Here is a 114,914-nt window from a genome sequence, read left to right as displayed (position 1 = left end):
ATGGCCAGTGCCGCGGCCGACGAGGCGACGTACTGGCAGTGCATGGAGGCCATCGACGCGGCCGACGAGTCCAGGGACAGGGTCCTGGAGATGCTCCGCAAGCTGGCGGCCAGGGAGGAGGTCCGCGACGGTTGAGCGTTCCGCTCGAAGAGCCGGGATGTGCCGTCTGCCGTCTGCCGTCTGTGTCTGCGGCGCCGTCGTGGCTGGTCGCGCGGTTCCTCCCCCAGCCTTCGGCCGGGGGTACCCCCAGCGCCCCTGAAAACACCGGGGTGACCGCCCCTTCAGGGGCGCGGGGCTGTATCAATGTGCGGCTCCGCCGCGTGGGCGCGACCGGCCCCCACCGGCCCGCACCCGACCGACGCACCGGCCCCCGCTCGGCTCGGCCGGCAGCGCTAGGGCCTCGGACGTGCCTCCTGGCCGAGGCCGGCCTCATCCCTCGCGGGCCGCTGCAGGTCCGCGTCCAGTGCGGACAGGTCCGCGTTCAATGCCGCCATGAGTTCCTCCATCTGCTGGAGCAGCCCCTTGGGCTGACCGGAGGAGGGGTCACCCTGTGGTGGAACGGACTCTTCGGACAAGACGGCCTCCTCGGCCCCCCGGCCCGCCGTCTGCTGCGGGCCACGAACGACGCGCGGCGACGGCGACCGTCCGGCGCGGGTGCCGGACGGCCCGGCTCCCCCCACCCAACGATCACCGCACAGCCCGGTCACTGGCCCGCGCAGCCCCGAGACCCCGCCGTTGACGACATTCACCCGGGGGTGGACGCCCGTGACGGGCGGTGCCGATGCGGTTGACGGGGCGGCGGCCGTGCAGGATAGGTGTATGGACCTTCGTATCTTCACCGAGCCCCAGCAGGGCGCGAGCTACGACACCCTCCTCACCGTCGCCAAGGCCACCGAAGACCTCGGATTCGACGCCTTCTTCCGGTCCGACCACTATCTGAAGATGGGCGACGTGGACGGCCTGCCCGGCCCCACCGACGCCTGGGTCACCCTCGCCGGACTCGCCCGCGAGACCAAGCGGATCCGCCTCGGCACCCTGATGACCGCAGGAACCTTCCGGCTGCCCGGCGTGCTCGCCATCCAGGTCGCCCAGGTCGACCAGATGTCCGGCGGCCGGGTCGAACTCGGCCTCGGCGCGGGCTGGTTCGAGGAGGAGCACAAGGCGTACGGCATCCCCTTCCCGAAGGAGAAGTTCGGCCGCCTGGAGGAGCAGCTGGCGATCGTCACCGGGCTCTGGGAGACCAAGCTCGGCGACACCTTCGACTTCCACGGCACCTACTACGACCTCACCGGCTCGCCCGCGCTGCCCAAGCCCGCCCAGGCGCGGATCCCGGTGCTGATCGGCGGCCACGGCGCCAGCCGCACCCCGAAGCTGACCGCGCGGTACGCCGACGAGTTCAACATGCCGTTCGCCTCCGTCGAGGACAGCGAGCAGCAGTTCGGCCGGGTGCGGGCCGCCGTCGAGGCGGCGGGCCGCGGGGCGGACGAGCTGACGTACTCCAACGCCCTCGTGGTCTGCGTCGGCAAGGACGACCAGGAGGTCGCCCGCCGTGCCGCCGCCATCGGCCGCGAGGTCGCCGAACTGAAGGAGAACGGCCTGGCCGGCACCCCCGCCGAGGTCGTCGAGAAGATCGGCCGCTACGCCGAGATCGGCTCCCGCCGCTTCTACCTCCAGATCCTCGACCTCTCCGACCTCGACCACCTGGAGCTGATCTCCACGCAGGTCCAGTCGCAGCTGTCGTAACCGGCCGGGGTCGCGCATCCGGTCGGCTGTGACACGGCTGTGACCGGAGCTGTGGCTTCCGTCACAGTCGTCCGGCGTCCGCCCTGATGGGGTGGCCGGATGCGCAGACCCCGCCCTCGTCTCCTCGCCCCCGCCGCCGTCCTCCTCCTGGCCACGGCCTGTGGCACGGAGCACTCGGCCGCCGGTGGCGGAGCCGGCGCGGCCGTCCCGGCACCCCGCGCCACCGTCACCGACCCCCCGGTGGACGGCGTCCGGATCACCTCGGTCACCATCCCCTCCGCCTCCCCGACCCCGTCCGCCACCCCGGGGTCGGTGCACGCGGACCGGCTGCCCGGCGACTCCGGCATCTCCGCTGCCTACCAGGTCGGCAACGACGGCGACCAGGCCATGACCTACACCGTGCTCTTCGACTTCACGACGGACACCGGCGCGGTCATGGCCAACAAAGAGGTGACCGTGCCCGGGGTCCGGCCGGGCCACAGCGCCGGCGGAACCGTCGAGTTGGGTGTGCTCGTCCCCGGTGCCTCCCCGGTGACGCGGGTGAAGGTGGCCAAGGTCACCAAGGTTCCCGCCGACGAGGCACCGTCCCGGACGGGCGCCTGCCCCGCCTCCGGTGTGCGGCTGTGGGCCGACGACGGCGACGCCGCGATGGGCCTGCGGGTCGTCGGACTCCACCTGGAGAACTGTGGAAAGCGGGACTACACGCTCGACGGCTACCCGGCGCTGAGCCTGCTGGACGACGACCGTAAGCCCGTCGACGGCATCCGCATCCTGCACGGCGGCGCCGCCGTCGCCACCGGAACCGGCTTCGACGAGCCGCCGGGCCCGCTGGTCCTGAAACCGGGTGAGACCGCCCTCTCCGGCCTGGTCTGGCGCAACACGACGCTGGCGGGCACGGCCGTGAACGTGCCCTACGTCCGGGTCCTGGCGAAGCCGGGCGCCGCGCCCGTGACGGTCACCCCGGGCCTCGATCTCGGGACCACGGGCAAGCTCGGCGTCGGCGCGTGGAAGCGGGCCGACGGCTGAGCGTTCCGCTCGAAGAGCCGAGATGCGTCGCGTCGTTGTTCGTCCGCGGCGCCGTCGTGGCTGGTCGCTCAGTTCCTCCCCCAGCCCCGGAGAAATTCCGCGCACCCACTCGCGTCCCTAGGTACGTTGGAACCGCGAACAACCGCGCGACCAGCGCTTTCGCACCCTTTCCTGACCCTTTTCGAGGCGACCCACCGTGTTCCTGACGATCACCACCACCGGCACCCCCGAACGTCCCGCGACCGACCTCGGGTTCCTGCTGCACAAGCACCCCGACAACGCGCAGACCTTCACCACCTCGCACGGCATCGCGCACGTCTTCTACCCCGAGGCGGATGCCGAGCGCTGCACGGCGGCGCTGCTCCTGGAGGTGGACGCGGTGGCGCTGGTCCGGCGCGGCAAGGGCAAGGGCCGCGGCGGCGCACCCGACGCGGCGCTCGCGCAGTACGTCAACGACCGCCCCTACGCGGCCTCCTCGCTGCTCGCCGTGGCGATCGGCAACGTCTTCTCCAGCGCGATGCGCGGCGTCTGCAAGGCCCGCCCCGATGCCCCGGCGCAGCCGCGGCCGTTGCGCGTGGAGATACCCGCGCTGCCCGCCCGCGGCGGCCCCGACCTGGTACGGCACCTCTTCGAGCCGCTCGGCTGGACGGTGACCGCCGAACCGGTCGCCCTGGACGCCCGGTTCCCGGAGTGGGGCGAGTCGCGGTACGTCGGACTGGTCCTGGAGTCCGAGGCGCTGACCCTCTCCGAGGCGCTGCGCCACCTCTACGTCCTGCTCCCCGTCCTCGACGACGCCAAGCACTACTGGGTCTCCTCCGAGGAGGTCGACAAGCTGCTGCGCGCGGGCGAGGGCTGGCTGTCCGGCCACCCCGAGCAGAAGCTCATCACCAGCCGCTACCTCTCCCGCCGCTGGTCGCTGACCCGGCAGGCGATGGAACGGCTGGAGCTGGTACGGCTCGCCGAGACCGACGACAGCGAGGTCGAGGAGATCGACAACGCGGTCGAGGAGGAGACGGAGACCGAGGAGAAGCCGACCCCGCTCGCCGTGCAGCGCCGGGACGCGATCCTCGACGCCCTCAGGCGCTCCGGCGCCGCCCGGGTCCTGGACCTCGGCTGCGGTCAGGGCCAGTTGGTGCAGGCGCTGCTGAAGGACCCGTCCTTCACCGAGATCGTCGGCGTCGACGTGTCGATGCGGGCGCTCACCATCGCCTCCCGGCGGCTCAAGCTGGACCGCATGGGGGAGCGGCAGGCCGCCCGCGTCAACCTCTTCCAGGGCTCGCTCGCCTACACCGACAAGCGGCTGAAGGGGTACGACGCCGCCGTGCTCAGCGAGGTGATCGAACACCTCGACCTGCCACGGCTGCCCGCCCTGGAGTACGCCGTGTTCGGCGCCGCCCGCCCGCGCACGGTCCTCGTCACCACCCCGAACGTCGAGTACAACGTCCGCTGGGAGACCCTCCCCGCCGGCCACACCCGGCACGGCGACCACCGCTTCGAGTGGACCCGCGAGGAGTTCCGCGCCTGGGCCCACCGGGTCGCCGAACTCCACGGCTACGACGTCGAGTTCACCCCCGTGGGCCCGGACGACCCCGAGGTCGGCCCGCCCACCCAGATGGCCGTCTTTGAAATAAGCACGGCCACCGAACGCGCCGCGAAGGAGGCGAAGGCGGCATGACCGGGACACAGCGCACCGGACGGGTCCTCCCCGTCACCGACCTCTCCCTCGTCGTCCTCGTCGGCGCCTCCGGCTCCGGCAAGTCCACCTTCGCCCGGCGCCACTTCAAGCCGACCGAGGTCATCTCCTCCGACTTCTGCCGGGGTCTGGTCTCCGACGACGAGAACGACCAGAGCGCCACGAAGGACGCCTTCGACGTCCTCCACTACATCGCCGGCAAGCGGCTCGCCGCCGGCCGCCGCACGGTCGTCGACGCGACCAGCGTCCAGCAGGAGTCCCGGCGCCAGCTGATCGACCTGGCCAAGCGGTACGACGTGCTGCCCGTCGCCATCGTCCTCGACGTGCCCGAGGAGGTGTGCGCCGAACGCAACAAGGCCCGCACCGACCGGGCCGACATGCCCCGCCGGGTCATCCAGCGCCACATCCGCGAACTCCGCCGCTCCCTGCGCCACCTGGAGCGCGAGGGCTTCCGCAAGGTGCACGTCCTGCGCGGTACCGAGGAGATCGAGTCGGCGACCGTCGTCACCGAGAAGCGGTTCAACGACCTCACCCACCTCACCGGCCCCTTCGACATCGTCGGCGACATCCACGGCTGCGCGAACGAACTGGAGTCCCTGCTCGTCAAGTTGGGCTACCAGGACGGCGTGCACCCCGAGGGCCGTACGGCCGTCTTCGTCGGCGACCTCGTCGACCGCGGCCCCGACAGCCCGGGCGTACTGCGCCGGGTGATGTCGATGGTCGGCTCGGGCAACGCCCTGTGCGTGCCCGGCAACCACGAGAACAAGTACGGCCGTCACCTCAAGGGCCGCAAGGTCCAGCACACCCACGGACTCGCCGAGACCATCGAGCAGATGGCCGGCGAGAGCGAGGAGTTCCGGGCGCAGGTACGGGAGTTCATCGACGGACTGGTCAGCCACTACGTCCTCGACGGCGGGAAGCTGGTCGTCTGCCACGCCGGGCTGCCCGAGAAGTACCACGGCCGCACCTCCGGCCGGGTCCGCTCGCACGCCCTGTACGGCGAGACCACGGGCGAGACCGACGAGTTCGGCCTGCCCGTGCGCTACCCGTGGGCCGAGGACTACCGGGGCCGCGCGGCCGTCGTCTACGGCCACACCCCGGTCCCGGAGGCGACCTGGCTGAACAACACCATCTGCCTGGACACCGGCGCGGTCTTCGGCGGCAAGCTGACCGCGCTGCGCTGGCCGGAGCGGGAGCTGGTCGACGTACCGGCCGAGCGGGTCTGGTACGAACCGGCCCGCCCGCTGCTCACCGAGGCGCCGGGCGGCCAGGACGGACGCCCGCTGGATCTGGCGGACGTCCACGGGCGCCGCGTCGTCGAGACCCGTCACCAGGGCCGGATCGCGGTCCGCGAGGAGAACGCGGCGGCCGCCCTGGAGGTGATGAGCCGCTTCGCGATCGACCCCCGCCTGCTGCCGTACCTGCCGCCGACCATGGCCCCGACGGCCACGAGTCACGTCGACGGCTACCTGGAGCACCCGGCGGAGGCCTTCGCCCAGTACGCCGCGGACGGGGTCGCCCGCGTGGTGTGCGAGGAGAAGCACATGGGCTCGCGAGCGGTGGCGCTGGTGTGCCGGGACGCGGAGGTCGCGCACAAGCGCTTCGGCGTCGCCCCCGGCCCGACCGGCTCCCTGTACACCCGCACCGGGCGTCCGTTCTTCGCCGACGAGTCGGTGACCGAAGAGATCCTCGGCCGCATCCGCGCCTCGGTCGACGCGGCCGGCCTCTGGGACGAACTCGCCACCGACTGGCTGCTGTTGGACGCCGAACTGCTGCCCTGGTCGCTCAAGGCCTCCGGCCTGCTGCGCACCCAGTACGCGGCCGTCGGCGCCGCCTCCGGCGCGGTCTTCCCGGGCGCGCTGGCCGCCCTCGAGCGTGCGGCGGCCCGGAGCGTGGCGGTGACCGACCTGCTGACCCGGCAGCGTGAACGCGCCGCCGACGCGGCCGCGTTCACCGACGCCTACCGCCGCTACTGCTGGACCACCGAGGGCCTGGACGGGGTGCGCCTCGCCCCCTTCCAGATCCTCGCCGTCCAGGGCCGCAGCCTCGCCGCGCTCCCGCACGACGAGCAGCTCGCGCTCCTGGACCGGCTGGTCGAGCACGACCCCACCGGCCTGCTGCAGACCACCCGGCGCCTGCACGTCGACACCGGCGACCCGGAGTCGGTGCAGGCAGGCGTCGACTGGTGGCTGGAGATGACCGGCCGGGGCGGCGAGGGCATGGTCGTCAAACCGGCCGACGCGCTGGTCCGCGACCCGCAGGGCCGGCTGGTCCAGCCCGGCATCAAGTGCCGCGGCCGGGAGTACCTGCGGATCATCTACGGCCCCGAGTACACCCGCCCCGACAACCTCACCCGCCTGCGGGGCCGCTTCCTCAACCACAAGCGGTCCCTGGCGATCCGCGAGTACGCCCTCGGCCTGGAGGCCCTGGACCGCCTCGCGGACGGCGAGCCGCTGTGGCGGGTGCACGAGGCGGTGTTCGGGGTGCTGGCCCTGGAGTCGGAGCCGGTGGACCCGCGGCTGTGAACCGCGGCGGCTCCGGCCGGCCGGTCAGCCGACCAGCCGCAGCCGCCGCGAGCACGCCCCCACCCGTACCGTCTGGCCCCAGGTCAGCTCCAGGGAGTCGGTCTCGATGCCGTCGCCGAAGGCGATCAGGCGGTCCGACTCGACCGTGAGGGTCAGGGCCGCCGAGGCCGTCAGCTCGCCGGCGACCAGGGAGGTCCCGGTCGCCGGCGAGGGCCAGGCCTCGCGGACGAACCAGAGGAGGCGGTCCTCCGTGGGGGCGGGCAGCGGGAGCCGGGCGCCGCGCTCCCGCCACACCGAGCGCAGCCAGCCGGTGGCCCCCGTGCCGGTGCCCACCAGCACTCCGGAAGAGGCCTGGGCCTCGACGACACCCCCGTCGTTCTCGAGGCCCAGGCGGTATCGGGCGGTCTGATGACCGGCGGCACCGAAGTAGATCTCGTTGAGCGCCACGAGCCGCTGGGTGTCGTCGGCGACCGCCTCGACCATCGTCAGCTCGTCGGCGCCCGTGGCCGTGGCCGCGACGGAGGCCAGCAGGACGGGCGCCTGCTCCGGGCGATGCCGTACCAGCACCCCCGGGTTGCGGCCGGGGTCGGTGTCGACGCCGATCACCGGCTGGCCGTCCAGGTACTTGGCCACGTTCGCCACCAGCCCGTCCTGGCCGACCACCACGACCACGTCCTCCGGCGCGAACAGGAAGCGGTCCAGGTCGGCCCGCTCGACCCGGGCCTGGCGCCAGGCCAGCGGCACCGCCGAGGTCACCTCCGCGAGCGCCCGCCGGGTGCGCCGGTGGCGTTCGGCGACCTCGGCCATGTCCCGGCCCCGGGAGGCGAGGAAGAAGGCGGCCTGGCCGTGCGTGCCGTGCCGGGCCACCAGCTCCTCGTACTCCGTGGTCCGGTGGACGAGCACGGCCCGCGGCGCGAGGCTCACTCCCGCTCCCCGCCCAGCCTGGCGAGCAGCCCGGTCAGCACGTCGGGCGACACGGTCACGCTGTCGATGCGCGGCAGGTTCTCGGCGAGCCGGGCGCCGGTGAGGGCGTGCAGCGTGGCCACGTCCGCCTCGCCGTGCACCCGCAGCCAGGCAGCCTGCGCCGCGGCCCGCGCCTCACCGACCTCCCGGGCCGCCGCGGCCTCGGCCCGCGCCAGCGTGACCGCCCGGGCCGCCTCCGCCTCGCCCAGCTTCGCGGAGCGCGACGCCTCCGCCTCCGCCAGCCGTACCGTGCGCGCCGCCTCCGCGTCCGCCAGCTTCACGGACCTGGCGGCCTCCGCCTCCGCCAGCTTCACCGTGCGGGTGGCCTCCGCCTCTGCCCGGACCGCGTCGGCCGCCGCGTGCTCCTCCGCCTCCCGCCGCGTGTTGGTGCCCCGCTGCTCGACCAGCTGTTCCTCGCGGCGGGCCAGTTCGATCTGGCTCGCCAGCTCGTTCTCGGCGATCGCCCGCTCCCGCTCGACGGCCACCGCGCGCCGCTCGTACGTCGCCCGGTCGGCCTCCTGCTGGATCTGCTCGCGGGCCGGGGTGCGCAGCGCCCGCTCCACCTCGGGCTCCGGCCGCAGGGCCATCACGCGGACGGCCACCACCTCGATGCCGGTTGCGGGCAGCCGCGGTTCCGCGGCCAGGCCGGCCGCGATCCGCTCCCGGACCACCGCCACCCCGTCGACCAGCGCCTCCGCGAGCGGGGTGCGGGCCAGCGCGTCCAGCGCGTGCTGCTGGGCCGTCTCCGTCAGCAGGGTGCCGAGCTGTTCGAGGGGGGTGCCGCGCCAGACACCGGTGTCCGGGTCGATGGAGAAGTCGAGACGGGCGGCCGCGACGGCCGGGTCTCCGACGCGGTAGGTGACGGTCGCCTGGACCGCCACGTCCTGGAAGTCGGCCGTACGGGCGTGGAAGGTCATCGCCAGTTCACGGTCGTCGACCGGTATTTCGGAGATCGCCGCGGTGAGCGCGCGGAACCAGAAGCTGAGCCCCGGCCCGTCGTGCAGCAGCTTCTCGCCCCGGTGGTGTCTGACGTGCGCCGTCGGCGCGCCGCGCAGATGGCGCCAGCCCAGGCGCCGGGTGATGTCGGCCATCGGATCCGCCCCCTCGCTTTTAGAGTCAGGATGACCATAATCTTGGACTCTGCTTGTCGTCAAGGGGACGAGAACAAGAAACGGTCGAGCAGGGGGTGAACACGGTCGCCGATGGTCAGGATGGAGGCATGGGATTCCACGTCGACTCCGAGGCCGGGCGGCTGCGCCGCGTCATACTCCACCGGCCGGATCTGGAGCTCAAAAGGCTCACCCCGAGCAACAAGGACGCCCTCCTCTTCGACGACGTCCTCTGGGTGCGCCGGGCCCGGGCCGAGCACGACGGCTTCGCCGACGTGCTGCGCGACCGCGGGGTCGCCGTCCACCTCTTCGGCGACCTGCTCGAAGAGGCGCTGGAGATCCAGGCCGCCCGCACCCTCGTCCTGGACCGGGTCTTCGACGAGAAGGAGTACGGCCCCCTCGCCACCGACCACCTGCGCACCGCCTTCGGGAAACTGCCGGCGGCCGAACTGGCCGAGGCGCTGGTCGGCGGCATGACCAAGCGGGAGTTCCTGGCCGCCCACGAGGAGCCCACCTCGGTCCGCTTCCATGTCATGGACCTCGACGACTTCCTCCTCGAACCGCTCCCCAACCACCTCTTCACCCGCGACACCTCCGCCTGGGTCTACGACGGCGTCTCCATCAACGCCATGCGCTGGCCCGCCCGGCAGCGCGAGACCGTGCACTTCGAGGCGATCTACCGGCACCACCCGCTCTTCCGCGGCGAAACGTTCCACGTGTGGTCGGAGGGGCAGGCCGCCTACCCGTCCACCATCGAGGGCGGCGACGTCCTGGTGATCGGCAACGGCGCGGTCCTGATCGGCATGAGCGAGCGCACCACCCCGCAGGCCGTCGAGATGCTCGCGCACAAGCTGTTCGCGGCCGGCTCGGCGCAGACCATCGTCGCCCTGGACATGCCGAAGCGGCGCGCCTTCATGCACCTCGACACCGTGATGACGATGGTCGACGGCGACACCTTCACCCAGTACGCCGGGCTCGGCATGCTCCGCTCGTACACCATCGAACCGGGCGCCGGCGACAAGGAGCTCAAGGTCACCGACCACCCGCCGGAGCACATGCACCGGGCGATCGCCGCCGCCCTCGGCCTCAGCGAGATCAGGGTCCTGACCGCCACCCAGGACGTGCACGCGGCCGAGCGCGAGCAATGGGACGACGGCTGCAACGTCCTCGCCGTCGAACCCGGGGTCGTGGTCGCCTACGAACGCAACTCCACCACCAACACCCATCTGCGCAAGCAGGGCATCGAGGTGATCGAGATCCCGGGGAGCGAACTGGGGCGGGGGAGGGGCGGGCCGCGGTGCATGAGCTGCCCGGTGGAGCGGGATGCCGTGTGAGGAGCGCCGCATAAGACGCTTTTCCTCGTGGCGGGACCTTGCGGTCCGGGAGGAGGCCGCCGGGCGGGCGGTGCCGTCCCCGCCGGCCGGTCGCATCACGCGGTGCGCGGGCGCGCTGTCGGAGTGGTGGTCTGATCCGGCGGTGGTCCGACGGGCCGCTGACCGGTGGTGCCGACGGTGTCGGCCGAGTCGCGCGGAGGCTTCGGCGCCCTTGCGGGCGGTGCGATGCCGACGGTGCGCGGCGCTCAAAGCCATGTACGGCCGCGCAGGGGGCGCAGTATGAAAACGTGCCGAGCGGGATGACCCGACGGTGCCTGTATAGAAATGTGGAACATCGTATAGACTTCCAACGTCCCCGAAGCCGACCCCAACCGCTGGAGCGCCCCCATGGCGACTGTCCCGACCGCCCTCGCCGGCCGCCACTTCCTCAAGGAGCTGGACTTCACCCAGGAGGAGTTCCGGGGGCTGGTCGAGCTGGCCGCCGAGCTGAAGGCGGCCAAGAAGGCCGGGGCCGAGACCCAGTACCTGCGCGGGAAGAACATCGCGCTGGTCTTCGAGAAGACCTCCACCCGCACCCGCTGCGCCTTCGAGGTCGCCGCCGCCGACCAGGGCGCCGCCACCACCTACCTCGACCCGGCCGGCTCGCAGCTCGGGCACAAGGAGTCGGTGAAGGACACCGCCCGGGTCCTCGGCCGCATGTACGACGCGATCGAGTACCGCGGGCACGGCCAGGGCGTCGTCGAGGAGCTGGCCGCGTTCGCCGGCGTGCCCGTCTACAACGGTCTCACCGACGAGTGGCACCCCACCCAGATGCTCGCCGACGTGCTCACCATGACCGAGCACAGCGACAAGCCGCTCACCGACATCGCCTTCGCCTACCTCGGCGACGCCCGCTACAACATGGGCAACTCCTACCTCGTCACCGGCGCCCTGCTCGGCATGGACGTCCGGATCGTCGCGCCTCGTCTGCTGTGGCCGGACGACACCATCGTCGAGCTGGCCCAGCAGCTGGCCGGCGCGTCCGGCGCCCGGATCACACTCACCGAGAACGTGAAGGACGGGGTGCGTGACACCGACTTCGTCGCCACCGACGTCTGGGTGTCGATGGGCGAGCCCAAGGAGGTCTGGGACGAGCGCATCGCGCTGCTCGGACCGTACGCCGTCACCATGGACGTGCTCCGTGCCACCGGCAACCCCGACGTGAAGTTCCTGCACTGCCTGCCGGCCTTCCACGACCTCGGTACCGTCGTCGGCCGCGAGATCCACGAGCGGCACGGGCTGACCGAACTGGAGGTCACCGACGAGGTGTTCGAGTCCGAGCACTCGGTCGTCTTCGACGAGGCCGAGAACCGGATGCACACCATCAAGGCCGTGCTGGTGGCCACACTCGCCTGACCAGCCCTGTTCATTGCCCCTATGCTGTGCGGCGGCCCGGCACCACCCCTCGCCGAGGCCGCCGCCGCGACCGACCCCGGATCGCACCCGCACCACCAGAAACGAGCACCACCCGCATGCCCCGCATCAAGTCCCCCCACCTCCTGGTGGCCGAATCAGGCGCCGACCGGGAGGGCCACGGCCTCCGCCGCACCATGGGCCTCTTCCAGCTGATCTGCTTCGGCATCGGAGCGATCGTCGGCACCGGCATCTTCGTCGGCCTCTCCGACTCGGTCGCCCAGGCCGGCCCGGCCGTGGTCGTCTCCTTCGTCCTCGCCGCGGTCACCTGCGTCTTCACCGCCCTGTCCTTCGCCGAGCTGGGCGGCGCGATCCCGGTCTCCGGATCGTCGTACTCCTTCGCCTACGCCGGACTCGGCGAGTCCACCGCGTTCCTGGTCGGCTGGTGCCTGCTCCTGGAGTACGGCATCTCGATCTCGGCCGTCGCGGTCGGCTGGAGCCAGTACGTCAACGAGCTGCTGCACAGCCTCACCGGCCTCCAGCTCCCGCACGCCCTGTCCGCGGGCCCCGGCGACGGCGGGATCGTGAACCTCCCCGCCGTGATCGTCATCGCGATGGCCGCCGTCCTGCTGGTGCGCGGGGTCCGGGAGAGCGCCCGGGCCACCGCCGCGATGGCGGCCGTGAAGCTGGTCATCCTGCTCGCGTTCTGCGCGATCGGCTTCAGCGCCTTCAAGGACGGCAACCTCGTCCCGTTCTCCCCGGCGGGCCTCGGCGGCATCGGCGCGGGCACCACGGCCGCGTTCTTCTCCTACATCGGCTTCGACGCGATCACCACGGCCGGCGAGGAGGCGAAGAACCCGCGCCGGGACATCCCGGTCGCCATCCTCGTCTGCATGGGCGTGGTCACCCTGCTGTACTGCGCGGTCGCGCTGGCCGCCATCGGCGCCATCGGCGGCGACCGGGTCGCGGGCCGCCCCGCCGCGCTCTCCTACGTCGTCAACCAGGTCACCGGGTCCACGATCGGCGGCGGTGTGATCGCCTTCGGCGCGGTCGTCGCCATCGCCTCGGTCGTCCTCGCGGTGATGTACGGCCAGACCCGCATCCTCATGTCCATGTCCCGGGACGGCCTGATCCCGCGCGTCTTCGAGAAGGTCTCCCCGAAGACCGCCACGCCCGTCGCGGGCACCCTGATCGTCGCGGCCGTCTTCGCACTGCCGGCGGCCTTCGCCTCGCTGGACGCGGTGATGAACCTGTGCACCATCGGCACCCTCGCGATCATGGCCGTGGTGAACATCGCGGTGATCGCCCTGCGCCGCCGCGAACCGTCCCTCGCCCGCACCTTCCGGGTGCCGCTCTACCCGGTAGCTCCGCTGCTGGGCGTCGGCTTCTGTCTCTACCTGATGTACGAGACCGGGTGGACGACCTGGATCCAGTTCGCCGTCTTCCTGGCCGTGGGCCTGCTGGTCTACGTCGGCTACGGACGCCGGAAGTCCACGCTGGCCGCCGCCGAGCCGGCTACGCCGGCCGCCACTGACGCGGTACTGCAGGAAGCCTGAACCACACGGCCTTGCCGGACTCGGTGGGGCGGTGCCCGCAGGACGAGCTCAGGGCGCGGATCAGCAGCAGGCCGCGCCCGCCCTCCTGCATGGGGTCGGGCTCCTCGATCACCGGACGGGTGAGATGGCCGGGCGGCGCCGGGTCCGGGTCGTGCACCTCGACCTTGCAGGCCCCCGGCACCAGTTCGACGACCAGCTCTATCGGTCCCTTGCCGGCGGTGTGCTCCACGGCGTTGGCGACCAGTTCCGCCGTGAGCAGTTCGGCGGTGTCGGGGTCGGCCGCGTGGTCCGCCTCCTCCATCGCCGAGCGCACCAGGGCACGGGCGACCGGCACGGCCGCGACGGTGTGCGGCAGCGCGATACGCCAGGAGGCGGCGGAAGGTGGTTCGTACACGGTGATTCCGTTCATGGCGCAGGCGATCACTGCTTGTCCTGCTTTCAACTGTAGGAATGGTACGGGTCCCGTCCCGGACGCTGTCGGCGCCCCCCTGACGGGACCTTCGTCCCGGTAACGGGTGGCTTACCCCGCCGATGGGCCCGTCTCCCACGTCCGGCTCCGCTGTTACCGCCTTATTGACGCGCCGTGACCTTGTGACGCGGCACATACGAAAAAGCCCCCGGTTTCCGGGGGCTCTTCCGCAGCAGGAGGGGTCAGCCGAACTCGACCATCCCCGCGGTCAGCGTCGCGCCGTCCGCCGGGTCGATCAGGATGAAGGCGCCGGTACGGCGGGAGACCGCGTAGGGGTCCAGCGGCAGCGGCTCGGCGCTGCGCAGGGTGATCCGGCCCAGGTCGTTGACGGTCAGCTCGGCCGCGCCCCCCAGGTCCCGGACGATCGCCTTGACGGTCCGGGTGGCGTGCTTGAGCAGCACCCGGTCGCCGACCCGGAGCGGCCGGTCGGCCAGATGGCACACGGCCGCCGTCACGTCCTGGGTGAGCACCGGCGCTTCCGGACCCGTGGTGATCATGTCACCGCGCGAGACGTCCCGCTGGTCGGTCAGGCGCACCCCGATGGACTGCGGGGCATGGGCCGCCTCGGCGTCGGCGCCGAGCACGTCGATCGCGGCGATCGTGGAGGTGGCCCCGGACGGGTGCACGGTGACCCGGTCGCCGACCCGCAGCGAGCCCGAGACCAACTGGCCCGCGTAGTGACGGACGTCACCGTGCCTGATGACGTACTGGACCGGGAAACGGGCCGGGGCGTCGGTGGCGTCGGCGGCCACCGGGACGTTCTCCAGGAACTCCAGGAGCGCCGGGCCGTCGTACCAGTCCATGTGCGCGGAACGGTCGACGACGTTGTCACCCGCCAGCGCCGAGACCGGGATCGCGGTGACCTCGGGGAGCCCCAGCTCGGCGGTCTGGGCGGTGAAGTCGGCGACGATCGGCTCGAACTCGGCCCGCTCGTAGCCGACCAGGTCCATCTTGTTGACGGCCAGGACGACGTGCGGGACGCGCAGCAGGGCCGCCACGGCCGCGTGCCGCCGGGTCTGCTCGACGACCCCGTTGCGGGCGTCGACCAGGATGATCGCCAGTTCGGCGGTGGAGGCGCCGGTGACCATGTTGCGGGTGTACTGCACGTGGCCCGGGGTGTCGGCGAGGATGAACCGGCGCTTCGGGGTGGCGAAGTAGCGGTAGGCCACGTCGATGGTGATGCCCTGCTCGCGCTCGGCACGCAGGCCGTCGGTGAGGAGGGCGAGGTCGGGGGTGTCCTGGCCGCGGTTGAGGGAGGCCTGCTCGACGGCCTCCAGCTGGTCGGCGAGGACCGACTTGGAGTCGTGCAGCAGCCGTCCGACGAGGGTGGACTTGCCGTCGTCGACGGAGCCGGCGGTCGCGAACCGCAGGGTGTCGATGGTCGTGCTGGTCATGGCGGTCATGCCTAGAAGTACCCTTCGCGCTTGCGGTCTTCCATCGCGGCCTCGGAGAGCTTGTCGTCGGCACGCGTCGCGCCGCGCTCGGTCAGCCGGGAGGCGGCGATCTCGGCGATCACCTTCTCGATGCTGTCGGCGTCGGAGTCCACCGCGCCCGTGCAGGACATGTCACCGACGGTCCGGTAGCGCACCTGCCGCTTCTCCACGGACTCGTTCTCCCGCGGCCCGCCCCAGTCACCGGCGGTCAGCCACATCCCGCCCCGCATGAAGACCTCGCGGTGGTGGGCGTAGTAGATCTGGGGGAGTTCGATCTCCTCGCGGGCGATGTACTGCCAGACGTCCAGCTCGGTCCAGTTGGAGAGCGGGAAGACGCGGACGTGCTCGCCAGGGGCGTGCCGGCCGTTGTAGAGGTTCCACAGCTCGGGGCGCTGGCGGCGCGGGTCCCACTGGGAGAACTCGTCGCGCAGGGAGAAGACGCGCTCCTTGGCGCGGGCCTTCTCCTCGTCGCGGCGGCCGCCGCCGAAGACGGCGTCGAACTTCTCGCTCTGGATCTTCTCGGTCAGCGGGAGGGTCTGGAGCGGGTTGCGGGTGCCGTCGGGGCGTTCGCGCAGCACACCGCGGTCGATGTAGTCCTGTACGGAGGCCACGTGGAGGCGCAGCCCATGTGCGGCGACCACACGGTCCCGGTATTCGAGGACCTCGGGGAAGTTGTGTCCGGTGTCCACGTGCAGGAGCGAGAAGGGGATCGCGGCCGGGGCGAACGCCTTGAGGGCGAGGTGGAGCATGACGATGGAGTCCTTGCCGCCGGAGAAGAGGATCACCGGCCGTTCGAACTCGCCCGCCACCTCGCGGAAGATGTGGACCGCCTCGGACTCCAGCGCGTCCAGGTGCGACAGCGTGAAGGTGCTCATGCCAGCCCCCGTTCCACCAGCAGCGCGTGCACCGCGTCCGCCGACTCCCGCGGGGTCTGCTCCTGGGTGCGCAGCACCAGCGCCGGATCCGTGGGCGGCTCGTACGGGTCGTCGACGCCGGTCAGCCCGGTCAGCCGGCCCGCGGCCTGCCTGGCGTACAGGCCCTTCACGTCCCGCTCGCTGCACACCTCGACGGGGGTCGCCACATGTACCTCCAGGTACGGCGTCCCGCTCTTCTCGTGCCGGTTGCGGACCGCCTCGCGGCTGTCCGCGTAGGGGGCGATCACCGGGACGACGGAGAGCACGCCGTTGCGTGCGAGCACCTCCGAGACCAGGCCGATGCGCTGCACGTTGGTGTTGCGGTCCGCCCGGGAGAAACCGAGGCCGGCCGAGAGGAAGCGACGGATCTCGTCACCGTCGAGGACCTCCACGCGATGTCCCTCGGCCTTGAGCCGGTCGCCGAGGAGGCGGGCGATCGTCGTCTTGCCCGCGCTCGGCAGCCCCGTCAGCCAGACCGTGGCTCCCTGAGCCCTTGGCGTGGTGGTCATGCGCAACAGACCTCTTCCTTACCTTCTCGGCGAACTCGCGTACGACCCGTCGAAGAGTAGGTAAGAAGTCTGAGAGGAGCGGTTAAGGAACCTGAGGTTTAACTGAGTGACTCCTGGTACGCAAGAGGTCACAGTGCCCTGCAATGAACATTTCACAAAAGGCAGTGTGTTCACGCGGGCGTTCAGGGAGCCGCTTGCAGGCCGGCGAAGGCGCCCCCGGCCTCCCGCAGCCGTTCGTGCAGGGCGCGGAAGACGGCCGCCGCGCGGGTGCCCGGCCAGTCGGCGGGCAGCAGGTTCGTCGGCAGCCCGGGGTCGGTGTACGGCAGGTGGCGCCAGGTGTCGAGGGCGCGGAGGTAGTCGCGGTAGGCGTCCTCGGGCGGGGTGTCGGTGCGGTGCTCCCAGCCGCGCAGCACCGGCTCGTGGGCGTCGAGGAACTGCTCGTGGGCCTTGGCGATGGCGGTCAGGTCCCACCAGCGGGCGACGGCCTCGGTGGTGGGCTGGAAGCCGAGGTGGTCGCCGCGGAAGAAGTCCACGTACGGGTCCAGGCCGAGCCGGCTCAGGGTGTGCCTGGTCTCCTCGAAGAGCCGGGCCGGGGCGATCCACACGCCCGGCGCGGCCGTGCCGAAGCCGAGTCCGGCCAGCCGGGAGCGGAGCACGTGCCGCTTCTGCCGCTCCGACTCGGGCACCGAGAACACCGCGAGCACCCAGCCCTCGTCCTGCCGCGGCGCGGAGGCGTACACCCGGCGGTCGCCGTCGTCGAGCAGTTGCCGTGCCTCCGGGGAGAGCTCGTACCCGGCGGCACCCTGCGCGGTCCGGGCCGGCACCAGCAGCCCGCGCCGTTTCAGCCGGGACACCGACGAACGTACGGAGGGGGCGTCCACGCCCACGGCGGCCAGCAGTCTGATCAGCTCGGCGACGGGCACCGGGCCGGGCAGGAAGCGGCCGTACGCGCCGTAGAGCGTGACGATGAGGGACCTCGGGGCGTGTTGCTCGGGCACGTTGATCATTTTAGGTCCCCGGCATCACTGCTGGTCACCTTCGGTGCACGGCTGAATGAGAGTCAGGATTCCGGGGCCCGTCCCGGATGCCGCGCGCCGGCTGCCGGGGGCCGGGTCAGGCGGCGACGGCGAGGCGCTCGGCCGGGCCGCGGTGCGGCGGGACCACGCTGCCGTCGGCGTGCAGCTCGCCCGTGTCGTCGAAGACGATCGCCCCGTCGCACAGCAGGGTCCAGCCCTGCTCGGGGTGGGCGGCCACGATGTGCGCCAGGCCGCGGTCGGCCGTCGCGCTCGGGGACTGGTGGGAACACATGGCGCACCTCCACGGGTTGCCTTCGGCGCCTTCGCCGGGAGCCATGCCAAGACCATGCTCCCGCCGTGAACGCCGGGGAACCACCTGCCGCGACCTGTGACAACACGCGGACAACTCACGGACGCTTCCACGACGGTCACCGCACGCCCGAGACGGGGAAGGGACCCGGCGGGCCCGGACGGCGGGCCGGGACGCGCCAACGAAGGGGTGACGGTCACGCGATGTGCCCGGGCCGCCCGGTATGCAGGGCTTGCCCCCCCATGTTCCGGGAAGGAAGTCATGCCCGTAGCCATGCCCGTACGCCCCGCCCTCGCCGCGGCCCTCGGTTCCGTCGCGCTGCTGTGCGCGGCCGTCGCCCCCGCGACCGCCGCCCCCGAGCCCGCCGCCGCCACCGAGGCCGTCACCGTCGACCCGACCGGCAGTCTCGCCTCCGACGGCACGGTCACCCTCTCCGGCACCTACACCTGCACCGGTGCCACGGGACCGGTCTTCATCAGCTCCTCGATCAGCCAGCAGTCGCCGAACCTCCACCACGGGATCGGCGGCAGCCGGGCCGTGTGCGACGGCACCAAGCACGACTGGAAGAACACCGGCCAGGTCACCACGGAGAAGCTCAAGCCCGGCGCGGCGCAGGTCGAGGCCACGATCCTGGAACTGCGCCCCGTGGGCGGCCTGCCGCTGCCGTTCATCCACGCCGTCGCGGAGCGGGACATCACCCTCGTCAAGGCCTGACGCGCCCGTGTGAACGGCCGTCGGGTCGGTCGGGCCCCGGTCGCCGGGGCCCGGCCGTTCACCGGGCGAGCGTCTTCCTGATCGCGTCGGTGACCTCGCCCGGCGCCTCCTCCGCCATGAAGTGCCCGCAGGTCACCGTGCGGTGCTCCAGGTCCGGCGCCCAGGCCTGCCACAGGGCACCCGCGTCGTAGCCGAGAGCGGCGCCCCAGTCCTGCTGGAGCACGGTGACCGGCATGCCGAGCACATGTCCGGCGGCCCGGTCGGCCAGGTCGTGCTCGGCGTCGACGCCCGCCGAGGCGCGGTAGTCGGCCACGATCGACGGCACCGCTTCCCGGCAGGCCGCGAGGTAGCCGGCGCGGACGTCTGCGGGGATCGCCGCCGGGGCGCGGGACCACAGGTCGAGGAAGTGACCGAAGAACAGGTCCGGCGCCGCACCGATCAACTGCTCGGGCAGACCCGGCGGTTGGGCCATGAGGTAGAGGTGGAAGGCCACGGCGGCCGAGGCGCCGCGCAGCACCTCCCACATGTCCGCGGTGGGCAGGACGTCCAGCAGCGCCAGGTGTGTGACGGCGCCAGGACGGTCGAGCCCGGCCCGGAAGGCGACCAGGGCGCCCCGGTCGTGCCCGGCCAGCGCGAAGCGTTCGTGGCCGAGGGCCCGGGCGAGCGCCACGACGTCCGCGGCCATGGTCCGCTTCGAGTACGACGACCCGTCCGCGTCGGCCGGTTTGTCACTGGCGCCGTAGCCGCGCAGGTCGGGGCAGATCACGGTGTGGTCGGCCGCGAGCTCGACGGCCACGTGCCGCCACATCAGGTGGGTCTGGGGGAAGCCGTGGAGGAGGACGACGGGGCTGCCGGTGCCGCCCACGGCCGTGTGCAGGGAGACACCGTCCGCGACCGGGATGCGGTGCTGCTGGAAACCGGGGATGTTCATGCGCCGAGGCTCCCGTGCCCTGATCAGCAGCCGATCAGCAGCACGTACGGTGGGCGGGTGAGCAAGGACGAGGTCGGCTTCGGGGTGCTCGGGCCGGTGACGGCGGAGCGCGCCGGTGCCACGCTCGCCCTGAAGGGCCCCAAGCACCGCGCCGTACTGGCCCGGCTGATCGTCGCCCGCAGACGGGTCGTACCCGTCGCCCGGCTGGTCGCCGACCTCTGGGAGGAGCCGCCGCCCGCCGCCGTCGGCGCCGTCCGCACCTTCGTGGGCGATCTGCGGCGCGCCCTCGAACCCGACCGGCCGCCCCGCACCCCGGCCCGGCTGCTGGTCACCGACGGACCCGGCTACGCCCTGCGCGCGGAAGCGGTCGACGCCTGGCGGTTCGAGCAGGCCGTGGAGGCCGCCGCGCAGGAGGAGCCCGCGCGGGCCGCGCACCGGCTGCGGGAGGCGCTGGAGCTGTGGCGCGGGCCCGCCTACGCCGAGTTCGCGGACGAGGAGTGGTGCAGGGGCGAGCGCGGCCGGCTCACCGAGCTGCGGCTGCGGGCCGTGGAGCTGCGGGCCGAGGCGTTGCTGGCGGCGGGCCGGGCGGCCGAGGCGGTACCCGACCTGGACGCCCACCTCACCGGGCACCCGTGGCGGGAGGAGGCCTGGCGGCTGCTGGCGCTCGCCCTCTACCGGACCGGCCGCCAGGGCGACGCCCTCGCGGTGCTGCGCCGGGCCCGCGCGACCCTCGCCGGCCGGCTGGGCCTCGACCCGGGCCGGGCCCTGCAGCGGCTGGAGGCCGACGTGCTCGCCCATGACCCCGGCCTGGACGCGGAACGCGGGGCTACGGCGGCCCGGGTCTGGTCCCGGGCGGCCGAGGCGTACGACCGCAACGTCGCCGCCGGCGCCCGGGCCCGGCTCGAATCGACCGTCGGACTGCTGCGCACCCTCGCGGTGACCGGCTCCGGCGGGCCGGCCGCCGCCCTCGAACACCGGCTAGCGGCGATCACCGCGGCCGAGGAGTCCGGCGACCCGGAACTCACCGCCCGGGTCATCGGCGCCTACGACGTCCCCGCGATCTGGCCCCGGTCCGACGACGAGACGGGCGCCGCCCGCATCGTCCGGGCCGCCGAACAGGCGCTCGTCCGCCTCCCCGCCACTCCCGCCCAGGACGCGGCCCGCTGCCGGCTGCTCGCCACCGTCGCCCTGGAGTCCCGCGGCACCGGATCAGAGCGTGCCGTGGCGGCCGCCGCCGAGGCGGAGCACCTCGCCCGCCGCCTGGACGACCCGGCGCTGCTCGCCTTCGCCCTCAACGGCGTCTTCATGCAGTCCTGCACCGGGACCGGCCTCGCCCCGCGCCGCGACGCCGTCGGCACCGAACTGGTCGCCCTCGCCGCCCGGCACGGCCTGGTCACCTACGAGGTACTCGGCCACCTGATCCGGACGCACGCCCGCGCCGCCCTCTCCGACTTCGCGACGGCCGACGAACACGCCACGGCGGCGGACCGGCTGGCGGCCCGTCATGAACTGCCGCTGGTCCGGGTGTTCACGGAGGGATACCGGGCACTGCGCCTGGCGGCGACGGGCGGGACAGGGCACGACGGGGGCGGAACCGGTGCCGTCGAGGCCGCCTACCGCGAGGTCGGCCGGCTCCTCGACGGGGCCGGTATGCCCGGGGTGCGCGACGGGCTGCTGCCCTTCGCGCTGCTCTGCCTCCGGCTGACGGGGCGGCCGCACGGTATCCGCGACGCCGTGGACCCGGCCGCCGACTGGGGACCGTACCTCCCCTGGGTCCGGCCCGCGCTCGCCCTCGCCGCCGGTGACGAAACGGCGGCCCGCGACGCGCTGCGCGGGCTGCCCGAGCCTCCTGCCGACCTCGTGCAGGAGGCACTGTGGTGTGTCGCCGCGGCCGTAGCCCTGGCACTCGGCGACCGTCCGGCCCTGCGCCGCTGCCTGTCGTCCCTGCGCCCGGCCGCCGGCCAACTCGCGGGGGCGGGCAGCGGGTTCCTGACGGCCGGGCCGGTCGACGTGTGGCTTACGGCGATCGAGGAGGCTCTCGGCTGAGCGGGCCTCGCGAAGTCAGCTGCGGTTGGACAGCGCCCCGTAAGGGGCGCGGGGAACTGCGCGACCAGCCACGACGGCGCCGCGGCCGAACAACGACACACCACGGCACCGCCAGTGCAGCGCCTACGCCGCCAGCTCCTTCCTGATGCGGTCCAGCATGAACGCCGAGGACTCGCGGGCCCGCTCCTCCCAGGCGAAGACGCAGGCGGTGGCGACACCGTCGAAGTCCAGCTCGCGCAGGGTGCCGAAGAACGCGTCCCAGTCGACCTCGCCCTGGCCGATGTCCAGGTGCTGGTGGACGCGGGCCGCGGTGCCGGGCGGGTTGAGGATGTAGCGCAGCCCGCTGGAGCCCTTGTGGTTGAAGGAGTCCGCGATGTGCACGTGCCGGAGCTTGTCGCCCGCGTAGTTCATCATCGCCGCGATGTCGGCCGTGGGGTCGGCGCCGGAGAGGTGGAAGGAGTGCGGGGCGCAGTACAGGTAGTTCACCCACGGCTTGTTGATCGCGCGGACCAGGTCGACCGCGGGGGTGTTCTCCTCGCAGAAGTCGTCCGGATGCGCCTCCAGGTTGAGGGCGATGCCCTCGCGCTCGAAGAGGGGGAGGAGCTCCTCCAGGGAGCGCCAGAAGGCCGCCTCGCTCTCCGACGCCCGCTCCGGACGGCCGTTGAACTCGCTGTTCATCAGGGGGCATTCGAGATCCGCCGTGATCTCGATCATCCGCTTCCAGTAGCGGACGGCCGCCTGCCGCTCCGTCTCGTCCGGGGACGACCACCTGTACAGCGGGAGGACGGAGGAGAGCTGGACGCCGTGCGTGCGCAGGGAGTTCTTCAGTTCGGCGATCCGGTCGTCGTCCGCGCGCGGATGCAGGAAGAACGGCATGAAGTCGTCGCGCGGCGACAACTCGATGTACTCGTAGCCGAGTTCGGCCACCGTGCGCACCATGTCGCCGATCGGCAGGGCGCGGAACATGTACGGGTCGAGTGCGATCTTCATGCGGTACCTCCGTAGAAGGCCGGGCGGGGCTTGAGGTCGGTGGCGACGACGCTGCCCGACTCCAGGGCCTCGACGGTCGCGGCGGTGATGACGGTGGCGGCGTAGCCGTCCCAGGCGGAGGGGCCGGTGGGCGCGGAGCCCGCCGCCAGGTTGGCGATCCACTCGCGGAACTCGGTGTCGAAGGCGTCCCGGAAGCGGCCCACCCAGTCGGTGAGGACCGCCGTGCTGTGCTGTCCGGCGGTACGGACGCCGACCGCGGCCGGGTCGGGCAGCCGTACCAGGCCCTCCTCGCCGACCGCCTCGCACTGGATGTCGTAGCCGTACCGGCAGTTGACGAAGACCTCCAGGTCGATGCGGACGCCCTTGGCGGTCTCGAAGAGCATGATCTGCGGGTCCTTCAGGTGCTCGAACCGCTTGCTCGTGGCGCGCGGGGTGATCACCTGGGTGGAGACGATCTCGTCGTCGAGGAGCCAGCGCAGCACGTCGACCTCGTGCACGGCCGTGTCCAGCGCGGCCATCGCGGAGGTGTAGGACTCCGGGACGGTCGGGTTGCGGTGGGCGCAGTGCACGATCAGCGGCTCGCCGATGCGGCCGGCGTCGATGACCTGCTTGAGCTGCCGGTAGCCGGCGTCGTAGCGGCGCATGAAGCCGACCTGGACCAGGCGGCGGCCGTGTGCCTGTTCGGCCTCGACGATGCGCAGGCAGTCCTCAGCGGTCGTGGCGAGGGGCTTCTCGCAGAAGACCGGTTTCCCGGCGGCGATCGCGTTCAGCACGTGCTCGGCGTGGGTGGGGCCCCAGGAGGTGACGAGTACGGCGTCCACGTCGTCCGCCGCGACCACGGCCGTCCCGTCGGTCAGCACCCGGGCGCCGACCGGCTCCGCGGCCTCGGCGGCACGGGCCGGATCGATGTCGGTGACCGCGGTGACACGGGCTCCGGTGACGGTGTGGGTGAGGCGCCGGATGTGCTCGTTGCCGATCCAGCCGGCGCCGATGACGCCTACGCGTACGGTCATGGTCGTCCCTTCAGGGGTCAGGAGAAGCACGCCCGGAGTTCGGCTTCGAGGGTTTCGAGGGTGCGGCCCCTGGTCTCGGGGACGTAGAGCTTCACGAAGGTGAGCGAGAGGATCCCCGCCACGACGAAGAGGAAGAAGGTGCCGGAGATCCCGACGGCGGAGACCAGCGACGGGAGGACCAGGCCGATCACGAAGTTGGCCGGCCACAGCACCACGGCCGCGACGCCCATCCCCTGATGACGCCGGTGTCGTAGCCGCCTCCTCACCGGTCGCGGGCGGGGCGACGGGTACCCGACAGGCCGTGGCCGTTCAGGTACTCACGCGTGCTGGTGGCGATGGGCAGCGGCACCTCGGGGTCGCACGGGTACAGGTCCTGCTCGACGATCACGAACAGCTCGGCGTCGAGCGCGGCCAGTTCGGCGATCACGTCGGCGGGGTTCGGCACTCCGGCGGGCGGCGAGACGCAGACGCCCCGCTTGACGGCCTCGCCGAAGCCGAGGTCCTCCGCCGCGACCTGGGCGAGGACCGCCGGGTCCATCTGCTTGATGTGGACGTAGCCGACGCGCTCGCCGAAGCGGCGGATCAGGTCGACGTTGTCCCCGCCGCCGTAGGCGACGTGCCCGGTGTCCAGGCACAGGTTCGTGTACCGGCCGTCGGACTCGTTCAGCAGCCGCTCGATCTCCGGCTGGGTCTGGATGTGGCTGTCGGCGTGCGGGTGGACGACGAGGCTTACGTCGTACTCGTCGAGGAGCAGCCGGCCCAGCCGGTCGGCGGCCTTGCCGAAGCCCGCCCACTGCTCGGCGGTCAGTTCGGGCGACTCGGTGAACGCGCCGGTCTTCTCGTCCCGGTACATGGGCGGGATGAGGACCAGGTGGTGGGCGCCCGCGGCCTGGGTCAGCGTGGCCACCCGGCGGACGTGGGCGAGCATCTCGTCCCAGGCCTCGGGGCGGTGCAGCGCGCCGAACGCGGTGCCGCCGGAGACCTTGAGCCCGCGGGCGTCGAGCTCTTCCTTCAGCCGCCGCGGGTCGGTGGGGAGGTAGCCGTAGGGGCCGAGCTCGAACCACTGGTAGCCGGCCTGTTTCAGTTCGTCGAGGAAGCGGGTGTACGGCACCTGGTGCTCGTCCTCGGGGAACCAGATGCCCCAGGAGTCGGGGGCGGAGCCGAGGCACAGGTTGCCGGCGGTGGTGCGGAGGGCGGTTGGCGCCGTTGCCATGGCGTGTCCTTCGGGGGAGGGAGGGGGCCGTGCCGCGTGAGACGGGCCTTTGTCGCGCTCTACTAGTGCGCTCTAGTGCGAGTACGATGACCCCTGTCCGAATGTCATGTCAATACCTTGTTGCGGGAGGATTTCCGGGAGATCCCCGGGGCAGGGCCTAGGGTTGGCTCCGTCGAAGGGTGGGTGTGCAGGTGGATGGAGTGGGCAGGCAGCGGCCGACGATGTCCGACGTCGCCGACCGGGCGGGTGTCTCCCGGGCGCTGGTGTCGATCGTGTTCCGCAACCAGCCGGGCGCGAGCCAGGAGACGCGCGAGCGGGTGCTGCGGGTCGCCGACGAGATCGGTTACCGCCCCGACAGTGCGGCCCGGCTGCTCGCCCGGGGCCGCAGCCGCACCCTCGGCGTGATGTTCACCGTCCACCAGACCTTCCACACCGACCTCATCGAGGGCGTCTACCCGGAGGCCGAACGGCTCGGCTACGACGTGCTGCTCTCCGCCGCCGCCCGGGGCCGCAGCGAGGAGAAGGCGGTCGAGGCGCTGCTCGGCCACCGCTGCGAGGCGCTGATCCTGCTCGGCCCGGACGCGGAACCCGGCTACCTGGACGAACTCGGCCGGCGCGTCGTGACGGTGTCGGTCAGCCGCCGGGTGCCGCGGGCCCGGGTGGACTTCGTGCACAGCGCGGAGAGCAAGGGCGTCCGGCAGGCCATGGACTACCTGGTCGAGCTCGGCCATCGCAGGATCGTCCACATCGACGGCGGCCGGGGCCCCGGATCGGCCGAGCGGCGGCGCTCCTACCGGGCCGCGATGCGCCGGCACGGTCTGGAGCCGGAGATCCGGGTGATACCCGGGGCGCACACCGAGCAGTCCGGCATCGAGACCGGACGGCTGCTGCTCGCCGAACGCGACCGCGGGCTGCCGCTGCCGACGGCGGTGCTGGCGGGCAACGACCGTTGCGCGATGGGCGTGCTGATGGCGATGACCCGAGGCGGTGTCGAGGTGCCGGGGGACCTCTCCGTGGTCGGCTTCGACGACAGCCATCTCTCCCACCTCATGCCGGTCGGCCTCACCACCGTCCGCCAGGACGCGCGGCTGATGGCCGAGTACGCGGTGCGGTTCGCCGTGGAGCGGCTGGAGGAGCCCGAACTGGAGCCGCGGGAAGCGGTGCTGGACCCGAAACTGGTGGTGCGGGGCACGACCGGGCCGCCCCCTTCAGGGGACGGCCCGCTCGACCCGCTGATCGCCGACTGAACGTCAGCGGGTGCCGTTGGCCGCGAACTTGGCGATCGAGTCGGCGTTGTCCTTGGTGACGAACGCGGGGCCGGTCAGGACGGGGGCGGTGCCGCCGCCGCTGTAGTTGCCGTTGTTCTTGTAGAGCCACAGGGAGTCGACGGCGAGGTAGCCCTGGAGGTAGGGCTGCTGGTCGACCGCGAACTCGACGGAGCCGTTCTGGACGGCGGACACCAGGTCCTTGTTGAGGTCGAAGGTGGCGACCTCGGCCTTGCTGCCGGCGTCCTTGACGGACTGGATGGCGGTCAGGGCGATCGGGGCGCCCAGCGTCACGACCTGGTCGATCGAGGAGTCCTGCTGGAGCTTGGCCGTGATGGTGGACTTGACCGAGGGCATGTCGGTGCCGTTGACGTAGATCTTGTCGGTCTTGCCCTTGAAGCCCTTGGCCAGGCCCGCGCAGCGGGCTTCGAGGGCGACCTGGCCCTGGGCCTGCACGACGCACAGGGCGTGCTTGGCGCCCAGCTGGTTGAGGCGCTGCCCGAAGGCCTCACCCGCGATGTTCTCGTCCTGGCCGAAGTACTCCAGCATGCCGAGCTTCTTCCAGGCGTCCAGACCGGAGTTGAAGCCGACGACCGGGATGTCCGCGGCCCTGGCCTTGGTCACCACCGCCTTCAGGGCGTCGGGCGTCGCCGCGGTCAGGGCGATGCCGTCGACCTTCTGGTCGATCGCGTTCTGCACCAGGTTGGCCTGGTTGGCGGCGCTCGGGTCGGCGGAGTAGACCAGCTTGATGTTGTCCTTCGCGGCGGCCGCGGCGGCGCCCTTACGGATCAGGTCCCAGAAGGTGTCGCCGGGCTGGGCGTGGGTGATCATGGCCACCGTCATGCGGGGCGTGGACGCCTTGCCGGCGGACGCGGCGGCGCCGCTGTCCTGGGACTTCTTGCCGCCTGAGCTGCTGGAGCAGCCCGCGGCGAGCAGGACGCCCGCGAGAACGGTGGCGGCCATGGCGGCGGCTCGGTGGTTTCTGTGCATGTCCCTTGCACCTCGCTGTGCGGTCTGGGTCGGCTCTGGAGAGCGGAAGGAGCCGGCGATGAAACGGGGAAGGCGGACGCTCCGGCGCCGGGCTGACGGTCGATGAGTCAGGGATCACCACCGCCGTCGCGACGGCGACAGCGGTGGCCCGCCGGCGGTGGGGGCTCGGCACCGGTGGCCGACCGGATGCCTCGCACAGGCGGGGGTGGAGCTCCGTGCCGACGGCCAGAGGGTGCGGCCGACGGCGGCTGGTTCTGTGCTAGAGCGCTTTATTAGCGCGCTCTAGTGACACGTACTATGGGGCGGCCTCCAGGGGATGTCAATCACTTTGTCATGACGTTCCAACAAATCCCGGAGGCTGTCCGTGCAGCTCGCCGACGGCCCGGAGGCCGGGCGCCGGGAGCGGCGGACGGCGACGTGTCGGCCGGTGTGGCGGAGACCGGTGTGCCCTGCCGCTCCGAGGGGCGGTGCGGCTCCGTAGTGTGGAGCCATGGGCGACGGCACGGTGACGCTGTTCCTGTGCGGGGATGTGATGCTCGGGCGCGGTGTCGACCAGATCCTCGCGCGGCCCGGTGATCCGGCGCTGCGGGAGGACTACGGCGGGGACGCCCGGTCCTACGTTCGCCTGGCGGAGTCGGCGGGCGGCCCGATCCCCGCTCCCGTCGCCCCGTGCTGGCCGTGGGGCGAGGCACTGCGGCTGCTGGAGGAGGCCGCGCCGGACGCGAGAGTGCTGAATCTGGAGACGTCGGTGACGCGCAGCGACGCGTTCGCACCGGGGAAAGCGGTCCACTACCGCATGCACCCGGACAACCTGCCCGCACTCGCCGTCGCCCGGCCCGATGTCTGTGTCCTGGCCAACAACCACGTGCTCGACTTCGGCCGCACCGGCCTGACGGAGACGCTCGCCTCGTTGGACCGTGCCGGACTGCGAACGGCGGGCGCCGGACGCAACGCCCCGGAGGCGTACGCGCCGGCCGCGGTCCCCCTCCGCGACGGCCGCCGCCTCCTGGTCTTCGCCCTGGGGGCGGGGTCCAGCGGCATCCCGGCCGACTGGGCGGCGACCGAGGACCGGCCGGGTGTCGCATTCGTTCCCGAGTTGTCGGCCTCCTCGGCGGCGGAGGTGGTCACGGCCGTGCGCCGGGCGCGGGGCGCCGGCGACCTCGTGGTCGTGTCCGTGCACTGGGGCTCCAACTGGGGCTACCTCGTCCCCCGGAGTCAGGTCCGCTTCGCGCACGCCCTCGTGGACGGCGGCGTGGACGTCGTCCACGGGCACTCCTGTCACCATCCCCGCCCCGTCGAGGTGTACCGGGGCCGGCTGATCCTGTACGGCTGCGGCGACTTCATCGACGACTACGAGGGGATCACCGGCTACGAGGAGTATCGCGACGACCTCCGTCTCGCCCACCTCGTCACGCTGGCCCCGGACACGGGCGGGCTCACCGGCCTGCGGATGGTGCCGTTCCAGGTCCGGCGGCTGCGGCTGGAGCCCGCCCCGGCCGAGGACCGAGGCTGGCTGTGCCACACTCTCGACCGGATCAGCCACGGTGTGCACATCACCTTGGCGCCCGACGGCGCCCTGACCCTGGGGGCGGGGAGCCGGGCGTCTGACGGCTCAGCCCGGCGGCGGGTGGAGGATCAACATCAGCGCGTCGCCCAAGAAGGTCACACCGGGGCCGGAGCGTCCTGTTCCCCCGTGGACGAGGTCGTGGCTTCGGCCGGCGTCCACGAGTGCGCCGGCGAGGATCCCGTGTGCGGTGGTAGTGGAGTGGCTGGAACTCGTGTAGGCGCGGGACAACTGCGCGATGACCCCGGCCACGGCGGGGTCCGGGACGTTGCCCTCGTACCGGATGTGCCGTGCCAGCTGCCCGCACGCCGATCGGACGCCCTCGGGAGGGCCCTGGACTTCCAGGTCGAGTGCCCTCCCGGCCCGCCAGACCTCGTGGATGACCTGGCCGATCAAGCCCCGTAAGCGGTATCGATCGTTCCGGTCGCAGAGCACGCCGGCCCACTGGGCTGCTGTCCAAGCGGCCAGGCTGACCTTTCCGGAGTGGATCTGCTGGAGCGGCTCGCTGAGGTACTGGTCTCTTCCGCAGCGCTGCGCGGCAACGAGCACCTGGTCGAACATGCCGTATCTGTCGCCGAGTTCGACGCGGTCGTCGACGGCACAGGCGTGGACCGTGGTGGTGAGGACCCGGGCGGCGTCCTGGAACGCGCGGGACGCGGCGCGTGCCCGGCGTGGCCAGTTCGCGATCTCGGAAGCCGTCGGCACCTGACGCAGCAGGGCTGCGGCGCGACCGTCCGAGCCGTATATGGAGCTCATGGCGCTTCCTTGCTCAACGCCGGGTGATGCCGGGCAGGATCGCGTCGCCCAGCAGTCCGGGAAGCTCGCGCATGTCCTGGAAGAGGCGGGTTCCGGGTCCTTCGAGTTGCTCGGCCGTGTTCACCCCGCCGGTGTAGCCGAAGGTGCGCATTCCGGCCGTGCGGGCACCTTCGAGGCCGAAGGGGCTGTCCTCGATGACCACGCAGTGCTGCGGAGGGACGCCCATCCGTGCTGCGGCATGCAGGTGGAGGTCGGGGGCGGGCTTGGGACGAGCCACGTCGTCCGCGCTGAACATCCGCCCGGTGAACAGGGCCAGCAGGCCGGCGCGGCCCAGGGAGCGGGTCATCTTGTAGTGGCTGCCGTTGGAGGCGACGCAGTAGGGGACGGCGAGGTGCTCGATCACCTCCCTGACACCGTCCACGGCGGTGAGTTCCTTGTCGATCAGGTCCCAGTAGGCCTGTTCGAAGGGGCCCTGCCAGTTGTCGGGCAGGGGGCGGCCGAGATGGTGTTCGATCTGCTCGCGCATGTACTGCCTGGAGTGGCCGACGAAGCGCTGGGCGATGTCCTGGGGGGTCAGGGGCCAGCCGAGCTCGGTGATCAGCGCGGAGTCGACGCGTACGGCCAGGCGTTCGCTGTCGACCAGGACCCCGTCGCAGTCGAAGATGACCAGTTCGGTCGGGGAGTTCATGAAATGCCGGTCCAAGGAGGTGAGTTGGCCAATATGGTTGCGGTCGGCGACACCGGAGGGGTCGCGGTGCGGAGGGCGGAGGCACGATGGGCACCTGGTCGGTGGAGATAGCGGTCGCCTCGCCGGTCGTATCCGACGAGTCGGTTCAGGCCGTCCGCGGGGCGCTGAAGGACATCCGGGGCGACCTGGTGGGTCTTCCGGCCGTGTCCGGCGGGGTGGACCGGGTGGCGGACGCCTCCGTGCCGGGCCGCCAGGGCGGTGAGTTGCTCCGGTTCCTCCTGGAGATCGCCCCCGGAACGCTGGACGCGGTGCTCATGGTCGTCCGCGCGCGGCGGGAAGCCCGCTCGCGCGACGCGTCGGTTCCCCTGGAGACCTCCGTACGGGTCACCGGCCCGGACGGTGTGGTGCGCGAGACGACGCTGCGGGGCGAGGGCGACGATGTGGTGCGCGCCCTGCGTGAGCTGCGGGGCGCGCCGGACGGCGACGACGCGGAGGCGGACCGGGAGGAGTGAGGTGGCGGGCGGGCTCACGCGCCTGCCTGCTGCTCCAGGGCGGCGATCTCCTCGGCGGTGCGCAGGGTGTTCGGGTGCTCGTGCCCGATGGCGGCCTGCTGGTCGCGCAGCAGGTCGCGCAGGTTGGCCAGGGCGCCCGCGGCATCTCCCTGTGCGGCCTGCCATTTGGCCTGGTTGAAGCGGGTGCGCAGGGTGTCCTGGTGGTGCGGGCCCAGGACGGATTGCTGCAGTGGCAGGAGCTGTTCGGCGAGTTGGCGGGCGCGCGCCGGATCGCCGGCCGCGCCGGTGAAGTCGATGATGTTGTTGACGGTGCGCATCGTGTCGGGGTGGGAGGCGCCCAGGGTGCGGGTACGGCGTTCGCGTGTTTCCTCGAGGACGCGGATGGCGTCGTCGTAGCGGCCCATGACGCCGGTCCACCGGCCGAGGTTGTTCAGGGTGCGCAGGGTGTCGGGGTGGTCCGGGCCCAGGACGCGGATGCGCGCGGGCATGAGGTCGGTGAGGATCCGGATGGCTTCGGCCGGATCGCCGTTGACACCGCTCCACAGCCCGATGCCGTGCCGGGTGCGCAGGGTGTCGGGGTGGTCCTCGCCGAGGCCCTCGATCTGCTGCTGCACCAGGTCGCGCAGGAGCGCGAGGGTCCGCTCGGGCCGTCCGGCCTCCCCGTTCCAGTAGGCGATGCTGTAGCGGGTGCGCAGGGTTTCGCGGTGCAGCGGGCCGAGACGGCGGATCTGCAGCGGGAGCAGCGCCTCGAACTCCTCGACCGCCTGGGCGGGGTAGCCGGATTCGCCGGTCCAGCGGGCCAGGCTGTTGCGGCACGACAGCGTCTCGGCGTGCTCTTCGCCCAGGTGCTCGCGGCAGTCCCGCAGGACCTCGCGGATCTGGTCCATCGCCGCTCGGGGAGCGCCGGCCAGCCCGGTCCAGCTCCCCAGGGCGTGCCGGGCCTCCAGGGTGAGTTCGCTGTGCGGGCCCTGGGCCGCGCCGATGCGCGGCACCAGGTCCTGGAGGAGGTCGCGGGCCTCCGAGGCGTGGCCGGAGACGCCCCGGGTGAGTGCCGCGTCCAGTTCCACGCGCATGGAGAGGGTGTCGTCGGTGCCCAGGGCGTGGGTGACGTCGGGCAGGAGCTGGGTGTAGAGCCGGGTGGCGGACGCGAACAGGCCGCAGCGGCTGGTCCAGGACGCGAGTTCGCGCCTGGCCCGCAGGCTGCGCAGGTCGGCGGGCCCCAAGGTGTCGGTGATGGTGCGGGTCCAGCGCTCCCAGCGGAGCCTGTTCTCCCCGGCCAGCGCCGCCGGACGGCCGATCAACACGTCGATGGCGCCGTCGGGGTCTCCCGCCTCCCACCGGTGGGTGGCTTCGCTGCGCTCCGCGTAGGCGCGCACCGGATCATCGCCGCTGTTCCTGCCCTCGGCCATGGGAGCGAGCTTAGCCAGGGCGTCGGCGATTGCCGAGTGGGCACGGATGGCGCTCGGAAGCACCGGGGGCCCCGAGCGTTGCAGGTGGTGGATGAAGGTCGGGTGGATGGCGGTGAGCTGCTCGCTCTCGGTGCCCGGCTCGACCCGCTCCACCAGATGGTGCAGGGCGACCAGGGCCGTGCGCACGCCCGCGACGGTCGCCGGACCGCCCAGGCGCAGGGACGCGGCGCACAGCACCGCCAGCGGGACCAGGACGCTCTCGCCGCCGTAGGCCAGCACGGCCAGGACCGCGGCCAGGTGCCGGTCGGCGTCCTCGCGTCGCTCGCGGCGGTACTCGCCGAGGGCGCGGGCCAGAAGCCGGTCGTAGAGCTCCTCGCGGGTGGTGGGCAGCCCCGTGTCACGGTCGGTCTCGCGTTCGGGGCGGCCGCTGAGCTCGTTGCAGAGCAGGGTGACGATCAGCCAGTTGCCCTCCGCGATCCGCACGATGTCGGTGACCCGGTCGGTGGGGATGTTCCTGCGCTCCGCGTACCGGCGCACCTGGCGCTCCGTGGACGGTGGCACCGTGACACATGCGAAGCCGGCCGGGACGATGGCGGGGTAGCCGTACTCGGGCCGGTGACGGACCGACACCACCGTGCTCACGTGGCCGTAGCGGTCCGCGTCGCCGAGTTCGGTGATGCATGCCGTCACCGCCGTCCCGGCTTCGGCGGGCAGCTGGTCCAGCGCGTCGACGACCAGGAGGACCTCCACCTCGCCGGGCAGGTGCCGCAACGGCCCGGTGAGCCAGCGCTCGGTGGCCGGCAGCGCTTCCACCTCGTCCTGCGGCATGGTCTGCAGGAAGGATTCCTCCGCTTCGAGGAAGGCCTCGCGGGCCGACATGTACAGCTGCTCGTTGATCTCCCTGGCGAACTCCTCCGGCGTCGTGTCGGCCGCGATCGGGAAGAACGCCACCGCCTGACGGGGCAACGACCGGTCCGGGTTCGGGCCCGCCCGGCCCGGATCGATGCGGTCGATCGCCGTCATCTGCAGCGTGGCGCTCTTCCCGGAGCCGCTCGCCCCCAGTACGGCCACCCTGCGGTGCTCTCGCACGGACCGCGCCACCGGATCGTGGCCCTCGGGGCGCTGGTAGCGGCGGTGGATCTCGTGCAGACCGCCCTGCCTGCGGGTGACCCGGGCGACCAGGTCCGCCACCAGGCCCTTGCGGCTCGCACGGTTCGCGCTGATCCACAGACCCGCATCGTCGCTCTCGTCGTGGACGAAGTGGTGCGGGAACTGGTCCTCCCACTGCGGGATGTGGCGCTGGAAGTCCGACGCCCTCAGGTACCGGCCCGCGTCGTCGATACCGGACTCCAGGTACCTGCCCACCACCCGGCTGAAGCGCGCCTTCCAGCCCGCCTCGTAGCTGGTGGCGGTGGACACCGAGATCCGCTTCATCGGCATCGACCACCTTCGCTCACCGGCCAGCCGTCCCGACTCGCACGTGTCGATGACGAGGATCACGCCGTCCGAGCCGGGGAACTCGCCGTGGAGGGCGCGCAGTCGGGCGCCCAGCGGGTATCCCCGGGCCGGCAGTTCCATCAGGCTGACAGGGTGATCGGCCGGGATGAAGTGGTACAGGTCGTCGTCGAAGTCCGAGGACCCGTGCCCGATCAGGTACAGCACCAGCGTGGCTCCGGCGAGCGAGGCGGCCGCGAAGGCCTCCCGGATCCGCTCCTCCAGGACCTCCTTGGTCGGGTCCAGGAGTACCCGCAGCCCCGCGACGGCGGGCTCGCAGGCCCCCAGGACCGGGTCGTACAGGGCGTCCGCGATGACCTCGGCGGCCTCGTGCAGGTATGCCTGATCGTCTTCGTACGCGAGCCATCGTGCACTGACCACCAGCCCCACACGCCCTGACCGGCCCACGGCACCCCCCCCAGGCGGCAACGACCCGAACCGCAGCGACAGCAAGCGACTGTAACGGACGGTGCAGGCGGGTGTACCCCCTTTCGAACCGGTCCGCCGCACACCACGAAGCCCGGTGGCGCAGCCCGTCACCGCGTGCTGCACACCGTCCGCGGAGCGGCTCTGCTGTCGGTGCCCCGCGCGGACCGGGCGTCCTGCACCCGCTGCACGTCCTGGAGGAGACGCAGGATGCCCGGGTCCCGACCCGCGGCGACCCGGGCGATGGTCTGCAGGACGGCCTCGTAGAAGGCGTCCCGTACGGCGGGCGCCATGACGTCCGAGGCGTCCAGGCAGCGCGGGCCCGTCCGGAGCCGCTCGGAGATCTCGCGTTCGACCCTGCCGTGCTCCGGTCTCACCTGACGGTTCGCCGAGAAGACGTCCAGGTCGGCCCACTTCTGCTGGCCCTCCTTGGAGGCCAGCTCCTGGATCAGTTCGCTGGCCTCGGAGCGGCTGCTGAACAGCGCCGCGAAGTCGCCGGTGACCTCGTGGGCCCGCACCGGGCCGCCGCCGGGCAGCAGCGGGGGAGTCCGTCAGGCCGGCGTGCTGTGCGTCGCTCTTGTAGAAGGAGCGGGCGAAGGAGCCCTGGTACTCCAGGCGACACCCGCCCCAGCCGTCGAACAGCAGCCCGTGGCTCTTCGGGGAGCCGCGGTGGTGTGACCCTGGCCTTCCGGGATGATCACGCGGTCGTCCATCTGATGAGTGACGCTGAGCGGATGTCTCTGCTCGTAGGAGACGGCACCGCGCCCTCGGGTGCCGAGGTCGAAGTCCCGATCATGGACGACCTCGCCGCGTTCAAGAGTGACTTTGTCCTGCATATCGATCGTGCGTGGGACCTGGTGCACGACTTCACCCGGACGCGGGCAGCCGGCCCTCTGGGTGAGTGGTGTGAGGTGTAGCCACGAAACTCAGGCCGCGATCATGATTGATGCTTCTTCAGCCGTCTCCAGCAGATGAGGCCGCAGGCCAATGAGACGAAGGCGTTGTGCAGTTCGGTTCGGCGTTGCCAGCGGACGGCGAGGCGTTTGAACCGGTGGAGCAGGGCGAAGGTCTGCTCGACGACGTAGCGGAGCTTGCCCAGGCCCTTGATGTTCGGGGCGCCCTTGCGGGAGATCACCGGCAGGATCCGCCGCCTGCGCAGCTCCTCGCGGTTGGGGTTGGAGTCGTATCCCTTGTCGCCGAGCAGTGAATCGGATCGGCGGCGTGGCCGGCCGGGACGCCCGGCGAGGGGAGGGATGCCGTCGACCAGGGCGAGGGTCTGGGTGACGTCGTTGACGTTGGCAGCGGTGGTGATGGCTTTGAGCGGGGTGCCGCGTCCGTCGCAGATCAAGTGATGCTTGCTGCCCGTCTTCCGCCGGTCGACCGGTGACGGACCGGTGTCGGCTCCCCCTTCTTTCGCACGGATGTGGGAGCCATCCACACACGCCCGGGACCAGTCGAGTTCGCCGGTCGCATTCAGTTCGGTTAGCAGGATGCGGTGCAGCCGGTCGAAGACCCCGGCCTGCTGCCACCGCTCCAGACGCCGCCAGCAAGTCTGTCCGGAGCCGAACCCCAACTCCAGGGGCAGCAGTTGCCAGGCTATGTCGTTGTGGAGCACGTACAGGATGCCCTGCAGACACAGCCGGTCCGGCACAGGCCGAGGCCCTGGTGATCGCTCCGGCCAGGGCGGCAGCAGCGGCTTGATCAGCGTCCACAAGTCGTCATCCACGATCCACGGCCGAGTACTCACACCGTCCCGAACGGCCGAATCGTCACATCGGTCACGCCCGGCCAGGACACCTCAACAAGATCGTGTTACGAGCTCATAGGATCGCCCCGTGAACGAAATTGACGACCCGTTGATGCCTGTTGCGTCTGCCTATGCCGCAGTTTTTGAGGACCTGGCCGCTGCAACTACGGGGCGCACCCGAAGGGGACCGCAGGGCACCGTGCTTGCGATCTCGGGGGCACCGATTGCCGCGCTGAACGCGATCATCAGTCCCAGCCTGGAGCCGAGCGCCGAGGAGATAACGGCGTTGGCGGCTGCGGAGAGCCCGTGGGAGCTCCCGTGGAGTATCCACGTCCGGGGAGTTCCGGGTCCGCTCGTCGCCGAGGCGGCAGCGCAGCACGGCCTGACTCATTTCGAGCGAGAGCCGCTCATGGTCCGGCCCTCCGGCCAGGGACTGCCGACGGAGCCGGTCGTTGATGGCCTGCGGGTACGGGTTGCGCGGGTCGATGAGCTCGATCTGTATGCCAGGACTGTGGCGGAAGGCTTCGAAGCGCCTCACGAGCTGTTCCGGGTACTCGCCGATCCGTCCCTGGGGAAGATCGACGGGGTCACGTTCTACCTTGCGGAGCTGGATGGCGTGCCTGTGGGAACGGGCATGGCCGCCACTTCTGGTGATCTGACAGGCCTTTTCAACATCACTACGCTCCCCGGCTACAGGCGGCGTGGTTACGGTCGAGCCGTCACGCTGGAGATGATCCGTGCAGGTTTCGCCGCAGGAGCCGGCACGGCCTACCTCTACGCGTCCAAGATGGGCGAGCCCGTGTACTCCTCGATCGGCTTCCGCACCGAGGAATACCTGACGGTGATTGCTGCTCCGTCATAGCTCGTCCCGTCGCTGACTGGTCAGCGATCTCGGGAGGCTCGGCCCATCTTCCTTCTCCTACGAAATCCCGGCCAGGCAGTCCCCCTGACCAGGACTCGGCTTTATTGGGCAAGTGAGGACGTTCCAGTCCAGGCCGCCGTCGGCCACGTCCCCGAATAGGCCACAGACCGCGCGCCCAGCCCATTCGCCTGTTGCCGGCCGGGTACCTGCTGGTCCCACCCGACCCGTGCGTCCCCGAAACTACAGCGAACTCCTACCGCGCGGCGTACGTAGCCAACGGTTGAACCAATGCCACGAAGTCAAGGCTGGCCCCGCGTCGTCAAGGGCTGTCGGTGCATGCGTAGTTCGGGGCACGTAGGACGGGATCCCCTGGCAGGAGGAAAGCCGACCAAGACTTCTTCCGTTCAGAGGATCCCGTTGCCGAGCCAGTCTGTCACCCGCACCTTGACGCGTACTACGACCGTTGCCGCCGGCGCCTTTTGCTCCCGGGCACCTCGGCGGGTTAACCCAGTTCCTGCCCTTCGAGCTCGTGGACGACGTACTCGAGCAGACCGGAACCCTGCAGCGCCGCGTGCGTACTCTTCCGTCCCGGGTCGGTATCTACTTCGTGCTGGCTCTGGGACTTTTCCCGGGCCTGGGGTACCAGCGCGTCTGGGACAAGCTCATGGCCGGTCTGTCCGGGCTGAACCCGTGTACCCCTTCGGAGGCAGCCCTGCGCCACTTGCGTAAACGGCTCGGGCGAAAGCCGTTGGAGCTGCTCTTCAATGTGCTCGCGGTGCCGCTGGCACGCCCTTCGACGTCAGGCGTGTGCTACCGGCGCTGGCGGACCGTCGCTTTCGACGGCTGCAACTCCCTCAAAGCCCCCGACATGCCGTGAATTCGAGCCTTGCTCGGCAAGGTCCGGCACCACTGGGGCCAGGGTCCCTTGCATGATCGAGGTATGTCCGGATTCATCCGGTGAGTCGGAGGGCAGCCAGGGGCCTTCGCCAGTCGCGGGCGGTGTGACGTAGAGCGGCGGCGATGCTGGTGTGGCCATCCTGACGGTGGACACCGATGGCGAGGTTGCGCAGGCCGGCCATGATGCGCGGGAGATGGCCGACATGGATCTTGGAGTCGTCCTCGCGGAACGTGCGGTCGCGGACGTGGTGCAGAAGATTTTCGATCTTCCAGTGCCCTCTGATCCAGTCGGCGAGCTGGGCGCCGGTAACCGCGCCGGGCGGCAGGGTGGTGATCAGGTAGACGCGCTCGATGGTGAGCTTGCCGCTGGTGAAGTCCTTCCTCCAGCGCACGACTTGCAGGGCCTGGCGGGCATCTGGGTAGTCGAGGTGGGCGAAGGCTGCGGCCTTCAGCCGCCGGATCTCCAGGCGGTGATGGGCCCGCGTACGGTCGTAGTTGTCGAGCCTGATCTCACGCCATGGCAGGCGGCGGAACCTGTCGAACAGGCTGGGATGGTTGGCCTTGACCTGGGCAATGTAGTGGGCACCGCGCTCGCGGAGGTAAGTGCCGTGAGCGTGCTGGGTGTGCAGCGCGTCGGCGGTGACGACCGTGCCGGTCAGGTAGACGCTGTCCAGCAGGGGCCGGAAGGCGGGGATCTCGTTGCTCTTGTCGGTGACCTGGCGCTGGGCCAGGACGTGGCCGGTGTGGTCCATCGCGACGAGCAGGGTGACGTGGGTGCGCGAGCCGCGCAGGGCCTTGCCGTCGACAGCGATCGCCCGTAGTCCGGGGCCGGCCGGGGTGGCGCGGGCGGTGAGGAAGGCGCCGACCGCCCGGTCCAGGGCGTCGCCGTCGAGCTGGACGAGCAGACGGCGCAGGGTGTGAGGGGGCGGGACGGACACGGTGCCGGAGAGCGGGTCGGTGGGGAAGCCGAGAACCCGGCAGGCCCACGCAGGGACGTCGCCGATCCATTCCGTGATCGCGGTGAGCGAGCGGGCACCGGCCAGGACACTCGCCGCGGCCGCGGCGACCAGGGCGGACAACCGGTAGCGGCGGCCACGGGCGCCTCGCGGGTCGGGCACCAGATCCAGGAAACCAGACAGCGCGACCGCGTCCGCCAGCGGGACCGGCGCGGCAGTCCGGCCCAGTTGGGCCAGCGCGGTGGGCATGGGAGAAGATGCAGGAGCAGGCACGGACTCGCCAGGTGTTCATGGGACTTCGACACTCACATGATCACTGAGACCGTGCCTGCCACTGCGTCCGCCCCCTGCCCGAACCGGGATGTCCCCTCCAAGGACGGGCCAGCACAGCACCCCGGACGAAACGTGATCAAGCAACGGCCCCTGACCACCGCGGGCAGCGTCACCAACATCGAACTGCTCCGCGACCACCGCGCCGACCTCGCACTCGTCCTCACCGACACCGCCCGGGCCGCGCAGGGCACGACGCTCTTCCCGCACTCGGTGCCCCTGCGCGCCATCGGCAGGGTGTACGCGACCTAGCTCCAGTTCGTCGTCCGCGCCGACTCGCCCGTGCGCACCGTCTCCGACCTGGCCGGACATACCGTTTCGCTCGCGCGACCGGATGAGGCGCGGCCGTACTCGGCGAGAGGATCCTGCACGCCGCGGGTCTTTCCCCCGGCACCGGCGTTCCCGTACGCCATCTGCCCCTGGCCGACGCGGCCGACGCCATGCGGACGGGCTCGGTGGACGCCCTGCTCGTCGCGGCCGGTGTACCGCCACCGCTTCTGTCCGAGCTCGACGACCGTTTCGGTCTGCGGTTCCTACCGCTGGCCGGGCTGCTGCCCCGGCTCGGCGGCCAGGGCGGTCGGGCCGGCTCGGGCCTGGAAGAGGTGTCCCTGCCCCAGGGCGCGTACCGGGCGGCGGGCGGCGTCGCCACCATCGGCGTGTCCAACCTGCTGGTGTGCCGCCCCGACCTTCCCCGCGGTGCGGCCGAAGCGCTCACCCGCCTGCTGGTCTTGCGCGCGACCGCACTCGTACCCCCCAACGCCGTCGGCACCCAGTTCCTCGACGTCGGCAGTCTCATCGGCACGGGGGACATCGCCCTGCACCCCGGGGCGGTCGCGGCGTACCGCTCACTGCACGGCTGAGCCCCCGGTGGCAGCGCGATCCTGGTGACGAAGGTCGGGTACGGACCAGCTGGCCGCCGCGACGGCCGCGAGGGCTCCGGCGACGAGGAACGGATGCGCGATGAGCGCGTCGGTGACGCGGTTGAGCGGGTTGTTCGCCAGCAGGGTGGTGCGCTCGGCGAGCCACGCCGCGGCCAGCACGATGCCGATCGCCGCGACCGTGAGGCGGACCGCCGGGTAGATCCGCGTTCTGCTGAGGATCAACAGCGACGGCATGAGCAGGGCGACAACCATGAGCTGGGTCAGCTCGATGCCGAGGTTGAAGCCGAGCAAGGTGGTGACCAGGGACCCTTGGCCGAGGTCGAGGCCGCCCAGCAGCGCGGCGAAGGCGAGGCCGTGCATGAGCCCGAACCCGGCGGCGATCCACGCCTCACCGCCGGGGACGAGGGGCCGGACGGCGTGGATGCCGGAGACCAGGATGGACAGGGCGATAAGGCTTTCCACGACCCGCGTGGGAGCGCTGACGTAGCCGAGTGCGGCCAGGGCGAGGGTGATGGAGTGCCCGACGGCGAAGGCGGTGACCACGTGCACGACGCGCACGCAGTTGCGGCGCAGGTCGTCGGCGCGGACCCAACGGCCGCGGCGGGCCAGGAGCGGAGCGGGGAGCAGGAGCATGATGAGGAACAGCAGATGGTCGGCGCCTTCGGCGATGTGCCGGATGCCCAGATGTACGGCGGTGGTGAAACCGTGCTCGCTGGAGGCACCGGCGGCCGGTATCGCGAGGGTGTGCTGCTGCCAGTCGAGCACGCCCACGGTGGTGTAGCTGTCGGAGCCCTCGGGGCGAAGCGAGACGAGGATCTGGTGGGACAGCAGGTGGTGCACGATCGCGTCGTAGGTGAGCCGGAAGTCGTGGACCGTGCCGGTCGGCGGCTGCAGGACCAGGTCGAAGACCAGGTGGTCGACGCCGTCGACCCGCTGGACGCGGCCGCCGCCGACCGTGGTGGTCCATCGGGTGCCGTCGGGGTCGGCCGCCGAGGTGTGGCCTCGGACGTAGCGGCGCAGCTCTTCGAGCTTGGCCGGTTTGACGACGGTCTTCGCGGTGAGTGGCTGGTCGAGGGCGATGGCGAGCCGGTCGATGGGCAGTTCCACCTTGCCGGTCACCTTCTCCGGTGCCACGTCGAGCAGGATCGCGGTGGTGCTGAGGGGGTGGGCGTCCGCGCGCGTCGGTGCCGTGATCGTCAGGACGGCGGTCAGGGCCGCGAGACACGTGAGCAGTGTCCCGGCGCGGGCCGCCCACCTGGCGTGCATGTTCACTTCGGCTTGCTGCTGCCGTAGTCGTTGGTCTTGTCCCGGTACACCGAGTGGTAGTGGATGTTGGGTGTGCTCTGGCTGCGGGTGTTGATGAACTCGATCCACACGCTGGGGCCGTCGATGCGGATGTAGCTGTTCTCGTCGGTCGGGCCGGTGTTGTTGGACCATCCGATGCGGGTCTTGTCCAGCTCGGACTCGTACTTCGCCATCAGCTTGTCGGCGGCCGTGCTGTCGAGGTCACCGACGTAGGTCTTGATCGCCGCGATGACCAGCTTCTTCTGGGCGGCGGTCAGCTTCGACACCAGCAGTCCCTCGGGGGTGGGGAACACTCCCGAGTCCTTGCCGGGGCCCATGACCAGGTCGTCGAACGTCCCGGAGGTGATCTCCGCGGCCTTCTTCTGCTGGGCGTCGAGCCCCGCCAGCATGCCGAACATGGCCGTCGACTCGGCCTTGACCGGCTCGACCGTAGAGCCGCCTGACTTGAACGACGTCGGCTCGGAGCCGACGAACTGCGGGGTCTGGCTGACCTTGTCGCCGTTGTAGGTGAGGTTGCGGGCCAGGTGGTGCCCGCCGAACTGGACCATGAACGGCTGCGTCGTCGACGGTGTCCCGTACACGGCGAAGTAGTAGTCCTTCAGGCTGCCGAAACCGTCCGCGCCCTGGCCGCCGAGGCTGTTCAGCTCGTTGTCGGCCTTCCGGATGTCGGCGTCCTCCTGGGCGCCGCTGGGGCTCAGCGCCACCTGGAGCACCGTGTCGGCGGCCTTCTGCTGCGCGGCGGTGAGGTCGGACATCTCGATGCCCTCGCGGGGCACGGTCATCGCGGGGAAGTTCGACCAGGTCTGCCGCGCCTTGTTGTCCGAGAAGTCGTACTCGACCTTCTTCCGCTTGGCGTCGTCCAGCGTGGCCAGGAACGCCTTCACGGCCTTGACGACCGCCACGGTGTTGGCGCCGCCCGGACTTGCCCCGTCGGTGTTGAGATTGACCTCCGTGACCTGCTGCATGCCCATCCCCCCTGGGCCCCCCTGACTGCCGCTCTGCTGCGCGGAAGGGCTCGACGACGATGTCGTGGAATCACCTGAACCGCAGCCGCTGACGACGAGGGCCGCCGACAGAACGGCGCCGGTTGTGAGAGCAAGGTTCTTACGCATGGTCGGAGAAATCTCCTCGGGTCGCGGGGCGGGTGAGGGGAGAGGGAAGGCGAAAGGGGAACGCGTATTGCGACTTCTTTGTCTATCACGCCGTAATCAGGATCCGAGACCCCCGGAACCTCTGCATTCCCTATGAGGCGACCTCTTCATGGAAGGTGTTGACCCCGTATTTCATGTTTATGACCGGGCGGTCGATTCCGCTGAGTGGGGCCGCTGGTACGGCCTCGGATGAGGGGCCGCACCAGCCGTGGGGTCACCAGGCCGGCTGGCTGGGGAAGTAGTCCTCGACGTAGAAGTCCAGCTGCTCGCCGGTGGCGTCGGCGATGGGGCCCCAGTTGTCGCCGAGTTCCATGGTGGTGTACCGGCCCGGGCGAGTGGGCTGCCAGCGGGTCAGGCCCTTGCCGTTGGGGTCACCGTGGGTGGCGAAGTTGACCACGTAGTCGGAGAGGGTGTCGGCGATCTTCTGGTCGGTGTCGGTCCACCCGCTGCCGCTTGCGTAGAGGTTGTCGAGGACGTACTGGATCTCCGAGCCGTGGTAGGCGCCCCGGTCCTGTCCGGGCGGTGCGTGCGTCCAGAAGTAGGTGAACACCGGGCTCTTGGCCTGGCTCAGCCACTCGGTGGCCCACAGCGTGGTGGAGAGCCGGGAGCTGTCCCGGGCGGAGGCGTTGGTCTGCTCCCAGGCCTCGGTGTCGGTGCTCGCCGGGTAGAGGTCGAGGAACCGGTCCTCCAGCGTGCCGTACTTGGTCTTGGCCATCGCCTGGTACGCGGTCAGTGTCGTGTCCGCGGTGGGGGTGGCGCCGCTCTCGTCCTTGTTGTTGCCGGTGATGATCGGAACGTCGTTGTGCAGGCCGCGGGAGAGCGCCTCCTGATAGCTGCGGGGCTGCACATAACCGTCGAGCACCGGGCGGAACAGCGGGGGGTTGCCGTTCATCGGGGCGGACACCGTGGTGTCGTTGGCCATCTCGCCCGCTATCACCTTGGTGTAGTCCAGGGCGCGGGCCTCGGCGATGGTGCTGACGCCGAGCGTCTTGAGGTAGGCGGTGCCCTGGGCCTCGGCCCCGGAGAGGGTTGGCCGGTAGGAGGTGGCCAGTCCAGCGGTCTCCGGGTCGCGCGGGTAGCGCGCCCCGCTTTCCGCGATGGCGCCGTGGAACAGTCCCCTGCCCAGCGGGGAGTACACCAGTTCCAGGACGGAGGCGGAGCCCGCGGACTGCCCGGCGATGGTCACTTGGTCAGGGTTGCCGCCGAACGCGTGAATGTTGCGCTGCACCCACTTCAGCGCCGCGATCTGGTCCAGCAGCCCGTAGTTCCCGGAGGAGCCGTGCGCGTCCTCGGCGGTCAGTTCGGGGGTGGCCAGGAAACCCAGGGCCCCCTCACGGTAGTTGAGGGTCACCACGACCAGGCCCTTGGCGGCCAGGCCCGCTCCGTCGAAGGTGGGGTCCGCTCCGGAGCCCATGGAGAAACGGCCGCCGTAGATCCAGACGAAGACCGGGCGGCGCTCGTGCGAGGACGCCGCCGCGGTCCACACGTTGAGGTTGAGGCAGTCCTCGCTCTGCGCCGGCGTGGAGGAGGAACCGCCCGGTCCCATCGACATCTGCGGGGGGATGTCACCGAAGGCATCGGCCTTGCGTACGCCCGACCAGGACGCGGTGGGCTGCGGCGGTCGCCAGCGGTTCTCCCCGGCGGTGGACGCCGCGTAGGGGATGCCCAGGTACGCGGTGACACCGGAGAGCTCGGCGGCGGTTCCGGAGACCAGACCGGTGTCGATCCGTACGGGCCCGGGCAGCGGTCCGGCACCGCTCGACGTGGTCGAGGACGACGTGGAGGTGGCCGCGGAGGCCGGGTTCGCACCGCCGGCTAGGGCGCCCACTCCCGCGGCGGCGGCCAGCGTGCCGCCGAGGAACAGACGCCGGCTCACCGGTCCGGCACCGGGGCGCTGTGTCTTCTCCGAGGTCAAGGAATCCTCCTGTTGGCTTCTCTCCGGGTTCTCGGACCGGATGAATAGAACGACCGGTCTCAATACTTTCCGGGAACGGTAGTCTCGACCGCCGAAGCCGAGCAAGCAGAATGCTCTGAAATCATCCGCTCTTCAGGAAATTGATAACCGGCTCACAGGATCGGGTCAGATGACTGCTCCCGGCCGGGCAGTTGGCCCGTTCGGATCGGACGTACGCCGGTGAGGCATCCCCTGTGGAGATGCGCGACGTGCAAGCTTAGGTTTCGGAAAAACTGGTAGGTGGTCGGGCGGTAATTCGCCACGGAGGCGCGTTATTCGATACCGGTCCCGGCGACGGGTTGACCCTGCACGCCCTCGCCGAGGGCAATCTGCCCGCCGCTGGTGCGGTGGACTGGGGATGGCGTTCGCTCAGGGCTGTTCGTTGTTCTTCGACGGGGCGAAGAACAGGGCCATGTGGTGCAGTGGCGACGTGGTGGGGGCCGCGGTGCCGACGCCGTGCCGTGTCGGGTTGGCGGTGGCGGACGTGGGCCGGCCGGTTCGGGACCGCTTGGTGGTGGCGGTGACGTGTGCGGCATGGGAGACGCTCCTGGGGTTCAACAGGGCTCGATGAGGTTCGAAGGGGATCGAAGGGCCCGGGAAGGGAAGCGGCGCGTCCCGTCCCAGGGTCAGGCGGTCAGGCGTGCCGGCCGCGGCTCCGGAGGAGACCGCTGCCCGCGCCGAGGGCTACGACGCCCATGCCGACGCTGGTGAGGATGCCCTGGGTGCCGTCCGCGACGAAGGGTGCGGCCGCGGCGACGGTGAGGTTGAACAGGAACAGGAACCAAAGGGTGGGGCGGGAGGAGAGGAGTGCCTTCATGGGATTCACCTTTCTGGGGAGTCATTTCCTTGCTTGAGTTGGGCAATCACATTGAATTTGCTTGAGTCAAGTAACTTGGTGGGCCTCGGTGACCTCCGCGGCGTCCACCGGGCCGTCGGCGGCTGGCGCCTCCCGGTCGGCGGTGTTGTGGCGCGGGAGGAAGAAAGCGACGGCGAAGGAGAGGAGGGCCGAGCCCGCGCCGATGGCCATGACCACCTGGAAGCCGTTCTCGGACGGCACCGCGCGGCCGCCGAAGTCGGTGGTCATCTGCGCGAGGATGACGCCGGCGAGGGCGCCGGCGAAGGAGCCTGCGGGTCAGGAGGGATGGCGAAGGGCCCAGTACGCGGCAAAACACCTTGGCCCGTTCGTCATTCGTCGGCAGAGAGGGGCTCCCACTCCGTCTCGGGATCGAGGGACAGGTTCGGCCGGTCGCGCTTGAACGCCTCGGCCTGCTCTTCGACCTGCGACAGGGCGTGCTCAGGCGCACCGAACCCGCGGAACAGGGTCGCGCAGTACTCGCGGGACAGGAACGCCGCGTCCCACTGCCCGTCCGGTCGCACCCATTGATAGGTGGGATTGTGCAGGTTGAGGAACTGCAGGGTGGCCAGCCGCGGCGGCATCGCACGGAAGGTGCCCTGCTCGACAGCCTCCGCAAGCAGCCCGGAGATCAATTGCTCGAAATCGGAACGCTGTCCCATCAGGGTCTTCAGTTCCGCGCGCCCTGCACCCGGACCATCACCCGGTCCCGCATCCGGTCGATCAGCCGCCATGGTGCCTGCTCCAGCCGTACCAGATATGCCGCCACGAGGTCCGTTGCCGTCCCGAACTCGGCCAGATCGCCGCCGCTACAGAACACCGGCCCGGCACGGGCCAGTTCGATCCTGCCGACCGTGCCGCCGAGGAGGGCGACTTCCAGGGCCTCCAACAGTTCCTCCCGCATCCGGAAACTGAACGCGTTCCGCCGGTGTGCGTGATCGAGCAGGAGGGACAGCCGGTCATTCTCCCGCCGGACGCGGACCAGTGGTCCATCCTCCCAAGAAGCCCGAGGCGTAATCCGGTCGGTGAGCCAGGACGCGAACTCCGTCCCGCCGAGAAGCATCGAGTACGCCTCCGCCGCCAGGACCTGAGCGGTGCTCAGCTGCGGCGTCTGCCGCAGCAACTGCCCCTGAGCCAGGCTTGCCCGCGGCCGATGCGTGACGAGCCGTGCCAGTTCCTCGAACGAGACCAGCGGATCGTCGACGGGTACCCATTCCGGTGCGTCGGCGCTGACGGGCGTGCCGCCAAGGTCAGCGTCAGTGCCTTCCACAGCGGTCGTAGCCGGCCCGGCGGCTGCCGGGTCGCGATACCGAGCGTCACGGGCAAGGAGTCGGCCAACCGGGCGGCCTCGGCCTCGACCTGCCTTGCATCGGCGTCGTGCCAGTCGTCGAGGACCAGGCACCGCACGGGGTTCTCCACCTGCCCGTCGGAACGGAGCATCATTCCTTCGTCGCCGTACACGGGGCTCATCGGTCCAGTCTGAGGGACCGGAACCGCCGTGGTCACGGAACCCGGATCGGTCGGACCGACCAAGACCCGCCCCCTCGTGAGCTCCAAGCCTCGCTCGACGCAATCGCCCCTGGACACGGCCTTGATCTCTACCGCCCGGTTCAACGAACCAAGGATAATCCGGCAGGCTCGCGAGGCCCGGGCCCACCGCCGAATTCCTGGATGCCTCGCGCTGTCGGCACAACGCTCGAACTCCGGAAAACACCAGCCGGCGTCGGGATCGGTGGTCAGGAGCCGACCGGCAGCGATGCCCCGGAACAGGTGCCGGTGAGTGGCTGTCAGGCGAAGGCGGACAGAAGGAGTGCCATGACGAGGCCGAGCACGCTCACCAGTGTCTGTACAACGGTCTGTGTCTTCGCGGCTTGCGTGAGGTCCATGCCGAAGGATTCCTTGACCAGCCAGAATCCGGCGTGGTTGACGTAGTTCAGGCCGAGCGAGCCCGAACCGATGGCGACCACGAGCAGGGACGCTTCAAGACCGCCGCCGGTGCCGACCAGCGGTGCGACGATGCCGGTGGCGGAGACGATGCCGACCGTGGCCGAACCGGTGGTGAGGGACAGGAGCAGGGCGATCAGCCAGCCCAGGACGATCAGGTCCATGTGGGCTCCCTCGGCCGCCGACGCGATGGCGTCGCCGATGCCGGAATCCTGGAGGACCTGTTTGAACGCGCCGCCGCCGCCGATGATGAGCAGGATCGAGGCGATGGACTGCAGACTGCCCGTCAGCGAGCGACGGGTCTCCTCGCCCTGGCTGTTCCCGCTTATGACGGTCACGCCGAGAGCGACGAGGAATCCGGCGAGCATCGCGATGAGAGGTTCGCCGACGAAGGCCAGCGCGGAGCGCAGCTGACTGGACGCGTCGAGCGTGGTCTCGGCGAGTGTGCGCAGCAGCATGAGGACGACGGGGACGAGGACGGCGGACACGGCGAGGCCGGTGGATACATGGGAGCGGGGTCCGGTGTCCGTCCGACGCTGTGCGCCGGGACCCGCGGAGGGTTCGGTGGCGGGGTGCGTGCTCTGGCCGTCGGGGACCGGGGCCGAGGTGGGTTGCTGCTGTCCGTTGCCGGTGAACTGGGCCACCAGCGCGGCGTCCGGGCGGACGCCGGCAAGCCGGGGCGCGATCCACCGGGCGTAGACGGGACCGGCCAGCACGACGGTGGGGATGGCGCAGATGACGCCGACCAGGAGGGTGAGCCCGAGATCGGCGTGGAGTCCGGTCATGGCGGTCAGCGGGCCGGGGTGCGGCGGCAGCATGCCGTGCAGCGCGGAGAGCGCCGCGATGGCGGGCACGCCCAGCAGGACGTACGGCGAACCCTTGGTGCCGCCCTGCACCTCCAGCCTGCGCGCCACGCTGAAGATCAGTGGGAGCAGCACGATCAGTCCGACCTCGAAGAACATCGGCACGCCGATGACGAAGGCGGCGCCCGCGACGAGCCACGGCAGCCGTCGTGTGCTGGACCGGTCGACGATGGCGTGGGCGATGGCGTCGGTGGCGCCCGAGTCGGACAGCAGGCGGCCGAGCATGGCGCCCAGCGCCAATGTGATGCCGACATCTCCCAAGGTGCCGCCCGCGCCGTCCTCGATGGACGCCGTCAGCTTGTCGACCGGTTCACCGGCCGCCAGTCCGGTGCCGACGGTGACGACGATCAGTGCGACGAACGGATGTATGCGAAGGCGGGAGTTGATCAGGATGATCAACGTCCCGATCGCCACCGTCAGGATGAGCAGCAGCGACCAGGCGTGCGGGGTCATACGGAGGTGCCTTTCGGATTCCGGCTGTGAACCAGTCGGGGGACTCGGAGAGCGGCTCGGCCCAGGGACGGATTCAGCGAGCTGATGCGGCCGGCCGCGCGGGCGCTTCGTCCACCAGGAGCGCGGCGGCGTCGAGCTCCTTGTGCGAAGTCTCGGGGAGGAGGGCGGCGGCGAGGACGGCGATGCCGTAGGCGCTTCCCGCGAACAGGCCGATGCTGGCGCCCATCCCGAGCCTCTCGCTGAGGAAACCGACGAGCGCGGGGAACGCCGCCGCGACGACGCGGCCGAAGTTGTAGCAGAAGCCCTGCCCGGTGCCGCGGATCGCGGTCGGGTACAACTCGGCGAAGAGTGGTCCGAGGCCCGCGGGGATGCCGGCGGAGAAGAACCCTAGCGGAATGCCGAGGAAGAACATCTGTGTGTCGGTGATCGGCACGAACAGGTAGGTAACGACCGAGATCAGGCACATCACCGCGAAGAGCATGATGTTCCTGCGGCGGCCGATGCGGTCGGCCAGGGTTCCCGAGGTGAGGTATCCGAAGAAGGCGGCGGCGATGAAGACGGCCAGGTATCCACTGGTCTTGAGGACCGACAGACCGTGTGTGGTGCGCAGGTACGTCGGCAGGAAGGTGGTCAGCGCGTAGTAGCCGCCGTGGCTGCCCAGGCCCAGCAGGGCGCCGAGCAGGGTGACCCGCAGCAGGTCCGGCTTGAAGATCCGCAGCAGGGACACCCGATTCTCGGCCTTCGCGGCCCGCTGCAGGTAGAGCGGCGGATCGGAGACCTTGCGGCGGATCACGATGACCAGGGCGGCAGGGAGCGCGCCGAGCCAGAACATCGACCGCCAAGCCCACCCCTCCGGGAACAGGCTGAACAGGACGGTGTACGTCGCCAGGGCGAGGCCCCAGCCCAGCGCCCATCCGCTCTGCACGGTGCCCAATGCCCGGCCGCGATTGCGGGTCCCCATGTACTCGCTGACCAGGACGGCTCCGGCCGCCCACTCGCCACCGAAACCGAAGCCCTGGATGCTGCGCAGCACCATCAGCTGGGAGTAGCCGGTGGTGAAGCCGATGAGTACGGTGGCGACCGAGTAGACGATGATCGTCCACTGCAGGACCCGGACGCGTCCGTAGCGGTCGGAGGCCCAGCCGGCGAGCCAGCCGCCGCACGCGGTGAAGACGAGGGTGACGGAGGCGAGAGTGCCGGCGGCTCCGGTACTCAGGTGCCAGGCGGCCAGCAGGGTCGGCAGGACAAGCCCGAACATCTGGGCGTCGGCGGCTTCGAGCGTCCAGCCTCCGAAGGCGGCCCAGAAGGCCCGTTTTTGGGGTTTGTCGGTGTCCCGGTACCAAGCAAACATGAAGCGGCTCTCTTCGTGTGCGGGGAACGTGAGCGGAGAAGCGGGGGTCAGCGGATGTCGATGCGGTAGCGGAAGGTGTGCGCGAGCCCGCGTGAGCGGCGGTACTCCAGCGGACGGGCGTCGTGGGAGCGGGCGACTCGCTCGACCACGACCACGGGCTCGGCGCGTCCGCACCCGAGGAGCAGCGCATCGGCCGCGGTGGCGGTCTCGATGGTGAGCTCCTCCGTGGCGGCCGCGACGATCTGTCCGCAGCAGCGTTCGTACGTCGGGTACAGCAGGTCACCGAGGTCGTCGGTGCCGACCCGCTCCAGCGGCTCGAACAGCGGCAGCGGAAGCCAGATGTCCTCGACGAGGACGGGCTGCTCGTCGTAGAGCCGCAGCCGGTGCAGGTGGAGGACCTCGCTGCCGGCGGTGATGCGGAGGGCGGACGCGATGGCCGGCGTACTCACCTGCCGGGCGGCGGAGAGAATGCGGCTCTGGGGAAAGCCGCTCCCTGCGGTCCCGAACCGGAAGAACCGGAAGAGGGAGGCGTCCAGGGACGCCCTCCGGACGAACGTCCCGGTTCCCTGGCGTCGCTCCAGCAGCCCCTCGTCCACGAGATCGCGGAAGACCCGCCTCATCGTCCCCAACGACACCCCGTAGTACTCGACCAGGACGGACTCGGCGGGCAGCGGATGATCGGGAGCCCATTCCCCGGAGCGGATGCGCTCGGCGAGCACCTCTCGGAGCCGGGCGTGCAACGGCAGGCGCGAGTCGGTCCGAGCGAGGTCGGCCGCTCCAGGACTTTCTGGCGTGGGTGAGATGGACTGCATGGCGAGAAAGCATGGTGCCGAATCCTGCTGACGTCTAGTCCTTCATAGGACTATTCTTTGGTTCGTGACTTCACCCGAGCCCCAGATGCCGCCCGCGGCCTTCGACACCCATGCCCACGTCTTCACGCGCGATCTGCGGCTGGCGCACGAGCGGCGGTACACACCGGACTACGACGCCACGGTGGACGCCTACCTGTCACTGCTGGACGCTCACGGCCTCGCGGCCGGGGTTCTGGTGCAGCCGAGCTTCCTCGGAACGGACAACTCCTACCTGCTGGACGCCCTCGGCAACGCGCCGGATCGCCTCCGCGGCGTGGCCGTCATCGACCCCCGAACGCCGGGGGAGGAACTCGACCGGCTCGCAGAGGCGGGCGTGTGCGGGATCCGCCTCAACCTGATCAGCCGCCCGGCGCCCCCACTGGGCGAGCCGCTCTGGCGGCGACTGGCCCACGAACTCGCCGCCCGCGGACTCCACTTGGAAGTCCAGGCACAACAGCGACAGTGGGAGGAACTGGAGCCGTGGCTGCTCCGCTGGCCCGGCGCGGTGGTCGTCGATCATCTGGGACTGCCGGCGTCCGCGTCGCTGTCCTACCCCGGCTCCGCCGCGCTCTCCCGCCTGCTGGCCGCGCCGCATGTGTGGGTGAAAGCGGCCGCCCCCTACCGTTCGGCGCCACGGGCGGCCACGGCGATGTTGCGAAGCCTGCTGTGCGCCGGGGGCGGCGAGCGGATGCTGTGGGGAAGCGATTGGCCCTGGACCCGGCATGAGAAAGACCGGGACTACGGCGCGACCCTGACCTGGCTCACGGCAGAGCTCAGCACCACCGAAGCCCAGCGGATACTGTGCGCCAACCCGGCACGGCTGTTCGCCTGGGCGCCTTTGGCAGCGGCGGTCGACCGATGACGCACATCGCCGCACCCGGACACGAGTGAGCAGAGCGGGGCGCGGGCCTGCCCACCGCTACCGGCAGCGAGCACCGCGACAGCCCGTCGGGCCAAGATTGCTCACGGCAAGCAGGCCCGAGCGCGGCCGGGGTCTCTGTGTGATCGCGTTCCGTATCCCCCGCCGGGGTCGCATCCCTGGCAGCGAGAACCTTCCGTTCGACCACTGCTCGACCCCGCAACTGGCAAGTTCCCTCCCCCCAGCGGTACTTCGCAGAAGGTAGGACACGACCGGTCTACCGCGGTCGAGTCGCCCGCCCACGTACTGCGGCGGCATCGCCTTCCCTGGTGGCCCTCGCCGCGCACATCGTCGGACAGCCCGCCGTGGCGATATACGCTGGTTCGCTCTTCGAGTGGAGCAGCGACTCAGGCCGACCGGTATACCTGGGCGTTTGAGCCGGCCCGCTCGGCGATACGAAGGACAGGCGAGGGTGTCGTCGGCGGCGACAGTCTCCATGTCGTGTCTTCACGCTTCTCCGTATTCCCCGGTTCAGAGGTCGCGCAGATAGGCGCGGTGATGGCACCTCGGTCGCAAGGCAGGCACAGGACCTGGCGATCATGGAGTTGCGACGCTCTGTGATCACCGGGGAGACCTGTGCCTGTACTGCCATCATGGCTGGCCGAACCACTCTGGGGCCAATTCGCGGCCCTGCTGCCGGAGCGGCCGGAGTACCACCCGGACCATCCGCTGGGCTGCCATCGCCCCCGCATCAGCGACCGGATCGTCTTCGACAAGATGCTGCAGCTCCTGCGGTTCGGCTGCTCCTACCAGGCGATCGCCGACACGACCTGCTCGGCCACCACGATCCGCAACCGCCGTGACGAGTGGATCCAGCTCGGCGCTTTCGCCCAGCTCAAGCAGATCGCGCTGGATTCCTACGACCGGATCGTCGGCCTCGTCCTGGACCGGATCGCCATCGACGGCTCGATCACCAAAGCCCCCGGCGGCGGCGAGGCCGCCGGGCGCTCCCCGGTCGACCGCGGCAAACAGGGCCTGAAACGCTCCGGTATGACGGACGGGTACGGCATTCCACTGGGCCGCGTCCTGGCCGGAGCCCAACCGCCACGGCTCCCCGCTGCTCGCCGCGACCCTGGACCGCCTCGACGACCTGGGGCCGCTGCCCGACGACATCACCGTCCACCTGGACGCCGGCTACGACTCGGACACCACCCGCGCCCTGCTCAGCGAACGTGGCCTGCAAGGCCGGATCGCGCACAAAGGCGAGAAGGCGCCGATCCAGGCAAGCCGGCGGTGGCACGTGGAGCGCACCCACGCCTGGCAGAACGCCTTCCACCGCCTCGCCCGCTGCTGCGAGCGCCGGGCCACCGTCATCGACGCCTTCTTCGACCTCGCCGACACCATCATCACCGTACGTAGCCTGATCCGTCAGGCATGGACGACCCACCGCTGGGACGAACGCCCCACCCGGCGACCATGAACAGCCCCCTGCGCGCCTGGGCTTGCGCGGCCAGAGACTGGACCACTGCGATCGACGCATTGCGGGAGTCCCTGGCCTTGCGGGGCGTTCCACCTTGGCCGTGCGCAGGGCGTGCGTCGGCGGGCTTGATCGTATCCCCCACACCTGGTGAGCCGTCAGCGAACGAACACATGGCCGCCAGGGCGGCCGTGCAGGCTGGGGGCATGGATGTGATCGAGGTACTGCCGAGGCTGCGCATGCTCCGCTTCCCGGTGGGGGCGGCCTATCTGTGGCGGGACGACGACGAGCTGACCCTGATCGACACCGGGACGGCGGACTGTGTAGCGCAGATCGACGAAGTACTGGACGGCGAGCTGCGGCGGATCGTGCTGACGCACTGGCACGAGGACCATACGGGCTCGGCCGCCGAACTGGCCGCCCGGCACAGCACGGAGGTGGTGGCTCATCGGCTGGAGGCACCGGTGATCCGGGGCGAGGCGGTCGGGGCGCCGCCGGTACTGGAGGAGTTCGAGGTGCCGATCCGGGCGGCCCTTCCGCCACTGCCGCCGGCCCCGCCGTGCCGGGTGGACCGGGAGGTGGAGGACGGCGATGTGCTGGAGTTCGGCGGCGGAGCGGTGGTGGTCGCCGTGCCCGGGCACACGGACGGGTCGATCGCGCTCCACCTGCCCGGGCCGAGGGTGCTGTTCACCGGCGATACGGTCGCCAACGTCGGCCGGACCATGCTGGGTGTTTTCAACACCGACCGCGCCCGGGCCGTCGAGTCGCTGCACCGGCTTGCCAAGTTGGAGGTCGACACGGCGGTCTTCGGGCACGGTGACCCAATCTCGCACGGTGCGGCGGCCGCCCTACAAGAAGCAGCTGCTTCAGCGTATGACGAAGGTCAGCTCGTGGGCAGGCTGGGCGGTGTGATCCCGGAGGCCGAGAGGCCTCGTTGTCAAAACCCAGTGCCATGATGGCGGCGCAGGCACAGGCCCTCCGATGGTCACAGAGCGTTGAGACTCCGTGATCAGGAACCTGTGCCTGTCCCGTCTGCCCACCGGGCCCAGCAGCCGCCTATCCGCGCGGCCTCTCAGCAGCCTCCGTCGGTGCCCCTCGGCGTCCTTGCGGGCGACCTGCCGGGCACCCCCCTCCGGCACGACCAGATGGTTGGCGCAGGATCGCGGTTGCTTGAGCCCTCGTGGTACGCGACTGTCCTGACGACTGCGGGCAGGCGGCCACTCGTACCGCGCTGCTCGCAGACGAGCCCGTGCCGATCGATCGCACCGGGCGACTCGACGAGTACACCGGGAATCCGGTCGGCCGGGAGAACCCGACGCCGCGGCACAGGGAGCTTCGCCGTACGGGTGCCCCCGTGGTCACGGACCAGGCGATCCGGGGGCTGGGGGAGTCCGGTGCAGTGTTCACTGTCCGTCGGGTCGGCGGCGCGAACTTCCGTCGGACCGTGCCTCGGACGGACGGGGGCACGCTCCCAGCCGCCTCTGCATCCTGCACCGGGTTGTGCATCGGGGCGGCAATCCGCTTCCGGCCGGCGAAGACGAACAGGCGCAGGACCAGGAAGCGGCCGATTCCGGCCAGGCCGGAGGAACTGAGGTAGACGATCTGCTCGTTCAGCATCGAGGGCGACGACTGGACCAGGTGCAGGATGAACATCGCGGCGCAGGTCACCACGTAGGCGGCTGCCGCCGAGCCCGCCGACTGCCAGTGTTGGCGCCACCCCGCGCGCCGCCCCGCCCCAAAAGTGAAGCGGGCGTGCAGTTCGGTGCACAGGAGCGTGGAGGCGAGGGTGATCACTGCGTTCGCCAGCCCCCATGGCATCAGGAGGGCCAGCAATGCCACGGCGAAGCTGGAGAGGACGCCGACACCGCCGCCGCACAGCACGAATCGGGCGAAGGAGGCGAGCGGACCGGGAGCGGAGGGGGGCCGGTGCGCGTCGTCCATGGCGTTCTCCATCCGCTTCGTGCGCCGTGTCTCGGAGTGCGGCGTTCAATTGCTTGACTAACTCAAGCATATAGGATTGCTTAAGTTACGCAAGTATCTCTCCTGTGTCGCGGATCACGTGAGGGGAGCCGCCTGCCAGCGGCGAAGGGCGTGCGGCGTGCCGCCTCAAGGCCAACACCCGAGGTGCGGCGAGCGTCGTGACCGGGCCCGATGCTGGGTGCTGCCTCCGGGTGTGGGCCCTCACGTGCTGGATCGTCGTGGTGCCGGGGCGGACGTGGGGAGGCCGCCGCCCACGGGTGGGGGCGGCGGCCTCATGGAGTCCGGCGATGGTTGGGGCTGTTATGCCTTGAGCGCGGTGGCCTCGGGCGTATCCGCCTGGTGGTCCCCGGCCTCTGCCGCGGCCGCGCGGTGCTTCGGGATGAGGGCGGCGACGGCGAAGGCGAGCAGGGCGGCGCCGGCGCCGATGGCCATGACGACCTTGAAGCCGTTCTCGGAGGGCAGCGCGTGGCCGCCGAAGTCGGTGGTCATCTGGGCCAGGATGACGCCGGCAAGGGCGCTGGCGAAGCTGGTGCCCAGGGAGCGCATGAGGGTGTTGAGGCTGTTGGCGGCGCCGGTCTGGGACGGGTCGACCGCGCCCATGATCAGGGCGGGCAGGGCGCCGTAGGTGAAGCCGATGCCGGCGCCGATGATGCAGGAGACCAGGACGAGGTGCCAGACCTCGCTCATCATGACGATGTTCAGTGCGTAGCCGGCGGCCACGATCAGCGCACCGATCATCAGGGTGACCTTGGGGCCCTTGGCCTTGGTGAGAGCCGCGGAGACGGCGGACATGGCCATCATCACCAGGCCCTGCGGGGCGAGGACGAGGCCGACGGCGAGCATGGACTTGCCCAGGCCGTAGCCGGTCTGCGACGGCAACTGGAGCAGCTGCGGCAGGACCAGGGACATGGCGAACATCGAGAAGCCGAGAGCGACCGAGGCGAGGTTGGTGAACAGCACCTGCGGCCTGGCGGTGGTGCGCAGGTCGACCAGCGGTTGCTTGGCGCGCAGCTCCCACCAGCCCCAGGCCAGCAGGATCACGACCGCGGCGGCACCGAGACCGAGCGTGGTGCCGGAGGCCCAGCCCCAGTCACCGCCCTTGGAGACGGCCAGTAGCAGCGAGACCAGTCCGGCGGACAGGCCGAGCGAGCCGACCAGATCGAAGCGGCCGCCGGTGCGCACCTTCGACTCGGGCACGATCAGCATCACCAGCGTGAAGGCGGCGGCACCCAGAGCGGCCGAGGTCCAGAACAGGATGTGCCAGTTCCAGTTGTCGGCGATGAACGCCGCGGCCGGCAGACCCAGCGCGCCGCCCACACCGAGCGAGGCGCTCATCAGTGCGGTGGACCCGGCCAGCCGGTCGGCCGGCAGCGTGTCCCGCATGACGCTGATGCCCAGCGGTACCACGGCTGCGGCGAGGCCCTGCAGGGTACGGCCGATGATCATCGGCACCAGGGAGTCGGCGAGGGCGCAGACCACGGAGCCGGAGACCAGCAGCAGGATGCTGACCAGCAGCATCCGTCGCTTGCCGATCATGTCGCCGAGACGGCCCACGACCGGCGTGGCCACCGCGGCGGCCAGCAGGGTGGCGGTGACGGCCCAGGCGGTGTTGGAGGCCGAGGCGTTCAGCAGGGTCGGCAGCTCCGGGACGATGGGGATGATCAGGGTCTGCATCAGGGAGACGACGATTCCGGCCAGGGCCAGGACCGCCACCACGGCGTTCGGCCTCGGCGGGGCGGACGTCCCCGCGTCGGCGGGTCGGGTCAGGGCGTCGGACATGGCAGAGCCTCCACAGAGGTAACCCAACACGGGTAATTGCTTGACTTACTCAACAATAGAGCGAGTTGCTTGACTTACGCAAGTTAATCTCGACGGTGACGCGCAAAGTGCACACCGGACGCGTCAGATCGCTTCTGTCGCTGGCGGGGCGTGCGGGTACAAGGGCAGCTTCGCGACGACTTCGAAGCCCCCCTGGGGGCGGCGTCCGACTCGGACGTGGCCTCCCACGGAACGGGCCCGCTCGCGCATGCCGACCAGGCCGTAGCCGCCCGGGGCGGCGGAGGGGGGCGGTGCCGCACCGCCGTGGTTGGTGACGGTGACGGTCAGCAGATCGCGGGAGTAGGCGAGCAGCACCTCGGCGGTATGGGTGGCGGCGTGCTTGGTGACGTTGGTCAGCGCCTCCTGCACGATGCGGTACGCCGTGAGATCGGTGCCGGCGGAGAGCGGCCGGGGATCCCCTTCGGTGATGACGGTGACCGCGAGTCCGGCGTCACCGAACGAGGCGGTCAACTCGGGGAGTTGGGCCAGGCCGGGCGTCGGTTCGGGCATCGCGTCCACGCCGTCCGCGGCGTCGGCGGCCGGGTCGTCGGTGTGACGGCGCAGCAGGCCGACGGTGGCCCTCAGCTCGCGCAGGGCCGAGGAGGTGCTGTCGGCCAGGGCTGCGGCTGTCCGCTCGGCCTCGTCGGGCCGAGCGCGGATGGCGCGCGCGACGGCACTCGCCTGGAGATTGGCCAGGACCAGGTGGTGGGCGACGATGTCGTGGAGGTCGCGTGCGATGCGCATGCGCTCCTCCACGACACGGCGCCGGGCCTCCTCCTCCCGGGTGCGCTCCGCGTGCTCGGCGCGGGCCCGCTCTGCGTCCAGGTAGGCGGCGCGCACCCGGGTCACGGTGCCGAGCGAGGTGGGCAGCAACAGCCAGGCGGCGGGACCGAGCAGCTTGAACAGCAGCGGTTCCCTGGTCGGACCGGCGAGCACCTCCGTGGCCGTCAGCACGGCGATACCGCTGAAGGCGAAGGTGTTCGCCGTCTTCCGGTCGGTGCCGACGGCCAGCGAGTAGAGCGCGACCATGAGCGGTCCCAGCGACAGGACCGTAAGGAGGTACCCGAGCTGGGCCGCGACCGTCGCGCAGACGATGGTCACGGCCACAGCGGTGCGCGGACGGTGACGGCGCCACATCAGTACCGCGCAGGGCACCCCGGCCAGGAGTACACCGGGCCACCAGGGGACTCGCAGGTCGTCGCCGGGGAGCGTGGCCGTGCTGCCGGGGAAGGAGCAGGTGAACAGCGCGGCGGCGACGACCGCGTCGGTGATTCGGGAACGGTTGCCGTACTGCCGTCGTGGAGTGTCGGCGATGGAGGTCATGGGGAACCTGGAAGGCGTGGGTGCCATGGATGTCTCGGGTGGCGTGAGGACTTGGGGCGCGGGGGCGTGCGGCAGGGGCTGACCGGTGCCGTACGCGTGACGCGGGTGGGTCGACGCGGGGTGCCGCCGCCGATGGGGCTTGTGGCGGTGCCCCGCGTGCGTCCGCCGTGGGCTACACCTCGCTGTCGAAGGTGACGACGACCTTCTCGGCCGCTCCCGGCGTCATCGCCAGCTCGAAGGCACGGTCGGCCTCCGTGGACGGGACCCGGTGGCTGATCAGCTTCGCGAACCGCTCGTGGTGCTCCACGATCTCCGGCGTGACCTCGAAGATCTCGGTCGGGTAACCCTGCGAGGCGATGAGGGTCAGCTCGCTGCGCAGCATGCCGCCGAGGTCGATGTCGGCGCCCTTCTTCTGCACGGCGACCATGACCAGCTTGGCGCCCCACTTGGCGGCGTCGACGGTGGCGTTGAAGACGGCGGCGACGCCGGCCGCGTCGATGTAGATGTCGGTGCCCGCTCGCGGTTGGCCCAGCGCGTTGGCCGCCTCGCCGTGCAGCTCGGTCAGACGGGCGGTGACGTCCTCCTCGGCGGAGTTGATGACGGCGTCCGCGCCGACGGCGAGCGCGGTCTGAAGCCGCTCGGGGATGACGTCGGCCACCACGACGTGCTGCACACCGCGCAGCTTGAGCCAGATCGTGGCACCCAGTCCGATGGGCCCGGCGCCGAAGACGACGACCTTGTCGTCCGGCTTCGCCTCGGAGCGGTTGACGCAGTGCCGGGCGACGGCCATCGGCTCGTTCAGCGAGGCCACGTCGAAGGGCACGGTGTCGGGGAACACCGCGACGCTCTTGCCGACCTCGGCGTTCTCGATGAGCAGGTACTCGCTCATGCCGCCGAGCTCACCGCCGCAGCCGATGATGCCGGACGGGGCGCCCTGCGGGTTGACGACCACACGGTCGCCGACCTTCAGGCCGGTGACCTCGGCGCCCACCTCGACGACCTCGCCGGCCGGCTCATGGCCCAGCGGAATGGAGCGCATTGAGCCGTCGGCCCCGGTCGGCATGCCGCCGAGGTGCAGGAAGAAGGTGTCGGTGCCGCAGATGCCGCAGGCTCGGATCTTCATCAGCATGTCTTTTGGTCCCGGCGCCGGGCGTTCGACGTCCACCACGTCGATGTGGTTCTGGGCGCCGGTCAGGACGGACTTCATCGTGGTCACGGGAGTACTCGCTTTCGAGAGGTGCGAAGGGGACCGGCCCCGGCGGCGGATGCGGGAGGCCGACCGCCGGGGCCGGTGAGTGCGCCGGTCACCGTCCCCACAGGACCGGCGCGGTGGGCCGCCTCCGCTCGGGGCGGCCCGTTCAGGTTTCCCCGGCCGTGCTGCCGGGGGAACGGAGGAGTCGCGCTTCAGCGACCCCAGCCCCGCCAGGAGGCGACGAGGGCGGTCACTCCCGCGGTGACCGCCGTGGCGAAGGACCAGGTGGCCTGGGCGTTCACGGTCGTACGCCGTTCGTGTGCGATCCGGCGAGCAGAGCTGGGGCCTGCCAGAGGGGGACGACGGGGCCGGTGACGCCCGGAATCGGCCGGGGCGGCCCGGAATCGGCGGGGACCGGGCGCCGGGTGCGCCCCTTTCTGGTGGGTGTGGTGGTGGGCTGGGGCATGGAGGACGCTCCTCAGGATCGAAAGGGCGGAGAGGGGTGGTGAATTCGAAGAGAGGAGTGCCGGACGGCTGTGTCCGCCGCGTCCTTGATTGCTTGAGTTAGGCAAGCAGATTGAGTTACTTAAGTCAAGCAATCTCTTGTGCTAGGGTGAGTGCATGTCCGCCCCGTCGTCCGTAGCCGCCGCCTCGTCCGACACAGCCGAGATCGAGCGGGCCCTGACCCGTATCACTTACTTGGCCGGCCGGGCCCGCCAGCATGAGCGGCTGATGGCCCTGGCCGGATTGCCGCTGGACCGGGCGGCCGTGGCGATTCTGCGGCACATCGCCGAGAGCGAACCGATGCGCCCCGGCGTGCTGGCGGTCCGGCTGTCCGTGGAGGCGTCCCATGTCACGCGGCAGCTGAGGCAGTTGGAGCAGTCCGGTTTCGTGATCCGTATCCCGGACCCGGACGACCGCCGGGCGCAGCGCGTGCAGATCACCGAAGCGGGTCTGGCTGCGGTCGGCCGGATCCGGGATGCGGGCCGCCGGGGTATGGAGGTCGCATTGGCGGCCTGGTCCCCAGAGGACCTGCGGCAGCTCGCCGTACTGTTCCACCGGATGGTCGACGACTTCGTCGCGAACGCCGAAGCGGAGGTCGACGACCCGCCCACTGCCTGACGCCGCCCGCGACTGCGTGCGGTTTCCCTGCGTGGTGCGCCGGCCCCGTGGCTGGGCCGGGCGGGCATCGGGCGTGTGGCGGGCGGGAGGTCGTCCCGCACGAGAGGTCCTGTCATGGTGGACCTCATCGAGAGGCCGCCGCTGCGCGGAGGCGGGCGCGACGTCCTGAGCGTCGCGGGCGATCCTGGTGAGACCGGTCTGCTCACCACGACATTCCGGCCGGCTACACGGTGTGCGGTACCGCGGGCACCGGCGCGGAGGGGATCGCCCGGATTATGCGGCGCCGGTTCGGCCTGGTGGTCTGGGACGCCATGCTGCCGGACCTGAAGGACCTGGCCAGGCACCGCAGACCCCTGCCGGTGACCCGCCGCCTTCCTGATCACCTGCGACCACATCCGCCCCCTCTTTCCCGGACTCGTGCGGGACGGTGTCTCCCATGCGCGCTCACCACGCGCGTGCGGAGTGACCGGGCAGTGGGGGTGAGCGGGACCAACGGCGCGATCCGCTTTGCAGGTGCCCGGCGCACGAACTGCAAAGCGTCGGGCCGGCCCCCAGGCCTGTGAGGGGCGGCCTCGACCGGTATGCGGCGGTCGGCGGCGGACCGGGGGAGTCCGGTCGCCAGCCGACACGCAGGGTGGGGGGCACTCAGGCTCGCTGCGCGCGACCTCGGAGCAGACCCATGCCTGCCCCGAGGGAGACCACGCCCATGCCGGCGCTGGTCAGGTAGCCCTGGGTGCCGTCGACGACGAGGGGTGCGGCCACGGCGACGGTGAGGTTGAACAGGAAGAGGAACCACAGCACGGGCCGGGAGGACAGCAGCGCCTTCACGGGGTTTCCTTTCGGGGAGAGCGATGTGGGGCTCCCGATGGGGAGTCGTTGACCTTGCGGGTTCAACGATCCCGTCACCAGCCCGCCGCCACGAGGTAGTGCCCTCCCCGATCCGCGGTGTAGCGGTCTACACCATTCGGCGTCCGGTCCCGGCACGAGCGACTGCCGGGCTCCGCCGGACCGGTCACCGTGGGAGGCGTGAGCGGGCAGGCGACGATCGGCAGTCGTCGCCGCGCACCAGCAGTGGCTGATCGGCGAGGGCGCCGACCTGAGCGGCCTGCTCGATGCGGCCATCCGGCACGTCTCGCGGCCGGATTCGGTGACCTGGCTCCCGGCGGGTAGCGCCCCCTCGGGCCGGTTCACGTCAGGCCGCGCCGCATGGTGTCGGCGACGAGTTCGCCGAAGAGGACGGCGGTGGCCGCCGGGCCCCGCAACGGGGGCGTCGGCAAGATCGATGTGTCCGCGACACGCAGAGCGTCGACACCCTGCACTCTTCCGAAGGCGTCGACGGCTGCCCCGGGATCGTCTGCGGGGCCCAGGGGGACGGTGCCACGCGTGGTGGGACGTGCCGAGATGCCCCAGGACCCACTGGTCGAGCAGTCGGTCGTCGTTCAGCACCTCCGCCGGCGGATCCGTGAGCCCGCCGGAGACCTCGGCGAAGTCGGTCGTGCCGACCAACTCGGCGGCGGCCCGGACCGCTTCACGCATGCGCCGCCGGTCCTCCACGGCGGACAGATGGCCGTAGTCAAGGCTCGGACGCGTCGCGGGATCGGCGGAACGGGTGTGCATCCGACCGCTCAGTCGTGGTGTCCGGACGGAGACGAGGAACGGGAGGGGCGCGCCGGGAACGGAGCAGGACTCCACCGAGCCACGAGCAGGCGGGCTCCGGCATCGACCGCCGGGGCATCCACTCCAGGACCACCTGGGGATGGTCGCCGAACCGGGCTCCGACGGCGGGGGCGTCCCTGACGACGGGAACACCGAGGGCCTCCAGCTCGCGGCGCGGCCCGATGCCCGACAGACGCAGCAGGTGGGGGGTGCTCTATGTCCTTCGTCAAGGCACCCCTGTCGGGCTTGGGGCGATTCGGTCTCTCCCAGCACCGCCCACGACCGGCTCACGACCGCACCAGCCCGGCGGCACGGCAGATCTCAAACGCGGTCTCAAAGAGCGTTTTGTCCCGGCGAGATTGTTTGGTGGCGTTCCAGGGGCGTGTAGATCCGTGACTGCTGAGGCTGGAGTGGTCAATGAGGCCTGTGCGACAGAGGACTCTATATCTCTGCCTGTTTGAGTCGTTTCGCTCCTGTCTGATCCCAAAGCGCCCCCGGTTGACGCTGTTTGCGCCCTGGGGATGCGTCGTGCCGGACGGTAGTACCGAAACATGACGCGACAGCGCCCCTACAGCCCGAAGTGCCGGGCGGCCTGGGGCCGGATCACCGCGCCGGGCAGCACGGACCGGGTGCGGGTCGACACCACCGGCGGGCGGCACCAGTCACGGCTGGTGCTCGTGCCCGGCAGGTATCTCTACACCCTGCTGATCGGCGTCGGGGGCCCGTCCGAGGCGCGGGCCTGCGTCGAACTGTCCGACGGGTCCTCCGCCTGCACCGGCTGGGGGCGCTGAACGCTGCGGCGTCCGTGGTGCGGACGGACGAGACGTGCGAGAGCTCCACGTCACCCGGATGCTCCACGTCACCCGGATGCAGTAGTCGTCCGGCGCACCCGGACGGGCGGGCGGCACCGTAGAGGTATCGGGGGGCGACGGGCGCGAGGGCGCACGGACGACGACTGAGGCGGTTCGCGTGGCGGACGAGACGGCCGGGACGACGACGAACGTGAACGGAACCGCCGACCCGGGTCCGAAGACCTGTCTGGTGACCGGTGCCAGCGGCTACATCGGCGGACGGCTGGTGCCGGAGCTGCTGGACGCCGGGTACCGGGTGCGCTGCCTGGCCCGCACGCCCCGGAAGCTGCGTGACCAGCCGTGGGCCGGGCGGGTGGAGGTCGTACCGGGCGACGTCACCGACGCGGACTCGGTGGCGGCGGCGCTGGCGGGCGTCGACGTCGCCTACTACCTGGTGCACGCGCTCGGCGCCGGCCGCGACTTCGAGCGCACCGACCGGCAGGCGGCCCACGTCTTCGGCGAGCAGGCCCGCAGGACAGGTGTCGGCCGTCTGATCTACCTGGGCGGCCTGACGCCGGCCGACGTGCCCGAGCGGGAACTGTCGCCGCACCTGCGCTCCCGCGCCGAAGTCGGACGTATCCTCCTCGATTCGGGTGTGCCGACGGCCGTACTGCGGGCCGCCGTCATCATCGGTTCCGGCTCGGCCAGCTTCGAGATGCTGCGCTACCTGACCGAGCGGCTGCCGGTGATGGTCACGCCGCGCTGGGTGCGCACCCGCATCCAGCCGATCGCCGTACGGGACGTGCTGCGCGTCCTGGTGGGGTGCGCCGGCCTGCCGCCCGACGTCAGCCGGGCCTTCGACATCGGCGGCCCCGAGGTGCTCACCTACCTCGAGATGATGCACCGGTACGCCGCCGTCGCCGGGCTGCCCCGGCGGCTCATCCTGCCCGTGCCGGTACTCACGCCCGGCCTCTCCAGCCAGTGGGTCGGCCTGGTGACCCCCGTGCCGGCCGCCATCGCCCGCCCGCTCACGGAGTCGCTCCGTCACGAGGTGGTGTGCCGGGAACGGGACATCGAGCGGTACGTGCCCAGCCCGCCGGGCCACCCGGTCGGTTTCGACCGCGCCGTCTCCCTCGCGCTGCAGCGCGTGCGGGACGCCCAGGTCGTCACCCGCTGGTCCTCAGCCTCCGTGCCGGGTGCCCCCAGCGACCCGCTGCCCACCGACCCGGAGTGGGCCGGCGGCAGCCTCTACACCGACGTACGCGAACGCCACGCCGAAGTGGCTCCCGGCGCGCTGTGGGAGGTGGTCGAGGGTATCGGCGGCGAGAACGGCTGGTACTCCTTCCCGCTGGCCTGGGCAGTACGCGGCTGGCTCGACCGCCTCGCCGGCGGGGTGGGCCTGCGCCGGGGACGACGTGACGCGCGGCGGCTGCGGGTCGGTGATTCGCTGGACTTCTGGCGGGTGGAGGAGATCGAACGCGGGCGGCTGCTGCGGCTGCGTGCCGAGATGCGGCTGCCCGGCCTGGCCTGGCTGGAGATGTACGTCGACGAGCAGGGGGCCGGCGGATCGCGCTACCGGCAACGGGCCCTGTTCCACCCGCACGGGCTGCTCGGCCAGCTCTACTGGTGGAGCGTCTCGCCCTTCCACGCGATCGTCTTCGGCGGCATGGCCCGCAACATCGTCCGTGCCGCCGAACGTCGGCAGAAGCAGGACACCGCTTCCCGACCGGGCTGAAAACCGGTGCACGCCTCGGCCGCCGAAGCCTTCAGGGGGTGCGGAAACCGCGGAAGGTCACGTGGTTGCGAGTGGTGAAGCCGAGCCGCTCGTAGAGTGCGAGCGCGCCTGTGTTCGCCTCGGCCACGTGCAGGAAGGGGCGTTCGCCGCGCGCCAGGATGCGGGCGACGAGCGTGTTCAGGAGGCGGGCGGCGTGTCCGTGCCCGCGGGCCTCCGGGGCGGTGCAGACGGCGCTGATCTCGGTCCAGCCCGGGGGCCGGAGCCGTTCGCCCGCCATGGCCACCAGTCTGCCGTCGGCGCGGATGCCGAGGTAGGTGCCGAGTTCGTGGGTGCGCGGCCAGAACGGCCCCGGCTGGGTCCGCTCGACGAGTTCGAGGATGGCGGGCACATCGGCCGGACCGAGCTCCACCACGTCGGTGCCGGTCGCGGTCTGCGCCCGAGCCGGGCGGGTGTCGGCGGGCCAGATCAGCTACCGGCCTTCGAGGGCGAACACCGGTGCCCAGTCCGGCGGCGGGGTCGCCGGGCAGCTGAACATGTCGGCGAACTCGCCTCCGCCGAGCAACTGGGCGAGGTCGGCCCAGTCCGCCGTGTCAGGGGCGGCGGACACCGCCGAGAAGGTCGCGACGCCTGGAAGACAGGTGGCGGCCCGGCCGAGCCGGCGGGCGAGGGCGGCGTGGTGACCGCGCAGCGACTCGCCGACCGGGTCGTCGAGTGCGACGGTGTCACCGCTCGTCATCATGCCGTGCCTTTCATGCCGTGCAGCCAGGTCGCAGGAGGACCGCCCGGGACCGCCCGCCCTCTCGGGCGGTCCCGTAGATCCTGATCTCCGGGCGCCCGGACGGCAAGAGCGACAGGCCGACGGCGGCGTCCTCGGTGGCGGAGCCCTCGTTTCCGCATCAGCCGGCCGGGAGCGGATCACGAGGACGTCTGGTGGATCTCATCGTCCGGCAGGGGCAGGCCGACCCAAGTGGCGACGGCCGCGAGCAGAGCGCCGTAGACCCAAGTCTCCTCCGCCCCACCTGTTCCGGGACACGACGACGGCGGTGTAGGGCAGAATGACGCCCACCGACGTGCCATAGCGCAGCCGCGGCCGCAAGTGCCCTGTTTCACGCGGTCCTTGGGCGTGCGAGGAGAGGAAGACGTGAGCGAGAACCAGAGGGCCACCGCCGCAGTGCAGCGAATCGACACTGCGACTGCGCACAACGCTCGCGTGTGGAACTACTGGCAGGGCGGCAAGGACAACTACGAGGTCGACCAGCAGGTGGGCGATCACGTTGCCGGAATGATCCCCGTGATCCGCGACATCGCGCGCGCCGACCGGGAGTTCCTTGGCCGCGCCGTGCGCTGTCTGGCGGAGGAGCACGGCATCCGTCAGTTCCTCGACATCGGCACCGGCCTGCCGGCCTTGGAGAACACCCACGAGATCGCCCAGCGGATCGCCCCCGAGTCGCGGATCGTGTACGTCGACAACGACCCCATCGTGCTCGCGCACGCCCGCGCCCTGCTGACCAGTGCCCCGGAAGGCGCCACCGACTACATCGACGCCGATGTGCACGACCCGGACACCATCCTGCGCATCGCCGGACGGACGCTCGACCTCACCAAGCCCACCGCACTCATGCTGCTCGGCATCCTCAACTTCGTCCTTGACGGTGAGGAGGCGCGGGCCATCGCACGTCGGCTCGTGGAGGCGCTGTCCCCCGGCAGCTTCCTCGTACTGACCCATCCGACGACGGTGCCCGAACTCGGCGGCGACCTCCAGCTTGAGGCGATGGAGTTCTGGAACGCCAACGCCAAACCGCCGGTCACCGCCCGCAGCAGCGAGGAGGTCGCCCAGTACTTCGACGGGCTCACGCTCCTGGAGCCCGGGCTCGTGTCCTGCTCGCTGTGGCGGCCGGAGCCCGGCGAAGAGCCCACGGTCGTACCCCAGCTGGGAGCCGTGGCGCTGAAGCCGTGATCTCTCGCTTCACCTCGCTGCCGCGCACACTCACCGGCAGGCCCACCCCCCGTTCCTGACGCCGACCTCGACTTCTGGGTGATGAGTCCAGCGAGCTATTGAGCTGCTCCACCCCGCGTCGCGTAGCCGCGGCTGTGGCCGGTCGGTAGAGCCTGTGGAGCGCGGCCCGTGGCCCGCCGCGCGGCCCAAAGGCCGGGAGAAGTCCCAGAGATGCCGCCGCACCCCTCCCTGACCCGCTCAACAGCAGGTCAGGGAGGGGTGCGGCGGCACTCGCGGATCAGATGTCCCGGAAGATCTCGATCTGCGCCCCGACCGAGTTGAGGCGTTCGGCGAGGTCCTCGTAACCGCGGTTGATGACGTACACGTTGCGCAGGACCGACGTGCCCTCGGCCGCCATCATCGCCAGCAGGACGACCACGGCGGGGCGCAGGGCCGGCGGGCACATCATCTCGGCGGCGCGCCAGCGGGTCGGGCCCTCCACCAGGACCCGGTGCGGGTCGAGGAGCTGGAGGCGGCCGCCGAGGCGGTTCAGGTCGGTCAGGTAGATCGCGCGGTTGTCGTAGACCCAGTCGTGGATCAGGGTCTGGCCCGAGGCGACCGCCGCGATCGCCGCGAAGAACGGGACGTTGTCGATGTTCAGGCCCGGGAAGGGCATGGGGTGGATCTTGTCGATCGGCGCCTCCAGCTTGGAGGGGCGGACCGTGAGGTCGATCAGGCGGGTACGGCCGTTGTCCGCGCTGTACTCGGGGCTGCGGTCGTGGTCGAGGCCCATCTCCTCCAGGACGGCGAGCTCGATCTCCAGGAACTCGATGGGGACGCGGCGGACCGTCAGCTCCGACTCGGTGACGACCGCGGCGGCCAGCAGGCTCATCGCCTCGACCGGGTCCTCGGAGGGGGAGTAGTCCACGTCCACGTCGATGGTCGGGACACCGTGCACGGTCAGCGTCGTGGTGCCGATGCCCTCGACCTTGACGCCGAGCGCCTCCAGGAAGAAGCAGAGGTCCTGGACCATGTAGTTGGAGGAGGCGTTGCGGATGACGGTGACGCCGTCGTGCCGGGCGGCGGCGAGCAGCGCGTTCTCGGTCACCGTGTCGCCGCGCTCGGTCAGGACGATCGGGCGGTCGGGGCGGATCGCGCGGTCGACCTGCGCGTGGTACTGCCCCTCGGTCGCCGCGATGTCCAGGCCGAACCGGCGCAGCGCGATCATGTGCGGCTCGATGGTCCGCGTGCCGAGGTCGCAGCCGCCGGCGTACGGCAGCTTGAAGTGGTCCATGCGGTGCAGCAGCGGGCCGAAGAACATGATGATCGAGCGGGTGCGCACGGCGGCCTCGGCGTCGATCGACGCCATGTCGAGGTCGGCGGGCGGCACCAGCTCCAGGTCGACGCCGTCGTTGATCCACCGGGTGCGCACGCCGATCGAGTTGAGCACCTCCAGCAGGCGGTACACCTCCTCGATCCGGGCCACCCGGCGCAGTACCGTGCGCCCCTTGTTGAGCAGCGAGGCGCACAGCAGGGCCACGCACGCGTTCTTGCTGGTCTTCACGTCGATGGCGCCGGACAGCCGGCGGCCGCCCACCACCCGCAGATGCATCGGGCCCGCGTAGCCCAGTGAGACGATCTCGCTGTCCAGGGCCTCACCGATTCGAGCGATCATCTCAAGGCTGATGTTTTGGTTGCCGCGCTCGATGCGGTTGACAGCGCTCTGACTGGTGCCGAGCGCCTCCGCGAGCTGTGTCTGTGTCCAGCCGCGGTGTTGCCGGGCGTCACGGATGAGCTTGCCGATGCGTACGAGGTAGTCGTCTGCCATGAGGCCGAGGTTATCTCAGATATGAGATGGCGCCCGCTGGGGGGTCTGTTCGGGTGATGCTCTGTCAACGAGCCCAGTTGTTCGGCCCGTCGACCGTCGTTCCGAATCGTCCACGGGTGGAGTGAGAGCGCATCAAGCCGGCTCCCGACGTTCGGTCAGGAATTCCACCGGCCGAGGCTCACGTCGGAGGTACGAGAAATGCCTCAGGTGGCCATGGAGACCGCTCTGTCCGTCGGAACTCCGGAAGCCCCGGAGATCACCCCGCCCGGCTCCCCCGACGCCGATCGGGGAGTGATAGCCGTGACGCCCGAGGGTGAGAACCCCAAGCCGTTCCTCGCGATCATCTGCAACGGAATCTGATACACGGTCCATTGTCCCCGAGGCTGCCTCCGGTGCCCTGTTCCAAGGTGTGCCGGAGGCGGCCGCAGGGAATTCCCGCACTCTCACCCGACATATTGGCGATCGCATATGTCTCGAAGGATCTGGGTGGCGAAAGGGATTGCGACCGGCGGTGACATGTACGGCCGCGCCCTGAGGATTCCGGACGGGATTCCGGAGCCCGGCGCGCATGCCGGAGGGGGCGTGCGGTGGGCGGGCGCCCGCGGTCCTCAGGAGCCATCTGGGCGACATCCCGACCTGCCCCGGGTCCGGTGTGCTGTGGATTCCACCGGCCTCCTTCTCCGCCGATCCGCGGGTCGCCAGACACGGTCTGGAAAGGTTCTCCGAGATCGGCATCCCGGGCTGTATCGCGGCGAACCGCCGGATCATCTCCGAACTCCTCCTGATCCGCGAACGAGTACGCATGACCGGCCCCGGAACCGATCTCGCCGCCCGCCTTCCGGAACGACTCCAGCTCTCCGGTCGTACCCGTCCGGAACTTCTCCCGGACGAACACTCCACCATCGGAAACCACTTCGAGGTGGCCGTGTCGCCGACCGATCCGGTCGGCCGGGTCGACACCGACCTCACCGTTTCCGGAACGTTGCGGACGGAATCCGTACTCGTCGCCGAGCACCGTGTATCGACGGGTGCCCGCGCGGGCCAATTCAGGGCCGCCCTGAAAATAGCGAAGGAGATGCGGAAATCCTGTCCGCTGTCCGTGGGGATCCAGGACGACCGGTTCGCCGACGGCATCCTCGCGACGAGCGGCCCCGAGTACGGGGGTGCGGCCACCGAGGTCGCCGTCGGTACCGGTGTGCTGTCCGTCGACCGGGTGGACTGGAGCGGGAGACCCGGAAGGCGGATCGTCGGCGTGTCGTAAACCTGGTCAGAGAGTGTCGAACCGGGCCTTCCGTGACCCTGCATCTCCGTCCGGTTCCTGAACCCCGCGGCCGTCACCGGCGCCGGGTCCTGCTGGTGCGCCGCCACCCGAAAGGACCCGGCAGGTCGATCGACGTCGTACGGCGTCCCGTACTGCTGTGTGTGTGGCGCGGCCCGTGCCGGCCGCCGGTGGTGAGGGACCAGGAGCGCCGGTTGATGTTCAGGCGCACGCCCGGCAGGATCCGGAAACTCTTGCGGAACGTGAGGGGCACGGTGTCTCCTTCCACCTCGCTGTGAGGCTTGCCGATCCACCGTCGGTTACCCCGACGCAGCGCCCTCAGGCCACCCGGAGGCTTGCTTCCCGGCACGGCGCAGCGTGTCTCGTCTCAATCGACCTGAGGCAGCCTGGGTGTTTGCGGGGGCGCCGTCTGTGGCGCCCCCGCCCGGTGCTCGATCAGTTCCAGGTCATATTGATCTCACGCCCGAAATTGACGTATCCAGCGCGTTGGAAGGCGTTCGCCATCGGGACGTTGCCCAGGTCGGTGGACGCGCTGATGCGGGGGACGTCTTGCTCGGCAAGGATGCGGGTGCCCTCGGCGAGGAGGTCGTCGATGTAGCCATTGCCGCGGTGTGTGGGCAGGACCGCGATGTAGGCGATGATCGCGTTGTAGCCGTTGTGGGCCGGAAGGACAAACCCCACTGGCTCTCCGTCGGGCAGCGTTGCTATCCGCCACCAGTCTCGCGGGCTTGTGTAGCGTGCCAGCTCGTCCTCGTAGTGCTTGGTGGCCGCCTCCTGGGCGGACATCCGGGTCAGGTCGTCACGGCCATGTGCGTCCAGCGTGCCGTCCAGAACCGAGGTCATCAAGGCCACGAGCTCTCTGGCATCGCGGATCGGCCGGAACGCAAGGCGCTCGGTGGGCTTGGGGACTGGCGATTCCGGGCGCCATTCCAGGCGCAGTCGTTCGACGAAGAGCCGGGCACCGGTCCTCTCCAGTGCCGTCATGCGGTCCTCGACGGCTTGTCTGGTCACCGTGTTCTCGCGCCAGTCCGGCGGGACGAAACGGCTGTACTCAGGGGGACGCGATCCGTTCGGAAGGATGGCGGCCATGGCGGTGTGCAGGAGTCGCACCCCGATGTCCCTGTGATCGGAATTCGCGGCGTTGTCGTCGATGTCGAGGACATCCAGGATGAGGGGTGTGTCGCTGCCGGCTCGACTCCACCAGGCAGCTCTGGCCAGTAGGCGGTCACCGCGCAGGGCGACCCACATCCATTCCGGGCGTCGGCGGCCGACGGCAAGGTCGTCTGCCAGCTCCTCGTTGAGGACGTAGGGCAGTTGGGAGAAGAGGTCGAGTTCTTCGGGTCCGTTGATGGGACGCATGGTCAGGTCGTTCTGTTTCACGGTTCAGGCACGCTCCGGTGAAGGCGCCCGTCCGCGCCGGGGTCAGACGCGGTCCGCGCCCCGGGAGGACGCAAGCGCGGTGATCATGGGGATCATCGGCTTATCCCTCCTTTCGCTGTCGTGCCCTCACCCTTGTGGCAGGGGCCCGGTCGCAACGTCTATCCAGCCGCGGCCCCTGTGCGCAAACCGTTTTCGATCACCCCGCATGTGGCCGTGTCAGTAACGGGGGAATGTCAGGGGAGAGGTCCGGAAGTCCTTGGTGGGCTGGTTGGTGGCTCTGGCGGGTTGTCCCGTTGCGCAGGATCAGCGAGAGCGTGTCCCATCCGGTGTGGTGGAGGGCGAATCGAACCGCACCGGCCACATCACGGACAGCGGCCCCTCACGCTGGACACCATCCGGCCCGACCAGCCGCACCCAGAAGTCCGCTGCATCCATCCGGCCCCCATGGCCAAGCACCGACGCGGTACAGCGACCGCAGGCAAGGCGCGTCAGTAGCACCTCGGAAAGACTGAGGCATCGCCCTACTTGCCCGAGAAAGACTGAGACGCGGTCGCCGATGCCACGGAAAGACCGAGACTGCCCCAGGGTCACTGAGACAGGACACAGCGGGTCCGGGCATGACCAACCCGCGACCGTGTACTAGAGTTATCTCGACATCGAGATATCTGCCTAGGCGCACCGTAGCCGCCATTCCGGTAAGGCATGCCTAACTTAGCCTGACCTTACTGGATGGGCCAAGTCGGCGTGGCGGCACGATGACGGTGGTACGCGCACATCAATGAAGGAGACTGTCGTGTCGGCGAACAGCTTCGACGCCCGCAGCACGCTGCAGGTGGGCGACGAGTCGTACGAGATCTTCCGGCTGGACAAGGTGGAAGGCTCGGCTCGCCTTCCGTACAGCCTGAAGGTGCTGCTGGAGAACCTGCTCCGCACGGAGGACGGCGCGAACATCACCGCCGACCACATCCGTGCCCTCGGCGGCTGGGACTCGCAGGCCCAGCCCAGCCAGGAGATCCAGTTCACGCCGGCCCGCGTGATCATGCAGGACTTCACCGGCGTTCCCTGTGTCGTGGACCTCGCCACCATGCGTGAGGCCGTCAAGGAGCTCGGCGGCGACCCGGCGAAGATCAACCCGCTGGCCCCGGCCGAGCTGGTCATCGACCACTCCGTCATCGCCGACAAGTTCGGCACCAACGACGCCTTCAAGCAGAACGTCGAGCTGGAGTACGGCCGCAACAAGGAGCGCTACCAGTTCCTGCGCTGGGGCCAGACCGCGTTCGACGAGTTCAAGGTCGTCCCCCCGGGCACCGGCATCGTCCACCAGGTGAACATCGAGCACCTGGCCCGCACGGTCATGGTCCGCAACGGGCAGGCCTACCCGGACACCCTGGTCGGCACCGACTCGCACACCACCATGGTCAACGGCCTCGGCGTGCTCGGCTGGGGCGTCGGCGGCATCGAGGCCGAGGCCGCCATGCTCGGCCAGCCGGTCTCCATGCTCATCCCGCGCGTCGTCGGCTTCAAGCTGACCGGTGAGCTGAAGCCGGGCACCACCGCCACCGACCTCGTCCTCACGATCACCGAGATGCTCCGCAAGCACGGCGTCGTCGGCAAGTTCGTCGAGTTCTACGGCGAGGGCGTGGCCGCCACCTCCCTCGCCAACCGCGCCACCATCGGCAACATGTCGCCGGAGTTCGGCTCCACCGCCGCGATCTTCCCGATCGACGGCGAGACCCTGAACTACCTGCGCCTGACCGGCCGCTCCGACCAGCAGGTCGCGCTCGTCGAGGCATACGCCAAGGAGCAGGGCCTCTGGCTGGACCCGAAGGCCGAGCCCGACTTCTCCGAGAAGCTGGAGCTGGACCTGTCGACGGTCGTCCCGTCGATCGCCGGCCCGAAGCGCCCGCAGGACCGTATCGTCCTCGCCAACGCCGCCCAGCAGTTCACGCAGGACGTCCGCAACTACGTGGACACCGCCGACGAGGCGGGCAAGGAGTCCTTCCCGGCCTCCGACGCCCCGGCCTCCATCAACGGCGTCCCGTCCAACCCGGTCACCGTGACCGCCCCCGACGGCTCGACGTACGAGATCGACCACGGCGCGGTCACCGTCGCGGCCATCACCTCCTGCACCAACACCTCGAACCCGTACGTCATGGTCGCCGCCGCCCTGGTGGCCAAGAAGGCGGTCGAGAAGGGCCTGACCCGCAAGCCCTGGGTCAAGACCACCCTCGCCCCGGGCTCCAAGGTCGTCACCGACTACTTCGAGAAGGCGGGCCTGACCCCCTACCTCGACAAGGTCGGCTTCAACCTGGTCGGTTACGGCTGCACCACCTGCATCGGCAACTCCGGCCCGCTGCCGGAGGAGGTCTCCAAGGCGGTCAACGACCACGACCTGGCCGTGACCTCGGTCCTCTCGGGCAACCGCAACTTCGAGGGCCGTATCAACCCCGACGTCAAGATGAACTACCTGGCCTCCCCGCCGCTGGTCGTCGCCTACGCCCTCGCGGGCTCCATGAAGGTGGACATCACCAAGGACGCCCTCGGCACCGACCAGGACGGCAAGCCGGTCTACCTGGCCGACATCTGGCCGACCGAGGCCGAGGTCAACGAGGTCGTCGCCAGCGCGATCGGCGAGGACATGTTCAACAAGTCCTACGCCGACGTCTTCGCCGGTGACGCCCAGTGGCAGTCGCTGCCGATCCCGACCGGCAACACCTTCGACTGGGACCCGCAGTCGACCTACGTCCGCAAGCCCCCGTACTTCGAGGGCATGCAGCACGAGCCGTCGCCGGTCACCGACATCGCCGGCGCCCGCGTCCTCGCCAAGCTCGGCGACTCGGTCACCACCGACCACATCTCGCCCGCCGGTGCCATCAAGGCCGACACCCCGGCCGGCAAGTACCTCACCGAGCACGGTGTGGAGCGTCGTGACTTCAACTCCTACGGCTCCCGCCGAGGCAACCACGAGGTCATGATCCGCGGCACGTTCGCCAACATCCGCCTGCGCAACCAGATCGCGCCGGGGACGGAAGGCGGCTACACCCGCGACTTCACGCAGGCCGACGCGCCGGTGTCGTTCATCTACGACGCCTCCCGCAACTACATCGAGCAGGGCATCCCGCTGGTCGTCCTGGCCGGCAAGGAGTACGGCTCCGGCTCGTCCCGCGACTGGGCCGCCAAGGGCACCGCGCTGCTCGGCGTCAAGGCCGTCATCGCCGAGTCCTACGAGCGCATCCACCGCTCGAACCTCATCGGCATGGGCGTCCTGCCGCTGCAGTTCCCGGAGGGCCAGTCCGCCGAGTCCCTCGGCCTGACCGGCGAGGAGACCTTCTCCTTCACCGGCGTCGAGGAGCTCAACAACGGCACCACCCCGCGCACGGTCAAGGTCACCACCGACACCGGCGTCGAGTTCGACGCGGTCGTCCGGATCGACACCCCCGGTGAGGCCGACTACTACCGCAACGGCGGCATCATGCAGTACGTGCTGCGCAGCCTGATCCGCAAGTAAGGGATCCGGTACGCCAGTCGGGGCCGCGCTCCTGTCGGAGGGAGCGCGGCCCCGCATCGTTGCGCTACAGCCAGCCGCGCTGCGCGACCCGCAGCCCGAGCTGGAACCGGCTCGCCGCCCCGAGCCGGTCCTGCAGGTCGCTCACCCGCCGCCGCAGCGTGCGCAGGCTCACCCCCAGATGGCGGGCCACCGCCTCGTCCTTCATCCCGGACGCCAGCAGCCGTGTCAACGTCTGCTCGTCCTCGGAGAGTTCGCCGTTCCCTTCGGGCCGGCCGAGCGGGGTCGCCTGCTGCCAGGCCAGCTCGAAGAGCTTCTGCAGGGCCTCGGTGACCGCCGAGTGCCACACGACGACGGCGCAGTAGCCGCCCGCATCGGACGAGGTCAGCGGGAGCATCGCCCGGCGTCCGTCGACCACCAGCAGCTTGAGCGGCACGGACGGCAGCACCCGGGCCTGCTCACCGAGTTCGACCATCTTCCAGGCACGGGACAGAGTGTTCGGATCCTCCAGGCCGCTCGCCGCGTAGACGCCGCGTGAGACGATCCCGCGCTTGAGCAGATCGGCCTGGAGGTCCACCTGCGGTGCGGGCGGGGCGAGGTACGGCGGAGTGTCGAAAAGGCACACCTCGTGCTCGGCACGGGCGTACATCTCCTCCAGCCGGGCCGCGATGGCGCCCTCGCCGGAGGCGACCTCGATCAGCCGGGACGGCTCCTCGCGCAGCAGCCCGGCCTCGTACGCCGTGGCCATCTCCTCAGCGGTGGCGGCCAGCAGTTCGGACTCCGTCTCGCGCCGCCGGATCAGCGCACGGATCGCCACCCGCGGGTCGACCGCTCGTAACCCGCCCATGGAGTCCGGCGGTTGGAGCAGCCCGAGGGTGAGCAGCCGGTTGCAGGCCTCGCGCAGCTGGGCCGGGGTCGACCTGGTCAGCAGCGCCCAGCCGGCCGCGCCGGCGTCGGGCTGATGCAGAATCGACCGGTACACCATCTCGTCGAAGGCGGAGACCCCCACCGCGGCCCAGGGGCTCGCAGCAGGGGTCTGTCTTGCAGGATCTTGTGCGGTGTTCACCATGGCTCGCCACGGTAGAGGTTCTTTGTTAAGAATCCTTACAGTGGCTCAGGGCATCGCTCACTTCAGGCCGAACGCCCGCAGCACGGTCTGGTCGATCCCGTCGCCGTCCCGGTCGGTGGCCCGCACCCGCAGCGACACCGTCTCGGCGCCCTTCGCGGGCTTGAACCGCGCCTTGCCGCCCTTGACTTCCACTTCCTTCCATGAGGTGCCGTCGTCGTAGGAGACCCAGGCCTCCAGACTGCTCGCCTTCACACTCCCCAGCTGGTTCGCGAGCGGCAGCTTGACCTCCATCTCACGCCCGCTGTCGGCCCGGTTGAGGAGGTCGAGACGCTTCGGGGCGATACCGACCGTGAGCAGCGGCAGCGCCGTCTCCGTGTCGGTGTGCGCCGAGGAGAAGGTCCACTCGGTGTGCGTGCTCGTGGAGTACCTGGCCCAGGCCGCCCGGCGCTGCACGTCCAGATCGAAGCGGTACGAGGATTTCGCCGCGGGGACGTCGTAGACGCCGTATCCGCCGAGTGTGGAGTCGCCGACCAGCTGTCCGTCCGCGTAGAGCTTGCCCTTCGCGGTGTTGTCGGTGCCGTCGACGTATCCGTAGTGGCCCGGCGTGGAGTCGGTCAGCTCCGGGATCGACAGGGTGAGTTTGTCACCGTCGCGGACGGAGAGGCCGTACTCCTCGCTGCTTCCCGGCCGGAGGACCTGGCGCAGCCAGTCCTCGGTGGGCTCCGTACCCGGTTTGCCGAAGGTCCGCAGCGGGCTCCACTCGCCCTTGGAGGCCTGCCAGTTCGGGTAGACGACGTGCCAGGTACGGGTGTCAGGGTCGACGTAGTAGTACTCGTCGCGTTCCGTGCCCAGCTGCGTGTAGACACTGGTCTCGATGCCGAAGAGCTGCCAGGGGCGGAAGGTGTACAGGGTGTCCGCTCCCATCTCGCCGGCCGTGGCTCCGTAGTAACGGGCTTTCTGCTTCACCGTGGTGGACTTGTCGAGGGTGTAGGTCTGGTTCGCGGTGATGGCGCCGCTCTGCGCGGCGAGCAGGTTGTAGACGTACGGGCTGACCGGTGTACCGCTCAGCTTCAGGGTGACCTTCTTGCCGGTCTTCAGCAGGCCGGCGAGCTCGGCGCCCTCCTCGCCGGTGGCGATCATCAGCGGGACGCTGGTCGCGCGGTCCACGGCCTCGATCCAGAATCCGGGTGTCTTGCGGTACGCGATGAGGTAACCCGCCCCGGCCTTGGTCGCGTTGTCCAGAGCGGTCTGTGCCCGCTCCGTGGCGCCCAGCCCGACGACCGCCACCTTGCCCTTGACGTCGAGCCCTGCGAAGTCGGCCTCGGTACCGCCGCCCGCGTCCACCGCCTGGACGGTGTGCTTCCCGCTGATCTTCAACGGGAAGTCGTTGTACGTCTGCGAGTAGTAGAGCGAGGACAGCGCGGTCTTCTCCGGGCTGGTGACGCTCGCCGTCAGTTCCTTCGCGTACAGGCGGAACTTGGCGTAGAAGTCCAGGGTGCCCACGGTGACCTGCTGGGTCGGTGCCACATAGACGTGTGTGGTCCAGAAGCCCTGGCTGTAGGTGAGCCCCCAGGCGCTGCCCGGCCCCGCGCGGTGCCAGTTGGTGCTGAAGCCCCGGAACTCGGAGTCCTGCTTGGTCTTCGGTTTGATCTCCACCGCCTTGCGGGCGTCGAGGACGACCGCGGTGTCCTTGTCGACCTTGATCTCGGGGTTGCCGACGACCGAGGTGCCGACGGCCAGGCCGCCCGCGTCCCGGTCCGGGATCCAGGTCGCGATGGAATAGGTGCCGGCCGGTACCTGCCAGGTCCAGCCGGTGCCGATGAAGCCGTACTCGTCGGGGTAGGCGCCGTTCAGCTCCTGGAGCGTGTAGATCGACGCCCCGGTGGACGGGTTGCCCTCGCGGTCCACGAGGGAGACCTTGAGGTTGTACGTCTTCGGCGCCTTCTCGAAGCCGACGCCCGTGGTGACCTGGATGCCGTCGGCGGTCGCCGTGACATGGCCCGAGTACCGGCCCTGGGTTTCCTGCCCGGGGTCGACGCCGACCGGAACCGAGGCGGTCCCGTGCGCGGGCACGGTCAGGGTGTCCGCGCCCAGCGTGAGGTCGGCGAGCGACGACGAGAGCTTCAACTCCACCGCACTGTCGGTGGTGTTGGTGTACGTGATGTCCTTGCTGACGACCCCCGTGTCACCGTCCTCGAACCTGCCGAAGCTCAGCGTCGGGGTCGCGAAGACGTCCTGCTCGACGGCGCGGACCGCGTCGACCCGGCCGTCGCCCTGCTCGAACACGGAGTTGTCGGCGTTCGTCTTGGCGGTACTGGCGAGGGCCTCCTTGATCTGCTCGCCCGTCCAGTCCGGATGCGCCTCGGCGACCAGCGCCGCCGTGCCCGCGACATGCGGGGTCGCCATCGAGGTGCCGCTCGCCGTGGTGTAGTAGTCGTCGACCGGCGTGCCCATGGTGGTGCCGGCGGCGCGGGCCGCCGTGATGTTCACGCCCGGCGCGGTGATCTCCGGCTTCACCGCGAAGTCGCCGGGGCGCGGACCCCGGCTGGAGAACGAGGCCAGCTTGTCCGACTTGTCGACCGCGCCCACCGTCAGCGCGGAGTCGGCGATGCCCGGGGTGCCCACGGTCTGCTCGCCCGGACCCGCGTTGCCGGCCGCGATCACGAAGAGGGTGCCGGTGGACGCGGACAGGTCGTCGACGGTCTGGCTGAGCACGTCGGAGGGGCCGTACGCGGTACCGCCCAGGGACATCGAGACGATCTTCGCGCCGGAGTGCGCCGCCCACTCCATGCCCGCGATGATCCAGGACGACTGGCCGCTGCCCGTGTTGTCCAGCACCTTGCCGACCAGCAACTGGGCGCCCGGCGCGACCCCCTTGTACCGGCCGCCCGAGGCCGCGCCCGAGCCGACGATCGTGGACGCCACATGGGTGCCGTGGCCGAAGCCGTCCTGCACGGTCTCGTCCGGTACGAAGCTCTCCGAGCCGGCGATCTTCCCGGCCAGGTCCGGGTGCCCGAGGTCCACGCCGGTGTCCAGGACCGCGACCTTGACGCCCGTGCCGTCGTAGCCCGCCTTCCACACCTCGGGCGCGCCGATCTGCGGCACGCTCACGTCGAGGGACGCCTTCACCTTGGCGTCCAGCCAGATCTTGTCGATGCCGTCACCGAGCTGCTTCGCGGCCTTCGCGGTGGGCTTGGTGCCCAGCGGCGGGGCGATGTCCGACCAGAACGCGGTCGACTTCTTCGCACTGAGCGCCGCGCCGTCGATCCCGGGCAGCGCCAGCGTCCGGCGCGTGCCCTCGGGGGTCTCGGCGCCCTTGCCGTACGTCGCGATGACCGGGGTGCTGCCGGTCTTCGTGTCCGTGTACCCCTGTTTGACCAGCTGGGAGACGTTGAACAGAGCCGGGTCGAGACGGCCCGCCTTGATCAGCGGGATGGCGTCCGCCGGCAGGACGCTGATCTCGCCGTCCTTCTCGCTCGACAGGAAGGTGGCGGCCTCGCGGCCCTTGCCGCGCCGGACGTCGACGGCCTTCTTGCCGTCCGGTCCGACGGTGAGGGTCACGGTGTCGCCGGTGATGAGGGTGACGGTCTGCGGCGGGGCGGTGGTGCTCGGACCCGTGAGGGGTGTGACGGGTGTGGTGACCGGGGAGCCCGGAGCGGCTGTCGCGGGCATGACAGCCCCGGCGAGCAGTCCGGCCGCTCCTGCCACGGCCCACAGGGCGTGGAGTCTTCGCATGGGTGGACGTCCTCCGCTGAACGTGGAAACGCTTCCGCCCGGTAAAGCGGAAGCCAGAGATCAGAGTGGGCGCCGGGGCGGCGGCGGCTCAAGGGAACACGGTGGCCGGAGCGTGCCAATGCCCGCTTCGGTCAGCAGAGTTGGCGCGAACACCCCACCCGGCGGACCCGGCCGCGGCCGGTCGCCCCCGGTCCTCACGTCCGCATTCCGGCCCCCGCGCCCGTCCTGTCCCACGGCTTCGGCTCAGCGGGAACACAGCATTCCCCCAGGAGACCGGCACAGACTTGCTACATGTCCGCCACCGCAGGGGCCCGAACCGGCCGAGTACGCGTCCTGATCGTCGACGACGAGCCCGGTCTCACCGACCTGCTCTCCGCCGCCGTCGCCGACGCGGGCTGGCGCCCCTACCCCGCGCTCGACGGACAGACCGCCCTGCGGCTGGCCCGCGGGTGCGCCCCGCACGCGGTGGTGCTCGACGGGATGCTGCCCGACCTCGACGGCCTCCAGGTGCTGCGCAGACTCCGCTACGAGATGCCGAGGCTGCCCGTCCTGATGCTCACCGCCCGCGACGCCGTCGAACACCGCATCGACGGCCTGGAGGCCGGGGCCGACGACTACGTCACCAAGCCCTTCTCCCTGGAGGAGGTCGTGCTGCGGCTGCGCGGACTGCTGCGCCGGGCCGGCACCGAACAGCCCCCCGCCGACGACTCCGTACGCGTCCTCGGCGACCTGGTGCTGAGCGCCGAGTCCCGCGAGGTGCAGCGGGCCGGCACCCCGATCAGGCTCACCGCCAAGGAGTTCGACCTGCTGAGCCTGCTCCTGGACCATCCGCGCCAGGTACTCAGCAAGGCCCAGATCCTCGACCACGTCTGGACCACCTCCTTCGACGGCGGCGGCAACCTCGTCGAGGTCTACATCTCCAGCCTGCGCCGCAAGATCGACCGGGGCCGGGCGCCGATGATCCACACCGTGCGCGGCATGGGATACGTCGTACGGCCCATGGAGGACGGCAGATGACCGCCCGGCTGCGGAGCCGGTCGCTGCGCACGCGACTGCTCGTCTTCATCACCGCCGTCCTGGTCTGCGTGTGCGCCGCGATGGCCCTGACCACGGTGTTCGCCCAACGCGCCTATCTGCTGGGCAACCTGGACAACCGGGTGAACGACGCGGTGGAGCGCAACGCGGGCGGCGCCTCCCTGCACCCGGAGCTGACCCGCGACCTGACCTTCCTCAACGAGGGCGGCCAGCCGGCCGGCATGCTCGCCGCCCGCATCGACGCCAAGGGCAACATCCTCAGCGCGGCCGTGGTCGGCCACGACGCGCCCCCGCGCTCGCTCACCACCGCCCAGACCGCCGCCCTCAAGGGCATCGCGCCGGACGGCTCGACCCACACCCGCGCGGTCCCCGGACTCGGCACCTACCGGGTCGCCGCCCTCGACGCGAGCGGCATCCGCGTCCTGACCGGCCTGCCCATGGACGACGTACTGGACACCATCAGCGGCCTGGTCGCGGTCGAGATCGCGGTCGCCGCCGTCGGCCTCACGGCAGCCGGCTGCGTCTGCGCGGTGGTGATACGACGGCAGCTGCGCCCCCTCGGCCGGGTCGCCGCCACCGCCGTCGAGGTCTCCCACGCGCCGCTCGGCCGGGGCCAGGTGACCGGCCTGACCCGGGTGCCCGAACGGGACACCGACCCCGGCAGCGAGGCCGGGCAGGTCGGCGCCGCCCTCAACCGGATGATCGACCACGTCGAGGCGTCCCTGGCGGAACGCCAGCGCAGCGAGGAACAGGTGCGCCGGAGCGAGGAGCGCATGCGGCGCTTCCTGGCCGACGCCAGCCACGAACTGCGCACCCCGCTCGCCTCGATCGCCGGGTACGCCGAGCTGATGAACCGCGGTACGGACCGCATCGAGCCGGGCCTGGCCTGGCGCCGGGTCAACGCCGAGTCGGCCCGGATGCGCAGCCTGGTGGAGGACCTGCTGCTCCTGGCCCGCCTCGACGAGGGACGCCCGCTGCAGACCGCCGAGGTGGACCTGGCCGCGCTGGTCGCGGAGGCGGTGTGGGACGCGCGGGCGGCCGGGGCCGGTCATGTCTGGCAGCTGGAACTCGATCTCGACGACGGCCCGGCGCTGGTGCTGGGCGACGAGGCCCGCCTGCACCAGGTGGTGGCCAACCTGATGGCGAACGCACGGGTGCACACCCCCGCCGGTACGACCGTGACCGCGAGCGTCGAATCCACCGCCACCACCTGCGTGATCCGGGTCCGGGACGACGGCCCCGGCATCCCGCCCGCCCTCCTCCCGACCGTCTTCGAACGCTTCACCCGGGCCGACACCTCCCGCACCCGCGCCGGCGTTCTGGAAGGCGGCTCGGGCCTGGGCCTCGCCATCGCCTCGGCCATCACCACGGCCCACGGCGGCCGCATCGACGTACGGAGCACCCCGGGCCGTACGGAGTTCACCCTCGAACTCCCGGTCACCGAACTCCCATCCGCCGGAACGACGACGGTCGTCCGCACGGCGCCGGTCTAACCCGCCGGGGACCGGTGGATCCGGTACAGGACGACGCCGTGCGGTGGCACGTCGGCGGCGACGCGGCCCGAGGACCCGGTCGTCCGGTGGCTCCACAGGTCCCGCAGGGTGTACGCGCGCGCCGACGGCAGCCCCAGCGCGGCAGCGGTGGTCACGATCTCCCTGGCAGCGGAACCGGTGTTGAACAGGCCGACGACGAAGTCCCCGCCGGGCTCGGCCTTGGCGAAGACCTGGGAGCCGGGGGCCGAGGAGATCCGCTCGGCGTCGATGCCGTCCTGGTCGACCGCGAGCACGTCGGTGTTGCCCAGCAGGGCGAGGTCGGCGGGATCGAGGCGGGTGAGGTCGGTGCCGAGGACCAGCGGGGAGGCGGCCAGCGACCACAGGCTCATCTGGGTCCGCCGCTCGTCGGGGGTCAGGCCGTCGTCGTCGCCGTTGCCGATCTCGAGGGAGTCGTAGTCGTTGTGGCCGCCGGGTGCGCCGTACGGGGCCCACGCGGCGACCCGGTCGAACCGCGAGGCGACCTTGGCCCAGGTGGTCAGCGGATAACTGCTGCCGCCCGGCCCGCAGTAGCACTCGACGTCGCTCCCGGTGCGCCAGCCGTTGGACAGCCCGGCCCAGGTGGCCGCGTTGCCGATGTCCAGGTCGTTGGAGAGCTCCAGATGGATGGGCCTGCCGGTGCGCCGCAGAGCCTCCGACCACGCCCGGACGTCCTGCTCGTCCCCGGTGCCGACGCCGTCGAGCTTGAGGTAGTCGATGCCCCAGCCGGCGAACTGATCGGCCCAGGAGGCGATGAACGCCTGTGCGCCGGGCTCGGCGTAGTCGATGCCCACCATGCCGCCGCAGTTGTAGTTCTTCTCCGTCGTCGTGGTGGCGATGTCCCGGGCGTGGTACGGCGTTCCGTCGATCGGGGTGTCCTTGACGACCGCCTGTTCGGAGATACCGGGCGTGACGTACAGCCCGAACTTCAGCCCGAGCGAGTGGACGTGGTCGGCGACGACCTGGATCCCGTTCTTCCCGTCGACGGCCGGGAACTTCGCCGGGTCGGTGACCCAGCGGCCGTACCGGTCGACGTCCGGCCCCCGGCTGCCCGGGCACTCGTACCAGAAGTCGTCGAGGTTGACGTAGACGAACCCGTTCTTCGCGAGCCCGCTGTCCTTGAGCGCCCTCGCCTGCGCCTCGACGGTCCGCGCGGTCGGGTCGCGGCGGACGAAGCTCCAACTGCTCCACCCCAGCAGCGGCTTGAGCCCAGCCCTGTTGTCATAGGAGTGCGTGGGCCGAACTCCTGTGGCGCTGCTGCCGGTGCAGAGCAGCAGCGCTCCGGCGAACGCCGCGGCCAGCACGCCGCGGAACCGGTGGGCGGCGGCTGTGGTCATGCCCTGATCGTATGGGCACCTCGAACGGTCCTGATCAGAATCCGACGAGGGTGTCGAGGTCGATCTCGACCGGGAACGGCAGTTCGGTGATGAGCTTGCCGTGGTGCACCGGGTGCATGGGGGCCGGGATGTACGTCAGGGTGTCCGAGTTGAGCCAGTACTCGTGCACCGCCAGTTTCCGGTCTCTGTCGAGCTCGACTCGCCAGTAGCACGGGACCTTGGCGGCGGCGAACTGCGCGGGCTTGCTCACGCGGTCGTCGCGGCGGGAGCCGGGGGACACGACCTCGACCACGAGGGTGAGGTGGGCGGTCGGGACGCACTCCAGCTCGAAGAAGTTGAGTTTCCGAGGGTCGAAGACGATGGCGTCCGGTTTGATGACGTTCTGGTCGTCCACCATCACGCACTGCTCGACCACTACCTCGTAAGGCTCGGTGCGTGCGTCCTCCAGGGCGCGTGCCACCTTGTCCCGTACACGGTTGTGCCAGAACCTGGTCTGCCCACGAGCCACGATCACTCCGTCCACGAGTTCCCAGTCGAAGGGCAGCTCCAGATTTTTGACCTGGTCGAATGTCCAGCCGTCAGCAGGCGGGAACATCCAGTTGTCCTCGTTGGCCGGTCCCTGCTGGCGTGTCGTCATCACTGCTCCCATGGGCGAGAGTGTGGACGCGGTGACGCGTCGTGATCCTCTGTACGAAGGTATCTCCACTCGAAGCAGTGAAGCCATGCCGCGCCGTTTACACCCGCCCCTGTCCGCGCTAGCTTCACAGGGGAGCGGGGTGGGAGCGCTCCCATATTCGCTCCGGCGGACCGGAACCCGCCGGGGCGGTGGGCCCGCTTCCATCCCGCGCCCATCTCCGACCCGCGCACGGCCGTTCACCCCACACAGAGGCAGATCTGTCATGCATATGTCAATCTAGCGCAACCGGCCTGCCGTGCCAGGTCGGTTGACGTACGCGATCCGCTCTGGGCGGACCCGGTGTCGGTGCACACCGGGTCCGCGAGCCGGGCAGGCGGGGGGGTGAGCCTGTCCGGGTGGGAGTTGCTCGTGGTGCCTCTTGCACGTCCGTGGTGCGGCTTGTGTCGACGCCGTGACGGGCGACAACGTTGTCTCATGGTCTGTACATGACTCTACCGTTCCAACCGACAACGATGTCAACCCACTTCGTGTCACCCGACCGGGTGAAGCAGGTCCGCGCCGTCCGAGGCATTCGCGGTCTTCCGTGGTACCGGTGGCGCACGTTACTGTCCCTGCGGCTTGTGCGACCCGTGGTGCGCGACCCGTCCGGAGGAGGAAGGGCCGCGTCATGCGTTTCCGACCCATGTCCCTGCTGCTGGCCGCGGTACTCGCGGCCGGCGGTTCCACCCCCGCCCTCGCGGCGACCACCAGCGCACCACCCGAACTGGTCAAGGACCCCACGGCGTACGTCGATCCGCTGATCGGCAGCAGGAACGGCGGCAACACCTTCCCGGGCGCCGTCGTGCCGTTCGGGATGCTCTCCTGGAGCCCGGAGAACACCAGAGGCGACGCGACGAGAACGGCCGCACCGGGCGGCTACCAGTACGACGCCACCCGCATCCGCGGCTTCAGCCTGACCCACATGTCCGGCACCGGCTGCGCGGGCGGCAGCGGCGACATCCCGTTCTTCCCGTACGCGGGCGAGGTCACCTCGTCCCCCGCGAGCGACACCAAGGACGCCGTCTACGCCTCGGACTTCAGCCACACCGACGAGACCGCCGAGCCCGGACACTACAGGGTCGGCCTCGCCTCCGGCGTCACCGCCGACCTCACCGCGACCACCCGCACCGGCTCGGCCCGCTTCACCTATCCGGCGGGCAAGCCCGCCTCCCTGCTGATCCGCACCGCCAACTCCGAAGTCGGCTCGGCCGATTCGACGGTCACCATCGACCCGGACACCCGCACCGTCTCCGGCTCGGTCACCTCCGGCGACTTCTGCGGCTACCTCGACCCCGAGGGTCAACGCTCCTACTACACGCTCTACTTCACCGCCCACTTCGACCGCGCCTTCACCGCCACCGGCACCTGGCGGGACGACAGGCTCAGCCCGGGCTCGACGAGCGCTTCCGGCGGCACCGGCGGCTTCTCGGCGAACGGCGGGCGGCCCGTCGCCGGCAAGGGGGCCGGCGGATACCTCCAGTTCGCGCCCGGCTCCGGCCCGGTGAACGTCAAGGTCGGTATCTCGTACGTCAGCCGGGCCGCCGCCGAGGCGAACCTGCGGACGGAGAACCCGCCGCGGCGCTCCTTCGGCGCCGTCCGCGACGCTGCCCACCGCGCCTGGCGCGACCGCCTCGACGCGATCCGCGTCGGCGGCGGCACGGACGCCGACCGCACCACCTTCTACACGGCCCTGTACCACTCCCTCTTCCACCCGAACGTCATCAGCGACGCGGACGGCCGCTACCGGGGCGGCGACGGCAAGGTGCACCGGGTCGCCCGCGGCCACCGGGCCCAGTACGGCACCTTCTCCGGCTGGGACGTCTACCGCGACCAGGTCCAGCTGCTCACCCTGCTGGATCCCAGGACCGGCTCGGACGTCGCCCAGTCGCTCTACGAACTCGCCCGGCAGAACGGCGGCGTCTGGGACCGCTGGCTGCACGGCGCGAGCGGCACCCACGTCATGAACGGCGACCCGGCACCGACCGCCCTCGCCGGCATCCGCGCCTTCGGCGGCACCGACTTCGACCTGAAGGGCGCGCTGGACTCGCTGGTGAAGGCGGCGACCGTCCCGACCGCCCAGGACCTGTCCCCGGCCGGCAAGCCGGTGCTGTCGGCCGGCCAGCGCCCGTCCCTCGACAAGTACCTGGCCCACCACTACATGCCGTCCGTGTCGAACGCCTGGGGCGGCGCCGCCGAGACCCTGGAGATGTCCACGGCCGACTTCTCCCTCTCCCAGCTCGCCGCGGCGGCAGGAGAGAAGGAGACGGCGGCCGCCTTCGCCGACCGCTCCCAGTGGTGGCAGAACAACTTCGACGTCGCCGCCGACCCCGGCGGCGGCTACGTCGCCAACCGCAAGGCGGACGGCAGCTGGGTCACCGGCTTCACTCCGGCCACCGGCAACGGGTTCGTCGAGGGCACGGCCGCCCAGTACACCTGGATGGTCCAGCACAACCCGGCCGGGCTCTTCGCCGCGATGGGCGGCACCGACAAGGCCCTCGCCCGCCTCGACGCCTTCTTCCACAACAGCGACGGCAGCTGGGCCTTCACCGGCAGCGGCGGCGACAAGTCCGAGCTCGACAACGAACCCTCGCTCAACGTGCCCTACCTGTACGACTACGCCGGTGCCCCCTACCGGACGCAGGAGACCGTCCGTGCGGCGATGACACAGCTCTGGTCGACCCAGCCCGGCGGCATCCCCGGCAACGACGACCTGGGCGCGATGTCCTCCTGGTACGTCTTCTCGGCGCTCGGCATGTACCCACAGGTCCCCTCCCGTGCCGAACTCGTCCTCACCGCGCCTCTGTTCGAACGCGTGGAGATCGACCGCCCGGACGGCAACGACATCTCGATCCACGCGACGGGAGCGGCGAGTGACGCCCCGTACGTCCAGTCCCTGAAGGTCGACGGCCGCGCCGGCGACCGCTCCTGGCTCCCCGCGAGCTTCGTGCGCGCCGGCGGCCGCCTCGACTACACCCTCGCCACGACCCCGAACCGCATCTGGGGCACGGGCACCCCGCCCCCCTCCTTCCGCCAGGGCGAGCAGCCGTACCAGATCGGCGTCGGTCCGACGACCGCGACGATCGCCCCCGGCGACAGCACGACGCTCACCGTCCGCGCCCTGTCCCTGTCCGGAGGCAGCGGCCCCGAGGTGCGCTTCCGCGTCGAGACACCGGACGGTGTGTCGGCCACCCCGGCGGAAGGGACGGTCACCGGCGGTTCCCGGCAGATCACTCTCGCCACCACCGCGGGCACCCCGCAGGGCTACTACGACGCGAAGATCACCGTCACCTCGGCCGACTCCTCCTACGTCCAGCCGGTCGCCCTCACCGTCGCCGCACCCGGAACCCTCCTCGCGGCCTACTCCAACACCGGCGTCTCGGACGACTCCGGCGACCACGACGAGGCCGACTTCGACGGCGGCGGCTGGAGCTACTCGCGCCAGGCCCTCGCGGCGGCCGGCCTCACGCCGGGCGCCCAGGGCACGGTCGACGGCCTGACCTACACCTGGCCGAACGCCCCCGCGGGCCGCCCCGACAACGCGACGGCCACCGCCCAGACCATCGAACTCCCCACCCCCGCGGCCAGGTTGTCCTTCCTCGGCAGCGCCACCAACGGCAACCAGTCGGCCCGGGCGACCGTCACCTACACCGACGGCACCACCGGCACCGTCGACCTCTCCTTCACCGACTGGACCATCGGCGGCGGAGGCGGCACCGTTCAGTACGGCAACCAGATCGTGGCGACGACCGCGTACCGGAACGTGGCCGGCGCGGACAAGGACCCGGTACCGACCCACGTCTTCGCGACCCAGCCCTTCACCGCACCGGACGGCAGGACCATCAAGGCCGTCCGGCTGCCCGAGAACAGCGACCTGCACGTGTTCGCCCTCGCCACCGGCTGACCGCCGAACGACAGAGGGGGGCGGACCCGAACGGGCCCGCCCCCCTCTCCGTGCCGCTGTCTCAGGCCAGCAACTCCACCTCCGCCAGGGTGGATTCGCCGTCCAGGACGAGCCGGTAGTGGGCGTACGTCCCGGGCTTCCGGACGGTGAAGGCCCGGGTCTGGAGGTCCCAGCCGAAGGATTCGGCCGAACGGTGGTCCACGGTCTGCCAGTCCCTGCCGTCCGTGGAGGCCTGGAGGGTCCAGCCGGTCGGGGCCTTCGTGCGGTCCGACGGTGAGGTGAGGGTGTACTGGATGCCCTTGACCGGCTTGGTCACCGGCAGGTCCACCGACGTCACCGTCTGCTCGGTCGCCGAGGTGTTGTCGAACAGGGAGCCGTCGGTCTTCAGGACGTCCGCGCGCGGGGTCGGGACCTTGTCGCCCTGGGTGATGGAGACCGGGGCGGCGTCCTTGCCGGTGCCCCAGGCCGACGGCTTCGGGCCCATCGTGAAGTCGATGACGCCGCCCTTGGAGATGAGGGAGTGGGGGAGCGAAGTCGACGTCCAGGCTTGGCCGTTGACGCGGACGCCCTGGACGTAGACGTTCTTCGCGCTGTTCTGCGGGGCCTTGATCACCAGGTCGTGGCCGTTCTCCAGGTGGACCGTCGCCTTCTTGAACAGCGGCGAGCCGATCGTGTAGTCGCCGCTGCCCATCACCAGCGGGTAGAAGCCGAGGGCCGAGAAGAGGTACCAGGCCGACTGCTCGCCGTTGTCCTCGTCGCCGTGGTAGCCCTGGCCGATCTCGCTGCCGAGGTAGAGCCGGGAGAGCGCCTCACGGACGTGGGCCTGGGCCTTCCAGGGCTCGCCGGCCGCGTCGTACATGTAGATGACGTGGTGGGCGACCTGGTTGGAGTGGCCGTACATGCCCATCCGGACGTCCCGGGCCTCGGTCATCTCGTGGATGACCCCGCCGTAGGAGCCGACGAAGTCGGGGGAGGCGGTCTCGGGCGTCGCGAAGAACTCGTCGAGCTTGTCGGCGAGGCCGGACCGGCCGCCGTACAGGTTGGCGAGGCCCCGGCTGTCCTGCGGGGCGGTGAAGGCGTAACCCCAGCCGTTGGTCTCGGTGTAGTCGTAGCCCCACACACGCGGGTCGTACGACGCCGAGTCCACCCGCCAGTCGCCCTGGGCGTCCTTGCCCTGGAAGAAGCCGGCCTTCGAGTCGAAGAGGTTCACGTAGTCCTGGGCGCGGTTGAGGAAGTAGTCCGACTCCTCCTTGTAGCGCTTCTCGCCCGTCTTCTTGTACAGCGCCTTGCCCATCTCGGCGATGCCGTAGTCGTTGACGTACCCCTCCATCGCCCAGGACAGGCCCTCGCGGGTGTCGTCGCTGGTGTAGCCGAGGAAGGGGGAGGTGGACATGCCCTTGCGGCCGACGCCCGAGGAGGGCGGTACGACGGTCGCGTTCTTCAGGGCCGCGTCGTACGCCGCCTTCGCGTCGAACTTCACGCCCTTCACGTAGGCGTCCGCGAACGCCACGTCCGAGGAGGTGCCGGTCATCAGGTCGGCGTACCCGGGGGAGGACCAGCGCGAGGTCCAGCCGCCGTCCTTGTACTGCTGCACGAACCCGTCGACCATCTCGCCCGCCTGAGAAGGCGTCAGCAGGCTGTACGCCGGCCAGGTCGTGCGGTACGTGTCCCAGAAACCGTTGTTGACGTACACCTTGCCGTCCACGATCTTCGCGCCGGTGTGCGTCGGGGTGTCCTGGCTCGTCATCGGCGAGAAGGGGGAGGCGTACTGGTACGTGGAACCGACCTTCTCGAAACCGGAGTTGGGATACAGGTACAGCCGGTACATGCTGGAGTAGAGGGTGGTCAGCTGGTCGGCCGTGGCGCCCTCCACCTCCACCTTGCCGAGCAGCTTGTCCCAGACCTTCTGCGCCTGCGCCCTGACCGTGTCGAAGGAGGTGCCGTCCGGGATCTCCTGGCGCAGGTTGTCCTTCGCCTGGTCGACGCTGATGAGGGAGGTGGCCAGGCGGAGCGTGACGGTGTGGTCGGCGCCCGCGTCGAAGCGCAGGTAGCCCTTGACCCCGCTGGAGTCGCCGCCCGTCACGGGCTTGTCGAAGACGCCGTAGACGAAGAGGCGGGTGGCGCCCGTCGACAGGCCCGACTTGACGTCGGAGTAGCCGGTGACGATCCCGTGCTCCTTGTCGAGGGTCAGGCCCGCCTGCTCGGTCACGTTGTCGAAGACCACGCTCGCGTCGTCACCCGGGTAGGTGAAGCGCAGCGCGGCCGCGTGGTCGGTCGGTGTTATCTCGGCCTTGAGGCCGTTCTCGAACCCGACCCCGTAGTAGTACGGCCGCGCGGTCTCGTTCTCGTGCCGGAAGGCCAGCTCCCGCGCCTCCCGGCCGGTGTCCGGGGTGCCGGAGGCGGCGGACGGCATCAGCTGGAAGGTCTGCCGGTCGCCCATCCAGGGGCTCGGCTCGTGGCTCGCGCTGAACGCCTGGATCGTCGGCAGGTTGTCGTCGTTGTTCGCGTGCGCGTACTCGTACAGCCAGCTCTCCGAGGACGCGTTGGTCACCGGCGTCCAGAAGTTGAAGCCGTGCGGCAGCGCGGTCGCCGGGAAGTTGTTGCCGCGGGAGAAGCTGCCGCTGGAGTTGGTGCCGCGGGTGGTCAGCGCGTAGTCGGACAGGTGCGCCTTCGGCTTCTCGGGGGCCACCGGCTTCAGGGACACGTCGTCGATCCAGCCGCGGAACTTGGCCGGGCCGGCGGGGGAGTCGTAGCCCACCAGGATCCGGTCGACCGTCTTGCCGGCCGCGACCGAACCGATCACCGACGAGATGTCGTTCCACTGGTTGACGTACAGCGCCTTCGACGCGCCCTGCCCGCGTGGCGAGAGCGCGAACCCGTGCTGGTCGACGGCCCCGAGGCCGCTCAGATAGGTGCCGTCCGTGAAGGCCAGGTCCACCGCCACGTTGGTGGCGTCGTAGTCGAGGTCGCCGTCGGCCATCGAGGGGAAGATCCGGTACGCCAGCCGCGTGTCCCGGCCGACCTTCACGTTCACGTCGAAGACCTTGTTGTACGAGTACGCCCGGCCGGTCGCCGTGTGCCGTCCGGCATAGCGCAGCGCGTGCGTTCCGGTGAACCCGGCCCGCGCCTTCGCGGTCGGCGAGCCGGTCGGGCCCTTGTCGACCAGCGAGAGCATGTCCTGGGGCACCGGCCCGCCGCTGCCGCCCGTGGAGAACTGGACGTCGGCGATCTGGAGGATGTCCGGGGCGCCGTTGTTCTTCGTGACGTCGAGCCGGAAGTGCTGGTACTCGGCCGGCGCGGAGAGGTCGTACGACTTGGTCTGGAACCGCTCCGTGAAGGCCTCGCCGCTGCGGGTGTCGACGGTCTTCCAGTCCTTGCCGTCCGTAGAGCCCTGGAGGGTCCAGTCCGCGGGGTCGCGTTCGGCGTAGTCGTTCGCCGAGGTGAGGGCGTAGGTCACCAGCTTGACGGGCTTGTCGAAGTCGAACTCGACCCAGCCGGTGGGCTCGAAGGTGAGCCACTTGGTGCCGGACTCCCCGTCGACGAGGTTCTCCTTGACCTCGCCCGCGCCGGTGTTCTCGCCGCTCGCCCGCTCGTCGGTCACGTGGTCGGTGACGTTGCCGGGGATGCCGGTGCTGTAGCCGCCGTCCACTCCGGAGGCGCGCGGAGTGCCGCTCGGGTCGGTGTCGACGGTGTCGGTCCAGTCCGGTGACGGGTCGCCAGACTCGAACGAGGATGCGAACTGGGTCGTGGCCGCCGGTGCCTTGGCCGGCAGGGCGACCGCGGCCCCCTGGGAGCCCAGGGTCATGACTACGGCGGCCGCGATCACGACCGCCGTACCGGATCCGTGCCCTGTTCTTCGCTGCGTTCTCCGCTGCATCAACGGGTACCCTCCCTGCCACATGAGACAACGTTGTCAGCTGCGTGGCGCAGGAACCAGTAGGTGGTCAAGTGGCCCGTGATGTCAAGGGCGTTGGGTGCGGCATTCAGGGGTGTATGTCGGCTCTTTTTCCGGCAAGGCGTACAGAGATCGCTCATATTTCCGACAGGTCTCAACTAGGAAAAGACCCATGGCCAACCTTGCATTCGATCTTGCCCCGCCGGCGGGAAGTGGACTATACCTGTCGGCGTTTCCCGCACGACTTCCTGCACGACCCAGCACTACCCGACCGCGGTGCCGGGGAGGATCCGGTTCACCGCCTGAGTCCTGGAGAAGGCGAGGACTTGAGCATGGGATCCACTTCCGCAGCGAACCCCGGTTCCGAGGGTGTCGGCCGCCGTGAGCTGATCAGGCGCTCGGCCGCACTCGGCCTGATTTCCGTGCCCGCCGTCGGATTCCTCTCCGCCTGCGCCAGCAGTGGCGGCGGCGGTCAGTCCAAGGACAAGGCCGGCAAGAAGACGGCCAAGAACCCGCTGGGCGTCAACGACACCGCGCAGATGGAATTCGTCCTCTTCGACGGCGGTTTCGGCAAGGAGTACGCCGAGGACGCGGTGAAGATCTACGAGAAGGACTTCCCGAAGGCCAAGGTCAAGTTCTCCGCCACCCAGAAGATCCAGTCGACGCTCCAGCCGCGCTTCAACCAGGGCACCCCGCCGGACCTCATCGACAACTCCGGCGCCGAGCAGATGGACATGGGCGTGCTCGTCGGCAAGAAACAGCTCGCCGACCTCACCCCGCTCCTCGACGCCCCGTCGTACGACGACCCGAACAAGAAGGTCCGCGACACGCTGCGCCCCGGCATCGTCGAGATGGGCCAGTTCGACGGCGACCCGGTCTGGATCATGTACTACGCCTACACGGTCTACGGCGTGTGGTACTCGCAGAAGGCCCTGGACTCGCTCGACGCGGAGTACCCGCAGACCTGGGACCAGATGATCGCCGTCTGCGAGAAGGCCAAGAAGAAGGGCATGGCCGGCTGGACCTACGCGGGCAAGTACCCGTACTACATCCCCTTCTCGCTCTACCCGATGATCGGCAAGGTCGGCGGCGTCGAGGTCCTGAACGCGATCGACAACCTGGAGCCGAACGCCTGGAAACACCCGGCCGTCAAGGCGTGTTTCGAGGCCTACTACGAGCTCTACAAGAAGGGCTACATCCTCAAGGGCACCCCCGGCCTCGACCACATCCAGTCGCAGACCGCCTGGGCGCAGGGCAAGGCCCTGTTCATCCCGAACGGCTCCTGGGTGGAGAACGAGTCGGCGAACGTCATCCCCTCCGACTTCAACCTCGCCGTCTCCGCGCCCACCGGAATCGACAAGAACGACAAGATGCCGTTCGGCACCATCTGGGCCTCCGGCGGCGAGCCCTTCATCGTCCCGGCCAAGGCCGCCAACGCCCAGGGGGGCATGGAGCAGCTGCGCATCATGCTCAGCGAGGCGTCCTCGAAGAACTTCACGACGAAGGTGAAGTCGCTGACCGCGTACAACGGCGGCACCGACGGCATCACCCTCACCCCGGGCCTCACCTCCGGCGTGGCGGCGCTGAAGCTGGCCGGGTCGAACGTGGTCAACCCGCGGCTCCAGGACTGGTACGTGCAACTCCAGAAGGAGAAGATCGGAGTCGCCGGCCTCGGCGAGATGATGGCCGGCCGGCTCACCCCGGCGGAGGCCGTCAAGAGGATCCAGGGCTTCGCCGACGAGGCCGCCAAGGACACCTCGATCAAGCACTACAAGCACCAGTAACCAGCAACCCTCTCGGCACCGGAGTGGCGATGCAGCACGGCAAGTACCGGTTCATCGTGGGGTTTCTGGCGTTGCCCCTCGGACTGTACGCGCTCTTCGTGGTGTGGCCGTTCATCCAGTCCATCTACTACTCGTTCACGGACTGGACCGGCCTGAGCCCCGAATTCAAGATGGTCGGCCTGGACAATTACCGGAGGATGCTGCACGACGACGTCTTCTGGAAGTCCTTGCAGCACAGCTTGATGTTCGCGGTCGTGCTGCCGCTGGTGACGATCAGCCTGGCGCTGTTCTTCGCCTTCATGATCAACGTGGGCGGCCGGAGAAGGAGGGGCGGTCCGGTCATCTCGGGGGTCCGGGGCTCCTCCTTCTACAAGATCGTCTATTTCTTTCCGCAGGTGCTGTCGATCGCGATCGTCTCGCTGCTGTTCGCCTTCGCCTACAACCCCGACAGCGGCGCGATCAATTCACTGCTCCGCGGAATTGGTCTGGACAATATCCAGCCGCTCTGGCTGGGCGACCCGAGTCTCGCCCTGTGGTGCGTGATGGCCGTCCTGGTCTGGTCCACGGTCGGATTCTTCGTGGTCCTCTTCTCGGCGGGCATGGCGTCCATCCCCATGGACCTCTACGAGGCCGCCCTGCTCGACGGCGCCGGCCGCGCCACCACCTTCTTCCGCATCACCCTGCCGCTGCTGTGGGACACCGTGCAGTCCGGCTGGGTCTACATGGGCATCCTCGCGCTCGGCGCCGAGTCGTTCGCAGTCGTACAGATCATGACGACAGGACCGGGTGGGCCCGACTACTCGACGACCGTGATGGTCCTGTATGTGTACCAGAAGGCGTTCCGGGACGGTCAGGCCGCCTACGCCACCACCATCGGCGTCGCCCTGCTGGTCGTCACGCTCGCCTTCGCGGCGGTCGTGATGCGGCTGGGCCGTCGCGAGCGGCTGGAGTACTGAAGCGATGACGACGACCGAGACCGACGTCACTGTCACCAAGACCGAGCCCGCCGCGCCGAAGCCGCCCCGGCAGAAGCGCGAGGGTGGGGTCCTCAACGTCTTCTCCCACGGCATCCTGGTCATCTGGGCGGTCATGGTGGTCACACCGCTGCTGTGGGCGGTGATGACGTCCTTCAAGGACGACCGGTCCATCTTCACCTCGCCCTGGGCGCTCCCGGACCGGCTGCACTTCGAGAACTGGGCGCGGGCCTGGACCGACGCCAACATGAGCGACTACTTCCTGAACACCGTCCTGGTGGTCGGCGGCTCGCTCATCGGCACCCTGGTCCTCGGCTCGATGGCCGCCTACGTCCTGGCCCGCTTCGACTTCCCCGGCAACCGCTTCATCTACTACCTCTTCATCGGCGGCATGAGCTTCCCGATCATGCTCGCGCTGGTCCCGCTGTTCTACGTCGTGAACAACCTGGGCCTGCTGAACACGATCCACGGCCTGATCCTGGTCTACATCGCGTACTCGCTGCCGTTCACGGTCTTCTTCCTCACGGCGTTCTTCCGCACGCTCCCCACCTCGGTGGCCGAGGCCGCCTTCGTCGACGGCGCCTCGCACACCCGCACGTTCTTCCAGATCATGCTGCCGATGGCGAAGCCCGGCCTGATCAGCGTCGGGATCTTCAACTTCCTCGGCCAGTGGAACCAGTACATGCTCCCGACGGTCCTCAACACGGACCCCGACAAACACGTCCTCACCCAGGGCCTGGTCCAGCTGGCGGTCAGTCAGGGCTACAAGGGCGACTGGTCCGGCCTCTTCGCCGGCCTGGTGATGGCGATGCTCCCGGTCCTGGCGGCGTACATCGTCTTCCAGCGCCAGGTGGTGGCAGGTCTGACGGCGGGTGCTTTGAAGTAACGAAGCGTTTGCGCCCCCAAAGGGGCGCGGGGCTGTATTCAATATGCGACTCCGTCGCGTGGGCGCGACCAGCCACGACCCACCCGGCCACGGACCCCCCTCCGCACCTGCTGACCAGTGGCCTAGACATGTCCGTCGCATGTCCCTCAGGCAACCTCCGAACCGCCAACGATTTCTGTCAAGGACTTGACGGCGGTAACCCGTTCAGCAGAGCTTGGAGTTCATAACTTGTAAGTGACCCGGTCTCAGTGAGGTGATCTGGGTCACGTTGGCGGCACCGTGGCCGCCTCCGATGGCGGGAGTGGATGGGTCGATGGAGACTCCGGGGTCGCAGTCGTCGCTGCACCGAGCCAACCTGGAACGTGTCGTACGGGCCGTACGCCTGGCCGGATCGCTCACGCAGGCGGAGATCGCGCGCACGACCGGCCTGTCGGCCGCGACGGTCTCCAACATCGTGCGCGAGCTCAAGGACGGCGGAACCGTCGAGGTCACGCCGACCTCCGCGGGCGGCCGCAGGGCCCGCAGCGTGAGTCTGAGCGGTGACGCCGGCATCGTCATAGGCGTCGACTTCGGCCACACCCACCTGCGCGTCGCGATCGGGAACCTCGCCCACCAGGTGCTGGCCGAGGAGTCCGAGCCCCTCGACGTGGACGCGTCGTCCAGCCAGGGCTTCGACAGGGCGGAGGAGCTGGTCAACCGCCTGATCGCGGCGACCGGCGTGGACCGCTCGAAGATCGCCGGCGTGGGTGTCGGCGTCCCCGGACCGATCGACGTCGAGTCCGGCACCCTCGGCTCCAGCGCCATCCTGCCCGGCTGGATCGGCGCGAGACCCGCGGAGGAGCTCCGGCTCCGCCTCGGCGTCCCCGTGCACGTCGACAACGACGCCAACCTCGGCGCCCTCGGCGAGCTGGTCTGGGGCAGCGGCAAGGGAGTCCGCGATCTCGCGTACATCAAGGTCGCGAGCGGTGTCGGCGCCGGTCTGGTGATCAACGGGAAGATCTACCGGGGCCCCGGCGGCACGGCGGGCGAAATAGGACATATTACGCTCGACGAGTCCGGCCCGGTCTGCCGCTGCGGCAACCGCGGCTGTCTGGAGACCTTCGCGGCGGCCCGCTACGTGCTGCCGCTGCTCCAGCCCGGTCACGGCCCCGACCTGACCATGGAGGGCGTCGTGCGGCTGGCCCGGGACGGGGACCCGGGCTGCCGTCGCGTGATCGGCGACGTCGGCCGTCACATCGGCAGCGGGGTGGCCAATCTCTGCAATCTGCTGAACCCGAGCCGGGTGGTCCTCGGCGGCGACCTCGCCGAGGCCGGAGAGCTGGTCCTGGGGCCCATCAGGGAGTCCGTGGGGCGCTATGCGATCCCCAGTGCCGCACGCCAGCTCTCGGTGCTTCCGGGGGCCCTCGGCGGTCGCGCGGAGGTGCTCGGAGCGCTTGCTCTCGCGCTCAGCGAGATGGGAGATTCGACACTTTTGGACGGCTCTGTGTCCGCTGTTGCACCTGTCTTCACTTAGAGAACGCATGGCGCCGTTGCCATCTCGTTAAGTATTTACTTCTTGACGTCGAACTTGCGGCCGAGTTGACTTCGAGCCACCTCGGCCGCAGCGTTGCGGCCCTGTCAGGGAGGCACCCCCAAATGAACGCAACGATGCGTAGAGTCGTGATCGGCACCGCCGCGGTTTCCATGGCGCTGTCCGTCGCCGCCTGTGGCAAGGCCGGCGACGACAAGAAGAGCGACTCGAGCAGCAGCAGCTCCTCCGGTGGCAAGACCATCGGCCTGCTGCTCCCCGACAGCGTGACCGCGCGCTACGAGAAGTTCGACCACCCGTACTTCGAGGCCCAGGTCAAGAAGCTGTGTGCCGACTGCACGGTCGACTACGCGAACGCCGCCGGTGACGCCGCCAAGCAGGCCCAGCAGGTCAGCACCATGGTGACCAAGGGCGTCAAGGTCATCGTGATCTCCGCCCAGGACTCTGCGGCCATCAAGTCCTCCATCGACGCCGCCGTGGCCAAGGGCGTCAAGGTCGTCGCGTACGACCGCCTCGCGCAGGGCAAGGTCTCGGCCTACGTCTCCTTCGACAACGTCAAGGTCGGCGAGCTCCAGGGCCAGGCCCTGCTCGACGCCCTCGGCTCCAAGGCGACCACCAAGTCCAAGATCGTCATGATCAACGGTGACGACGCCGACCCGAACGCCGGCCAGTTCAAGCAGGGCGCGCACAAGGCCCTCGACGGCAAGGTGAACATCGCCTACGAGCAGTCCGGCCTGTGGAAGGACACCGTCGCCGCGCAGAAGGTGAAGGCTGCCATCACCCAGCTCGGTGCCAAGAACATCGCGGGCGTCTACTCCGCCAACGACGGCATGGCCGGTGGCATCGCCACCACCCTCAAGGGCGCCGGCATCAGCGGCATCCCGCTGACCGGTCAGGACGCGGAGCTCGCGGGCATCCAGCGCATCGTCGCCGGCACCCAGTCCTCCACCGTCTACAAGGCGTTCAAGCCGGAGGCCGACGCCGCCGCCACCATCGCCGTGGACCTGCTGCAGGGCAAGAGCATCGACTCGCTCGCCACCAGCACGCAGACCAGCGGCTCCGGCGACAAGGTGCCCTCGCAGCTGCTGACCCCGGTGTCGGTCACCAAGGCCAACATCAAGGACACGGTGATCAAGGACGGTCTGTACACCGTCTCCGACATCTGCACCAGCGAGTTCGCCAAGGCCTGCAAGGCCGCCGGCCTGCAGTAGTCCCGCCCTGGAGCCGTGAGGCTCCGGCCGCCAGCGCCCGGGTGATCGCAGTACGACACCCGGGCCCCGGCCGCCCGACGCCGGCCCTTCCGCAAGGTGCCACGGCCGTCCGGCGGTCTCGCGAAACCCCTCCGACGCCCGCTCCGGCCTTCAAACCCCGCTGCCGGAGCGGGCGTCGGACGGACCCGTTGCCAAGCGCAGCGGATTCGCGCATGTTCATCTTGTAAACCGCGTGCGTACCCCGGCGACAGTCCGAGGTACCGCACGACCCTCCGCGCCTGATCACCAAGCGCGGCATCCCCGCCGGTCAGGCGGCGAAGGAGATGGTTCACGTGTCCGCTACGCCCGTGCTGGCGTTGCGCGGAGTCTCCAAGCGATTCGGTGCGGTCCAGGCACTCACCGACGTCGATCTGGAGGTCCACGCCGGAGAAGTGGTCGCCCTGGTGGGCGACAACGGCGCAGGAAAGTCGACCCTGGTCAAGACGATCGCGGGTGTGCATCCCATCGATGAGGGCGTCATCGAATGGGAGGGCAACTCCGTCAGCATCAACAAGCCGCACGACGCCCAGGGACTGGGTGTCGCGACGGTCTACCAGGACCTCGCGCTCTGCGACAACCTCGACGTGGTGGGGAACCTCTTCCTCGGCCGTGAGCTGCTGCACCGCGGCGTCATCGACGAGGTGACGATGGAGAAGCAGGCCCGCGAGCTGCTGAGCACGCTCTCCATCCGCATCCCGAGCGTGCGCATCCCGATCGCCAGCCTCTCCGGCGGTCAGCGTCAGGTCGTGGCCATCGCCCGCGCCCTGATCGGCGACCCCAAGGTCGTCATCCTCGACGAGCCCACCGCCGCCCTCGGTGTCGAGCAGACCGCGCAGGTCCTCGACCTGGTCGAGCGGCTGCGCGAGCGCAACCTCGCCGTCATCCTCATCAGCCACAACATGGCCGACGTGAAGGCGGTCGCGGACACCGTCGCCGTGCTGCGTCTGGGCAAGAACAACGGTTTCTTCCCCGTGAAGAGCACCAGCCAGGAAGAGATCATCGCCGCGATCACGGGTGCCACGGACAACGCCGTGACCCGTCGTTCCGGGCGACGCACCACGGAGGCGGCAAAGTGAGCGAGACGTCGAACAAGACCGTGAAGGGCGACGAGTCGCCCGAGCTCGGCAAGACCGAGGCGGCGGCCGCGGCCCCGACCACGGTCGCCCCCGCCGACGACCCGACGGCCGCGCCGGTCACGGTCGTCGACCCGCGGCTGCTGGTCCGTGAGGAGGGCTTCAAGGGCTACCTCACCGAGTTCACCCGCCGGGTGAAGGGCGGCGAGCTGGGCTCGCTGCCGGTGGTCCTCGGCCTGATCATCATCTGGACCATCTTCCAGGTGAAGAACAGCCTGTTCCTCAGCGCGGACAACCTCTCCAACATCAGCTACTTCCTCTCGGCCACCGGCATGCTCGCCATCGGTCTGGTGTTCGTGCTGCTGCTCGGCGAGATCGACCTGTCCGTCGGCTCGGTGAGCGGTCTGGCCTCCACGGTGTTCGCCGTCTTCGTGGTCAACCACGGAATGAACCAGTGGCTGGCCCTGGTCCTGACGATCATCACGGGCATCGGCATCGGCGCGCTGCACGGCTGGTTCTTCGCCAAGATCGGCGTACCCGCGTTCGTGGTCACCCTGGCCGGCTTCCTCGGCTGGAACGGCCTGATGCTGTGGCTGCTGGGCGACAGCGGCACGATCAACATCCCGGCCGACAGCGGCCCGGTGCACATCCTCGGCCAGAGCTCCTTCTTCATGGACCAGGCCATCATCGGCGCCTACCTGCTGGCCGGCCTCGGCGTCGTCCTGTCCGCCCTGGGCCAGTTCAACGAGCAGCGCCGGCGCCGTGCGGCGGGTGTGCCGTTCCGGCCCACCAGCGAGATCCTCATCCGCGTCGCCCTGCTCGCGATCGCGTCCTTCGTGGCCGCGGCCGTGCTGAACAACGCGGCCGGTGTCTCCAACGCGCTGGTGATCTTCCTCGCGTCCCTGGTCATCGTCGACTTCGTGCTGCGCCGCACCACGTACGGCCGCAAGGTCTTCGCGGTCGGCGGCGGCATCGAGGCGGCCCGCCGTGCGGGTATCAGCGTGCCGATGGTCCGGATCACCGTGTTCGCGATCTCCGGCGGCTTCGCGGCGATCGGCGGTATGTTCTTCGCCGGCCAGACCGCGAGCGCGACGCTCAACGCCGGTGGCGGCAACACGCTGATGCTCGCCATCGCGGCGGCCGTCATCGGTGGTACGTCGCTGTTCGGTGGCCGCGGTACCGTCTGGTCCGCCCTTCTGGGCATGCTGGTCATCCAGTCCATCCAGACCGGCCTCGACCTGCTGAACATGAACACGTCGATCCAGTACATGATCACCGGTGGTGTTCTGCTGGGTGCGGTCGTCATCGACTCCGTCTCCCGCAAGAGCCAGAAGGCGGCGGGTCGCGGCTGACGCCGATCGCCGTTGGGGGTGCGGTGACATTGCCGCTGACTCGCCGTCGTGGCTGGTCGCGCAGTTCCTCGCGCCCCTGGGTTTCCGACTGTGCCCGGCACTGGAGAGTGCCGGGCACAGTCGTGTCATAGGTGGGGCTCATGATGGGTACAGCCGATCGCGTGACCCATGACCCAAGGGCCGGAGTCGTTCCGCCCGGGCGGAACATTAGACTCGACGAGCCCGGCAACAGCTCGATCAGCTCTACTGCAAGGAGGCACGGGTGCCGCTGCTGACCCGTATCAGGGGACCGCGCGATCTGGACCGGCTCAGCCCCGAGGAGCTGGTCCAGCTGGCAGAGGAGATCCGGAGCTTCCTCGTCGAAGCGGTCTCCAAGACCGGCGGACACCTCGGTCCCAACCTGGGCGTGGTCGAGCTCACCATCGCCCTGCACCGCGTCTTCGACTCCCCGAAGGACAAGGTGCTCTGGGACACCGGCCACCAGTCCTACGTGCACAAGCTGCTGACCGGCCGCCAGGACTTCTCGAAGCTGAAGCAGAAGGGCGGCCTGTCCGGCTACCCCTCGCAGGCCGAGTCCGAGCACGACGTCATCGAGAACAGCCACGCCTCCACCGTGCTCGGCTGGGCCGACGGCATCGCCAAGGCCAACCAGCTGCTCGAACGGGACAGCCACGTCGTCGCCGTGATCGGTGACGGCGCCCTGACCGGCGGCATGGCCTGGGAGGCGCTGAACAACATCGCCGACGCCAAGGACCGCCCGCTCGTCATCGTCGTCAACGACAACGAGCGCTCGTACGCCCCGACCATCGGAGGCCTCGCCAATCACCTGGCGACCCTGCGTACGACGGACGGGTACGAGCGGTTCCTGGCCCGCGGCAAGGACCTGCTGGAGCGCACGCCGGTCGTCGGCAGGCCGCTCTACGACACCCTGCACGGCGCCAAGAAGGGGCTGAAGGACTTCATCGCCCCGCAGGGCATGTTCGAGGACCTGGGCCTGAAGTACGTCGGCCCGATCGACGGCCACGACATGGAGGCCCTGGAGTCGGCCCTGGCGCGGGCCAAACGGTTCGGCGGCCCGGTGATCGTGCACTGCCTCACCGAGAAGGGCCGCGGCTACCAGCCCGCCCTCCAGGACGAGGCCGACCGCTTCCACGGCATCGGCCCCATCCACCCCGACACCGGCCTGCCGGTCAAGGCCTCCGGCGCCGACTGGACCTCGGTCTTCGGCGACGAGATGGTCGAGCTCGGCAAGGAGCGCGAGGACATCGTCGCCATCACGGCGGCCATGCTCCAGCCGGTCGGCCTGAAGAAGTTCGCGGACACCTTCCCCGACCGCATCTACGACGTCGGCATCGCCGAGCAGCACGGCGCCGTCTCCGCGGCGGGCCTCGCCACGGTCGGCCTGCACCCCGTCTTCGCCGTGTACGCCACCTTCCTCAACCGCGCCTTCGACCAGGTGCTGATGGACGTGGCCCTGCACCGGTGCGGGGTGACGTTCGTCCTGGACCGGGCCGGCGTCACCGGCACCGACGGCGCCTCCCACAACGGCATGTGGGACATGTCGATCCTCCAGGTGGTCCCCGGCCTCAGGCTCGCCGCCCCGCGCGACGCCGACCAGGTCCGGGCGCAGCTCCGCGAGGCCGTCGAGGTCGACGACGCCCCGACGGTCGTCCGCTTCTCGAAGGGCGCGGTCGGCCCCGCCGTGGCCGCCGTCGGCAGGGTCGGCGGCATGGACGTGCTGCGCGAGCCCGGCACCGACACCCCGGACGTGCTCCTGGTCTCCGTGGGCGCCCTCGCCCCCATGTGCCTGGAGATCGCCGCCCTCCTCGACAAGCAGGGCATCTCCACCACCGTGGTCGACCCGCGCTGGGTCAAGCCGGTCGACGAGGCGATGGCCCCGCTGGCCGAGCGTCACCGGGTGGTCGTCACGGTCGAGGACAACGTCCGCGTCGGCGGCGTGGGCTCCACCATCGCCCAGGCCCTGCGCGACGCGGGCGTCGACGTCCCCCTCCGCGACTTCGGCATCCCGCCCCGCTTCCTCGACCACGCGTCGAGGGCCGAGGTCATGGCGGAGATCGGGCTCACGGCCCCGGACATCGCCCGCCAGGTGACGGGCTTGGTGGCTAAGCTCGACGGCCAGCCGACGGATGTCGGTTCGGTGGAACCGGCAAGGGATTGATCTGAAGCGCCCCCAGCTGGGGCGCGCCCCAAAGGGGCGCTGGGGGTACCCCCGGCCGAAGGCTGGGGGAGGAACTGCGCGACCAGCCCCCACGCACCCGCACCCCCCGACGCACCCCGCACCACCCCAATGGGTCGGTCTCTCTCACCCCTCCGGTGGCGAGACCGACCCATCTGCGTGAACCTGCCCTTGCCGGGGCATACGCACCCCCGGCCCTCTCGATCATGTCGAGGACGACAAACGTGGGAGGTAGGCACGTGAGCAGTACCCTCTTCAGGACCAAGAACGTCGAACAGTCCATCAAGGACACCGAGGAACCGGAGCACGCGCTCAGGAAGTCGCTGTCGGCCCTGGACCTCACGGTCTTCGGCGTGGGTGTCATCATCGGCACCGGCATCTTCGTCCTGACCGGCACGGCGGCCAAGAACACCGCAGGCCCCGCCGTCGCGCTCTCCTTCGTCGTGGCCGGCGTCGTCTGCGGCCTCGCCGCACTCTGCTACGCAGAGTTCGCCTCCACCGTCCCGGTGGCCGGCTCCGCGTACACCTTCTCGTACGCCTCCCTCGGCGAGTTCCCCGCGTGGATCATCGGCTGGGACCTGGTGCTGGAGCTGGCGCTGGGCACGGCGGTGGTCGCCGTCGGCTGGTCGGGGTACATCCACTCGCTGCTCGACAACGCCGGCTGGCATCTGCCGGCGTACCTCAGCGGCCGCGACGGCGCCCACGGCTTCGGCTTCGACATCCTCGCCGCCGCCCTGGTCCTCGTCCTCACCGCGATCCTCGTCGTCGGCATGAAGCTCTCCGCCCGGGTCACCTCGGTCGTCGTCGCCATCAAGGTGGCCGTCGTCCTGGTCGTCATCATCGCGGGCGCCTTCTTCATCCACAGCGGCAACTACAGCCCCTTCATCCCGCCCAAGGAGGCCGTGCCGGCCGGCGGCAACCTCAAGGCCCCGCTGATCCAGCTGATGTTCGGCTGGGCACCTTCGAACTTCGGCGTCATGGGCATCTTCACCGCCGCCTCCGTCGTCTTCTTCGCCTTCATCGGCTTCGACGTCGTCGCCACCGCCGCCGAAGAGACCCGCAACCCCCAGCGGGACGTGCCGCGCGGCATCATCGGCTCCCTGATCATCTGCACCCTGCTGTACGTCGCCGTGGCCGTCGTGGTGACCGGCATGCAGAAGTACCGCGAGCTGTCCGTGGACGCCCCGCTGGCCGACGCCTTCAAGGCCACCGGACACCCCTGGTTCGCCGGCCTGATCAGCTTCGGTGCCGCCGTCGGCCTGACCACCGTCTGCATGATCCTGCTGCTCGGCCAGTCCCGGGTGTTCTTCGCCATGAGCCGGGACGGCCTGCTGCCCCGCTTCTTCTCGCACACCCACCCGAGGTTCCGCACCCCGTACCGGCCGACCATCCTGCTCGGCGTCGTCATCGCGATCGTCGCCGGCTTCACCAGTCTCAGCGAACTCGCCGAACTCGTGAACATCGGCACGCTCTTCGCCTTCATCGTCGTCGCGATCAGCGTGATCATCCTGCGCAACACCCGGCCCGACCTGGAGCGGTCCTTCCGCACCCCCTGGGTGCCGGTGCTGCCGGTCGTGTCCGTGCTGGCCTCGCTGTGGCTGATGCTCAACCTGCCCGCAGAGACCTGGCTGCGGTTCGCCGTCTGGATGGTCATCGGCTTCGTCGTCTACTTCCTCTACGGCCGCTCGCACAGCCGCCTCGCCCAGGCCGAACGGACGCCCGCCGACACTCCGTGACCGGCACTCTCGCCACTTCGGCCCCGTATGTCCCGTCCGGATGGGGCTGCGGGGCCGGATAGCGTGCTCCCCATGCTTCTCGCGCCCCTCGCCCCACCACGGTCCGTAGTCGCAGGGAAGGGGTACTGGACGCGGCTGCTGCCGCTGCTCGCCGTGCTGGCCTGCGTCACCAGGGTGCCCTCCTTCCTCCGGCCGCTGTGGAACCCGGACGAGGGCTTTCTCGCCGTACAGGCCCGCATGCTGGCGCGCGGCGGGCAGCTGTACGAGACGGTCGTGGACCGCAAGCCGCCGCTGCTGCCGTGGCTGTACGAGGGGACCTTTGCGGTCTTCGGGTCCGGGTCGCTCACCGCGGTCCGGGTCCTCGCCGTCTTGGCCCAGCTGACCACCGCCGCGCTGCTCGCCTCGCTCGCCCGGCGGCGCTGGGGCGACCGCGCGGGCCGTACCGCCGGGGCGCTGTACCTGCTGGTCTCGGTCGGGCTCAACCCCGAGGACGCGCAGGCGGCCACCTTCGAGGTGTTCATGCTGCCCTGCACGGCCGCCGCGATGTGGTGCGCCGACCGCCGCCGCTGGGCAGCGGCCGGGGCCGCCGTCGCGTGCGCCTTCCTCACCAAGCAGACCGGCGGGGCCGTCCTGCTGCCGGTGCTCTACCTCCTCAACCGGTACGGCGGTGCGCGCGCGGGCCTGCTCAGGCTGGCGGCCGGTGCCGCCCTGCCCGTGCTGGGCGCGGCCCTGGCCACGGACCCGGCCGGCTTCGCCTTCTGGACGGTCACCGGCTCCGGCGCCTACGCCTCCTTCACCGGCTCGGAACTCCACGTGCTGGTACGGGCGGTGGCCAACACCGCGATCCTCGGCGCGGCCTCGGCCGGCCTGCTCCCGCCCATCGCGCGGGCCCTGCGCATCGCCCGTACCGGCGCCGTCGACCTGTGGCTGTGGCTGGCCGCGTCGGCGGCCGCCGTCACCCTCGGCTTCCACTTCTTCGGCCACTACTTCCTGCAACTCACCCCGCCGCTCGCGCTGCTGGCCACGGCCGCGCTGCAGATCCTGCCCCGGGAACGGACCTCGGCCGCCGTCCTCGCCTCGGCCTGCGCCTGCACCCTGTTCCTGACCTGGGGCGTCCTGGCCCCCCGCCCCGAACTCGCGCACGCCCAGAGGCTGGCGCTCGCCCTCGACCGCCGTACCGCGCCCGGCGACCGGGTCCTGGTCTGGGGCATACACCCGGAGACGTACTGGCTCGCCGACCGCACCCCCGCCACCCGCTACCTCACCGCCGGCCTCCTCACCAACTTCAGCGGCGGCCGGGACGGCCCGCAGGTCGGCGAGAAGTACGCCGTCGCCGGCACCTGGCCCGTCTTCCGCGCGGAACTGGCCGACCGGGCACCGGCCCTGGTGATCGACGACTCCCGCGGCAAGCCGTACGGCCCCGACCGCGTCCCCGGCCTGCGCAGACTGCTCGCGGCCGGGTACGAACAGGCGGGCGAGGTGGACGGGGCGGTGCTGTACGTCAGGGCGCCGAGTGCCCCGTAAGGGGCGCTGGGGGTACCCCCGGCCGAAGGCTGGGGGAGGAACTGCGCGACCAGCCACGACGGCGCCGCCGTCGACAGCCGGCCTGTCGCGGCGCTTCCAGCGGAGCGCCTAGTGCAGCAGGGCGCTCGGGCCGATCACCTCGGCGCCCAACTCGGTGACCCGGCTGCGCAGTTCGCGGTCGGCGGTGACGACGAGCCGGGGCCGGCCGGGGTCCTCGGCGGCCAGTTCCACGATCAGGTCGTCGCCGCTGCCGGGTGCCGACTCCACCCGTACCCCGGGCACCGAGGCCACCCCGCGGGCCGCGCCCTCCACGACGAGCACCAGCTCCACCGGCGTCGGGCGGCCGGGCAGCCCCCGCTCGGCGAGCCGGTCGCGCAGCCGTTCGGCGGCTCCCTTGCGGTCCCGCCACCAGCCGTCCGGCCGCGACCCGACGACGTTCGCGCCGTCGACGATCACCAGCAGGGGAGCTTCGTCTTCCATGCCCCAAGCCTCGCACGCCAGGGGCCGCCCCACTGCCGCGAACGGCCCCGCTTAGAGTGAAGCGGTGAACGGCGACTGGCTCCTCCGCGGCCGTGACGGCCGGCTCAGTGTCTATCTGCCGTCCGGCGACGCCGTGCTGTGCCGGGCGGAACGCGGACCCGGCGCGCCCTGGGGCACGCCCCGGAAAGTGGGCGGCGACCAGCGGCTGCACCCGGGCTTCGCGGTGGGACAGGGCGTCGACGGGTACGCCCATCTGGTCGCCTGGCGGCCCACCGTGAACGGCGAGTCGGGGCTCGTCCACTCCACCCACTTCCGGCCGCGTCTGGCCGCCCTGGACTGGCAGTCGATCGGCCACCCGAGCAAGAGGGGGGAGGCGACCGGGGCACCGGCCGTCGCCGTGGACGCGGAGGGGCGAGCCCATGTCTTCGTCCGCAACCGGGGGCGCGGGGTGAGCATGGTCGCGCAGAAGGAGAAGGGCGGCTGGGAGCCGTGGCGGGACCTGAAGGGGCGGCTGGTCGAGGACGGGCTCGCCGCGGTGACCGGCGAGTCGGGGCGCGTCGAGGTGTACGCGGCCGTGCCCGGCGGGATCGTCTACTGGCGTCAGGAGGAGGCCGCTAAGCCGCCCGTGCAGCTGGAGGCGCTGGAGGCCCCGGTCCGCCCGGGCACCCTCACCGCCCTCGCCACCTCGGCCGGGAGCACGACCCTCTTCTACACCGACGAGTCCGGTGACCTGTGCGCCTGGCGTCCGGGCGGCAAGCCGTACGCCCTGCTGGCCTCCGCCGGGCCCGGCCCGGTCGCCGCGGTCCGCTGCGAACTCGACGGGTATGACTGCACCCTGCTCGCCCAGCGCTCGGCGAGCGGCCGGGTGGCCTTCGCCGCGTATCCGACCCAGGACGAGCGGGCCGGCGCCTGGTGGACCGAGTCGGGACCGCAACTCCCGGCCGACGCCCGGGTGGCCCTGACCACGGACGCGGAGGGCCGGGTGACCGCGACGAGCCTGTCCCCGTCCACCGGCCAGCTCCTCCTCACCCGCCGCAAGGACGAGCCCGGGCTGGCCCTTGAGGCCTGGCGCGAGGTCTGACCTCCGTACGGCACGTGAAAAGGGGCCCTCCGCGCGGTGCGGAGGGCCCCTCTCGTACTGCTGTGGCCGTTACGCCGGGACCGAAGCCACGCCCGGGGCCAGGAACTTCTTGCCGTTCACGCGCTCCGAGACGCCCTCGCGGTCCAGGTACGGCGTGATGCCGCCCAGGTGGAAGGGCCAGCCGGCGCCCGTGATCAGGCAGAGGTCGATGTCCTGCGCCTCGGCGACGACACCCTCGTCGAGCATGAGCCCGATCTCCTGGGCGACGGCGTCCAGGACACGGTCGCGGACCTGCTCCTCGGTGAGGACGACGTCGCCCTGCTTGAGCAGCGCGGCGACCTCGGGGTCGAGCTCCGGCTTCCCGCTGTCGTAGACGTAGAAGCCGCGCTTGCCCGCCTTGACGACGGCCGCGAGGTTCGGAGAGACCGTGAAACGGTCCGGGAAGGCCCGGTTGAGGGTCTCCGAGACGTGCAGGCCGATGGCGGGACCGACCAGCTCCAGGAGCACCAGCGGCGACATCGGCAGGCCCAGCGGCTCGACCGCCTTCTCCGCGACCTCGACCGGGGTGCCCTCGTCGATGACGTTCTGGATCTCGCCCATGAAGCGGGTGAGGATGCGGTTCACGACGAACGCCGGGGCGTCCTTGACCAGAACCGCGGTCTTCTTCAGCTTCTTGGCGACGGCGAAGGCCGTGGCCAGCGAGGCGTCGTCGGTCTGCTCGCCGCGCACGATCTCAAGGAGCGGCAGGATCGCGACCGGGTTGAAGAAGTGGAAGCCCACGACCCGCTCGGGGTTCTTGAGCTTCGACGCCATCTCCGTCACCGAGAGGGAGGAGGTGTTCGTCGCCAGGATCGCGTGCGCCGGGGCGACCGCCTCGACCTCCGCGAACACCTGCTGCTTGACACCGATCTCCTCGAACACCGCTTCGATGATGAAGTCGGCGTCGGAGAAGCCCTCGGCCTTGTCCAGCACACCGGTGACCAGGGCCTTGAGGCGGTTGGCCTTGTCCTGGTTGATCCGGCCCTTGCCGAGCAGCTTCTCGATCTCGGTGTGGACGTAGCCCACACCCTTGTCGACGCGCTCCTGGTCGATGTCGGTCAGTACGACCGGCACCTCCAGGCGGCGCAGGAAGAGGAGCGCGAGCTGCGAGGCCATGAGACCCGCGCCCACGACGCCCACCTTGGTGACCGGACGCGCCAGGTTCTTGTCCGGGGCACCCGCCGGGCGCTTGCCGCGCTTCTGCACCAGGTTGAACGCGTAGATGCCGGCGCGCAGTTCGCCACCCATGATCAGGTCGGCGAGGGCCACGTCCTCGGCGTCGTACCCCTGCTGGAGGTCGCCGTTCTTGGCGGCGGCGATGATGTCCAGGGCGCGGTAGGCGGCCGGGGCGGCGCCGTGCACCTTGGAGTCCGCGATGAACCGGCCGCGCGCGACGGCCTGGTCCCAGGCCTCGCCGCGGTCGATCACGGGACGCTCGACCTCGATGTCGCCCTTCAGTACCTGGGCGGTCCAGATCAGCGACTGCTCAAGGAAGTCGGCGCCCTCGAAGAGGGCGTCGGCGATGCCGAGGTCGAAGACCTGCTCGCCCTTGAGCTGCTTGTTCTGGTTGAGGCTGTTCTCGATGATCACCGAGACGGCCTTGTCGGCGCCGATCAGGTTCGGCAGCAGCGCGCAGCCGCCCCAGCCCGGGACCAGACCGAGGAAGACCTCGGGCAGCGAGAACGCCGGGATGGCCTTCGAGACGGTCCGGTACGTGCAGTGCAGACCGACCTCGACGCCACCGCCCATGGCGGCACCGTTGTAGTACGCGAAGGTCGGCACCGCGAGACCCGCGAGGCGCTTGAAGACCTCGTGGCCGCCCTTGCCGATGGCGAGCGCGTGCTCGTGCTCCTTGAGGAGCTCGACACCCTTGAGGTCGGCGCCGACCGCGAAGATGAACGGCTTGCCGGTGATGCCGACACCGACGATCGTGCCGTCGGCGGCCTCCTTCTCGACCTGGTCGACGGCGGTGTTGAGGTTCGCCAGCGAGGCCGGGCCGAAGGTGGTCGGCTTGGTGTGGTCGAGGCCGTTGTCGAGGGTGATCAGCGCGAAGCGGCCCGCCCCGAACGGCAGGTCGAAGTGGCGTACGTGCGCCGACGTCACGACCTCGTCGGGGAACAGGTCCGAGGCCTGCTTCAGAAGCTCGGCGGTGGTGCTCACTTGTCCCCCTCGAAGTGCGGGTTCTCCCAGATGACCGTCGCGCCCATGCCGAAGCCGACGCACATGGTGGTCAGGCCGTAGCGGACGTTCGGCTGCTCCTCGAACTGGCGGGCCAGCTGCGTCATCAGACGCACGCCGGAGGAGGCCAGCGGGTGACCGAACGCGATGGCGCCGCCGTACTGGTTGACGCGCTCGTCGTCGTCCGCGATGCCGTAGTGGTCGAGGAAGGCCAGCACCTGCACGGCGAAGGCCTCGTTGATCTCGAACAGACCGATGTCGGAGATGCTCAGCCCGGCCTGGGCGAGCGCCTTCTCCGTGGCCGGGATCGGGCCGTAGCCCATGACCTCGGGCTCGACACCCGCGAAGGCGTACGACACGAGGCGCATCTTCACCGGCAGGTTGTTCTCGCGGGCGAAGTCCTCGGAGGCGATGATCGAGGCGGTCGCACCGTCGTTCAGACCGGCCGCGTTACCGGCGGTGACCCGCCCGTGCACGCGGAACGGCGTCTTCAGACCCGACAGGTTCTCCAGGGTGGTCCCCGGCCGCATCGGCTCGTCGGCGGTGACGAGTCCCCAACCGGTCTCGCCGCCCTCCGGGTTGGTCCGGCGTACCGAGATCGGCACCAGGTCGGCCTGGATCTTGCCGTTGGCGTACGCCTTGGCGGCCTTCTCCTGCGAGCGCACCGCGTACTCGTCCGCGCGCAGCTTGGTGATCTGCGGGTAGCGGTCGTGCAGGTTCTCGGCGGTCATGCCCATGAACAGTGCCGACTCGTCGACCAGCTTCTCGCTGACGAACCGCGGGTTCGGGTCGACGCCCTCGCCCATCGGGTGGCGGCCCATGTGCTCGACACCGCCGGCGATGGCGACGTCGTACGCGCCGAAGGCGACGGAACCGGCGACCGTGGTGACGGCGGTCAGGGCGCCGGCGCACATGCGGTCGATGGAGTAACCGGGCACGGAGGTCGGCAGGCCCGCGAGAATGCCCGCGGTACGGCCGATGGTCAGACCCTGGTCACCGATCTGCGTGGTCGCGGCGACGGCGACCTCGTCGATCTTCTTGGTGTCCAGACCGGGGTTGCGGCGCAGCAGCTCCCGGATCGCCTTCACGACGAGGTCGTCGGCACGGGTCTCGTGGTAGATGCCCTTCGGGCCCGCCTTGCCGAACGGGGTACGGACGCCGTCGACGAAGACGACATCCCTGACGGTACGAGGCACGATTGGCTCTCCTCCAGGGTGCGGGATGGCACTGCTGCGATGCGCTGAGCACGCGCTCAGGCCCCATGCTACTTATGAGTAACGTGGCTGCCCAGTCCTGGAGGGTGGAGCGGCGAACGTCACATGGTGACGCGCCCCTTCAGGGGCGCTGGGGGTACCCCCGGCCGAAGGCTGGGGGAGGAACTGCGCGAGCAACCCACCACGACCCGCAGTCCTGCCACGGCGGTCACCGAGACGGTGCGAGGCGACGCCGGTCCGCGGTCCGCGGTGTGCGTGCCCAGCTCGAAGATGCGGGCGTTGCCCGTCAACAGCCGCCGGGTGCCGGCGGGGCGGGGCCGGGGCGCGGATGACGTGAGCACAGGGGTTCCTCTCGGGTGGTGGGGTACGCGGGCGGACGGCCGCCGGGTCATGGACGGTCCCGGATGAAGGGGACGGTGGGAGGGGGCCGGAGGCCAGGCACGCCGACGGCCCGTGTCATGACGGGCGCCGCGAGTGCGCAGATCAGCAGTGGCCCACGGCCGGCCGTGTCGTCGTCGCGGTACGCGAGCCGGACGGTGGCCGGGCCGCACACCACGCCGAGCGCGTCGAGCACCCGGATCGTGTAGCCCGTCAGGGCCGGCACCGACGGGCTGCCCGGCGCGCGCGGTCCGGCAGGGTCGTCCGCCCGCAGCCCGGTGACCACGTGCTGGGGCCGCCCGTCCGGGCCGGGGCGGGTGACGGTGTCGACCGTGTACCGGCGGCGGCCGGGCAGTTCGGTCAGCACCAGGTGCGGGCTGCCCGAGTGCCGGGCGGCCGCGTGCCACAGCGCCGGCCAGGCCGCGCCGATCCCGCCTTCGTCCGCGCATTCCACCGCGTCGACCGGGGTTCCGGCGGCCGCCGGGGCGAGCAGGTAGCCGGCCGCGGGGTGCGACCGCGCCCAGGCCACGGCGTCGGCCGGGCGCGCGGTACGGATGCCCCGCGGCGCCGGGATCCCCAGCCGGGCCAGCCGGTCCGCCTGGGCGCCGCGGTCGTATCTCAGCGGCGAGTTCGCGGGATCGGCTCCGGGGAGACCGAGCTGCCAGGCGATCCGCTCGGCCAGTTCGATGCCCCCGGTCCCGCCCGCGACGACGGCGGACACCCCGAGCGCCCGCAGCGCCTTGACCGTCTGCCGCAGTCCCCGGTGCACGACCGTGTCGCCGTACCCGGCGGGCAGCGTCGCGTTCCGGTACGCAGGCGGGCGCAGCCGGTGCTCCGGAAGGACGGCCACGGCCGGCCGGCCGGGCCCCGCGAAGGCCCGGGGACACGGTCCCCCTCCCTCGTACGGGGCGACCACCGCGACGGTGCCGGCGGCGGGATCGGTCCGTGACACGGCCGCGACGACGGAGGGGACGGTGGTCATGGCTGCGGACTCCCCAGCGGGTGTGGGCGGGGGCGGGGCCACGGTTCGGCTCGCCGCTCGGCCGGTGAAAGTGTCTGAAAGGGCACTGCCGTACCGAGTCCGGCCGACTGCCCCGGCCCTGTGTCGCCAGGCCTGTTTGGACCAAGTGGTCTCTTCCGCGCTGCTTCCCCTTTGTTCCGGCGGAACGGTGCGTCGGTTCCATGAACTGCCCGGAAACTTACCGGATGTGAGGGGCCGTTGTTCGGACCGGATGGCCGGCTGGGTGCTCACGGCAGCCAAGGAGCGTTACCCAAAGAGGAGTTATGTCCATGTTGCCGTGATGGTCTCCCGGCTAGAAGGGACTACTCGGTCTGTTATGACTCGCCAAGTCTGGAACTCTGGCATGGTGACGTCAAGCGAGGAGCGGTCGCGGGCGGTGTCCACCGCTCCACGGGCGGGGGCGCGGGACGGTCTTCGCCCGGTCCCGTGAGCCCCTCGCCCGGTCCGGTCTCCGGGGTAGTATCGGGGCGCTGATCAGCGCGTGCGCGGAGGGGCGTTTCGAAATGCGTGCGCGGCTGTCCCGGACAAAGCCCGTTCGGTCGTATTCCCGTCGGCGGGCCTCGAAGGCGAGATCGAATGAGCAACCCGCGCAGGCCGCGACGTCAGCAACAACGCGCCATCGACACGAGGCAGCGAATCCTCGACACCGCCGGTGCGCTTTTCGTGATGGACAGTTATGAAGGCACGTCGATCGGTGACCTCATCACCGCCGCACAGACCAGCAAGGGGGCCTTCTACCGGCATTTCCCGGGCGGAAAGGTCGAAGTGGCGACGGCCATCATGCACAACACGCTGACCATGGACGGCCTGCGGGAACAGCGGATCATGCTCCAGGAGGTGGTCGACATCGGAATGATCCTGGCCCACCGGATCTCCCACGAGAACGCGCTTCAGGCCGCTTTGAAGCTGTCGTTCCACAGTAATGCGCCGGAGACCTACGGAACGCCTTGGCCGGACTGGATCGCTTTCAATACGGAGCAGCTCACCGAAGCGCGGCGACGCGGCGAGCTGAAGAATTTCGTCGACGTCGAGGAGCAGGCCTACCAGATCGCGGGGAACTGGGCCGGAGTGGTGCTCATCTCGAACACCCTCGACCGGCACATGCGGAATGTCGAGACGCGGATTTCTCGCATGTACCGCAACCTGATGACCGCGATCGCCGTTCCGGACCTCCTGCCCGAGATCGACTTCTCCGTGGACCGGGGCAGGCATCTCCACACCGCGTTCCTGGACGGCCCGGCCGACCGGACTGATCCGGCCGAACCGGAACCGCCGCAGGGCGAACCGGTCGCAGGGACCCGCAGTGAGTGAGCGAGGCGGACCGGCCGCCGACGTCGTGTGCCGGCCGTCCGCCTAGGCGGACAGCGCCGCCACCAGCGCCGGTGTCACCTGCTCCACCTGCCAGGGCCGCGCGCCGTACCCCACCAGCGCGGCCCCCACGGTCTCCGCGTCGACCACCTGCGGCGGCTCCCAGCAGAGCCGGCGCACGGTGTCCGGCGCGACGAGGTTCTCCTGCGGCATGGTGAGCTGCTCGGCCAGGGCCGAGACCGCGGCCCGGGCGGCCGACAGGCGCGCCGCCGCGGCGGGGTCCTTGTCGGCCCACGCCCGGGGCGGCGGCGGCCCCGTCACGGGCTGCCCCGGCTGCGGCAGCGCGGGGTCCGGCAGCGTCCTGGCGCGGTCCACCGCCGCCTGCCACTGCTCCAGCTGCCGCCGCCCCATCCGGTGGCCGTAGCCGTTCAGTCCCGCGAGGGCGTGCACATTGGCCGGCAGTGCCAGCGCGGCCTCCACGATCGCCGCGTCACTGAGCACCTTGCCCGGCGACACGTCCCGCTTCTGCGCGATCCGGTCCCGGGTCTGCCACAGCTCCCGTACCACCGCCAGCTGCCGGCGCCGGCGCACCTTGTGCATTCCCGACGTGCGGCGCCAGGGGTCCTTGCGCGGCTCGGCCGGCGGCGCGGCCGCGATCGCGTCGAACTCCTGCCGCGCCCACTCCAGCTTCCCCTGCCGGTCCAGCTCCTTCTCCAGGGCGTCCCGCAGGTCGACGAGCAGCTCGACGTCCAGCGCCGCGTACCGCAGCCAGGGCTCGGGCAGCGGCCGGGTCGACCAGTCGACGGCCGAGTGGCCCTTTTCGAGCACGAATCCGAGGACGCCCTCGACCATCGCGCCGAGCCCGACCCGGGGGAACCCGGCGAGCCGCCCGGCCAGCTCGGTGTCGAAGAGGCTGCTGGGCGTCATGCCTATCTCGCGCAGGCAGGGCAGGTCCTGGGTGGCCGCGTGCAGCACCCATTCGACGCCGGCCAGCGCCTCGCCGAGGCCGGACAGGTCGGGGCAGGCGACGGGATCGATCAGCGCGGTCCCCGCGCCCTCGCGGCGCAGCTGGACGAGGTAGGCGCGCTGGCCGTAGCGGTAGCCGGAGGCGCGCTCGGCGTCGACGGCGACCGGCCCGGAGCCGGCGGCGAAGGCGGCGATCACGCCGGCCAGCGAGGCCTCGTCCACGATCACCGGCGGAATGCCCTCACGGGGCTCCAGCAAAGGGATCGGCGCCCCCGTCACAGAAGATCCGGCGTCGTCCGGAGGGGTACCCCCGGTGGTGCGCAGTGAACTGTCTGCTGCGGTGTCTTGGGCGTCGGTCACATGTCAAGGGTATCTGTGTGTGGACGGGGGGGCGGGTCGGCGGCATTCGACCCCACCCGCCCCCGGGGGCGGTAAAAAACACCCCCCGGGATAATTATCTGCACCACCCAGGGGGAAACGGGGGTG

General features: G+C 70.5%; 88 protein-coding genes and 7 pseudogenes (1 of these 95 cut by a window edge). 44 read left to right on the top strand and 51 right to left on the bottom strand.

All coding sequences use genetic code 11. The features are described 5' to 3' along the window. A protein-coding gene (locus ACZ4UV_RS41560; protein WP_467845247.1) for a DUF6099 family protein crosses the window boundary here: on the top strand, positions 1-135 show its final stretch. 324 nt of this gene lie to the left of the window's left edge; only the last 135 of its 459 coding nucleotides appear in the window; the start codon falls outside the window, past its left edge; its stop codon occupies positions 133-135. Between the two features lie 257 nt (positions 136-392). On the opposite strand, the gene ACZ4UV_RS41555 is transcribed toward ACZ4UV_RS41560, so the two are convergent. Next, positions 393-575, bottom strand: a complete 183-nt coding sequence (locus tag ACZ4UV_RS41555) for a hypothetical protein (protein WP_451020737.1) — start codon at positions 573-575, stop codon at positions 393-395. A 244-nt stretch (positions 576-819) separates the two neighbouring features. Here ACZ4UV_RS41555 and ACZ4UV_RS41550 point away from each other — a divergent pair, with 244 nt between their 5' ends. The 4 genes from ACZ4UV_RS41550 (at position 820) to ACZ4UV_RS41535 (ending at position 6,987) form a co-directional block, all read left to right on the top strand. Further along, positions 820-1,743 (top strand): LLM class F420-dependent oxidoreductase, encoded by a 924-nt coding sequence (locus tag ACZ4UV_RS41550; RefSeq protein WP_390034956.1) that lies wholly within the window; start codon positions 820-822, stop codon positions 1,741-1,743. A 99-nt stretch (positions 1,744-1,842) separates the two neighbouring features. Then, positions 1,843-2,769: a DUF4232 domain-containing protein gene (locus tag ACZ4UV_RS41545; protein ID WP_390034955.1), complete on the top strand. Its 927-nt coding sequence runs from the start codon at positions 1,843-1,845 to the stop codon at positions 2,767-2,769. A 196-nt stretch (positions 2,770-2,965) separates the two neighbouring features. Beyond that, on the top strand, positions 2,966-4,444 hold the full coding sequence (locus ACZ4UV_RS41540) for a 3' terminal RNA ribose 2'-O-methyltransferase Hen1 (protein ID WP_451020736.1): 1,479 nt from the start codon (positions 2,966-2,968) through the stop codon (positions 4,442-4,444). Further along, entirely contained in the window at positions 4,441-6,987 is a 2,547-nt protein-coding gene (locus tag ACZ4UV_RS41535; RefSeq protein ID WP_467845242.1) for a polynucleotide kinase-phosphatase, read from the top strand. Before ACZ4UV_RS41540 ends, ACZ4UV_RS41535 begins: the two co-directional genes overlap by 4 nt. A gap of 24 nt (positions 6,988-7,011) precedes the next feature. Here ACZ4UV_RS41535 and ACZ4UV_RS41530 read toward each other — a convergent pair whose 3' ends face one another. Both ACZ4UV_RS41530 and ACZ4UV_RS41525 read right to left on the bottom strand, forming a co-directional pair. Continuing rightward, positions 7,012-7,911, bottom strand: a complete 900-nt coding sequence (locus tag ACZ4UV_RS41530; protein ID WP_451020734.1) for a hypothetical protein — start codon at positions 7,909-7,911, stop codon at positions 7,012-7,014. Then, positions 7,908-9,041 (bottom strand): SPFH domain-containing protein, encoded by a 1,134-nt coding sequence (locus ACZ4UV_RS41525; RefSeq protein WP_390034951.1) that lies wholly within the window; start codon positions 9,039-9,041, stop codon positions 7,908-7,910. The genes ACZ4UV_RS41530 and ACZ4UV_RS41525 overlap by 4 nt, the downstream gene beginning before the upstream one ends. Positions 9,042-9,169: 128 nt before the next feature. Here ACZ4UV_RS41525 and ACZ4UV_RS41520 point away from each other — a divergent pair, with 128 nt between their 5' ends. The 3 genes from ACZ4UV_RS41520 to ACZ4UV_RS41510 all read left to right on the top strand — a co-directional run bounded on the left by ACZ4UV_RS41520 (position 9,170) and on the right by ACZ4UV_RS41510 (position 13,341). After that, positions 9,170-10,393 (top strand): arginine deiminase, encoded by a 1,224-nt coding sequence (locus ACZ4UV_RS41520; protein WP_451020733.1) that lies wholly within the window; start codon positions 9,170-9,172, stop codon positions 10,391-10,393. A gap of 387 nt (positions 10,394-10,780) precedes the next feature. Then, positions 10,781-11,788 carry an ornithine carbamoyltransferase gene (argF, locus tag ACZ4UV_RS41515; RefSeq protein WP_451020732.1) on the top strand — a complete coding sequence of 336 codons (1,008 nt, stop codon included), beginning with the start codon at positions 10,781-10,783 and terminating at the stop codon, positions 11,786-11,788. A 116-nt stretch (positions 11,789-11,904) separates the two neighbouring features. After that, positions 11,905-13,341 carry an amino acid permease gene (locus ACZ4UV_RS41510; protein WP_451020731.1) on the top strand — a complete coding sequence of 479 codons (1,437 nt, stop codon included), beginning with the start codon at positions 11,905-11,907 and terminating at the stop codon, positions 13,339-13,341. Here ACZ4UV_RS41510 and ACZ4UV_RS41505 read toward each other — a convergent pair. The 6 genes from ACZ4UV_RS41505 to ACZ4UV_RS41480 form a co-directional block, all read right to left on the bottom strand. After that, the gene (locus tag ACZ4UV_RS41505; RefSeq protein ID WP_467845235.1) at positions 13,301-13,750 is read right to left on the bottom strand and encodes an ATP-binding protein; all 450 of its coding nucleotides are present in this window, start codon (positions 13,748-13,750) and stop codon (positions 13,301-13,303) included. The two genes, ACZ4UV_RS41510 and ACZ4UV_RS41505, sit on opposite strands and share 41 nt — an antisense overlap. 242 nt (positions 13,751-13,992) lie before the next feature. Next, positions 13,993-15,204 (bottom strand): sulfate adenylyltransferase subunit 1, encoded by a 1,212-nt coding sequence (locus tag ACZ4UV_RS41500; protein WP_467845232.1) that lies wholly within the window; start codon positions 15,202-15,204, stop codon positions 13,993-13,995. 11 nt (positions 15,205-15,215) lie between these two features. Next, complete coding sequence (cysD, locus tag ACZ4UV_RS41495) at positions 15,216-16,118, bottom strand: sulfate adenylyltransferase subunit CysD (protein WP_390034945.1); 903 nt, start codon at positions 16,116-16,118, stop codon at positions 15,216-15,218. Continuing rightward, entirely contained in the window at positions 16,115-16,666 is a 552-nt protein-coding gene (cysC, locus tag ACZ4UV_RS41490; protein WP_451020301.1) for an adenylyl-sulfate kinase, read from the bottom strand. The genes cysD and cysC overlap by 4 nt, the downstream gene beginning before the upstream one ends. A gap of 182 nt (positions 16,667-16,848) precedes the next feature. Further along, the gene (locus ACZ4UV_RS41485; protein ID WP_451020302.1) at positions 16,849-17,673 is read right to left on the bottom strand and encodes a PaaX family transcriptional regulator; all 825 of its coding nucleotides are present in this window, start codon (positions 17,671-17,673) and stop codon (positions 16,849-16,851) included. A 106-nt stretch (positions 17,674-17,779) separates the two neighbouring features. Continuing rightward, positions 17,780-17,974: a DUF5999 family protein gene (locus ACZ4UV_RS41480; RefSeq protein ID WP_451020303.1), complete on the bottom strand. Its 195-nt coding sequence runs from the start codon at positions 17,972-17,974 to the stop codon at positions 17,780-17,782. A 291-nt stretch (positions 17,975-18,265) separates the two neighbouring features. Here ACZ4UV_RS41480 and ACZ4UV_RS41475 point away from each other — a divergent pair, with 291 nt between their 5' ends. Further along, entirely contained in the window at positions 18,266-18,706 is a 441-nt protein-coding gene (locus ACZ4UV_RS41475; RefSeq protein ID WP_451020315.1) for a DUF6299 family protein, read from the top strand. Positions 18,707-18,764: 58 nt separating this feature from the next. Here ACZ4UV_RS41475 and ACZ4UV_RS41470 read toward each other — a convergent pair whose 3' ends face one another. Further along, complete coding sequence (locus ACZ4UV_RS41470; protein ID WP_467845227.1) at positions 18,765-19,637, bottom strand: alpha/beta fold hydrolase; 873 nt, start codon at positions 19,635-19,637, stop codon at positions 18,765-18,767. Between the two features lie 57 nt (positions 19,638-19,694). Here ACZ4UV_RS41470 and ACZ4UV_RS41465 point away from each other — a divergent pair, with 57 nt between their 5' ends. Further along, positions 19,695-21,683 carry a BTAD domain-containing putative transcriptional regulator gene (locus tag ACZ4UV_RS41465; RefSeq protein ID WP_451020305.1) on the top strand — a complete coding sequence of 663 codons (1,989 nt, stop codon included), beginning with the start codon at positions 19,695-19,697 and terminating at the stop codon, positions 21,681-21,683. A gap of 123 nt (positions 21,684-21,806) precedes the next feature. Here the strand turns inward: ACZ4UV_RS41465 and ACZ4UV_RS41460 are convergent, their stop codons facing one another. From ACZ4UV_RS41460 to ACZ4UV_RS41445, 4 genes and pseudogenes are all read right to left on the bottom strand, one after another. Beyond that, complete coding sequence (locus tag ACZ4UV_RS41460) at positions 21,807-22,673, bottom strand: sugar phosphate isomerase/epimerase family protein (protein WP_451020306.1); 867 nt, start codon at positions 22,671-22,673, stop codon at positions 21,807-21,809. Then, positions 22,670-23,686, bottom strand: a complete 1,017-nt coding sequence (locus ACZ4UV_RS41455) for a Gfo/Idh/MocA family oxidoreductase (protein WP_451020307.1) — start codon at positions 23,684-23,686, stop codon at positions 22,670-22,672. The genes ACZ4UV_RS41460 and ACZ4UV_RS41455 overlap by 4 nt, the downstream gene beginning before the upstream one ends. A 17-nt stretch (positions 23,687-23,703) precedes the next feature. Beyond that, positions 23,704-23,919 (bottom strand): annotated as a pseudogene (locus ACZ4UV_RS41450) (MFS transporter); the annotation flags it as partial. A 29-nt stretch (positions 23,920-23,948) separates the two neighbouring features. After that, positions 23,949-24,899, bottom strand: coding sequence for a TIM barrel protein (locus tag ACZ4UV_RS41445; RefSeq protein ID WP_451020308.1), 951 nt, complete (start codon positions 24,897-24,899; stop codon positions 23,949-23,951). Positions 24,900-25,120: 221 nt separating this feature from the next. Between ACZ4UV_RS41445 and ACZ4UV_RS41440 the strand changes: the two genes are divergently transcribed. Next, positions 25,121-26,146 (top strand): LacI family DNA-binding transcriptional regulator, encoded by a 1,026-nt coding sequence (locus ACZ4UV_RS41440; protein ID WP_390035198.1) that lies wholly within the window; start codon positions 25,121-25,123, stop codon positions 26,144-26,146. A gap of 3 nt (positions 26,147-26,149) precedes the next feature. Here ACZ4UV_RS41440 and ACZ4UV_RS41435 read toward each other — a convergent pair whose 3' ends face one another. Continuing rightward, positions 26,150-27,154 carry a substrate-binding domain-containing protein gene (locus ACZ4UV_RS41435; RefSeq protein ID WP_451020309.1) on the bottom strand — a complete coding sequence of 335 codons (1,005 nt, stop codon included), beginning with the start codon at positions 27,152-27,154 and terminating at the stop codon, positions 26,150-26,152. A 490-nt stretch (positions 27,155-27,644) separates the two neighbouring features. Between ACZ4UV_RS41435 and ACZ4UV_RS41430 the strand changes: the two are divergent. Both ACZ4UV_RS41430 and ACZ4UV_RS41425 read left to right on the top strand, forming a co-directional pair. After that, positions 27,645-28,739: pseudogene (locus tag ACZ4UV_RS41430) on the top strand (CapA family protein); the annotation flags it as partial. Positions 28,740-29,201: 462 nt separating this feature from the next. Then, positions 29,202-29,501, top strand: a complete 300-nt coding sequence (locus ACZ4UV_RS41425) for a hypothetical protein (RefSeq protein WP_467845221.1) — start codon at positions 29,202-29,204, stop codon at positions 29,499-29,501. On the opposite strand, the gene ACZ4UV_RS41420 is transcribed toward ACZ4UV_RS41425, so the two are convergent. Further along, positions 29,488-30,162, bottom strand: coding sequence for an HAD family hydrolase (locus ACZ4UV_RS41420; protein ID WP_451020312.1), 675 nt, complete (start codon positions 30,160-30,162; stop codon positions 29,488-29,490). The two genes, ACZ4UV_RS41425 and ACZ4UV_RS41420, sit on opposite strands and share 14 nt — an antisense overlap. Before the next feature lie 86 nt (positions 30,163-30,248). On the opposite strand from ACZ4UV_RS41420, the gene ACZ4UV_RS41415 reads away from it, so the two are divergent. Next, a complete protein-coding gene (locus ACZ4UV_RS41415; protein WP_451020313.1) occupies positions 30,249-30,674 on the top strand; it encodes a hypothetical protein in 426 nt (141 codons plus the stop codon). Between the two features lie 14 nt (positions 30,675-30,688). On the opposite strand, the gene ACZ4UV_RS41410 is transcribed toward ACZ4UV_RS41415, so the two are convergent. Together ACZ4UV_RS41410 and ACZ4UV_RS41405 are read right to left on the bottom strand one after the other, a co-directional pair. Further along, positions 30,689-33,958, bottom strand: a complete 3,270-nt coding sequence (locus ACZ4UV_RS41410) for a tetratricopeptide repeat protein (RefSeq protein ID WP_467845216.1) — start codon at positions 33,956-33,958, stop codon at positions 30,689-30,691. Positions 33,959-34,113: 155 nt separating this feature from the next. Continuing rightward, the gene (locus ACZ4UV_RS41405; protein WP_451019386.1) at positions 34,114-34,521 is read right to left on the bottom strand and encodes a hypothetical protein; all 408 of its coding nucleotides are present in this window, start codon (positions 34,519-34,521) and stop codon (positions 34,114-34,116) included. Positions 34,522-34,677: 156 nt separating this feature from the next. On the opposite strand from ACZ4UV_RS41405, the gene ACZ4UV_RS41400 reads away from it, so the two are divergent. Further along, positions 34,678-34,920 carry a hypothetical protein gene (locus ACZ4UV_RS41400; RefSeq protein ID WP_451019385.1) on the top strand — a complete coding sequence of 81 codons (243 nt, stop codon included), beginning with the start codon at positions 34,678-34,680 and terminating at the stop codon, positions 34,918-34,920. Between the two features lie 20 nt (positions 34,921-34,940). On the opposite strand, the gene ACZ4UV_RS41395 is transcribed toward ACZ4UV_RS41400, so the two are convergent. After that, positions 34,941-35,732, bottom strand: a complete 792-nt coding sequence (locus ACZ4UV_RS41395) for an IS5 family transposase (RefSeq protein ID WP_467845498.1) — start codon at positions 35,730-35,732, stop codon at positions 34,941-34,943. A gap of 106 nt (positions 35,733-35,838) precedes the next feature. On the opposite strand from ACZ4UV_RS41395, the gene ACZ4UV_RS41390 reads away from it, so the two are divergent. Both ACZ4UV_RS41390 and ACZ4UV_RS41385 read left to right on the top strand, forming a co-directional pair. Further along, entirely contained in the window at positions 35,839-36,612 is a 774-nt protein-coding gene (locus ACZ4UV_RS41390; RefSeq protein ID WP_467845212.1) for a GNAT family N-acetyltransferase, read from the top strand. A gap of 417 nt (positions 36,613-37,029) precedes the next feature. Further along, positions 37,030-37,486: pseudogene (locus ACZ4UV_RS41385) on the top strand (transposase domain-containing protein); the annotation flags it as partial. A gap of 76 nt (positions 37,487-37,562) precedes the next feature. Here ACZ4UV_RS41385 and ACZ4UV_RS41380 read toward each other — a convergent pair. Then, complete coding sequence (locus ACZ4UV_RS41380; RefSeq protein WP_467845209.1) at positions 37,563-38,714, bottom strand: ISAs1 family transposase; 1,152 nt, start codon at positions 38,712-38,714, stop codon at positions 37,563-37,565. A 156-nt stretch (positions 38,715-38,870) separates the two neighbouring features. Between ACZ4UV_RS41380 and ACZ4UV_RS41375 the strand changes: the two genes are divergently transcribed. Both ACZ4UV_RS41375 and ACZ4UV_RS41370 read left to right on the top strand, forming a co-directional pair. Next, entirely contained in the window at positions 38,871-39,047 is a 177-nt protein-coding gene (locus ACZ4UV_RS41375; RefSeq protein WP_451019256.1) for a hypothetical protein, read from the top strand. Between the two features lie 110 nt (positions 39,048-39,157). Next, positions 39,158-39,655 carry a TAXI family TRAP transporter solute-binding subunit gene (locus ACZ4UV_RS41370; protein WP_467845496.1) on the top strand — a complete coding sequence of 166 codons (498 nt, stop codon included), beginning with the start codon at positions 39,158-39,160 and terminating at the stop codon, positions 39,653-39,655. Here the strand turns inward: ACZ4UV_RS41370 and ACZ4UV_RS41365 are convergent. The 11 genes from ACZ4UV_RS41365 to ACZ4UV_RS41315 form a co-directional block, all read right to left on the bottom strand. Further along, positions 39,641-40,942: a HupE/UreJ family protein gene (locus ACZ4UV_RS41365; RefSeq protein WP_467845206.1), complete on the bottom strand. Its 1,302-nt coding sequence runs from the start codon at positions 40,940-40,942 to the stop codon at positions 39,641-39,643. The two genes, ACZ4UV_RS41370 and ACZ4UV_RS41365, sit on opposite strands and share 15 nt — an antisense overlap. Positions 40,943-40,944: 2 nt before the next feature. After that, entirely contained in the window at positions 40,945-41,946 is a 1,002-nt protein-coding gene (locus ACZ4UV_RS41360; protein WP_451019257.1) for a DUF3500 domain-containing protein, read from the bottom strand. 400 nt (positions 41,947-42,346) lie between these two features. Further along, a complete protein-coding gene (locus ACZ4UV_RS41355; RefSeq protein ID WP_451019258.1) occupies positions 42,347-44,047 on the bottom strand; it encodes a carboxylesterase/lipase family protein in 1,701 nt (566 codons plus the stop codon). Positions 44,048-44,455: 408 nt separating this feature from the next. After that, positions 44,456-44,644, bottom strand: a complete 189-nt coding sequence (locus tag ACZ4UV_RS41350; protein WP_451019259.1) for a hypothetical protein — start codon at positions 44,642-44,644, stop codon at positions 44,456-44,458. A gap of 76 nt (positions 44,645-44,720) precedes the next feature. Beyond that, positions 44,721-44,903 (bottom strand): hypothetical protein, encoded by a 183-nt coding sequence (locus tag ACZ4UV_RS41345; RefSeq protein WP_467845201.1) that lies wholly within the window; start codon positions 44,901-44,903, stop codon positions 44,721-44,723. A 66-nt stretch (positions 44,904-44,969) separates the two neighbouring features. Then, entirely contained in the window at positions 44,970-45,170 is a 201-nt protein-coding gene (locus tag ACZ4UV_RS41340; RefSeq protein WP_467845200.1) for a hypothetical protein, read from the bottom strand. Between the two features lie 101 nt (positions 45,171-45,271). Further along, positions 45,272-45,601, bottom strand: coding sequence for a hypothetical protein (locus tag ACZ4UV_RS41335; RefSeq protein WP_467845198.1), 330 nt, complete (start codon positions 45,599-45,601; stop codon positions 45,272-45,274). Between the two features lie 8 nt (positions 45,602-45,609). After that, the gene (locus ACZ4UV_RS41330; RefSeq protein ID WP_467845195.1) at positions 45,610-46,209 is read right to left on the bottom strand and encodes a hypothetical protein; all 600 of its coding nucleotides are present in this window, start codon (positions 46,207-46,209) and stop codon (positions 45,610-45,612) included. Positions 46,210-46,726: 517 nt separating this feature from the next. After that, entirely contained in the window at positions 46,727-48,199 is a 1,473-nt protein-coding gene (locus ACZ4UV_RS41325) for a GntP family permease (RefSeq protein WP_451019263.1), read from the bottom strand. 73 nt (positions 48,200-48,272) lie between these two features. Continuing rightward, on the bottom strand, positions 48,273-49,550 hold the full coding sequence (locus ACZ4UV_RS41320) for an MFS transporter (protein WP_467845191.1): 1,278 nt from the start codon (positions 49,548-49,550) through the stop codon (positions 48,273-48,275). A 47-nt stretch (positions 49,551-49,597) separates the two neighbouring features. Next, positions 49,598-50,362 carry a GntR family transcriptional regulator gene (locus tag ACZ4UV_RS41315; protein ID WP_451019265.1) on the bottom strand — a complete coding sequence of 255 codons (765 nt, stop codon included), beginning with the start codon at positions 50,360-50,362 and terminating at the stop codon, positions 49,598-49,600. A 64-nt stretch (positions 50,363-50,426) separates the two neighbouring features. On the opposite strand from ACZ4UV_RS41315, the gene ACZ4UV_RS41310 reads away from it, so the two are divergent. From ACZ4UV_RS41310 to ACZ4UV_RS41300, 3 genes and pseudogenes are all read left to right on the top strand, one after another. Beyond that, positions 50,427-51,263 carry an amidohydrolase family protein gene (locus tag ACZ4UV_RS41310; protein WP_451019266.1) on the top strand — a complete coding sequence of 279 codons (837 nt, stop codon included), beginning with the start codon at positions 50,427-50,429 and terminating at the stop codon, positions 51,261-51,263. Positions 51,264-51,896: 633 nt separating this feature from the next. Beyond that, positions 51,897-52,740: pseudogene (locus ACZ4UV_RS41305) on the top strand (IS5 family transposase). Between the two features lie 203 nt (positions 52,741-52,943). Next, a complete protein-coding gene (locus ACZ4UV_RS41300) occupies positions 52,944-53,693 on the top strand; it encodes an MBL fold metallo-hydrolase (protein WP_467845187.1) in 750 nt (249 codons plus the stop codon). Positions 53,694-54,261: 568 nt separating this feature from the next. Here the strand turns inward: ACZ4UV_RS41300 and ACZ4UV_RS41295 are convergent. The 4 genes and pseudogenes from ACZ4UV_RS41295 to ACZ4UV_RS41280 form a co-directional block, all read right to left on the bottom strand. Beyond that, positions 54,262-54,690, bottom strand: a pseudogene (locus ACZ4UV_RS41295) (GtrA family protein); the annotation flags it as partial. A gap of 327 nt (positions 54,691-55,017) precedes the next feature. Beyond that, complete coding sequence (locus ACZ4UV_RS41290) at positions 55,018-56,496, bottom strand: MFS transporter (protein WP_451019267.1); 1,479 nt, start codon at positions 56,494-56,496, stop codon at positions 55,018-55,020. Positions 56,497-56,619: 123 nt separating this feature from the next. After that, complete coding sequence (locus ACZ4UV_RS41285; protein WP_451019268.1) at positions 56,620-57,858, bottom strand: sensor histidine kinase; 1,239 nt, start codon at positions 57,856-57,858, stop codon at positions 56,620-56,622. 172 nt (positions 57,859-58,030) lie between these two features. Beyond that, a complete protein-coding gene (locus ACZ4UV_RS41280; protein WP_451019269.1) occupies positions 58,031-59,074 on the bottom strand; it encodes a zinc-dependent alcohol dehydrogenase in 1,044 nt (347 codons plus the stop codon). Positions 59,075-59,671: 597 nt separating this feature from the next. On the opposite strand from ACZ4UV_RS41280, the gene ACZ4UV_RS41275 reads away from it, so the two are divergent. Next, positions 59,672-60,172: a MarR family winged helix-turn-helix transcriptional regulator gene (locus ACZ4UV_RS41275; RefSeq protein WP_467845183.1), complete on the top strand. Its 501-nt coding sequence runs from the start codon at positions 59,672-59,674 to the stop codon at positions 60,170-60,172. A 645-nt stretch (positions 60,173-60,817) separates the two neighbouring features. Here the strand turns inward: ACZ4UV_RS41275 and ACZ4UV_RS41270 are convergent. Beyond that, on the bottom strand, positions 60,818-61,000 hold the full coding sequence (locus tag ACZ4UV_RS41270; RefSeq protein WP_451022740.1) for a hypothetical protein: 183 nt from the start codon (positions 60,998-61,000) through the stop codon (positions 60,818-60,820). 615 nt (positions 61,001-61,615) lie between these two features. Next, positions 61,616-61,789 (bottom strand): annotated as a pseudogene (locus ACZ4UV_RS41265) (mycofactocin dehydrogenase MftG); the annotation flags it as partial. Between the two features lie 590 nt (positions 61,790-62,379). Here ACZ4UV_RS41265 and ACZ4UV_RS41260 point away from each other — a divergent pair. Continuing rightward, positions 62,380-62,619, top strand: coding sequence for a DUF2690 domain-containing protein (locus tag ACZ4UV_RS41260; RefSeq protein ID WP_451022742.1), 240 nt, complete (start codon positions 62,380-62,382; stop codon positions 62,617-62,619). Between the two features lie 211 nt (positions 62,620-62,830). Continuing rightward, on the top strand, positions 62,831-64,354 hold the full coding sequence (locus ACZ4UV_RS41255; RefSeq protein WP_451022743.1) for an SDR family oxidoreductase: 1,524 nt from the start codon (positions 62,831-62,833) through the stop codon (positions 64,352-64,354). Positions 64,355-64,385: 31 nt separating this feature from the next. Here the strand turns inward: ACZ4UV_RS41255 and ACZ4UV_RS41250 are convergent. Beyond that, positions 64,386-65,090, bottom strand: a pseudogene (locus tag ACZ4UV_RS41250) (GNAT family N-acetyltransferase). 405 nt (positions 65,091-65,495) lie between these two features. Between ACZ4UV_RS41250 and ACZ4UV_RS41245 the strand changes: the two are divergent. Further along, positions 65,496-66,311 (top strand): SAM-dependent methyltransferase, encoded by an 816-nt coding sequence (locus tag ACZ4UV_RS41245; protein WP_467845179.1) that lies wholly within the window; start codon positions 65,496-65,498, stop codon positions 66,309-66,311. A gap of 277 nt (positions 66,312-66,588) precedes the next feature. Here ACZ4UV_RS41245 and ACZ4UV_RS41240 read toward each other — a convergent pair whose 3' ends face one another. Continuing rightward, complete coding sequence (locus ACZ4UV_RS41240; protein WP_451021256.1) at positions 66,589-68,118, bottom strand: helix-turn-helix domain-containing protein; 1,530 nt, start codon at positions 68,116-68,118, stop codon at positions 66,589-66,591. 198 nt (positions 68,119-68,316) lie between these two features. Here ACZ4UV_RS41240 and ACZ4UV_RS41235 point away from each other — a divergent pair, with 198 nt between their 5' ends. Together ACZ4UV_RS41235 and ACZ4UV_RS41230 are read left to right on the top strand one after the other, a co-directional pair. Continuing rightward, a complete protein-coding gene (locus ACZ4UV_RS41235) occupies positions 68,317-68,478 on the top strand; it encodes a hypothetical protein (RefSeq protein WP_451021255.1) in 162 nt (53 codons plus the stop codon). A 208-nt stretch (positions 68,479-68,686) separates the two neighbouring features. After that, on the top strand, positions 68,687-69,379 hold the full coding sequence (locus ACZ4UV_RS41230) for a hypothetical protein (RefSeq protein ID WP_467845174.1): 693 nt from the start codon (positions 68,687-68,689) through the stop codon (positions 69,377-69,379). Positions 69,380-69,452: 73 nt separating this feature from the next. On the opposite strand, the gene ACZ4UV_RS41225 is transcribed toward ACZ4UV_RS41230, so the two are convergent. Together ACZ4UV_RS41225 and ACZ4UV_RS41220 are read right to left on the bottom strand one after the other, a co-directional pair. Then, positions 69,453-69,650 carry a DUF4236 domain-containing protein gene (locus tag ACZ4UV_RS41225; protein ID WP_451021253.1) on the bottom strand — a complete coding sequence of 66 codons (198 nt, stop codon included), beginning with the start codon at positions 69,648-69,650 and terminating at the stop codon, positions 69,453-69,455. A 182-nt stretch (positions 69,651-69,832) separates the two neighbouring features. Beyond that, the gene (locus ACZ4UV_RS41220; RefSeq protein WP_467845491.1) at positions 69,833-70,756 is read right to left on the bottom strand and encodes a GNAT family N-acetyltransferase; all 924 of its coding nucleotides are present in this window, start codon (positions 70,754-70,756) and stop codon (positions 69,833-69,835) included. 814 nt (positions 70,757-71,570) lie between these two features. Here ACZ4UV_RS41220 and acnA point away from each other — a divergent pair. Continuing rightward, positions 71,571-74,285 carry an aconitate hydratase AcnA gene (acnA, locus tag ACZ4UV_RS41215; protein WP_467845170.1) on the top strand — a complete coding sequence of 905 codons (2,715 nt, stop codon included), beginning with the start codon at positions 71,571-71,573 and terminating at the stop codon, positions 74,283-74,285. 64 nt (positions 74,286-74,349) lie between these two features. On the opposite strand, the gene ACZ4UV_RS41210 is transcribed toward acnA, so the two are convergent. Together ACZ4UV_RS41210 and ACZ4UV_RS41205 are read right to left on the bottom strand one after the other, a co-directional pair. Continuing rightward, positions 74,350-75,351: a helix-turn-helix domain-containing protein gene (locus tag ACZ4UV_RS41210; protein ID WP_390034920.1), complete on the bottom strand. Its 1,002-nt coding sequence runs from the start codon at positions 75,349-75,351 to the stop codon at positions 74,350-74,352. A 57-nt stretch (positions 75,352-75,408) separates the two neighbouring features. Continuing rightward, complete coding sequence (locus ACZ4UV_RS41205; protein ID WP_451021250.1) at positions 75,409-79,086, bottom strand: S8 family peptidase; 3,678 nt, start codon at positions 79,084-79,086, stop codon at positions 75,409-75,411. A 291-nt stretch (positions 79,087-79,377) separates the two neighbouring features. On the opposite strand from ACZ4UV_RS41205, the gene ACZ4UV_RS41200 reads away from it, so the two are divergent. Continuing rightward, positions 79,378-80,103 carry a response regulator transcription factor gene (locus tag ACZ4UV_RS41200; RefSeq protein ID WP_467845165.1) on the top strand — a complete coding sequence of 242 codons (726 nt, stop codon included), beginning with the start codon at positions 79,378-79,380 and terminating at the stop codon, positions 80,101-80,103. Next, positions 80,100-81,614, top strand: coding sequence for a HAMP domain-containing sensor histidine kinase (locus ACZ4UV_RS41195; protein WP_467845162.1), 1,515 nt, complete (start codon positions 80,100-80,102; stop codon positions 81,612-81,614). The genes ACZ4UV_RS41200 and ACZ4UV_RS41195 overlap by 4 nt, the downstream gene beginning before the upstream one ends. Here ACZ4UV_RS41195 and ACZ4UV_RS41190 read toward each other — a convergent pair. Further along, complete coding sequence (locus ACZ4UV_RS41190; RefSeq protein WP_467845159.1) at positions 81,611-82,987, bottom strand: glycoside hydrolase family 27 protein; 1,377 nt, start codon at positions 82,985-82,987, stop codon at positions 81,611-81,613. The genes ACZ4UV_RS41195 and ACZ4UV_RS41190 overlap by 4 nt on opposite strands. Positions 82,988-83,021: 34 nt before the next feature. Next, complete coding sequence (locus ACZ4UV_RS41185) at positions 83,022-83,636, bottom strand: Uma2 family endonuclease (protein ID WP_467845156.1); 615 nt, start codon at positions 83,634-83,636, stop codon at positions 83,022-83,024. Between the two features lie 655 nt (positions 83,637-84,291). On the opposite strand from ACZ4UV_RS41185, the gene ACZ4UV_RS41180 reads away from it, so the two are divergent. Continuing rightward, positions 84,292-87,564, top strand: a complete 3,273-nt coding sequence (locus ACZ4UV_RS41180) for a GH92 family glycosyl hydrolase (protein WP_467845153.1) — start codon at positions 84,292-84,294, stop codon at positions 87,562-87,564. A gap of 61 nt (positions 87,565-87,625) precedes the next feature. On the opposite strand, the gene ACZ4UV_RS41175 is transcribed toward ACZ4UV_RS41180, so the two are convergent. Then, a complete protein-coding gene (locus ACZ4UV_RS41175) occupies positions 87,626-91,369 on the bottom strand; it encodes a GH92 family glycosyl hydrolase (protein WP_467845488.1) in 3,744 nt (1,247 codons plus the stop codon). 422 nt (positions 91,370-91,791) lie between these two features. On the opposite strand from ACZ4UV_RS41175, the gene ngcE reads away from it, so the two are divergent. From ngcE to ACZ4UV_RS41125, 10 genes are all read left to right on the top strand, one after another. After that, entirely contained in the window at positions 91,792-93,243 is a 1,452-nt protein-coding gene (gene ngcE, locus ACZ4UV_RS41170) for an N-acetylglucosamine/diacetylchitobiose ABC transporter substrate-binding protein (RefSeq protein WP_451019219.1), read from the top strand. A 29-nt stretch (positions 93,244-93,272) separates the two neighbouring features. Next, the gene (locus tag ACZ4UV_RS41165) at positions 93,273-94,199 is read left to right on the top strand and encodes a carbohydrate ABC transporter permease (RefSeq protein ID WP_093498536.1); all 927 of its coding nucleotides are present in this window, start codon (positions 93,273-93,275) and stop codon (positions 94,197-94,199) included. Between the two features lie 4 nt (positions 94,200-94,203). Then, on the top strand, positions 94,204-95,103 hold the full coding sequence (locus tag ACZ4UV_RS41160; RefSeq protein WP_451019220.1) for a carbohydrate ABC transporter permease: 900 nt from the start codon (positions 94,204-94,206) through the stop codon (positions 95,101-95,103). A 313-nt stretch (positions 95,104-95,416) separates the two neighbouring features. Then, positions 95,417-96,616, top strand: a complete 1,200-nt coding sequence (locus ACZ4UV_RS41155) for an ROK family transcriptional regulator (protein ID WP_451019221.1) — start codon at positions 95,417-95,419, stop codon at positions 96,614-96,616. Between the two features lie 134 nt (positions 96,617-96,750). Then, positions 96,751-97,842 (top strand): sugar ABC transporter substrate-binding protein, encoded by a 1,092-nt coding sequence (locus tag ACZ4UV_RS41150; protein ID WP_351490023.1) that lies wholly within the window; start codon positions 96,751-96,753, stop codon positions 97,840-97,842. A 323-nt stretch (positions 97,843-98,165) separates the two neighbouring features. Beyond that, on the top strand, positions 98,166-98,957 hold the full coding sequence (locus ACZ4UV_RS41145; protein ID WP_388915392.1) for an ATP-binding cassette domain-containing protein: 792 nt from the start codon (positions 98,166-98,168) through the stop codon (positions 98,955-98,957). Continuing rightward, on the top strand, positions 98,954-100,306 hold the full coding sequence (locus tag ACZ4UV_RS41140; RefSeq protein ID WP_390034909.1) for a sugar ABC transporter permease: 1,353 nt from the start codon (positions 98,954-98,956) through the stop codon (positions 100,304-100,306). Before ACZ4UV_RS41145 ends, ACZ4UV_RS41140 begins: the two co-directional genes overlap by 4 nt. A 262-nt stretch (positions 100,307-100,568) precedes the next feature. Then, positions 100,569-102,485: a 1-deoxy-D-xylulose-5-phosphate synthase gene (dxs, locus tag ACZ4UV_RS41135; RefSeq protein WP_467845144.1), complete on the top strand. Its 1,917-nt coding sequence runs from the start codon at positions 100,569-100,571 to the stop codon at positions 102,483-102,485. 257 nt (positions 102,486-102,742) lie between these two features. Then, the gene (locus ACZ4UV_RS41130; RefSeq protein ID WP_451023125.1) at positions 102,743-104,239 is read left to right on the top strand and encodes an amino acid permease; all 1,497 of its coding nucleotides are present in this window, start codon (positions 102,743-102,745) and stop codon (positions 104,237-104,239) included. Between the two features lie 72 nt (positions 104,240-104,311). Beyond that, positions 104,312-105,763 (top strand): ArnT family glycosyltransferase, encoded by a 1,452-nt coding sequence (locus ACZ4UV_RS41125; RefSeq protein ID WP_451023126.1) that lies wholly within the window; start codon positions 104,312-104,314, stop codon positions 105,761-105,763. A gap of 108 nt (positions 105,764-105,871) precedes the next feature. Here ACZ4UV_RS41125 and ACZ4UV_RS41120 read toward each other — a convergent pair whose 3' ends face one another. Then, positions 105,872-106,243 carry a PIN domain-containing protein gene (locus ACZ4UV_RS41120; protein ID WP_451023127.1) on the bottom strand — a complete coding sequence of 124 codons (372 nt, stop codon included), beginning with the start codon at positions 106,241-106,243 and terminating at the stop codon, positions 105,872-105,874. 64 nt (positions 106,244-106,307) lie between these two features. Between ACZ4UV_RS41120 and ACZ4UV_RS41115 the strand changes: the two genes are divergently transcribed. Continuing rightward, on the top strand, positions 106,308-107,324 hold the full coding sequence (locus tag ACZ4UV_RS41115) for a DUF8189 domain-containing protein (RefSeq protein ID WP_467845139.1): 1,017 nt from the start codon (positions 106,308-106,310) through the stop codon (positions 107,322-107,324). 69 nt (positions 107,325-107,393) lie between these two features. Here the strand turns inward: ACZ4UV_RS41115 and ACZ4UV_RS41110 are convergent, their stop codons facing one another. From ACZ4UV_RS41110 to ACZ4UV_RS41100, 3 genes are all read right to left on the bottom strand, one after another. Then, a complete protein-coding gene (locus ACZ4UV_RS41110) occupies positions 107,394-109,523 on the bottom strand; it encodes a 3-hydroxyacyl-CoA dehydrogenase NAD-binding domain-containing protein (protein WP_467845136.1) in 2,130 nt (709 codons plus the stop codon). Further along, positions 109,520-110,737, bottom strand: coding sequence for a thiolase family protein (locus ACZ4UV_RS41105; protein WP_352359847.1), 1,218 nt, complete (start codon positions 110,735-110,737; stop codon positions 109,520-109,522). The genes ACZ4UV_RS41110 and ACZ4UV_RS41105 overlap by 4 nt, the downstream gene beginning before the upstream one ends. A 406-nt stretch (positions 110,738-111,143) precedes the next feature. Beyond that, a complete protein-coding gene (locus tag ACZ4UV_RS41100; RefSeq protein WP_451023019.1) occupies positions 111,144-112,115 on the bottom strand; it encodes a hypothetical protein in 972 nt (323 codons plus the stop codon). Positions 112,116-112,730: 615 nt separating this feature from the next. Here ACZ4UV_RS41100 and ACZ4UV_RS41095 point away from each other — a divergent pair. Next, positions 112,731-113,465, top strand: coding sequence for a TetR family transcriptional regulator (locus tag ACZ4UV_RS41095; protein ID WP_467845131.1), 735 nt, complete (start codon positions 112,731-112,733; stop codon positions 113,463-113,465). A 42-nt stretch (positions 113,466-113,507) separates the two neighbouring features. Here the strand turns inward: ACZ4UV_RS41095 and ACZ4UV_RS41090 are convergent, their stop codons facing one another. Continuing rightward, a complete protein-coding gene (locus ACZ4UV_RS41090) occupies positions 113,508-114,788 on the bottom strand; it encodes an HRDC domain-containing protein (protein ID WP_467845128.1) in 1,281 nt (426 codons plus the stop codon). Positions 114,789-114,914 lie beyond the last annotated feature (126 nt).

The organism is Streptomyces sp. NPDC028289 (assembly GCF_055565975.1).
This window is presented reverse-complemented; position numbering and strand designations above follow the sequence as displayed.

Excerpts from the sequence above, each read along its gene's own strand:
- ngcE (WP_451019219.1), top strand. The coding sequence starts at position 91,792 with ATGGGATCCACTTCCGCAGCGAACCCCGGTTCCGAGGGTGTCGGCCGC.
- ACZ4UV_RS41200 (WP_467845165.1), top strand. The coding sequence starts at position 79,378 with ATGTCCGCCACCGCAGGGGCCCGAACCGGCCGAGTACGCGTCCTGATC.
- ACZ4UV_RS41095 (WP_467845131.1), top strand. The coding sequence starts at position 112,731 with ATGAGCAACCCGCGCAGGCCGCGACGTCAGCAACAACGCGCCATCGAC.
- ACZ4UV_RS41420 (WP_451020312.1), bottom strand. The coding sequence starts at position 30,162 with ATGAACTCCCCGACCGAACTGGTCATCTTCGACTGCGACGGGGTCCTG.
- ACZ4UV_RS41480 (WP_451020303.1), bottom strand. The coding sequence starts at position 17,974 with ATGTGTTCCCACCAGTCCCCGAGCGCGACGGCCGACCGCGGCCTGGCG.
- ACZ4UV_RS41150 (WP_351490023.1), top strand. The coding sequence starts at position 96,751 with ATGCGTAGAGTCGTGATCGGCACCGCCGCGGTTTCCATGGCGCTGTCC.
- ACZ4UV_RS41380 (WP_467845209.1), bottom strand. The coding sequence starts at position 38,714 with ATGCCCACCGCGCTGGCCCAACTGGGCCGGACTGCCGCGCCGGTCCCG.
- ACZ4UV_RS41275 (WP_467845183.1), top strand. The coding sequence starts at position 59,672 with ATGTCCGCCCCGTCGTCCGTAGCCGCCGCCTCGTCCGACACAGCCGAG.
- ACZ4UV_RS41470 (WP_467845227.1), bottom strand. The coding sequence starts at position 19,637 with ATGAACATCCCCGGTTTCCAGCAGCACCGCATCCCGGTCGCGGACGGT.
- ACZ4UV_RS41145 (WP_388915392.1), top strand. The coding sequence starts at position 98,166 with ATGGTTCACGTGTCCGCTACGCCCGTGCTGGCGTTGCGCGGAGTCTCC.
- ACZ4UV_RS41235 (WP_451021255.1), top strand. The coding sequence starts at position 68,317 with ATGCCTCAGGTGGCCATGGAGACCGCTCTGTCCGTCGGAACTCCGGAA.
- ACZ4UV_RS41210 (WP_390034920.1), bottom strand. The coding sequence starts at position 75,351 with ATGGTGAACACCGCACAAGATCCTGCAAGACAGACCCCTGCTGCGAGC.
- ACZ4UV_RS41460 (WP_451020306.1), bottom strand. The coding sequence starts at position 22,673 with ATGAAGATCGCACTCGACCCGTACATGTTCCGCGCCCTGCCGATCGGC.
- ACZ4UV_RS41415 (WP_451020313.1), top strand. The coding sequence starts at position 30,249 with ATGGGCACCTGGTCGGTGGAGATAGCGGTCGCCTCGCCGGTCGTATCC.
- ACZ4UV_RS41180 (WP_467845153.1), top strand. The coding sequence starts at position 84,292 with ATGCGTTTCCGACCCATGTCCCTGCTGCTGGCCGCGGTACTCGCGGCC.
- ACZ4UV_RS41510 (WP_451020731.1), top strand. The coding sequence starts at position 11,905 with ATGCCCCGCATCAAGTCCCCCCACCTCCTGGTGGCCGAATCAGGCGCC.
- ACZ4UV_RS41455 (WP_451020307.1), bottom strand. The coding sequence starts at position 23,686 with ATGACCGTACGCGTAGGCGTCATCGGCGCCGGCTGGATCGGCAACGAG.
- ACZ4UV_RS41365 (WP_467845206.1), bottom strand. The coding sequence starts at position 40,942 with ATGCACGCCAGGTGGGCGGCCCGCGCCGGGACACTGCTCACGTGTCTC.
- ACZ4UV_RS41185 (WP_467845156.1), bottom strand. The coding sequence starts at position 83,636 with ATGGGAGCAGTGATGACGACACGCCAGCAGGGACCGGCCAACGAGGAC.
- ACZ4UV_RS41335 (WP_467845198.1), bottom strand. The coding sequence starts at position 45,601 with ATGGGACAGCGTTCCGATTTCGAGCAATTGATCTCCGGGCTGCTTGCG.
- cysC (WP_451020301.1), bottom strand. The coding sequence starts at position 16,666 with ATGACCACCACGCCAAGGGCTCAGGGAGCCACGGTCTGGCTGACGGGG.
- ACZ4UV_RS41190 (WP_467845159.1), bottom strand. The coding sequence starts at position 82,987 with ATGACCACAGCCGCCGCCCACCGGTTCCGCGGCGTGCTGGCCGCGGCG.
- ACZ4UV_RS41260 (WP_451022742.1), top strand. The coding sequence starts at position 62,380 with ATGACGCGACAGCGCCCCTACAGCCCGAAGTGCCGGGCGGCCTGGGGC.
- ACZ4UV_RS41325 (WP_451019263.1), bottom strand. The coding sequence starts at position 48,199 with ATGACCCCGCACGCCTGGTCGCTGCTGCTCATCCTGACGGTGGCGATC.
- ACZ4UV_RS41175 (WP_467845488.1), bottom strand. The coding sequence starts at position 91,369 with ATGACCCTGGGCTCCCAGGGGGCCGCGGTCGCCCTGCCGGCCAAGGCA.
- ACZ4UV_RS41315 (WP_451019265.1), bottom strand. The coding sequence starts at position 50,362 with ATGCAGTCCATCTCACCCACGCCAGAAAGTCCTGGAGCGGCCGACCTC.
- ACZ4UV_RS41240 (WP_451021256.1), bottom strand. The coding sequence starts at position 68,118 with ATGGCAGACGACTACCTCGTACGCATCGGCAAGCTCATCCGTGACGCC.
- ACZ4UV_RS41160 (WP_451019220.1), top strand. The coding sequence starts at position 94,204 with ATGACGACGACCGAGACCGACGTCACTGTCACCAAGACCGAGCCCGCC.
- ACZ4UV_RS41440 (WP_390035198.1), top strand. The coding sequence starts at position 25,121 with ATGTCCGACGTCGCCGACCGGGCGGGTGTCTCCCGGGCGCTGGTGTCG.
- ACZ4UV_RS41165 (WP_093498536.1), top strand. The coding sequence starts at position 93,273 with ATGCAGCACGGCAAGTACCGGTTCATCGTGGGGTTTCTGGCGTTGCCC.
- ACZ4UV_RS41535 (WP_467845242.1), top strand. The coding sequence starts at position 4,441 with ATGACCGGGACACAGCGCACCGGACGGGTCCTCCCCGTCACCGACCTC.
- ACZ4UV_RS41205 (WP_451021250.1), bottom strand. The coding sequence starts at position 79,086 with ATGCGAAGACTCCACGCCCTGTGGGCCGTGGCAGGAGCGGCCGGACTG.
- ACZ4UV_RS41345 (WP_467845201.1), bottom strand. The coding sequence starts at position 44,903 with ATGAAGGCACTCCTCTCCTCCCGCCCCACCCTTTGGTTCCTGTTCCTG.
- ACZ4UV_RS41125 (WP_451023126.1), top strand. The coding sequence starts at position 104,312 with ATGCTTCTCGCGCCCCTCGCCCCACCACGGTCCGTAGTCGCAGGGAAG.
- cysD (WP_390034945.1), bottom strand. The coding sequence starts at position 16,118 with ATGAGCACCTTCACGCTGTCGCACCTGGACGCGCTGGAGTCCGAGGCG.
- ACZ4UV_RS41485 (WP_451020302.1), bottom strand. The coding sequence starts at position 17,673 with ATGATCAACGTGCCCGAGCAACACGCCCCGAGGTCCCTCATCGTCACG.
- ACZ4UV_RS41500 (WP_467845232.1), bottom strand. The coding sequence starts at position 15,204 with ATGACCAGCACGACCATCGACACCCTGCGGTTCGCGACCGCCGGCTCC.
- ACZ4UV_RS41290 (WP_451019267.1), bottom strand. The coding sequence starts at position 56,496 with ATGTCCGACGCCCTGACCCGACCCGCCGACGCGGGGACGTCCGCCCCG.
- ACZ4UV_RS41155 (WP_451019221.1), top strand. The coding sequence starts at position 95,417 with ATGGAGACTCCGGGGTCGCAGTCGTCGCTGCACCGAGCCAACCTGGAA.
- ACZ4UV_RS41445 (WP_451020308.1), bottom strand. The coding sequence starts at position 24,899 with ATGGCAACGGCGCCAACCGCCCTCCGCACCACCGCCGGCAACCTGTGC.
- ACZ4UV_RS41100 (WP_451023019.1), bottom strand. The coding sequence starts at position 112,115 with ATGACCACCGTCCCCTCCGTCGTCGCGGCCGTGTCACGGACCGATCCC.
- ACZ4UV_RS41340 (WP_467845200.1), bottom strand. The coding sequence starts at position 45,170 with ATGACCACCGACTTCGGCGGCCGCGCGGTGCCGTCCGAGAACGGCTTC.
- ACZ4UV_RS41285 (WP_451019268.1), bottom strand. The coding sequence starts at position 57,858 with ATGACCTCCATCGCCGACACTCCACGACGGCAGTACGGCAACCGTTCC.
- ACZ4UV_RS41360 (WP_451019257.1), bottom strand. The coding sequence starts at position 41,946 with ATGCAGCAGGTCACGGAGGTCAATCTCAACACCGACGGGGCAAGTCCG.
- ACZ4UV_RS41525 (WP_390034951.1), bottom strand. The coding sequence starts at position 9,041 with ATGGCCGACATCACCCGGCGCCTGGGCTGGCGCCATCTGCGCGGCGCG.
- ACZ4UV_RS41230 (WP_467845174.1), top strand. The coding sequence starts at position 68,687 with ATGCCGGAGGGGGCGTGCGGTGGGCGGGCGCCCGCGGTCCTCAGGAGC.
- ACZ4UV_RS41320 (WP_467845191.1), bottom strand. The coding sequence starts at position 49,550 with ATGTTTGCTTGGTACCGGGACACCGACAAACCCCAAAAACGGGCCTTC.
- ACZ4UV_RS41520 (WP_451020733.1), top strand. The coding sequence starts at position 9,170 with ATGGGATTCCACGTCGACTCCGAGGCCGGGCGGCTGCGCCGCGTCATA.
- ACZ4UV_RS41505 (WP_467845235.1), bottom strand. The coding sequence starts at position 13,750 with ATGAACGGAATCACCGTGTACGAACCACCTTCCGCCGCCTCCTGGCGT.
- ACZ4UV_RS41120 (WP_451023127.1), bottom strand. The coding sequence starts at position 106,243 with ATGGAAGACGAAGCTCCCCTGCTGGTGATCGTCGACGGCGCGAACGTC.
- ACZ4UV_RS41545 (WP_390034955.1), top strand. The coding sequence starts at position 1,843 with ATGCGCAGACCCCGCCCTCGTCTCCTCGCCCCCGCCGCCGTCCTCCTC.
- argF (WP_451020732.1), top strand. The coding sequence starts at position 10,781 with ATGGCGACTGTCCCGACCGCCCTCGCCGGCCGCCACTTCCTCAAGGAG.
- ACZ4UV_RS41435 (WP_451020309.1), bottom strand. The coding sequence starts at position 27,154 with ATGCACAGAAACCACCGAGCCGCCGCCATGGCCGCCACCGTTCTCGCG.
- ACZ4UV_RS41220 (WP_467845491.1), bottom strand. The coding sequence starts at position 70,756 with ATGCGTCCCATCAACGGACCCGAAGAACTCGACCTCTTCTCCCAACTG.
- ACZ4UV_RS41300 (WP_467845187.1), top strand. The coding sequence starts at position 52,944 with ATGGATGTGATCGAGGTACTGCCGAGGCTGCGCATGCTCCGCTTCCCG.
- ACZ4UV_RS41195 (WP_467845162.1), top strand. The coding sequence starts at position 80,100 with ATGACCGCCCGGCTGCGGAGCCGGTCGCTGCGCACGCGACTGCTCGTC.
- ACZ4UV_RS41550 (WP_390034956.1), top strand. The coding sequence starts at position 820 with ATGGACCTTCGTATCTTCACCGAGCCCCAGCAGGGCGCGAGCTACGAC.
- ACZ4UV_RS41475 (WP_451020315.1), top strand. The coding sequence starts at position 18,266 with ATGCCCGTACGCCCCGCCCTCGCCGCGGCCCTCGGTTCCGTCGCGCTG.